We start from the raw sequence: 84,405 nt of genomic DNA, 5'->3' as shown, positions 1-84,405 counted from the left end.
TTTTGGTTCAGGTTTTGGTTCAGGTTTTGGTTCAGGTTTTGGTTCAGGTTTTGGTTCAGGCGCGGGCTTATTAATACTAACTTTATCTTCATCTAATACAGCAACAAAATCAATACTATTGTTTCCTGATATTTCAACTTTTTCAAAGTCATTTATATTATTTTTTAATCCAGCTAAATTTATAGTAATTATATTGCCACTAGTGTAAAACATAGGTAATGGTATGTATTGTAATTTACCACCTTCTATTTGATAAGAATTTGCTATAAGTTTAGAATTACCATTATTTCCAAAATCAAGCTGCAAAATAGCATTGTTTTTTTGGTTATATAGACCTTCTACAATTAAATCACTTAAGTCTTGATTTCCAGGTCTCACAATTCCTTGATTGTATAAATTATTTTTTATTAAACCATTTCCGCTAAATTTACCATTAGTTAAAACTTTAACCTCTCCACTTATAATTCCTTTATTATTTTGTGTTTTTATTAGGGAAAGCTCACCCTCTTTTACTATAGTTTTACCAAGATAAGTATTTTCTCCACTTAAAATTAACCTCCCTTGACCATCTTTGATAAATCCAATATTTAAATTTTGTATTTCATCTTTTGGAGAATTTAAAGCATCGAGTCTATGTAAACTATCATCCCATTTTTTTTGAGATATGTCATTGCTAAAAATCGCGTTATATCCTTGAGTATTTATAGCATAGTAAGCTTCTTTTTCGCCATAAGTATCGGTAATATCTTGTAAATTTAATCTATTTGCATCTAAAATTCCTATACCATTTATGGCTTTTTCAATGTCTAGAATGCCTTGTCCTAAGATTTGTTCTTTTTTGAGAGTTTGTATTCCTTTGTAGTCTTCATTGGCATTTTGCATAAGTGGATATTTGTCGATTAGATTGTTTAATATCTTATCTGCTTCAAAACCCCAATATCCAGCATCTATCAAATCTTGTTTTATTTTATTTTTATCATCAGGGATAGGCGTATCTATATAAATAATAGTATAATAGGATTGTTTTCTTCCATTGGAAGTATTAAGAAGTTGAGTTTCTTTTACTGTTAGTTTTGGAGTTTTGTAATTTTTATTTGCTGTACTTAATAAAACATCAGCTATTTGTTTTCCATTTAAAAAAGGGAATTTTTCTGACACTAAAGCAGCAGCTCCACTTACCATAGGAGTTGCCATAGAAGTACCACTCATTTTAACATATAAATTTTTATCAGGTCTTCCAAAAATGGGTTGTATATTATAAGCAGCATTAACTGAATTAACAAAACTTCCAGGTGCTACTAATGAAAAATTTTCAACTCCTTTTAATCCATTGCTATACGATGCTATAGCTTTAGAGGATAATATAAGTTTTCCATTTTCATCTTTTGTAATTTTAGAAGAATCAATGGCTCCAATGCTAAGCCATGATCTTAAATTTTCATCATAATAAGGAAGAGTAGCATTAAATCCAGGTGATACTATACCCTCATTTCCAGCTGCAAATAGTATTAGAATGTTTTTTTCTTTTGCTAACTTTATAATCCCTTCAAGCGGTTTATTGTTGTTTGCTAAATTTAAAAAATAATTAGAATTTTGCTTTTTAAGATCTGATACATACCATCCGAGCTGACTCATTCCTACTATTGGATATAATTGCGTATTCCAGCTATTATTGATTATTTTTATTTCTTTATCTTTAAAATAATCATAAATATTATAAGGAATTATTTTTTGACTTCCATTGTTATAGCCAAAAATTTGAATTCCATACATTTTCGCATTGTAAGCAATCCCATATGGTTCTTTAATGTTTTTAAAATTACCAAGTATAATTCCTGCTACATGTGATCCGTGAGTGTCTACTGTTAGATCAGGAGTATAAGGTTTATTATTTACTGTTGAGTATTGTTGCTCTATGATTTGTCCTTGCAAACTAGGATGATTTGCATTAAAAGCAGAATCTATAATACCTACATTTATATTTTTTCCTGTGATATTAAGATCGTGTGCTTTGTGAACATTAATAACTTCAAAATCATTTAAAGCTAAAATTTGAGTTATAAAAATAAATATTATTAAATATTTTTTCATATGACTTTCTTAAATTTTTATTAAAGATTCTTATAATTTTTAAGTATAACAGAAATATTTTAATTTTGATTAGAAACTCTTGTTTAAGATGCTTATATTATTTCTTTTCCTTCTATAAAAAGTTTTAACACTTCTTTGCTTTGTAAGATAAATTGCAAAGGAAGTTGTTTTAAATTTGCACTATTTGGTAAAGCAAAAAGACTAAAATCAGCTATTTTGCCTTTTTGAATTTGACCTAGGTTTAAATTTAAGGCTTTTGCGGCTTTATTTGTTGCCATTAAAAGTAACATTTTGGCAAAATTTTCTAACTCAAAATCATCATGTATAAGTAAATTTGCTCTCATTTCATCAAGTATGCTTAAAGAAGTATTTGAACTTAAGCCATCGGTTCCTAGATGGATATTAATACCATTTTTTAAAGCAGATTTTAATTTAAAAGTATTTTTACTCAAAAGCCTATTTGAAAAAGCACAATGCGTAATTGAGTGCAGATTTTTATCTAGCAAATTCCATTCTTTGAAATACACACAATGTGTAAATAAAGTCCTTTGATCTTTAAAAAGCTCTAAAAAGCTTTGCGGAGTGTAAAGTGGCATAGGATTTTTGCTAAATTTAGCCAAGCTCTTTTTAAAACCACCTTTTTTAAACCTTAGCCAGTTGTTTTCATGATTGCTTTCAAGAAAATGTGTGCTTAGTAAATGATCGTTTTCTCTAGCAAGTTTTATAGCAAATTTAGCAAGCTCTGGGTGGGTTGAGTAGGGTGCATGCACTGAAATAGCAGGGATAAATTTAGAAGTTTTAAAACGCATGCTTTTTTCATAACGAGTTAAAAATTCCTCTTTTTTTGCTTGGATAAAATTTTCACTTGAACCTAAAATTTCATTGAAAAATATCACTCTAGCTTGTGAATTTACACAAGGGTTTAAATCGCCCCCAAAGCTTGAAATTTCTCCTATAGTAGCAGTGCCACTTTTTAGCATTTTATGAATATTTTGTGAGATTAATTTTTCTTTGGCTTTTTCGTTTAATTGCTCGCGGTTATTAAAAACGCTATCAAGCCATTTTAAAAAGTCTCCAAAGACTAAATTTCCATTATTTGCACTAAATTCTAAATGTGTGTGCGGGTTGATAAAGGCGGGTAAAAGTAAGGTATTTTTTGGAGTTGGTATAAGCTTGGCTTTTGGATAGGATTTTTGTAAATTTTCTAAGCTATCAATTTCTAAAATATTATCATCAAAAAGAATAGCTTTTTTTTCTAAAATACTAAATTTATCATCGCAAGTTAGGATGATTTTGGGTGCTATTATAAACATTTTCCATCCTTTAAAAAGGTAAATTGTAGCTAAAATTTAGCTTTAAAGTGTTATAATATAGTAAATTTTACTAAATAAAGGTTAGATTATGAAAGTTATGGTGATACAAGGACCAAACATTAATATGCTTGGTGTAAGAGAAACTCACATTTATGGTAATATGAAAATGGAAGATATCCACGAGCAAATGAAACAAGCCGCAAAACAAGCTAATGTGGAGATTGAGTTTTTTCAAAGTAATTTTGAAGGTGAGCTAGTTGATAAAATTCAAGAATGCTTAGGCAGTGTAGATGGAGTGATTATTAATGCAGCTGCTTATGCACACACTTCTATAGCAATCCGCGATGCGATTGCGGCGATTAATATGCCTGTGATTGAAGTGCATATTAGCAATACTTACAGAAGAGAAGAATTCAGACAAAAAAGCATGATAGCACCAGTTTGTGCAGGTAGCGTGGTAGGTTTTGGTCCTTTTGGTTATCATATGGCTTTAATGGGACTTTTCCAAATTTTTGATCAAATCAATGCATATAAAGCAGCTCAAGCAAAAGCACAACAAGCAAATCAATGAATTTTATCTTAAAAAACGAAAATGCACTTTTTTATGAGTGCGGCTATTCTTGCGATAATGCTTTGTTTTTAAAACTTGAAGATAAAGCTTTTTTCATCACTGATGCAAGATATAGCTTTGAAGCTAGCGAAATGATAAAAAATGCTAAGGTGGTTTTAGCACAAGATCTTTTTGCTAGTGCTAGAGAGCTTTTAGAAAAAGCAGGAATTGATAGGGTGTGTTTTGACCCAAAAGACTTTAGTTATTTTGAATTTAAAGAACTTAGTAAAAGTGTTAATATCGTTTTTGAAGAAAAATTAGACTTGAGTAAAAACAAACGCATTATAAAAAATGCCAAGGAATTACAACTTTTGCAAAAGGCTGTAAATTTTGGTAAAGAATGCTTTGAAGAATTTGCTAAATTTATCAGCCAAGAAGGCCATGGAAAAAGCGAAAAAGAATTACATTTTAAAGCATGTGAAATTTTTCAAAAAAAAGGTGTTTTAGGACTTTCTTTTTCACCTATTGTAGCTATTAATGAAAATGCAGCTAAAGCACATGCTTTACCTAGTGATAAATGTTTAGAATATGGAGATTTGTTATTAGTTGATGCGGGTGTGGTTTATCAAAGGTATTGTTCTGATCGCACAAGAACGGCTTGTTTTGATGAGAATGGTATAGTTTTTGATAAAAATAAGCCAAATTTTAAAGATAAAGAAATTATGCAAATTTATGAAGTGGTTAAGCAAGCTCAACTTCAAGCTATAGAAAAAGCACGCGCTGGTATGATGGCAAGTGAGCTTGATTTTATCGCAAGAGAAGTGATTAAAAACGCAGGTTTTGAAAAAGAATTTATTCATAGCTTAGGGCATGGAGTGGGGCTTGATATACATGAGTTGCCAAATATTAGTCCAAGAAGTGATTATGAGCTAAAAGAAGGTATGGTATTTACCATTGAACCTGGAATTTATATCAAAGATAAACTTGGCATTAGGATAGAAGATATGGTCTATCTTGATAAAGAAAAGGCAGTGGTGTTATAACTTGCTGATTAAAGGGGCTAGAAGGTTAGAAAAAATTCGTTTTTTTCCTTTTTATTCAAAGACTGATAAAAAAGGAAAATACATAGCCATTATAGGACTTGGAAGCAATATAGAAGATGAAAAAAAACGTTTTCGGAGCTTATTTAGGCTTTTAATGCAAGATAAACGCTTGCAAGTATTGCAAACATCGCCATTTTTGATTAATAAAGCTTTTGGCTTTGAAGAGCAAAAAGACTTTACTAATGCAGTGATGGTTGTAAGCACAAGTTTGCATGCAAGAGCACTTTTAAAAGTTTTGTTTTTTTATGAGTTTAAATTCAAAAGAAAAAGAACTTTTAAAAATGCTCCTAGAACGCTTGATTTGGATTTGTTGTATTTTTCAAAAAAAGCGCGTAAAGATGAGTATTGCATAGTGCCTCATGCGGGGGTAAATGATAGAATTAGCGTAACTTTGCCTTTGGGCTTGTTAAGATAAGGAAAAATATGGGACAATTGATTCATACTTTTACGGTTGAAAGCACAGATGAGATTATACCTAAGGTCAAGCAAGATTATGGCGATAAGGCTTTGATAGTAACTAATAAGCAAATTCGCCCAAAAACTATCAATCAAAAGCCTTTGTATGAGGTTATAGTGGCGATTGAAGAAGCTGATTATGAAGAGCATTTAAAACAAAATAATTTGCCTATGCCACCAAAGAAAAAACCAAACACAGCAAGTTTTCCTGAGGCTAAAATTCAAGCTCCAAAACTTGAAGATGAAAAAAAAGAAGAAGATGTAGTGCTTGATTTTTCTTCGAAAGCTAAGCAAAAACCTATTAATCCTTATTTAAATACAAGCAAAAAAGATGATAATTTTTTAAATTTAAAAAACAAACTTTCTCAAGTTAGTTCAGAAATTAGCAAGGTTTCAAACTATCAAGATTTTTCTATGCCAAATCCAAATTATGATAAAAAAATAGAAGCTTTTGAAAAACAAATGAACAAGCTTAATGATAAAATGAATTTACTTGTGGATATGATGTGGGATGATAAGGCAGATTTACGCAAAGAATTAGCTATACCACCTGAGTTTGCAAGTATTTATAAGCAAGCTAAAGCAAGTGGTATGCAAGAAGCGCATTTAGAAGCGATTATGAAAGCGACTATTGAAAATATGCCAAGCACCATGAAAGCAAATCAAGAAGCAGTGCAAAGGTATTTTTACTCACTTTTGCGTAATATGCTTCCATGCCGTTTAGAAAGTGAAATTAAAAAGCAAAAAATCATGATGTTAGTAGGTCCAACAGGAGTAGGTAAAACTACAACTTTAGCAAAGCTTGCTTTTCGCTATGCTTATGGAGATAGACGCTATAAAACCGGTATTATAACTCTTGATACTTATAGAATAGGCGCAGTAGAGCAACTTTTCCAATATGCTAAGATGATGAAACTTCCTATTATTGATAGTATAGAGCCAAATGACTTAGATGATGCGATTAGAAGTTTAAATACTTGTGAGGTTATTTTAGTAGATACAACCGGAAATTCACAGTATGATAAGGCAAAACTTGAAAAAACAAAAGAATTTTTATCGCATTCTAATGCGCAAATTGATGTGAATTTAGTGCTTTCAGCAAATACAAAATATGAAGATTTATTAGAAACTTATAATAATTTTTCATTTTTAAATATAGACACTTTAATCATTACAAAATTTGATGAAACAAAAGTATTTGGAAATGTGTTTTCTTTGCTTTATGAAACTAGCACTCCGATGAGCTTTTTTTCCATAGGGCAAGAAGTACCTGATGATATAGAAGTGGCTAATAGCGACTTTTTAGTGCGTTGTGTGTTAGAAGGTTTTAGAAGGGATGAAAATGAGTAATCAAGCAGAAAAATTAAAAGATCTAGTAAAAAATGAAAACTCAAATGTAAAACATACCCATTTTATCGCAGTTACTAGCGGTAAAGGTGGGGTTGGAAAAAGTACTTTTAGTGCAAATTTGGGCAACATCCTAGCTAAAAATGGATATAAAGTAGGGCTTTTTGATGCAGATATAGGGCTTGCAAATTTAGATGTGATTTTAAATGTGCGTGTAGAAAAAAACCTTTTACATGTTTTAAAAGGTGAATGCTCACTAGAAGATATTCTAATAGAAGTCAAGCCAAATTTATGGCTTATCCCAGGTGAGAGTGGCGATGAAATTTTAAAATACAATGATAAAAATATTTATGAGAGATTTTTAAATCAAACAAGTATTTTAGATGATTTAGACTTTTTAATCATTGATACAGGAGCAGGTATTGGTGGCAATATAGGGAATTTCTTAGAAATGTCTGATGAGGTTATTGTCATAACTGTACCTGATCCTGCCGCAATTACCGATGCTTATGCTACTATAAAAACTACTTCAAAGACTAAAGAGAATTTATTAATGGTATTTAATGTAGTTAGAAATGAAAATGAGGCTTTAAGAATTTTTGATAATATTAAAAAAGTAGCAGATATTAACATTAAGCATAATTTAAATTTAGAATTTTTAGGATTTTTAGGTCAAAGTAAAGATATTAGTTCTAGTATTAAAAAAAGAACTTTATTTAGTGATGATGATACTAATGCAAGCGATGAGCTCAAAGCTATAGCTTCTAAGCTTTTATATAGGTTGGAACAAAAAGTGCTTAATAATGTGGGAGATAAAAGCATTATGAGTTTTTTCAAAAAGCTTTTGGATCGTTTTTAGATTGAAGGAAAAAGATGAGACCAGAAAATTTTGTTGCTTTTTTTACTGTTTGTGGTTTTTTTATAGGATTAATGTTCACCATAGTTAATATAGAAGATGCAGTAGAGATAGTTGTATATACTTGTTTGATTACTTTTGTATTTTATGTGTTAATCCATATAGTAATTATGATTTTTGTAGATGCAAATAAAATTAGTGGTAGAAGCTTTAATAAAGAAAAATATGAAAATGAAAATAATAGCTTTATAGCAGAATTAGCTGCAAGAGAAAAGAAAATGGATTACTTGCTTGAAAAACTTCAAGAAGAGCGTGAAGACCTTAAAAAACTTGATAGCTCTTCAAAAAGAAAAGTAAAACATGCAGCCGCATAATGCTTATGCTTCTACGCTAAAAAAAGAACAAGATGACTTAGTCATCTCTTATATGCCCGCATTAAGAGCTATGGCTTTTAGACTTAAAGAGCGTTTGCCTGCAAGTATTGATGTAAATGATTTAATTAGTATTGGCGTAGAAGAGATGATTAAACTCTCGCGTCGCTATGATAAAGAACAAAATGACAATTTTTGGGGTTTTGCAAGAAAAAGAGTAAATGGAGCTATGCTTGATTATCTAAGAAGCCTTGATGTAATGAGTAGAAGCAATAGAAAAATCATCAAAGATATTGACGCTATTATAGATGAGTTTTATCAAGAAAATGAAAAAGAACCTGATGATGAGTATTTAGCACAAAGATTAAATTTAGAAGTAGAAAAGGTAAAAGAAGCAAGAGCAGCTCATGCTATATCGCTTGTTATGCCTTTAGATGAACAGCTAAATTGTTTTAATGATAGTAATATCATAGAACAAATAGAAAAAGAAGAATTAATAGAAAAAATCAACGCGGTTTTGGAAGAATTTAAAGAAAGAGAAAGGCTTGTGATACAGCTTTATTATTATGAAGAATTAAATTTAAAAGAAATTGCAGAGATTTTAGAGATTAGCGAGTCAAGAATTTCACAAATTCATAAGCGTTTGCTTAAGAAGATTAGAGAAAGGCTAGTTTAATGGCTGAAATACTTTCCCAAGAAGAAATTGATGCTCTTTTAGAAGTCGTTGATGATGATAGCGATGATAGTGCTGCTTCTTCAAAATTAGAAGAAATAGAAGATAAAAGAGATATTGTAGTATATGATTTTAAGCGTCCAAATAGGGTTTCAAAAGAACAACTTCGTTCTATTAAAGGAATTCATGATAAATTAGCTAGAAATCTTGCTTCGCAAATTTCATCTATGATGAGAAGTATAGTTGAGATTAAACTACACTCAGTTGATCAAATGACTTATGGTGAATTTTTGATGTCTTTACCTTCACCGACAAGCTTTAATGTTTTTTCTATTAAGCCTTTAGATGGAAATTGTGTTTTAGAGATTAATCCAAGTATTGCTTTCCCTATGATAGATAGGCTTTTGGGTGGTCAGGGTGAAAGTTTTGACACCTTAAGAGAACTTACAGAAATAGAACTTAACTTACTTGATTCTATTTTGCGTATTATTATGCAAAGACTTAAAGAAAGTTGGATGAATGTTACGGAAATTTATCCAAGTGTTGAAGCAAAAGAATCAAGTCCAAATGTTGTGCAAATTGTTTCTCAAAATGAGATTGTTATTATGGTGGTAATGGAGATTATCATAGGAAATTCAAGTGGCATGGTAAATATATGCTATCCAGTTGTGCATTTGGAAAGTATTTTGAGTCGTTTAGCAAATCGTGATATTATGATGGGTGAAACTTCGGCTAAAAAGTCAAGAAACAAAGAACTTAAAACTTTGATCGGTCGTGCTGAAGTGATTTATGAAGCTATGCTTGGTAAAACTTTTATCAATGTAAATGAATTTTTAGATTTAAAACAAGGAGATATTTTAAAACTTGATAGAAGTGCAGATGATAAAGCTATAGTAGCCATAGATAAAAAAGAAGTATTTTTAGCTCAAGTAGGACTTCATAGATTTAGAAAGTCGATTAAAATCTTAGAACTTATTAAAACTGATAAAGATGAGATTAAAGAAATGCTTGAAAAATATGAAGATGAAAGAAGAGCAAAGGCAAATTCTTATGATGAAAATGAAGAATTAGAAGAGGAAGAAGATGATCAATGATTTTTTAGGCATATTTGTCAACGAGTGCATAAGCACAATAGAAGGCTTAACAGGAAAAAGTGCTGAATTTAGCGAGTATTATGAGTATGATGTAAATTCTCAAGATTCTATGACTCCGCCATTAGTTAGTGCTACTTTTAGTGTCAATAATGAGATGAAAATCAAAATCTTAGCAAGTGCGGTTTTAATGAGTGCAATTGGTGAGTGGATGATGGGAGAAGAAGAAATCTCTAAAAATAGTGAGCTAAATGAAGATGAAATGGACGCGGCCAAAGAAGCTATACAAAATATCATTTCAGCATTTTCTACAACTTTAGGTGCACAAAAAGAAATTCCAAAAATGGAATTTAGTTTAGAAAATTGTGAATTTGTTGCAGATAGTCTAGAACTTGGCGGCTTTCATAAAATATATTTATATAATGTAAAAATAGCTGATTTAGAAGAGAAAATTTCCTTAGTATTTGATGAGAAAATTTATAAAGTTTTAACTAAAACTGATTTAGAAGAAATTGTTACAACTCATGAAGAGCATACTCAAGACCATAAAACCTTAGCAAGCGTTGAAGAGTTAAGAAATATCGGCTTGATTATGGATGTGCGTTTGCCTATAAGAGTGCGTATTGGTAGTAAAAAAATGCTTTTAAAGGATGTTTTAACTATGGACATAGGTTCAGTTATCGAGCTTGATCAATTAGCTAATGATCCTTTAGAAATTTTAATAGGTGATAAAAAGATTGCCTATGGGGAAGTAGTTATTGTAGATGGAAATTTTGGAGTACAAATTACTGAGATTGGCTCTAAAAAAGAAAGATTAGAGCAATTAAGATGAAAAATTAGTTCTCTAATCAAAAAACAATAAAAAACAATATAAGCTAAAAGGCTTAAAATCAAAATGCAAAGATTTTGGAGTATTTAGCTTGAAAGGTTTTAACTCTTTTTAGGAGCAACAATTAAAGCATAACCACCTTTATTATATCTATCCCAAATGCTAAAAAATTGACTTTTAGAGCTTATGTATTCTCCATGGCTTGGATCAAGCACTTGTAAATAATTCCCCTTGTGATTAATAATTACCACAAAATGTGGGAAGCGTGGGTCATCTTCAATTTTTACAAGCATTGGAATATTTACAAGCTTGTCTAAGCTTTCTCTATTGATTTGGTATGAATTGCTTTCATAACCTAGCTTTTTAACCGCATCGTTTAAATCTGCAAAGCTTACCATATCCGTATAAAGCTTTTGTCCGCTCATAGTTTGTAAAAGTTTAAGCTCATCAAACTTTTTATCATCAAGTATATTGATTAAAGTTGCCAAAGATGAAGCCCCGCAAGATTGCTCGTAAGTTTGTCTTATTACTCTTTCGTTTTTAATTTCTTGATAAGACTTGACTACCCATTCTGCTTTTGCATTCAAAGAAAGAATGGATAAAAATAATAAAATTTTTAAAATTTTCTCCATAAGCTTATCCCAAATATACTATCAGGCGAAGCAGAACTTCCCCAAAACTAGCATTAACAGAAACTGCGGTATCTGAATTAATGCTATAAGTAGAACCTAGACTTAAAGTTGGAATAGAACGCACTTCAGAATTTTGATAACCATTGATTTTTTGCTCGGTTTGAAATCTTTGCTCTGCTCCCAAATCTAAAGTAATTTTAGGACTTAGTATGATAGACAAATCCCCACCCACATAAATACTATTTCCATACTCTATTTTAAGGGTTTTAAATTTTCTTGATTGATTATAACCAAAACCGATATAAATGCTATATACAACAGGGTCGCTATATCCCCTTAAACTAGCTTGTAGGCTTTGTGATTTTAGATAAAAGTTTTCGGTTTGATTGATTGCTTTTTCTCTTTGAACGACTGCAGTTTGAAAGGTAATTTGTGGAATTAAATCTGCAATGCTATCGCCTGTATAAATAAACCTAGCCATAAACTATCAAAACCTATTCTGTTTTTACTAGAATACTCATTTGTAAAAAAGTTTGTATATTCAGCTCTTGCATAACTTCCGCCCCCTGAAATAAGTATGTCAAACTTAGGTGTTATGGTATAAATGAAAGTTTGAGTTAAAAATACTTGCTTTGTATCATTCCAAATTGTAGGATCTCCGTCTATTGTTATATTAGGATAAAGAGAATACGAGTTTGCATTTCCTGTGCTAAGTAAAGAAAAGCTTGTAATGCTTCTTAAGCCTATTTGCTTTTTAAATAAACTGTCTATACTTAGTTCATCACTAGCAAAAACACAACTAAGTAAAACCATAAATGTTAAGAAAATCTTTTTCATTGTTATCTTTCTAAATATTTTTAGATTTTTTCCATTAAAACAATAAATGTTTCAAATAACAAATTGATTTTAATATGTAATTTGTGATATTCTTTAAAAAAGAGTAAAAATAGCTAAAAAAGGAAGTTATGTTAAAGAAGTTAGCAAGTTCTTTAATTTTAGGTTCTTTGTTAGTAAGTTCTGCTTTTGCTGGGGATTTTTTAGCTAAAGTTAGTAATGGTGCTTTAAGTGATAATTCTCAAGGCGTAAAAGTTCTAAATGTAGATGAAATGAAACAAGTTAAGGGTGGGTATTTAGTCGGTTTTAAATTTTTTAAAGATCGTCCAAATTTAATTTCAGAAGTTTATGCAATTGCAGATTTTTCAGAATACGAACTTAGCAATCTTAACAAGGTCTATGTGGTGCAGGAGATGAAAAATGCTCAAACCCTAGTAGAGATAGATTAATTTCTTGGTTGCAAGCGAGTGCTAATTCTCCTGCTGAATATCGTCCTGTATATAAGGTAAAAAGACAAATAAAATACTCAAATTTAGGACAGCCTTATGTTTTATTTACTTATGGAGTCGGTGTTTATAATGTAAAGAATGGACAAATATATCAATATAATTCTAGTCCTATGTTAAATAATAATACAATCATGAGAGAAATTGCTTATAAATATCAAAATTCTATACAAGATGCCATGGGTGGTTGGAATCCAAGATTATTTTAATAAAATATCATAAAAAAAGGGTTTTCTATGGTAAATTTTGATACTCAATATACAAATATTAATTATCTAAGCAATAACACGAACAATAAAAAATCTGTGCTTAAAAACGATGATAATTATTTTAATTCCGTGATAAAAAAATTTAATTTCTCTGAAAAAACCAAAGAAGAACAAGGGTATAATGGATCTCCTGATGTAAAAGAAGTAGAAAACTCTTTATATAAAAGATATATGGAAGATAAACTAAGCAAGGATGAAATAAAAATACTTAATAAATTTGGCACAGACTATCTTACAGAAGGCGTAGATTTGTCCGCACTTCATAAACGAAAAGTTGATCTTTTAAAAACTCTTACAAGTATGAATGAATTTGAGAAAATATGGGGTGCTGAAAGGGCACAAAGAGAAAAACAATTTTTTAATGAACTTGGTAAGTCACTTACTCAAGAAGATATAGATAGGTTCTTAGCTAATAAAAACAATCAAAAAGAAGACAAAGAAAAACCCTTTAAACCTATACAAGCAGAAAGTAAAAACAAAGAAACTTACAAAGATGATAGTACAAGAAACGAACTTGTAAAAAAACTATTAGAAGATAAATTTAGTACAAGCGATGAGTTGAAAATTCTTTTTGGTGTTAAAATAGATGTAAAGATTTAAATAATAACGAATTTACTAAAATCTTTTCATAATTAAGTGTGTATAATATATAAAAGTGTGGATTTGAAAGTTTAGAAATTTAAAAAAATCTAATTTAATGCAGTTTGCAAAAGAAAATTATTTAAAAATTACATAAAAGATTATTATAAAAATTTAGCTAGAATGGAATTTATTTTAACTAAAGGTTATAAAATGAATGAAAAAATAATCCAAGATTTAGAAAAATTTGCTAACATGCCAAACCTAAAAAATGCTATAACTTTTTTTGGTTCTGCAAGATTAAAAGAAGACAATGAGTATTGTATTTTGGCTTCAAAATTAGCTCAAAAGTTAGCTGATGAGGGTTATAGCATCATCAGTGGCGGTGGCGGTGGTATTATGCAAGCTGCAAATTACGGGGCTATGCAAAGTCAAGCTTCGCACTTGAAATCTTTTGGATTTAATATACATTTACCATTTGAACAAAAAGCAAATGACTTTTTAGAGTATAATATCACTTTTAAGAGCTTAGCCATTCGCAAAATGGCTCTTATCCAAAAGAGTCTAGCTTTTGTGATTTTCCCAGGCGGCTTTGGAACATTAGATGAATTTTTTGAAATTCTTACTCTTAAGCAACTTAGTTTTAAAAAAGATGTTCCTATTATTTTAGTTGGGCAAAAATTTTGGCAACCTCTTGATGAATTTATCAAAACTTCTTTACTAGAACTTGGAACTATATCTAAAAATGATGAGTTAAAGTATAGTATAAGTGATGATTTAGATGAAATTATAAGAATGATAAAGGAAAAAGATGAAAATTCTTGTTGCAATGAGTGGGGGTGTAGATAGCACTGTAACTGCTTATAAGTTAAAGCAAGCAGGACATGAGATTATAGGTTGTTATATGAAGCTTCATGGAAAAGCTAATTATCATGAAGAAAATATACAAAAAGTTGAAAAAGTTGCTAAATTTTTAGACATCAAATATCATATTTTAGACTTACAAGAAGATTTTAAAAATCAAGTTTATATGCCTTTTGTTAATACCTACAAAGAAGGAAAGACGCCAAATCCTTGTGCTTTGTGTAATCGCTTTATTAAGCTTGGCAAGCTTTTAGAATTTGCTAAGAGTTTGGGTTGTGAGAAATTAGCCACAGGTCATTATGCAAGGATAGAAAATGGTTTGATTAAAATTGCAGTTGATGAGAGTAAGGATCAAAGCTATTTTTTAGCAAATGCAGAGAAAGAGGCTTTGGAATATTTGATTTTCCCTCTTGGAGAGATGAGAAAAGAAGATGTGAAAAAATTTGCTTCTACAATTGATGTTTTAAAATCTTTTGCAACACAAAAGGAAAGTTCTGAAATTTGTTTTGTGGAAGATACTTATGTGCAAGTTTTAGATCAGTTTATGGATACTAAAATTCCAGGTATTGTAAGAGATAGTAGTGGTAAAGAAGTAGGAAAACACGAAGGTTATATGCACTATACCATAGGTAAAAGAAGAGGTTTTGAGATACGCGGGGCTCATGAGCCACATTTTGTGTTAAAAATTGATCCTAAAAAAAATGAAATCATAGTAGGTAAAAAAGAAGAACTTAAGATAAGTGAATTTAATCTTGATAATATTAATTTATTTGTTGATGCTAAAGAGCTAGATTGTGAAGTAAAAATACGCTATAGATCAAGATCGACCCCATGTAAAGTTTTGATTAATGAAGATAAAAGTGCAAAAATCATCTTACAAGAACCTGTTTATGGACTTGCTAGCGGGCAAATGGCAGTATTTTACGATAAAGATTTGGTTCTTGCAAGCGGATTTATTAAATAAAAAAGCTAAAGGGTTGCACCCCTTTGGCGTTGTAGTGTTTATTCTAATAAATCTTTTAGTGGAATTTCTAAACTTTTAGAAATTTTATATAAGTGCTCTAAATTAAAATGTTTACCATATCGATTACACTCACAATTTGAATAAAATGCAACGGATTTTATACCTATATCTAAGGCTAACTCAAGCTGAGAAATTCCTTTTTTCTCTCTAAAATTTCTTATATTTGATGATACTTTTTTATAAAAATTTAAAATTTCTTCTTCGCTAGAATTGCTAAAGTCCTCTTCCATTTTTTATCCTATAGGATTAATATGAAATTAAACTTTACAAAGATATAATTTTTTTAAATATATCCTATAGGATAAATTAAAGAGGTAATAATATGATAAAGAAAATTATCAGTAATGGTAGAAAGAGAATTTTTGACACGATCAATACAAAAGAAGTGAAGATAAAATATCTTGAAAATAATGAAATTTGTATTACGCTAATAAATATAGAAGATAAGAAATTTAATAATTTTAGATTTAATTGTTTGGAAAATTTTAAAGATGATATTTATAAATTTCTTACAGAAGAAACACAAGAAAACTTAATGGAAATAAAAAATTCTATTGCTCAATTTAGTTATCAAGAAAATTTAATGTTAGGAGTTGGTCAATGAAAAAAATTATAATATTATGCATTTTAATAAGTGTTGTTTTTAGTTCTAATAATTATGATGCTAAAGAACAGAGGTATCAAGAAAAGTATCAACAATCCATACAAGGCTATGATAATCTTATGAATAATATAATAGATAGAATGACTACCGATGAAAATATAGGAACCTATTCTATGGGATTTGATAGTGCTTTTATTTGTGGTGTTATAAATCTTATACAAAGTGTGGCTAATATATTTTATTTTGGTGATGATCCTGATGGTTACAACTTAGAAGCGATTATAGGAAGAGATGATTATAGACCTTCTTATTATCTCGAATATGGATTTGGAACCGATTGGGATAGATTTTCTTTTGTGGGAGCATTAGAATACTTTGTATATCTGTTGCCAAAGATATTAGCTTATTTATTTGTGGCATATTTGATATACAGATTACTATTGAAATTACAGGTTAAAGATAATGTTTAATATCTAAATTCTAAAATTTTTATAAGAAATATATCTTTTAATAAAAGATATATTTCAATTGTATTTTATTAGTTTAAAAATATCTCCATAATGCTTATATCAAACCATAAAAGATCAAATTTAAGTAAAATTCCATAAATTACTGCACTAAATAATCCTGCGAAAATTCCTGCTAAAACATCATCTAGCATTACACCCAAACCACCTTTTGTTTTTTTGTCAATTTTACCTATGATAGAAGGTTTTGTGATATCAAAAAATCTAAATAAAACAAAAGAAAGCAAAAAAGTAAAAACACTCTGTCCGCAAATTGCCAAGGCTAAAAATACCCCAACAACTTCATCTATTACAATATGCTTATCATCGTGTATGCCTGTTTGTTTTTCATATTGATCGATGATTTTTATAGAGATTAAAAAAAGTAAAATTGCAAGTAAGATCAAAGTTCCTATACCCAAATACCTTAAAATAAAAAAAGCAGGGATTAGCGCTGCTATTGTACCAAAGGTTCCTGGAGCTTTATTAACACTACCTGAATAAAAAAAAGTTAAAAATAATTTTTGCATGATTACACCATATATGACATTTGATGAAGTTTTATAAGTTGCTCATAAAATTCTTTATCGCTTCGATATTCTAAAATACCATGTGTAGGGAAAAGATTACTATAGATATTTTGTTTATTATGAAAGCGATTTGGGAAAAGCTCAGATAAAATCAAAGCTGAAATTTCTCTTCTTATAAAAACTGCTGGTGGAATGATACCAAGTCTAAGTAAATTTTTTAAAGAATCACCATGGTATTTCATATGATGATGAGCTCCATGGGGACATGATTTGGTACTTACTACCATTTTACATTCATCACAAAATACAAATTCAGGAAGTATGGTAACTTCTATATTATAATCTTTTGCAAAATCATCAAGCACGGTAAAGGTTCTGTTTTGATTAAAATACATTCCAAGTCCTGCATGATTTTGTCCTACAAAAAGTTTATTGCAATCAAAACTTTTAGCCAAAGCACACTCAAGCACAGGGTTTAAATGCGAGGCAAAAATTTTGATATTATGTAAAGGTATGAGTAAAACCCTAGAAGATGGTAAGTAATTTTGCGCAAAAACATCAAAACAACGCTTTTTGAGTTTTAAGCTCAATCCGTTGTTTTCATAGGATTCTATAAGGAAAATAATCACTAAATCAGATTGTTCTATAGCCCATCTTAAAATTCTCTCATGTGCTCTATGAAAAGGATCAAAACTTGAAACAATGGCTGTGATATTAGAAGGATTTAATCTTTTTTTGATTTTTTCAAAATCTTCTTTAATGGCTTTGATATTATTGTGATAAATTTCAAATTCACCACTTATACAAATTTTTCCAAAATCTTGGATCAAGCAAGCATTAGGTCTAAAAATATCATTGCTATTTTTATCATTTTCAAATTTGCTTTCTAAAATGATATGTCCTATGGGTTTATCATTGCAAATAAAGTCTATTTTATCGCCAACTTTTGCATTTTCTAAAGCAGTATTATTTTCTTTTGTACTTGCAGGTGCAAAGGTAAGAGTATAAGGAATTTTTTGTTTATGTATCATTCCTGTGGCTATAACTTCATCTCTTTCTTTTTGATTCATTAATTTTGTAAAAGAACCAAAAACTCCTTCTTTGATAAAACATAAAACTTCGTATTCTTCTTCTGAGATTGTAATACTATTTTTTCTTTGTAATGCCATATTTTTTCCTTTTTTCCCATAAAGATTTTCTAGAAATTCCTAATTTTTTTGACAAATCTGTATCAGGAAAGACATTTTGATAACTAATGATAATATGTTTAACATAATCATCAATAGTTAAAATTCCATTACTTTCGAAGTTTTTCTCATCCTCGCCTAGTTCTAAAATTTGAAAATCACTATGTTCAACATTTGTACTTGTATGTATAATAACAGCTTTTTTTAAAGCAAGGTTTAACACTTTTTCTTTGTCTGATGATTTTAGAGTTTGGAAATTTACAAGATAGTATAAACAATTATCTTTAAAGATTTTATCTAAATTTTGTTGATGTGAAAGATCTATGTAAATATTTGCGACATTATGCTCATTGGTATAGTTAAATACAAAATGATCTGCAAAATTTTGATTGTTGGTTTTTAAAATCAAAGGCAATTTGAATTTTTTATAATCAAAAGTTGGTAATTTAGCTGTCTCAAATTTATGTTTTAAATAAGACTTATAAGTATGATTTAAAATATTTATTTTCTTAAATTCTTGAAAATGTTTGATTTTTCGCGTTAATTCTTCTATCATAAAAGGCTTTTGTATATAATCACTCGCACCGGCTTTTAGTGGCGCTAAAACTGTATCTGAGCTTATATAAGATATGAGTAAAATAATAATTTTATGCTTAAAAATTTCTACAATATGTTCAAAATTAGCCATACTAGTAGAAAGCAAAATGATTTCATAATCATGATGAGCAAGCTCATTAACATTTGCAATAATATCACAATCATAACCTATAGAATTAAGTTTTGAACCTATGCTTTGGGCTAAATAAAATTCATTTTCTACTATTAAAACTTTCATAATTTCATCCAATCAAAATATTTTAAATTCGCACTTACTAAAACAGCAATTCCTTCTTTTCTTCCTACAAAACCTAAATGCTCTGTGGTGGTGGCTTTGATATTGATTTTATTTGGTGTTACTTTTAATATTTTAGCTATATTAAAAGCAATATTTTCTTTAAAATCTTTCATCTTGGGCGTTTGTGCAATGATTGTAATATCAGCATTCACAAGCTCAAATCCATAATTTTGCACCAAAGTATAAGCATTTTGCAATAAAAGCATAGAATCTGCGTTTTTATATTGTATATCATTATCTGGAAAAAGTTCTCCAATATCTCCAAGCCCTGCTGCACCTAAAAGCGCATCAATTAGTGCATGAGTTAGCACATCTCCATCAGAATGAGCTTTCAAGCCCATATTTTCATGTACTTTTACTCCGCCTAAAAGTAAGGCTCTTTGCTCTCCAAATTCATGCACATCAAAGCCATTTCCATTAAAAATTTCCCAAGATGGTTTCGGTAAATTTAAGCTTTTTAAATCTTCTTTAAAGGTAATTTTTTTAGCTAACTCATCACCTTGTACATACCAAATCTTACCACCAATAGCTTGTATTGCTGTGCTATCATCGGTAAAATTTGCATTTTGCTCTAAAGCTTTTTTGAGCATACTTGTGCGCGAAAGTTGAGGGGTTTGTATGAGTTTTATTTTATCTCTGTCGATAACTTCTTGAGCATAAATTGCTGTATCGCTTACTTTTAAAACAGGTGTAATACAATCTGCTTTATCGTAATTTTCTATAATATTATTAAAAAGGTTTTTAGAAATCAAAACCCTTGCGACATCGCTAACTAAAACATATTCACTTTGTACTAAATTTAAAGCATTAAGTAATGATTGTGCTCTTGTATTACCGCCTTTAACAAAATGATACTCAGGTGCAAATCTTTTCATATAAGAAATATTACCAGAAGTAACAATTACTTGTTTAAAAGGGTAAAAAGAACTTAAATTTTTAGTTGCATAAAGCCATAATGGATGTTCACCTAGTCTTAAAAACTGCTTTTTTACTGGAGCATTAAATCTTGATGACTCCCCTGCTGATAGCATAATCAAGGAAATATCTAACATTTGTTACACCTTAATTTTTTATTAATGTTACGATATTATACACCATAAAAGCCAAAATTTATATTTAAGTTAGTAGAATTAATCATTTTAAACAACAAGGAGAAAAATTGAAGGAAAAAATCGAAGAAAGACTAAAACAAGTTATATATCCGGGATTTAAAAAAGATATAGTGAGTTTTGGTTTTGTAAAAAAGATTGATTTGAATGAAAAACAAGCTCATATTGTAGTCGAAATCGTTTCGGCTAATGCTCAAATTGCACAAGAACTTAGACTAAACATTGCAAATGTTTTAAAAGATTTAAATTTAGAGCTTAATTTAGAAATTATACAGCCAAAAATTCCTGAAGAAAAAAGCAATTCAAGAAGTGGTAAAAATATCGCTCCACAAATTAAAAATTTCCTTATGATTTCAAGTGGAAAAGGTGGGGTAGGTAAAAGTACTACAACTTTAAATTTAGCGATTTCTTTGGCTAAAATGGGTAAAAGGGTAGGGCTTTTGGACGCAGATATTTATGGACCAAATATACCAAGAATGCTAGGTGAAAGTAAAAGCAAACCTGAAATTGTAGGTCAAAAAATTCGTCCTATTTTATCTCATGGGGTTTATATGATGAGTATGGGTGTGTTGATAGAAGAAGGTAAGGGTTTAATGTGGCGTGGCTCTATGATCATGAAAGCGATTGAACAACTTTTAGCTGATGTGCTTTGGCCTGAACTTGATGTATTATTGCTTGATATGCCTCCAGGAACAGGTGATGCGCAAATTACCCTAGCTCAAAGCGTGCCAGTGAGTGCGGGTGTGTGTGTAAGTACTCCTCAAGTAGTGTCTTTAGATGATAGCAAAAGAGCGCTAGATATGTTTGAAAAATTGCACATTCCTGTTGCAGGTATTATAGAAAATATGAGTGGCTTTTTATGTCCTGATAATGGTAAAGAATATGATATCTTTGGTAAAGGCACCACAGAAGAAATGGCAAAAGCTTATAAGTGTGAAGTTTTAGCTCAAATTCCTATCGAAATGAGTGTAAGAGAAGGTGGAGATAGCGGTAAGCCTGTAAGTTTTTATATGCCTGAGAGTGTAAGTTCAAAAAGATATTTACAAGCTGCTGAAAAAATCTGGGAATTTATAGAAAAGGTTAATCAAGAAGGTAAAGTAGATAATTCAGCTATTCAACCTATAATGAATGGCAAAAGCGCGTGCTCGCAATAAGGAGAAAAATATGCCAATAGAAAGTAAAGAAGAATTTTTAAATTTAATCAAGCAAATCGAACAAAGGATTAATTATAAAAAGCCTAAAGCTTTTGCTATAGCAAGACTTGATCTAAGTCAAGTTGATCCTAGTAAAAAACTTCAAGCTAATTTTGGTGTGATTAATTTTGAGCAAAATTATGCCGCTGCAGCTGTTATGTTTGAAGCTTTTTTTAGAAGAGGGGTTGATGTTGATTTTAATGAAAGTGAGTTTGTGGCTACTTTGATTAAAGAAGATTTGGATTTTGCACTTGAATGCTTTGCACCATTTTTACAAGAGCAAGGTCATAAAAATATAGAAGCAATTAAAGCAGCAAAGGAAAATTTTAGAGAAAATGCTTTTTCTTTTGTTTGTATTTTTGAAGATGAAGCACCAAAAAGCTTAGAAAGTGTGTATTTAAAACTTTATTTGCTTTCAAATAAAAAAGTACCTTTGAGAAGTTTAAATTTAACAGGTGCTTTTGGGATTTTACCAAATGTTGCATGGAGTGACAATAAGCCTATTGATTTGGACTTTTTAAGAGAAAATGAGATTGATTTAAAAATGAGTGGAAGGTATCCAAGGATTGATTATGTAGATAAATTTCCAAGATTTTTAGCTCATGTTATTCCTGAGGATAATACTAGAATTTTAGAAAGTTCTAAAGTAAGAATGGGGGCGGTTTTAGCTGCAGGTACTACTATCATGCCAGGGGCTGCTTATGTGAATTTTAATGCAGGTACAACTGGAGCTTGTATGGTAGAAGGGCGTATTAGTTCATCAGCTGTTGTGGGCGAAGGTAGCGATGTAGGAGGCGGTGCTTCTATACTTGGTGTTTTAAGTGGTACAAGTGGTAATGCTATTAGTATTGGTAAAGCTTGTCTTTTGGGCGCAAATTCGGTTACAGGAATTCCTTTAGGGGATAATTGTATCGTTGATGCAGGCATTGCTGTTTTAGAAGGGACTAAATTTGCTTTAAAAAATAAAGAAGAACTTCAAAAAATCAATCCTGATTTTAAATTTGATAAAGATATATACAAAGGTTTAGAATTAGCAGGATTAAATGGCTTACATTTTAGACAAGATTCTCAAAGTGGAGTGATGATAGCAGCTTTTAATAAAAAGGCTGTAAAACTTAATGAAGATCTACATTAAATTCTTAGCCCTTATGGGTTAAGAATTTTAAAACTCATGTTGTAGATTTTAAATTAAACTATAGATATTGTAAAAATGATTTTTAGTATTTAGTTTTTTTAGTGAAAAATCCTACATAAAAGCTTGAGCTGAATACTTATCTAAATAATATTTTGTGATGATCATTTTTCAATGATATATTTTTGTTTAAAAATACATTGAGTTGCTATAAATTATAATTATAAAATAGTACTTAAGTGAACTTGGAATTTTATAAGAGTAGTTTCTCTTGGGAAGTTAAATTTGTTTTTTGACTTAAAGCAATAAAGCTTTGTAAGTCAAAAAACATTATAAATTCTTACATAGAGCAAGTATTTTGGATAGTTGAATTAAGCATCCAAAGAACTTTTTCATATTTTGCGATATTTTCTTGAGCAAATGCTGCAGTTGTAGTATCGCTTGCTTTTTCAGCTTCTTCATTTAATTTTTTAAATTCAGCTAAAAGATATTTATAATCTTCTCTAATAAATTCTAAAACTTCTACAGGAGTAAAGCAATCTTTACCATTTTCTAGTTTTGGGCTTTTTGCATTTTCCATTAAAACTTTTTGGCAAGTAATAGCTTTTTCTCCAAGTTGTAAAACTCTTTCAGCGCAATCATCAAAAAGTTCTGCCATTTCTTCATAAGCTTTTTCTGTATATTCATGAATTGAAAAAAACTGTAAACCTTTTACATTCCAATGATAATTATGAAATTTAACCCATAAATGATGAGCATCTGCTTGTAATTGTAATAATTGTTTTGTTACTGACATGTTATCTCCTTTTTTTATTTTTAAAATTATAACATAAAATTCTTAAATAATAATTATTATTATCTAATAAATTTTAATGTTAATAATTATTATATTTTCATTATACTCTTTTTTTACAATAAAGCAAATTTATTTACTTAATATATTTTTGAGTATTAATTTTCCCACCTCTACGCCAGGTTGATCATAAGTGTTAATTCCAAGCATAATGCCACATGCAGAAGTAAATAACTCATAATAATACATCAAATACCCACAGTGATAAGCATCTAATTTCTCAAGTTCTATTACATCAACACTTAAATTTTCAGCAATTAATGCATGCATGGTTGCATCGCATTGCGCGTTTAAAAGATCATGCAAATTAACTTCATTAGTAAAATCACAATTTTGTAAATGATTAAAGCTTATATTTGGGATACTAGGAGATTTTTGACTATCTTTGATTTTTAAAAAAGTAACAGTTTTATCTTTGGGTCCATCCATGATAAGTTGTAAAAAGCTATGCTGATCTCTAGCACCAATTAAAGCAATAGGAGTTAAACCTATGCGTTTAAAGCCTTGTTTTTTACCTAGACTTTCAGCAATTAGCTGAATATACCATTCATTAAAACCTTTAAAAGCATCCCCATAAGAAAAAAGCACATTAATATGCGCACTTTTATGTGTGCAGTAATGATAAGCCTTTTGTAAAATTTGATCACATTTTTTCTCAAAAAAATCTACATAACAAGCTTTTGCACCTTCTAATAAGGCTTTAGTATCATAGCCACAAAAGCTCAAAGGAACAATACCAATAGCAGATAAAACACTAAATCTACCACCGACATTTTTAGGTATAAAAAAGCATTTTATGTTTAATTCTTCTCCTAGTTTGTGAAGTTTTGACTCAAAATCAGTAATAAACACAAAATTTTTGTGTAAATTTTCATTTTTAAAATCAAAATGAGCAATGATGAGTTTAAATAAAGAAATCACTTCTATAGTTGTGCCTGATTTGCTTGCTATGATGAAAAGTGTTTTTTTGGGATTTATTTTTTGCATAGTTTGGGTAAAAGTATGTGAGGAAGTATTATCTATAATGAAAAGTTTTTTTTCTTCTACTTGATCAAATAAAAGCTCTTTTAAAGCTTTAACTCCACAACTTGATCCACCCATGCCCACTAAAACGATATTTTCTATATGAGTTTTAGTTGCGATAAATTCTTTACTTTCTTTGATTAAATCAAAGCTTGTATCTACTAAGTGATAATACCCTATATCGCCACTTTCTAACTCATCATTCATTCTATTTGCATAAGCGGTAATTTTTTTAAAATCTTGGGTTTTAAAAAATAAAGTATTATTTAGCATTTTTACTTTTCTCATAAAAATAATTTGTCGCCTCAACAAAGCCTTCTACGCTTCCACAATCAAACCTTTTTCCTTTAAATTTATAAGCTAAAACCATATTATTAGTTGCTTGTGAAAGTAATGCATCAGTTAGTTGAATTTCTCCGTTTTTACCTGCTTTAGTATTTTCTAAAATACCAAAAATATCAGGCGTTAGAATGTATCTTCCTATGATAGCTAAGTTGCTTGGAGCATCTTTTGGATCAGGTTTTTCTACCATAGAATTTACCATGATCAAATCCTCTTCCACAGCATTTCCTGCTATAACCCCATAGTTTGAAACTTGATCAGCTTCAACTTCCATCACAGCTATAACAGAGCAGCGGTATTTTTCATAAATTTTTACCATTTGAGCTAAGACATTTACTCCATCTTCATTTACACATAAATCATCCGCTAAAATAACTCCAAAAGCTTCATCTTGCACTAAAGGCTTTGATTTTAAAACTGCATCTCCTAAGCCTTTCATTTCATTTTGTCTTGTAAAAGTAAAAGTGCAGCGATCTATGAGTGTTCTTATTTCACTTAAAAGGTATTCTTTTTTAGTACCTGCGATTTGGTGTTCAAGTTCATAAGAAATATCAAAATAATCCTCTAAAGCCCTTTTTCCACGCCCCGTAACAAAGCCCATAGTTTCCATACCAGCTTCTAAAGCCTCATCTACACCATAATGAATTAAAGGCTTAGTTAGTATAGGTAGCATTTCTTTAGGTAGAGTTTTTGTAGCAGGTAGAAATCTAGTACCATAACCTGCTGCAGGAAAAATACAAGTTTGAAGCATAGTTTATCCTTAAATTTTTATAAGTTGTTTTGATTATAATTTTATTTAAATATTATAACTAATTTAAGGAAAAAATGAAAACTATTGATCAAATTTATCAAGCAAAAATAGAAATCAAAAAATCAACTTTTTTGTCGTTTTTATGTCCTTTTGAAGAGTTTCAAACTTTAATGCAAAAGCTAAGAAATGAGCATTTAAAAGCCGTGCATTTTGTATATGCTTATAGGTATTTAAATGAATTTGATCAAATCATAGAAGATAAAAGTGATGATGGTGAGCCAAAAGGAACTTCTGCTATGCCTTGTTTGAATGTCTTAAGAGGGGCTTTGCTTGTTAATTGTGCGGTGATTGTGGTGCGTTATTTTGGAGGGATTAAACTTGGTACAGGTGGTCTTGTAAGAGCTTATAGTGAAGCTACAAATGAAGCTATTTTAAATGCAATGCTTTTAGAATTTGAAGCTAAAAATATTTTAAGTTTAAACATTCCTTTTTATCTTTATGCAAGATTTGAGCATTTTTTAAATAAAAATAACATTTCTTATGAAAAAAAATTTCAAGAAAATGTTGAATTGATTTTAAGTGTTAATACAAAAGAAGAAGAGGAATTTAAAAAATTTGCAAAAGAGTTTGAATTTAGTGGACTTATTTGGAAGTAAGCGTTTGCTTACTTCATTTTCATAAAGAATTTAAAAGATCTTTTACCATATCTTTTTGTGGCTCTTGTTTTTCTTCTATATTAGCTTGCATAGGAGTTTCGTTTTGTCCTCTAAAACGATAATTATAAATATTTGACATATTTGAGCTAAAAATTCCTGTGCTAAATTGATCTTGACTCATGGCTTTTGAAAAAAGCTCATCAAGTTTTATACTTTGCTCGTTTAAATTTTCGCTATTGTTTTGACTAAGTAAAGACATAAAATCTTCATTAGCTCCTTGAGTGCTTTTATAGGCACTACTTTGACCATATCCATACTCTTTAACCGATAAATTATCATGGTTAACTTGCATGTTTTCTCCTTTCAAAATATTACAAGGAAAAAACAAGCAAAAATCATTCCTTAATCACCATGAGTTGGGTAGTATTCAGCTTCTATTTCATTGTTTTTGATAAACTCTTCTCTAGCTTTGTTACAGCGCTCATCTCTTAGTTTTCTATAAGCATTTCTACTTTCTAATTCTTGAGAAGTTAAAGGGCGATCTTCTAAAAATGAAATGTGAAAATAAGTATCATCTTCTTTGCTGAATTTTTCATAAAATTCAACATAGTCAAAATAATCTTTTTCACTTTGAAAATCAATACTTTCTTCTACATAAATAGTTGGGCCAAAACCTCTGTGATTTTGAGTAAAATGTCCAAAACCAGCTGCATATTTTATCTTAAACGAATTCATTCTAAACCTCCTAAAAATTCGTCATAACTTCCTTTAAAGTCTGTTAATTTCCCATCTTCTAAAAACCATATACGATTAGCAAAAGCACTAATTAGCTCTCTATCGTGGCTTATGCATATCACACAACCTTTGAAATTATACAAGGCTTCACCTAATGCAATGATACTTTCAAGATCTAAATGATTATCCGGTTCATCTAAAAGCAAGAAATTTCCGCGTTCTAACATTAATCTTGAAAGCATTAAGCGGTGTTTTTCACCTCCACTTAAGCTAGAAGCCATTTTTTCTTGATCACTTCCGCTAAAGAGCATTCTACCAAGACATTTGCGAATTTCATCTAAATCTTTGAATTTTTCACTCATTAACCATTCATAAAGTTTCAAATTTTCATTGATTAAATTTGTCGTATCTTGTGAAAAATATCCCATTTCTATGGTAGCACCAAGGTGGATGTGGCCACTATCAGGTTCTAATTTTGATGCAATGATTTTAGCTAAAGTGCTTTTTCCAACACCATTTGCTCCGATTAAGGCTATTTTATCACCTTTTTCTAATTTTAATTCTAAATTCTCAAATAAAGTTTTATCATAAGCTTTGCTAATACCTTTTAATTCTAAAACTTCATTTCCTATTTCTCTATTTGTTCTAAAAATTATACTAGGATCACGCCTACTTGAAGTTTTAATCTCTTCAAGTTCAAGTTTTTCTAAAGCTTTAGCCCTGCTTGTAGCTTGTTTGGCTTTTGAAGCATTAGCGCTAAAACGGCGTATGAAATTTTCTAATTCTTCTCTTTCTTTTAAAGTTTTATCGCGTTTGAGTTCAGCTTGTTTAGCAAGTAAGGTTGAAGCCATATACCAATCATCATAATTTCCAGCAAAATCGCGTATTTGTTTAAAATCCACATCTAAAATTCTTGTACAAACTTTATTTAGAAAATGTCTATCATGGCTAATTACTACTAAAGTTCCCTCATGTCTTAAAAGTTCATTTTCAAGCCAAGAAATAGCTTCTAAGTCAAGGTTGTTTGTAGGTTCATCTAAAAATAATACATCAGCACCTAAAAATAATACTTGAGCTAATAAAACTTTAAATTTATCCGCACTTTGTAAAGTACTCATGAGAGCATTAAAATCTTTAATATTTAAAGAGCTAAGAATTTTTTCACATCTAAGCTCGCAATCATAGTTTGGATCTTCTTCTGCTGTTATGATTTCAAGCTCGCTTAATCTATCATTAATTTCATCGGTAAATTCTTCACTCATATAAAGTTTTTCTTTTTCTTTTAGTGCATCATATAATCTTTTATTTGCACACATTACCGCATCTTTGATAGTGTAGTTTTCAAAAGCAAATTGATCTTGTCCTAACACTGCGATTTTTAAATTTGGATCTATGCAAATTTCTCCACTGCTTGATTCTATTTCACCTGAGAGAATTTTTAAAAAGGTTGATTTTCCTGCGCCATTTGCACCTATAAGTCCATATCTTTCACCACGGTTTAATTTTAAATTTACATCTTCAAATAAAAGTTGATTTGCAAAACGCATAGTGAGATTTTTTACTTCTACCATAATTTTCCTTAGAATTTTTACTTATAAAAATTTTTAAGAAATTGTAACAAAAAAAGACTTGAAATTAATTGAGTATAAATTTTGCTTGGCAATAAAATAAAATTTCATTGCCAAAATAAACTAATAATTCAAAAGTTCTACAAAAACTTGTTTTTTATCATCGCTAAATTGAGCGCTATATGAAATTTGTACTTCATGCTCTCCCCCATCAAATATAATTCCTTTTAAAGTGCCTCTTGCATAATTTTCTCTCATATCATCTGGCATTTGTGGGTAAGTTAATTTCAAACTAGCTCTACAAAAACTTGTTTTTTTATCATTACTATCTTGAGTTATAAAACTACTAAAAGAAGTATAACCTACTTCATTAGCATAATCTTTTAAGTCAAATATAGGTTTTAAATGAGCTCTTAAAATTCCAATGGTATCGGTAGATGATATAGCCTCTAAATCCCTTATATCCATGCCATTTAAGCTTATTTTTAAGGCCTTTAAAGACTGCTCACTTAGTCCATACTCAATATAAACCCACTCATCATCTAAAATACTTTTTAATGTAAGCTGAACAACCTCATCGTCGCATTTTGGCTTATTATTAAAACATCCTGTAAATAACAAAACCATTATGAAACTTAATAAAATATTTTTCATTGATTAGCCCCATCTTGGCTTAAAAGATTTTTTAATAAATCTAAGCTAAGCTGTGGCGGAAATATAAGATAAGAATTTTTAGGAAAATCATTTGATTTTAAACCTATGCAAAATTTTTCATCTTTATTTGTATATGTTTTTCCAGCGACAATTTTAAAAGTATTTTTCTCATAAATCAAAGTGGGTTCTGTTTCAAAAGGTGCGTGTTTTTCATTCATTTTATCTCCTTAAATAAGTAAAAATTGAGAATATTTTCTTCCACAAATATACTAAGATTTTATATCGTCTATAATTAAGTTAATTTTTTCAAGATTTTGATTTCTGAGCAATACGCCAACTATAAACAAATCTATAAACCAAATACCAAAATTACCATAATTGATTATATTTGAAGTAGTTATCCAAAATGAATCATATGAGGAATCAGCAATAAAGCCAATTATCATAGCAAGCAAAGTTAAAACTAATCTAAAAATTCCCCATCCAATTTGACCTATATAAAATCTTGCAACACCAAAACCACCTAATAAAAAAATTATAAACCCAAAAGACTAGAGTTGGGTTTTTGAGCTTGGTATATTGAAGTCTTGTATATACTTTATCCAACTTATCAGAACTTAAAGTTTCAAGTTTCTTTTTTAAATCTTCATTTGACATAATAGGATCAGAATATTTATATCCTCGACTTATTCTTTTTCTAAAAGACCCATATTCTTTTGGTAATTTATTTTTTATTGATAAAAATAAACTCGTAGCATCCATTCTTTCACTCCTTAACTTAAGATAACTTGAATTATTCCACAATTTAGCTTAATTAATATTGAAATAATCAATATTAATTAAATAAAACATAGAATATTTCAATTGTTTTTAATAAAGAATTTTTAATGTAAAATCAGCCCATAAGTATTTAAAAATTTAGGGTAGCTTATGGCAAAAAAGAGCAAACGCGATATGGCATATGAATTAGATATTGATGTTAGCACTTTGTATAATTGGAGAAAATACAAACCTAATTTATATCGCATCGTTATGCTTGGCTTTAAATTTGATGAACTTTTGGAAAAAAATAAAAAAAATTATGAAGAGCTACTTGAGATAAATCAAACCATACAAGATGAAATTGCAAAATTTAAATAAAAACAATTGAATGATTTTAATATATTTATTAGCTTTTTAATTTCATAAAGTTTTATTTTAAAAGTTTTTTCGTGTTATCATTTGTTGCTTTGAAATTTAACTATCTAAGATAAATTGCATTATTTTTTACTAAGCATATTTCAGGCATATTTATTTTAATTTCTATTTTTATTTTACTTATAATATGTATTAAAAAAATAATTCAAAATTGTTGTATAATTTTTAAAATTATTTTTAAATTAAGGTTATTTGATTGAGTTTAGTTTTATTATCTTTTTTACCTTCTTTTAGTTTTGTTTTGGAATTTTTAGCTTTATTTTTAGCTTATTTTTTTAAGCAAAATAAGATTTTTTTCTTGCTTTTGTTGATTTTATGTGCTAGGGCTTTATCTTTAGTGGCAAGTGAATATCAAGCGCATTTGTTTATCTCGGTATTTTTACCTTTTTCTTTTGTGCTTTTTGTATTTTTACAAGATAGTAAACTTGTTTTTGAAAGAATTAATTTTATTAAATTTGCGTATTTAGCCTTTATGGGTTTTGTAGCGTTAATACTTAGCACAAGTACTAATTTTAATGCAAGCATTACAAGTGAAATTTTTGGCCTTTCAACGCAATTTTTTAAGCCTATTAGTGAGTTAAGCTTTTGTGTGTTTTGGGTAGGAATGATATTTTTATTATTTTCATATTTTAAAAATAATGATTTTCATTTTTTACTTGCTTATATGGGCTTGAGCGTGCAATTTTTATTTTACAATAGTGTTGATTTGGGTTATTATGAATTTGCTTCTTTGGTGTTGATAGGATTTTTAGTGTATAAAGCTTATAAAATAGCCTTTTTTGACACTTTAACCAATTTGCCAAATTTAAAGGCCTTAAGAAGATATGCCCAAGGACTTGAAAATTTTCATTTAGCCTTGATTGAAGTAAAAAATATCAATGAAATTTATCATCAAAAAGACTCAAAAATGGGCGAGTTTATAATGCATGAATTTGCTAGGATTTTAAAAAAAGCTTTACATGCTAGGGTTTTTAAAGATGATAAGGATTATTTTATTATTGTATTTGAAAATGAAAATATAGCCTTTGTGCAAAGCAAGCTTCAAATGCTTGAAAATTTTATGCAAAAATATTGTTTTGAATTTAAAGAACAAAATGTAAAGTTAGAAATTAAACTTTGTTTATCAAGTAAAAATGAAAACATAGAAGAAAGTTTAAAACAAGCAAAATTAGAACTTAGAAGACAAAAGGATTAAAATGTTAGATTTAATTTTTAGAGAGTATGATATAAGAGGGCTTTACCCAAGTGAGTTAAATGAAAAAAGTGTAAAAGCCATAGGCTATGCTTTGGGTTTAGAAATGAAATCAAGGGGTTGTGAGAAAGTAAGCGTAGGCTATGATGCAAGATATAGCGCAAATGAACTTTTTAACTATTTAATCAGTGGTTTAAATAAAGCTAATATGCAAGTTTTCAATATAGGCTTAGCACCAACTCCTATGGGGTATTTTAGTTTATTTTTTGATGAAATTTTTGATGCAAATATCATGATAACAGGTTCGCATAATCCAAAAGAATACAATGGCTTTAAAATAACGATTAATAAAGAAAGTTTTTTTGGTGCTGATTTGAAAAAGCTTTCTTTAAAAGTGCAAGAGTATTTAGAACTTGAAATCAATGATGATTTAAGATATGAAAATTATGATATTAAAAGCTTATACATAGACTTTTTAGCTAAACATTTTTCACATCTTAAGGGCTATAAAGAAAAAATCATTATTGATTGTGCAAATGGAGCTACTGGAGTGATTATAAAGCCTTTGGTGGAAAAATTAAATCTTAATGCACAAATTTTATTTGAAAATCCTGATGGAAATTTCCCAAATCACGCGCCCGATCCAACAGAGCTTGAAAATTTACACGCATTGCAAGTTGCGCTAAAAGAAAATGAAAATGCAAAAATGGGCTTTGCTTTTGACGGAGATGGAGATCGCTTGGTGGTTGCAAGTAAAGATTATGTATTTAAGGGCGATGAGCTTTGCTATTTATTTGCTAAAAATATAAAAAATCCTAGAGTTTTAGGTGAAGTAAAATGTTCTAAAAATCTTTTCGATGAGGTAGCTAAATTTGGTTTTATCATGATGGGTAAGACCGGGCATTCTAATATTAAAAAAACAATGAAAGAGCAAAATATCGACATAGCAGCAGAGCTTAGTGGGCATATTTTCTTTAAAGATAGATATTTTGGTTATGATGATGGAATTTATGCATTTTTAAGAACTTTAGAGCTTTTAGTAAATGGTTTTGATATAGAAAAATTAGTTAAAGAATTACCAAAACTTTATGCAAGTGAAGAGATTAAGCTTAAGGTTAGTGAAGAAAATAAATTTCAAATCATAGAAAAATTTAAAGAAAAAGTAAAAGCAAATGCTTTTGAAAATGTGCTTGATTGTAATGAAATTGACGGAGTTAGAATTACCTTTAAAGAAGGCTGGGCGCTTTTGCGTGCTTCTAATACAAGTCCATATCTTATCATGCGTGCTGAAGCTACAAGTGCTGAATTTAAAGACTTTTTAGAAGTAAGAGTAAAAGAACTTTTTGAAGAAATCATAAAAGAGCTTGCATAAGTTTTTTTACATCAATATTTTTTGTGTATAAATATGCTCTTAAGAGTTTAGGGATTTTTGCTTTTCTATAAATTTCTTTAAATTCTTTTGGCATTTTCTCACAACTTACAAAAGGAAAAATCAAAACTTTTTCCTGTATATAAACAATGCCTATTTTATGTGAAATCACTCCATCGCCTTTTAATGCTTCTTGTCTTTGTTTGGCACTTAAAAGCACTCCAAGTTTTTTAAAGCATTTTGCGATTAAACTTTCATCTTTATGAGTAATGTAAATATTTTTAAATTCACAAATATTTTCTTCTTTTAAGTCTTTTTCTAGGTATTTAAAGCTCTTTTTTACTCCATTTGGATAAAGCTTTAAAAACTCATTAGCAAAATTTTTGCGTATGAAATTTCTAAAATATTTTTCATCATCATTGCTCTCATCATGAAAATAAGCGATATTGTTGTCTTTTAGGTAGTTTGAAATTTCTTCTTTTGGAATTTCAAGCAAGGGTCTTATGATGGTAAAATATTTTCTTTTTTCAATATCTTTAAAACCAAGTAATTCTCTAAGCCCTGCACCTTTAGAAAATTGCATTAAAAACCATTCTAGTTTATCATTTAAATGATGAGCTAGTAAAAGATTATCATAAGAGTGATTTTTGCAAAGTTCTTCAAAAAATTCATAACGCAAAGCTCTTGCATGGGCTTCGAAATTTTTTGTTATCTTGGGTGCGGTTTTGATGTAAATTTTTTTATGAAAACGCTTGGCTAATTCTTTAGCACTTTGCTCTTCTTTATCGCTGTTTTTGCGAGTTTTGTAGTTTATAAAAGCAAGATCAAAATCTATATTTTTTTCTAAAAGCATGAAAAATAAAGCACTAGAATCACTCCCATGAGAAAACGCTAAAAGATTTTTCCCTTGCTTTAAATGATTTAAATATTTACTATCAATCATCAAGCTTTCTTAAGGCTTTTGCAATGAGTTTTTTATCTAAGCTCTGCGTGATTTCACACTCATAAAGCTCGCCCATTTCTAAATTGCCACAATCACTTTCATTGATGAGAATTTCTCCATCTATATTTCTATCCCAACGCAAATCTTTTGCACCGATGAAAAATTCTCCTTCAGAGCTTTGACCTTCACAAAATGCTAAAGTCTTTTTACCAACTTGTTGATTAAAGCTTTTTTCTATGCATTCATCGACGATTTTTTCTATCACTTTTAATCTTGCATTGATGATTTTACTAGGAATTTGTTCCATGTCAAAAGCTGCAGTATCTTCTTCTTTAGAATAAGCAAAAACACTAATTCTATCAAAACCAAATTCTTTTATAAAAGCGCATAATTCTTCAAAATCCTCATCACTCTCTCCAGGGTGTCCTACTATAAAACCTGTGCGTAAAAATGAATTTGGAGCTTGTTTCATTAAATTTAAAAGTTCGATTAGTTTTGCTTTATTAGCCCCGCGTTTCATGATTTTAAGCATATTATCACTGATGTGCTGCAAAGGCATATCAAAATAATTTACAAAAACTTTTGACTGAATGATTTTTTCTATCACTTCTTTACTAATGCTTGTTGGATATAGATATAAAATTCTAGCAGCCTTTACACCTTGGATATTTTCTATAGCTTCAATAAGCTTTAAAAGTCCATCTTTTTGACCTTGATCAAACAAATACGAGCTTGTATCTTGAGCAATAAAAGAAAAATCTTTATAGCCTTTTTTAACAAGTTCTTTTACTTCATTTATAATACTTTCTAAGCTTCTTGATTTAAGTTTGCCTTTAAAACTTGGTATAGCGCAAAATGAACATTTTTGATTGCACCCTTCAGCTATTTTGATAAAAGCATGATAGTTTGATCCTGTGATCACACGATTGGTATTTTTATCTTGTAAGTAAGTAGAATTTGAAAATAGATTAGTTTTTTTAAGTATCATTTCATCAATTTTTTCATAATCTCCCACACCGGTAAAAAGATCAACTTCAGGTAGTTCTTTCATTAATTCTTCGCGGTAGCGCTGCATTAAACATCCTGTTACAACCAGCAACGAGTCCTTTTTTCTTTGCTCGTGTAAGTCTAAAATCGCATTTATGCTTTCTTTTTTAGCACTATCTATAAAACCACAGGTATTTACAATCAAAACATCAGCTAAGCTTGGCTCATCACAAATTTCATAATTACTTAATCTTCCAAGCATGATTTCACTATCGACTAAATTTTTATTACAACCTAAAGACATTAAAAAAAGTTTTGGCATATTTCTCACTTTAAATGTTTTATTTTTTGCTAAAATTATAAGATTAAATTATATCAAAATTAGAAAGAAAATTTTTATGGATAATTACGAATACAGCGAACTTTTAAAAAAATTAAAAAACAAAGTTGGAAATATCGCTTCTATTATTAAGCCTGAAGAGATAAAAGCAAGATTAAAAGAAATAGAAAATTTAGAAAATTCCCCTTCTTTTTGGAGTGATGTAAAACAAGCAGGCGTTATAGGTAAAGAAAAAACTAAAATTTCAAATTTACTTAAAAATTATGAAAATGCAAATAATGCTTTAAATGATGCAAGCGAGCTTTTTGATCTTGCTAATAGTGAAAATGATTTAGACACCATAGAAGCTTTATTTGAAGATGCAAACAAGCTAGAAGATCTTATTGTAAATCTTGAAATTTCTATGCTTTTAAGTGGGGAAAATGATGGTAAAAATGCCATAGTTTCTATTCACCCAGGAGCAGGTGGAACGGAGAGTAATGACTGGGCTAGCATGCTTTATAGGATGTATTTGAGATTTTGTGAAAGAGAAGGTTTTAAAGTAGAAACACTTGACTTTCAAGAAGGCGAAGAAGCAGGGCTTAAAGATGTTAGCTTTTTAGTAAAAGGTGAAAATGCTTATGGGTATTTAAAAGCTGAAAATGGCATTCATCGTTTAGTAAGAACTTCTCCTTTTGATAGTGCAGGGCGTCGCCATACGAGTTTTTCTAGTGTGATGGTTTCACCTGAACTTGATGATGATATTGAAATAGAAATTGAAGAAAAAGATATAAGGATTGATTATTATAGAGCAAGCGGAGCGGGTGGACAGCATGTTAATAAAACTGAATCAGCAGTGCGCATAACTCATATGCCAAGTGGTATAGTAGTGCAATGTCAAAATGATAGAAGCCAACACAAAAACAAAGCAACTGCTTTTAAAATGCTAAAATCACGCCTTTATGAGCTTGAGCTTATGAAACAACAAGATGAAGCAAATTCAAGCGAAAAAAGTGAGATAGGTTGGGGTCATCAAATCCGCTCTTATGTGCTTTTTCCTTATCAACAAGTCAAAGATACACGCTCAAATGAAGCTTTTTCGCAAGTTGATAATATCTTAGATGGGGATATTAAAAAAATCATAGAAGGTGTTTTAATAGCACAAAAAGCACAAGATTGATACTACAAAAGGATATTAAATGGAAAAAATTCTAGTTTGTGTAGATGTTTTAGAGCCTTGTAGGGAAAGTTTGCATTATGGAGTGTATTTAGCTAAAAAGCTAGATTTACCTTTAATGTTTTTATATACTATAGAACCAAATTTTACTAATGCTGAATTAGCTTGTAGTTTTGGCATAGGTGCTAGTGGGTGTGTGATTGAAGATTTAGTAGAAGAGCAAAGCCAAAAAAATGAAAATCTTTGCAAAAAAGGGCAAAGAATTTTAGAAGAATTTTGCACTTATGCAAAAGAACAAGGCGTAAAAGAATGCTTTAGTGTGCAAAGAGATGGAGACTTAGAAGAAGTTTTAAAAGAATACAATGATCAAATAAGATTAGCCATAGCAGGTTTAAAAGGCGGAGGTAAGAAAAACAAAATAGGTATTCATACAGAAGAATTAGTAAGAGCTTTAAATGTGCCTATTTTGCTTGTAAATTCTGCTTTTAAAGAGATTAAAAGTGTAATGATGGCTTATGATGGGAGTAATTTGGCTAAAAAGGCCATAGAACAAGCCATTAAAAGACCTATTTTTAAAGAAGCAAAGCGTTATGTAGTAAATGTTTCTAAAGATGAAAAAGCTTCTTGTGAGTTATTAGCTCAAGTAGGTCAAATTTTTAAAGAAGCAAATTTAAATGTGCAAACACAGCATTTAAGTGGAGAGATTACTCAAGCTTTATTTGATTTTGGTGAGCAAAATGATATAGATTTATTGATTATGGGGGCTTACTCACATCACTGGGTAAAAAGTATTTTATTTGGTAGTTTGACAAATGATATTTTAACTAAGGCTAAAAAACCTTTATTGTTAATTCGCTAACATTAATCTATTTTGATTAAAGATTATAAAATAAATACATGAAGAATTTTCATGTATTTATAAATTTAATAATAAAATAAAACTAATTGATATAAAGATTAACCATATAAAAAGAAAAAATGCCATTAAAAATGGTTTAAAACCTGCATTTTTTAAAACATTTTTATGGATATTTACTCCTAAAGCTACCATAGCCATAGAAAGCAAAAGTGTGTCTATAGTTTGTATGCTTGGTTTTATATAGTTAAGCGCAAAATCTGTATTTAATATTTCAAGTGAGCTAATACCGCATGCAAATAAAAACCACAAAGCAAAATAAGGAATATTTGCTTTAATGGAGATTTTTTCATTATTTTTACTTAGAAATTTCAATGAAAAAAGACTTAAGAAAATCAAAAAAGGCACTAGCATTAAAACACGCATCATTTTTTCTATGACAGCACCATCTCCTGCTTTTACAGCTTCACCTGCTGCAACAGCATGTGCAACTTCATGCAAGCTTGCTCCCATGAAATACCCCATTTGCTTTAAATTAAAAAAATCAAACCAACCTAAATTCCAAGCCAAAGGATATAAAAACATCCCTAAAGTTCCAAACACAACCACAGTGCAAACTGCTACGCCAACTTTAGCAGAGCCACCTTTAACAATGCTTTCACTAGCCATCACAGCAGCTGCTCCACAAATGCTTGAGCCACTACTTATAAGTATGCTTTCTTTAAGATCAAGTTTGAATAATTTTCCTAACAAAAGCCCTATAAAAAAGGTAGAAAATACCACTAAAAATGCTAGCAAAATCCCATTTAATCCAACTTTTTCTAAATCATTAAAAGTAATTCTAAAACCATAAAGTATAATTCCAAGTCTTAAAATTTCTTTTGTTGCTATGCCTAAAACTCCTGATTTTTTGAGTAAATTTGCATTTTGATGAGCTAAATTTCCTATTAAAGCTCCTAAAATCACGGCTATGATTAAAGCTGAAATTCCAAGATTTTTAAAAAAATTAAGCTCAGAAATAGCAAAAGCACAAAAAGCAAGAGTAAAAAGCAGTAAAAAAGCTTCAAATTTTCTATGTTTATATATATTTTTATGCATGAATTTTTCCTTTTTTTGTTTTTTGTAATCTTAATGATTTTTTTGTGATAAGTAAAATTAATTTTATTTGATATAATGATTAAAAATATTTATCAAAAGAGTGCTTATGACTTTTAAACAAATAAAATATTTTCAAGCCTTGTGTAGAAATTTAAATTTAAGAGCTTGTGCTAAAGAATTAAATATAACTCAATCTGCTTTGTCTTTAGCTATATTTGAACTTGAAAAAAGTTTAAACACCAAGCTTTTTGATAGAAATGCTAAATTTTTAAGTTTAAATGAAAAAGGAAAAGTGTTTTTAAAACAAATCACTCCTTTGATTTTAGAATTTGAACGCATAGAAAAAGCAATGCAAGATGATCAAAGCTATGAAATAAGTATGAAAGTTAGTCAAAATGTAGGTACTTATTTACTAGGAACTTTTTTGGATCAAAAGGCAGAAAATATCAAATTAAATTTGTCTTTGGATAATAGTCAAAATATTATCAAAGATATTTTAGATAAAGAAATCGATATAGGTTTGATTGAAGGGATTTGCAAAGATAAGGATATAAAAAAGATTAAAATTTGTGATGATGAGCTTATTGTGGTGAGTAAAAATGACTTCAAAAAAGAATTTTTCATAGATGAATTAAAGGATTTTAAATGGCTAAGTCGTGAGCAAGGTTCAGGTGCAAAAGAAGTGTTTTTAAATGCTTTGCCTAAAGATGTAAAGCTTAATTTGGTTTATGAGTTAAACTCAACTGCTATGATAAAAGAGTTGACTAAAAAAGGTAAATTTTTAGCAGTTTTACCTAAATTTAGTGTTAAAGAAGAGCTCGAAGCTAAAAGTTTATTTGAAGTAAGATTAAAAAATTTTAAAATTTCAAGAGAGCTTTGCTTGATTTATCATAAAAATAAAGAACCAAGCAATAAATTTATAAATTTATGTGAGTTTTTAAAATTTTGCATTCAAAAAGATTTAGCTTAATTCTTGAATACATTTTTTAAAAAGCTCTCCTCTTTCTTCATAAGACTTAAACTGATCTAAGCTTGCACAAGCAGGGCTTAGTAGGGCTACTTCATCATTAGTTAAGTTTTGATTGATTTTTTCTACCGCTTTAGGTAAAAACTCACAAAAATGTGCTTTTAAATTAGCATTTTTAGCATAATCAAGTATTTTATTGGTGCTTTTTCCTATGGCATAAAGCTCTATATCAAGCTCTTTCATAAAAACAAATAAAGCGCTTAAATCCACTCCCTTGTCATCCCCACCTATGATAAGATGAATTTTTTTATCCTTATAGCGTTTAAGAGCAGCTAAACTAGCATCAAGATTAGTTGCTTTAGTATCATTTACCCAAAGTCTATTTTTATGATCAAATATTTCTTCAAGTTTGTTTTTTTCTATCTTAAACTCGTTTAAAAGCTCATAAGAGCAACGATCTAGTATGATTTTTTCTATACTTAAGGCAATAAGAGCATCAAGCAAAAATGGGGTTTTAAAATGAATTTTTTCTAAATCAATTTGCATTTTTTTAGCTAAATCTTGCTCATCTTCATAGCTTATAACATAAGCATGAGTTGGATAAGCCTCATATTTTTTAGGTAAAATTACCACATCATTTTCATTCATTCTTTCAAGCACGCTAAGCTTGGCTTGCTCATAATTTTCAAAGCTTTTGTGCCAAGAAAGATGATCGGGCGTGATAGGTAAAAGTGCATAAATTTCAGGTTTAGCTACTTTGGTGTAAAAAAGCGAAAAAGATGAACTTTCTAAAATCCATAATTTAGCACTAATATCCATTTGTACTAAAGGAGTTCCTATGTTTGCTCCCATTTGTGCATTGATGTGTTTTAAAAGATGATGTGTCATTTGGGTGGTGGTGGTTTTGCCATTTGTTCCGCTTATCCAAACACTTTTTGGCATGCCATCATAAAAAAAATCATATTCACTACTTAAATTTCTTGCTTGCTGTATGAGAAGATGATCATTTGGAAAGCCAGGACTTGGAATTTCTAAGTCACTTTTTAAAGGATCAAATTCACAAGGCGGTAAAAGTGTATTGTTAAATTCATCTTTACTTATACTTGCAAAATGATCATCATAAATATCGCAATTTCCAAAACGCTGTGCAAAAGCTTTAGTTGTTTTTCCGTATCCAAAAAGTGAAATTTTCATTATCTTAACTTTATACTAATTAATGCAATAATATTTGCAAGTAAGGCTATCATCCAAAAACGCACAATGATTTTATTTTCCACCCAGCCTATTTTTTCAAAATGATGATGAATGGGTGCCATTTTAAATACTCTTTTGTTAAAGATTTTAAAACTTCCTACTTGTAAAATTACTGAAATAGTTTCTAAAACAAATACAAAACCTATAAGCAAAAGCAAAATTTCATTTTTACTTACTATACCAAGATAGCCTAAAAACGCCCCTATGCTTAAACTCCCACTATCTCCCATAAAAACTTGTGCAGGATAGCAGTTATACCACAAAAATCCCATAAGTGCACCAACTAAAGCCGCACTTATTACCACAAGTTCTCCTAGACCTTGAATTTTAGGTAAGAATAAATAAGAACTATAAATAGCATTTCCACTTAAATACAAAAAAGCACCAAGACTTAAAAGAGAAAATATAGAAGGCACGGTTGCAAGACCATCAAGTCCATCGGTTAAATTTACAGCATTGGAGCTTGATATAATAACTAAAATCCATAAAAACAACATAAACATACCGCCATCAAAAATAGCATGTTTGTAAAAAGGTAAATAAAATTCAGTATTTATATCAAATAAATATAATAATCCAACACAAATAAAAGCAGCGCTAAATTGCCCTAGTAGTTTCATTTTTGGGCTTAATCCTGCGTGATTGTCTTTTTTTAAAATTTTCCCCAAATCATCAACTAAGCCTATAGTACAAAATAGTACTAAACATAATAATCCAACGATTACAAAACTATTATTTAAATCAGCGCTTAAAACACTTGCTATGATAGTAGCAAAGATAAAAACAAGCCCACCCATAGTAGGGGTATGAGATTTAGCTTGGTGTGATTGTGGAGCGTATTCATAAATAGGTTGATTTGCTTTTTTGTTTTGAGCCCATTTGATAAATTTTGGCATTAAATACAAACTCAAAAACAAAGCAATAAAAAATGCAAAACCAGCACGCACGCTAATATAAGAAAAAAACATATAATTTGTATATTCTGTAAGATAAAGCAAAATTTTAACCTTGTATTTGTTTTTTAAAAGCATAATTTTAGTAAAATCACATAAATAAATTATAAAAAAGAGTAAAAAATGAGTCAAAAATGTATTTTGATAATCACAGATGGTATAGGACATAATACAAATTCAAACTATAATGCTTTTTTTCATGCTAAAAAGCCAACTTATGATAAGCTTTTTGAAAATACCCCTAATGTTTTGATAAAAACAAGTGGCTTGGCAGTTGGCTTACCTGAAGGTCAAATGGGTAATAGCGAAGTAGGGCATATGTGTATAGGTAGTGGACGCATAATCTATCAAAATTTAGTCAAGATAAATAAAGCCATAGAAAATGACACTTTAAAAGACAATAAGGCTTTAAAAGAATTATTGCAAAAATGCAAAAGAGTGCATATTATAGGGCTTTATAGTGATGGCGGGGTGCATTCTATGCATACACATTTTAATGCACTTTTAAAAATTTGTAGGCAAGAAAATAAAGAAGTTTTTGCGCATGCAATTAGTGATGGTAGGGATTGTCCTCCAAATTCAGGTTTAGAATTTATAAAATCTTTACAGGAATTTTGCGAAAAAGAAAGGGTTAATTTTGCTTCTTTATCGGGAAGATTTTATGCTATGGATAGAGATAAGCGCTATGATAGGGTTAAGTCTTATTATGATGCTTTATTTGCTAAGGCACCAAAGTGTGATGATTTTATGCAATTTATACAAAAAAACTATGATGAAAATATCACAGATGAGTTTTTAACCCCAGTTATTAGTCAAAACTTTGATGGAATTAAGGTTGAAGATGGTGTGATTTTTATCAATTTTAGAAATGATAGAATGCGTCAATTAGTCGCTTCTTTAGCCCAAGAAAGTTTTAATGAATTTCCAAAAGAAGTGCTTATAAAAAATGCCATTACTATGAGTTTGTATGATGAGAGTTTTAAACTACCTGTGATGTTTGAAAAAGAAGAGTTAAATAATACTTTAGCTTCTGTGATAGCTAATGCAAATTTAAGCCAACTTCACACAGCTGAGACAGAAAAATACGCTCATGTAACCTTTTTCTTTAATGGGGGAAAAGAAGAATTAGAATGCAATGAAACAAGAATTTTAATTCCAAGTCCTAAAGTAAAAACATACGATGAAAAACCTCAAATGAGTGCTAAAGAAGTCACAGATGAGGTGCTTAAGGGTATAGAAAGTGGTATGGATTTTATCGTAGTAAATTTTGCAAATGGTGATATGGTAGGACATACGGGTGATTTTGAAGCTGCGATTAGTGCGGTTGAATGTGTAGATGAGTGTTTAGGTAGGGTTATTGCTAAAGCAAGAGAGCATGATTATGCTTTTATTATTACTTCAGATCATGGAAACTGTGAAGCGATGAGGGATGAAAAAGAAAATATGCTCACTAATCACACAACCTTTGATGTTTTTGCTTTTGTAGAAGCTCAAGGAGTAGAAAAGCTTAAAGAAGGCATGGGACTTAGCAATATAGCACCAAGCGTGCTTAAAATTTTAAACTTACCTATCCCAAAAGAAATGGATGAGGCTTTATTTTAATTTAAAGGAGAACAATGAAATTTAGTGGAAAAAATGTTTTAATAACAGGTGCAAGTAAAGGTATAGGTGCAGCAATAGCCAAAGAATTAGCAAGTTATGGCTTAAAAGTTTGGATTAATTATAGAAGTAAGCCTGAACTTGCTGATGCACTAAAAGAAGAGATAGAAAAAAGTGGTGGCACTGCAGCTGTGATTAAATTTGATGCAAGTGTTGAAGAAGAATTTACAAGTGCTATTGCAACTATAGTGGAAAGTGATGGTGAGCTTAGTTATTTAGTTAATAATGCAGGTATTACTAATGATAAATTAGCACTTAGAATGAGTATGGATGATTTTTCTTCAGTGATTAATGCTAATTTAAATTCAAGTTTTTTAGGTTGTAGAGAGGCATTAAAAACTATGAGTAAAAAGCGTTTTGGTGCGGTTGTAAATATTGCTTCTATAGTTGGAGAAATGGGAAATGCAGGCCAAACTAATTATAGTGCTAGCAAAGGTGGTATGATAGCATTAACAAAATCTTTTGCTAAAGAAGGTGCAGCAAGAAATATAAGATATAACTGCATTACCCCAGGTTTTATAAAAAGTGATATGACTGAAGTTTTAAGTGATGAAATAAAACAAAATTATATTAATAATATCCCTTTGAAGCGTTTTGCAGATACAAGTGAGGTAGCTCAAGCTGTGGCGTTTTTATTAAGTGATCATTCTTCTTATATCACAGGAGAAATTTTAAAAGTCAATGGCGGGCTTTATATGTAAGCAAGGTTTTAACCTTGCTTAGTTTCTATAGCTACTACTGCTATAGCAAAACCCCCATCATGCGCTACGCTTACACTTGCTGATTTAATTTTGAATTCTTGCATGACTTTTTGAGAAAAACTAATGTGTGGAGCATTTTTGTCATCTTTAGAGATGGTGATGTCAAAAAAAGAACATTCTTTAGAAATTCCAACCCCCAAAGCCTTAGAGGCAGCTTCTTTAATAGCCCAAAATCCGGCTAGAGTGTTGGTATTTTTTATATAACTTTGCTCTTTCTTGGACAAAAATTTATCCAAGAAAAGTGTTTTATGTCTTTCATAAATTTTTTCTATGCGAGAGCATACGACTATGTCACAGCCTATCATTAAGATACTACAAAGTCGGTAAAATAAATATTTTTGATAAAACCATCAGTTAAAACTTCATTGATCTTACCGGTTAATTCATCTTTTAATCTTTCTTTACCCTTTGTAGTGCTTACTTCTTCAAAGGTTTTTGATGTTAAAGTTCTAATGATAATATCTCTAATAATAGCAACTTTTTTATCAAGTTCAGGAGTTAAGGTTTCAACATTTTGTTCAAGTTGAATGGTGCATTTTACATATCTTGATCCACCATCACTTAATAAATTTAGCGTAAAAGGTGCTAAAGGATACATCACGCCAATATTTGCATAATCACTCCCTCTAGCTGCTACTGCATTTGTTTTTTTAGGAGCTTGTGCAACTTGTGCGCTTTCTTCGGTTTGCGGGGTAGGATTTTCTTCAGAGCCGCCACTAAACATTAGATAAGCAATTGCTCCTACAATAACAAGTAAAAATACAAATAAAAATACAACGATAATGATTACTAAAGTATTCCCGCCTTTTTTCTTTGATTCACCTTGTTCATCCATCATATCATCAGCCATATTTTTCCTTTTATAAAATTTTAAAATGTTATTGTATCAAAAATTATATTTTTTTTAAATTATGATTATTTAATCTTTTGTAAATGTCTATAAACACTAGGTTCTGAAATATTTAAAAGCTCCGCAACTTTAGGAATAACACCTTTTACATTAAATACGCCTTTTTCATATAAACTAGCTATCATTTTTTGTTTTTCCTTCGGTTTTAAACTTTTATTTTTAAAACTTTCAATATCTATCCCCGTAATATCTTCAACGATTTCTTCTAAATCAAGTTTTATGTATTCTTTATTTTCTTGTTCAGGACTTTCATAAGAATTATCATAAATATTTCCAAGATTTAAAATTTCATCAGAGATTTTTTTAAATGCTGAAGTATCATGATTAATACAAAGCAAACCTTCAAGTTTTTCATCTTTTTTAATAAAAAAAGTAGAGCCTGACATTACTTGTGAGCTTTTAGCTGAAGTTTTATAATGTGTTATATAATCACGCTCTAAATAGATTTTGTTTTTAATCATTTCAATAGCAAAGCCTGTTAGAGGTGAATTTATAGTTCTTTTGCTAATATGATTATTAGCTATTTCTGCTATATTAGTACCATCTTCACTTACATCATGCAAAACTATTTCATAATTTCTTCCCAAAGCATCAGCAAGAAATTTCACTAATTTAATATAGTAAGTTCTTGTTTCTTTATCCATTAAACTCTCCTTGTTTTATTAATTTTGTAGTAAAAATATTTAAAATAAGAGCACTTATTCTTATTTTTCAACAATTTTAATACAAAATAAAAATAATTATGCTTAAAAAAAGATTATTTTTTCAAAAATAATAATTTTTATTGTTTAATTTTATTTTAATAATATATGGATATAATTTATCAAATAATAAAAATTATTATTTATAAAAAGGAGAAAAGATGAAAAAACTAACCAATGATTTCGGAAATATCATAGCCGATAATCAAAATTCATTAAGCGCAGGTGCTAAGGGTCCACTTTTAATGCAAGATTATATTTTGTTAGAAAAACTTGCCCATCAAAATAGAGAAAGAATTCCAGAAAGAACTGTTCATGCAAAAGGGAGCGGTGCTTATGGGGAGCTTAAAATCACTAAAGATATTTCTCAGTACACCAAGGCAAAAGTTTTACAGCTTGGAGAAAATACACCTTTATTTATAAGATTTTCAACCGTTGCAGGCGAAGCAGGTGCAGCTGATGCAGAAAGAGATGTAAGAGGTTTTGCTATTAAATTTTATACTAAAGAAGGAAATTGGGATTTAGTAGGTAATAATACTCCGACATTTTTTATAAGAGATGCATATAAATTTCCTGATTTTATCCACACTCAAAAAAGAGATCCAAGAAATCATTTAAGAAGCAATAATGCTGCATGGGATTTTTGGAGCCTTTGTCCTGAAAGCTTACATCAAGTTACTATTTTAATGAGTGATAGAGGAATTCCTGCAAGCTATCGTCATATGCATGGTTTTGGAAGTCACACTTATAGTTTGATTAATGATAAAAACGAAAGATTTTGGGTGAAATTTCATTTTAAAACCAAGCAAGGTATTAAAAATTTAACCAACGAAGAAGCAGCAAATTTAATAGCAAGTGATAGAGAAAGTCATCAAAGAGATTTATATGAAGCTATTGAAAAAGGAGATTTTCCAAAATGGACTTTCCAAATTCAAGTTTTAAAAGAAGATGAAGCAGAAAAATTAGGTTTTAATCCTTTTGATTTAACTAAAGTTTGGCCGCATAGTATTGTGCCTTTAATTGAAGTAGGCGAATTAGTACTTAATAAAAATGTACAAAATTACTTTAATGAAGTAGAACAAGCTGCATTTAGTCCAAGCAATATTGTTCCTGGTATTAGTTTTAGTCCTGATAAAATGTTGCAAGCTAGAATTTTTTCTTATCCTGACGCACACAGATACCGCATAGGAACAAATTATCATTTATTACCAGTTAATCGTGCAAAAAGTGAAGTAAATACTTATAATGTAGCAGGTGCTATGAATTTTGACACTTACAAAAATGGCCTTGCTTATTATGAACCAAATAGTTATGATGATAGTCCAAAAGAAGATAAAAATTACCTAGAGCCTGACTTAGTACTTGAAGGTAATGCGCAAAGATATGCTCCACTTGATAATGATTTTTACACCCAACCAAGAGCCTTGTTTGATATAATGAATCAAGATCAAAAAGAGCAATTATTTAAAAACATAGCAGCTTCTATGAGTGGGGTTGATGAAAAAATTATTGCTAGAGCATTAAGTCATTTTGAAAAAATTTCAAGTGAATATGCAAATGGCGTTAAAAAAGCTTTGAAAATGTAATTTTTACTTGCCACTTTAAAAGTGGCAAACTAAAGATTATAAAGGAAAAATATGTTTAGTAATGAAGAAGAAAAAAGAATTCAAGAGCTTTGCACTATGGCTTTTGATTACGCAAGACAAAATGATTTACAAAATTTAAAGACTATGATAGAAGCGGGTTTGAGTGTGAATTTAAAAAATCATAAAGGCGATAGTCTTTTAATGCTTGCAAGTTATCATAATGCTTATGAATGTGCTAAGTTTTTACTAGAAAATAATGCTAGGGTAGATGAGAAAAATGATAGAGGACAAACTCCATTAGCAGGGGTGTGTTTTAAAGGATATTTACCTATGTGTAAGCTTTTGGTAGAACATGGAGCAAATATTGATGAAAACAATGGTCTTGGTATGACACCTTTTACTTTCGCGTTGATGTTTGGGCATAGAGATATAGTAGAGTTTTTAACAAAGCATTCTAAAAAAAGTTTTCTTAAAAAAATAGCTTTTAGTGTATTAAAAATTTTCAAAAAATAGTTAAAAATTTATAATATATTAAAAATATATTTTATTTATTTAAAATTATCAAAAAATTCTATTATTAAATTATAAATTTTTAAAATTTTTTATTATAGAAATAAAAATTTTAAGCTAAATTAAAATAAATTCAAATAAAATTACCCCTAATTTTTTAATGAAAGGATAACAAATGTCTAACAAAGCAGAAAAATTATGGGGTGGGCGTTTTGATTTACCTACAAATAAATTAGTTGAAGAATATACTGCTTCACTACCAGTTGAGCCAAGACTTGCTCCTTTTGATATACAAGGTAGTATAATTCACTGCACCATGCTTGCAAAACAAGGTATTATAAAAGACGATGAAGCAAAAACTATCATTAAGGGCTTAGAACAAGTTAGAGAAGAAATTCAAAATGGAACCTTTGTTTTTGATATAGCTGATGAGGATATTCATATGGCTGTAGAAAAAAGAATGACACAAATCGTAGGTCCAGTAGGTGGAAAACTTCACACCGCAAGAAGTAGAAATGACCAAACTACACTTGATTCAAAAATGCATATGAGGGCAGTTATTAAAGAAATTTTAGGTCAAATTATTGCTTTAGAAGAAGAAATTATCCATCAAGCTCAAAAAAATATCAAAGCTATTATGCCAGGTTATACGCATTTGCAAACGGGCCAGCCAGTGCTTTTTTCACATTGGATTATGGCGTATTTTTGGATGTTAAGTAGGGATTATTCTCGTTTTGAGGATTTATATAAAAGAATGAATGAGTGTCCTTTGGGAGCAGCTGCACTTGGCGGAACTACATTTAATATAGACAGACATTTTTGTGCCAAAGAACTAGGCTTTACTAAACCAACAGAAAATAGCATTGATAGTGTAAGTGATAGAGACCACATGGTTGAATTTACTGCTATTGCTGCAATGTGTTTCATGCACCTTAGTCGTTTTTGTGAAGAGCTTATACTTTTTTCAAGTCAAGATTTTAAATTTATAGAATTAAGTGATGATTTTTGTACAGGTTCAAGCATAATGCCTCAAAAGAAAAATCCTGATGTAGCCGAAAAAATGCGTGGTAAGACAGGTAGAATGTATGGTAATGTTATGGCAATGCTAACTATTATGAAAGGTATTCCATTAGCTTATAATACTGATATGAGTGAAGATAAGGCTCAAGTTTATGATTCTATGGATACTTTAATGGCAAGTTTAAAAATTATAACTCCTATGATAGAAAAAATGCAAGTAAATACTAATAATACAAGAGCAGCAGCTGCAAAAGGATTTTCAAATGCCACAGATATGGCTGATTATTTAGTAAGAAAAAATATACCATTTAGAGAAGCTCATAGTATAGTTGGTGGTGCTGTGAATTATTGTATTAAACACGGAAAAATGCTTGAAGAGCTTAGCATGGAAGAATTCCATCAATTTAATGAAAATATCCAAGAAGATATTTATGAAGCAATTGCTTTAGAAACTTGTATAGACGCAAGACTTTCTTATGGCGGTACAGGAACTAAAGTTGTATTAGAGCAAATTGAACATGCAAAAGAATTGTTGGATAAATGTAAAAAATAAACAATAAGGGCGAAGATTAGATGGATATTATTTTTATACTTCAACTTTTTATTATTTTTTCTATGATAGCCATAGGTGGTAGATATGGTGGTATAGGACTTGGGGTTGCAGGTGGGCTTGGTATGTGTATTTTGGTGTTAGTTTTTGGTATGCAACCAGCTTCACTTCCTGTGAGTGTTGTGTTTATTATACTTGCTGTGATTACTTGCGTGAGTGTTTTGCAAAGCGCAGGCGGGCTTGATTTGCTAGTAAAAATAGCTGAAAAAGCATTAAAGAAAAAACCTCAAGCTATTGTTTTTATGGGCCCATTAATCACATCCACATTTACAATATTTTGTGGTACTACTTATGTGGCTTTTTCTATTTATCCAGTGATTGCTGAAGTAGCTGCTCAAGCTAAAATTCGTCCTGAAAGACCACTTTCGGTTTCAGTTATAGCAGCAGGTATTGCAGTGGTGGCTTCTCCTATGAGTGCAGCCACTGCAGGTATGGTAGCCATTTTAGCCATTAGTGGTGTAGGACTTGTTCAAATATTAGCTGTGGTAATGCCAGCATTTTTAATTGGCGTTATATGTGCTTGTTTGAGCGTTTTTAAAAGAGGAAAAGAGCTTGAGCAAGATGAGGAATTTCAAAGAAGAGTAAGAGCAGGGGAATATCAGTTTTTAACTCAAGATAAACAAGAAGATAAACAAGAAACAGATCCTAAAGTAAAAAGAGCTTTATTAATATTTGCTTTGGGGATTTTAACCATTATTTTCTTTGGGACTTTTACAAATTTGTTACCTCACTATGAGCTTGCAAATGGTAAAATAGAAAGACTTTCTACCCCAAATTTAATTCAAATGATCATGCTTGCAACAGCTTGTTTAATTATGCTTTTTGCTAAAGTTCCTGCTAATAAACTTGGTGAAGCTTCTGTATTTAAATCAGGACTTATAGGCGTTGTAGGGGTTTTTGGTATAGCTTGGATGACAGGGACATTTTTTGAAGCTTACAAGCCTTTATTTAGTAATTCTTTATCACATATTGTAGAAGATTATCCATATTTATTTGGCGTGGCTTTATTTGCCTTTTCTATGGTGATTTTTTCTCCAGCTGCAACAGTAGCTGCTTTGATGCCTTTGGGTGTGAGTTTGGGAATTCCTCCTCAAATTCTTATCGTGCTTTATCCTTGTGTGAGTGGAGATTTTATAGTTCCAGGAGCTAATCAAATAGCTTGCGTGGCTTTTGATAGAACAGGCACAACAAAAATAGGAAAATTTGTGATCAATCACTCTTATTTAAGACCGGGTTTTTCTTTAATCATTGGTGCTGTTGTGAGTGCTTATTTTATATCGCAAATAGTTTTTTAGCTATTAAAGGCTATTTTTAAATTTTTGCAAATATCTATAGACGCTAGGTTCTGATATATTAAGTGACTTAGCAACTATAGGTATACTTCCTTTTATATTAAAAATTCCCTTTGAATGAAGCTTTTTAATAATCTCATCTTTTTGTTCAGTGCTTAAGCTATATCCTGAATTTAAATATTTTAAGTCTATGTTTTCAGCTAGAATATCTTCTATAGAATGACTAAGTGTTTCTATATTACTCACATTGTGTAAATTTACATTGTTTTGATTGTGAATATCTAATAAATCACTAAAATCATTAATTTTTTCTAGTTCTATGATTTTACTAATAGCATTTCTAAGTTCTGTGGTGTCGTGATTTATACATAAAATTCCTACAATTTTATTTTGGTTTTTTATAAAAAAGGTTGATCCAGTAACGATCTTAGACTTTCCAACCTTTGCTTTGTAATCACATAAAAAATCTTTATTTAAATATTCTTTTTCTTGTACAAGCTCACTCGCAAAAGAGGTTAATGGAGAATTGATTGTCCTTCCGCTAATATGATTATTTGCAATGGCTGCTATGTATGAACCCTCAGGTGAAATCACATGAAAAACTATTTCATACTGATCTCCAAGAACTTGCCCTAAAAATTGAGTGAGTTTGATAAATAATTCTTTTTGTTGTTCATCCATGATCTAGACCTTTTTGTTGTTTTTTGTTATTTTACAAAATATTTTCATCAAAGTTGTTAATATTTACAACAATAAAAAAAATTATTATTATGATAAAAAAATATTGACAATTTATTATTATGATGATAATATTATATTATGATTTCATTTAAACACAAGGAGTATACATGGCAAATTATCCAAAGGCTATAGGACCATATTCAGCTTATAGAGAAGCTAATGGTTTGTTATTTATTTCAGGACAACTTCCTATTAATCCACAAAGTGGAAACATAGAAAGTGAAGATGTAAAAGAACAAACAAGACAATCATTGTTAAATATCAAGGCTATATTAGAAGAAAATAATCTTTATTTTAATAATGTAGTTAAAACGACTTGCTTTTTGGCAAATATTGATGATTTTTTGGCTTTCAATGAGGTTTATTCTGAATTTTTCGCAGCTCCATATCCTGCAAGAAGTGCTTTTGCGGTAAAAGATCTTCCTAAGGGAGCAAAAGTGGAGATAGAGGTTATTGCTCATAAAGGATAGAGCATGTTGGGTTTATTTTTTGCAGGATGTTCTGTATTTTTACTTGTATTTATGCTCTATAAAAAAATCAACGCCCACATGGCGTTGCTTTTAAGTGGTTTATTCTTGTTAGCTTTAGCAGGAATTTTTGGACTTTCTCCTATCATTAGTGAAAAACAATCTTTACATTTAGGTCTTTTTGATATTTTCCAAGTAGTAAATACTAAAATGTCAAGTACTCTAGCAGGTCTTGGACTTACTTTAATGTGTATAGCAGGATTTTCTGCTTACATGGATCATGTAGGTGCAAGTTATGCTTTGTTTAAAGTATTTGAAAGACCTTTAAAAGCTGTGAAATCACCTTATGTTTTATTGTTGGTTTCATATTTTGTGATCCAGTTTTTAGTGCTTTTTATACCTTCACATGCAGGTTTAGCACTTTTGCTTATGGTTACAATGTACCCTATTTTAGTGCGTTCAGGTGTTTCTAAGCTTTCTGCGCTTTCGATTATTGCTATTTGTCAATACATTGACCATGGCCCAGGCAGTGGTAATGTAATTTTAGCTGCAAAAACAGCTGAAATTGATCCTGCAATTTATTTTGTGCATTATCAGCTTCCTACAACTGTGCCTATTATCATAGCAGTGGGTATTGCGATTTATTTTTGCTCAAAATATTTTGATAAAAAAGAAAATTTCACATTTAACCGTGATGATGTTGAAAAAGAATTAGCAGAACATGATGGCAAAAGTGAAGAGCTTAAAAAACCACCTAGAATTTATGCGATTTTACCTATTATACCTTTAGTGTTAATTTTGGGCTTTAGTAGTGTTTTAGATAGCATAATGGTGTTAATGGGATTTACTACCATGGAAGAAGTTAAAGCAGCTTCATCTACTGCAATTAGGATGAATGTGCCAGTTGCTATGATGATTTCAACTTTTATAGCAATTATTTTTGAAATCATTCGTTATAAAAGTTTAATTGATACTTTAAATTCTATCATGGTATTTTTCAAAGGTATGGGGCATTTGTTTGTAATCACAGTTTCTTTGATCGTTTGTGGCCAAGTTTTTGCAAGTGGCCTTTTATCGGTTGGTTTTGTAGATACTTTAATAGACTTTGCAAAAGATGCAGGTTTTGGAGTGCTTGCTATCATCATAGCAGTTTCTATTTTACTTGCTGTGTGTGCATTTTTAATGGGTTCAGGAAATGCAGCATTTTTTTCTTTTGCACCACTCATTCCAAATATAGCAAAATCTTTTGGAGTTGAAACTATAACTATGATAGCACCTATCCAAATCATGACAGGTTTTGGTAGATGTGTTTCACCTATTGCACCAGCTATTTTGGCAATTTCAGCTATGGCTAAAGTAAATCCATTGCAAGTTGTAAAAAGAACAGCTATTCCTATGCTTGTAGCTGCTATTGTTAATGTGATTATGACTTATGTTTATTTGTAAAAAAGGACTTAAAATGAATAATAAAACTAAATTAATCCACCTAGGAAGAGGCGATCAAAGCGCTGAAGCAAGATCAGTTAATCCAACCTTAATGCGTGCATCAACCATACTTTTTAAAGATCATGCTACTTGGCAAAAATACCGCGAGCTAAGAAAAAATGAGCGTGTTTTGAGTTATGGTGCTAGAGGAACAGCTACAAATTTTGAACTTGAAAAACTTATTTGTGAGCTTGAGGGTGGTTATAGAGCACAACTTTTCCCAACAGGGCTTGCAGCATTAGCTATGGTGCTTTTAAATTATGCTAGTAAAGATGCTCATTTTTTAATCACTGATGCTATTTATGGACCTGTTAGAACAATTTGTGATTTATTTTTAACTAAAATGGGTGTAGAAATTGACTTTCTAAAAGCTGATGCTTCTGATGTAGAGGAAAAAATCAAACCAAATACAAAATTAATCCTTTGTGAAAGTCCAGGTTCTATACTTTATGAAATCATAGACTTACCAAAACTTTGCGAAATTGCGCACAAACATAACATACCAGTAGCGATTGATAATACTTATTCAAGCGGGTATTTTTTAAATCCGCTTGAGCTTGGAGTAGATATTTCAGTAATTGCAGCGACTAAGTACTTAAGTGGGCATTCAGATGTTACTATGGGTATAGTAGTGATTAATGAAAAAGAATGGAAAAATTTTGACAAATTACCAGAAGCTTTAGGATTTACTACAAGTCCTGATGATGTTTATTTAGTGCTTCGTGGTATGAGAACTTTAGATGTAAGAATGAGGGCTCATGAAAAAAGTGCAGATGAGGTAGTAGAGTTTTTACAAAGTAGAAAAGAAGTTAAAACAATTTTTTATCCAAAATTAAAAACTCATCCAAACTATGAAGTTTTTATGCGCGATCATAAAGGTGCTAATGGTATGGTAACGATTGAATTTGCAGATGGCATTTCTAAAGAACAAGCTATTTTGTTTGTAGATAATTTAGAGTATTTTTCAATCGGTGCAAGTTGGGGTGGATATGAGAGTTTAGCTACTGTTACTACTCCGCCAAGAACGGCAACAGATTGGAGTACTAGAGGTCCTTTTGTAAGATTTCATATAGGTCTTGAAGATAGTAAGGATTTGATTGCTGATTTAAAACAAGCATTTGAAAAAATAAATTTTAAAGGATAAAACATGGGTGTGAGTGTATTTGATATGAGGTTGCTTCAAGATTCTTGGAGCACCCCTGCAATGAGAGCTATTTTTAGTGAAGAAAATAGAATTCAAAAATGGCTTGATGTAGAAGCTGCTTTGGCAAAAGCTCAAGCAAAACTTGGCATTATCCCTAATGAGGCAGCTACAGAAATAGCTAAAAAAGCGCATTGTAAATTTATGGATATGGATTTTATTTTTGCTGAGTTTAAAAAGACTAAACACCCTTTAGTGCCTACTGTTAGAGGTTTGGAAAAAGCTTGCGAAAATGGTCTTGGCGAATATGTGCATTTTGGTGTAACAACACAAGATATCATTGACACAGGCATAGTTTTACAATTTAAAGAAGCTATGGCTTTAATCAAACAAGATTTAAAAGATATAGCTAAAAATTTAGCAAAAATCGCAAAAGAGCATAAGAACACTGCAATGATGGGAAGAACCTTAGCTTTACAAGCTTTACCTATAACTTTTGGACACAAAGTTGCAATTTGGCTAAGTGAGCTTAATCGTCACTATGAAAGAATTATCGAACTTGAAAAAAGATTATATGTAGGATTAATCGTAGGTGCAGTGGGAACTAAAGCAAGCTTAAGTGACAAGGCTAATGAAGTAGAAAAACTTACTTTAGAAAGCTTAGGTTTAGAAGTTCCTGACATCTCATGGCAACCAGCAAGAGATCGTTTTATTGAGCTTGGTTATGTTTTAGGTAATATCAACGCAACCTTTAACAAAATAGCACATCAACTTTTAATTTTAGCTCATAATGAAATCGATGAAATTGCTGAGCCTTTTGGAAAAGGTCAAGTGGGAAGCTCTACTATGCCTCATAAAAGAAATCCCGCAGTAAGTGAAAACGCAGTGACTGTAAGTAATGCCCTAAGAGCTAATATTGCAATTTTAAGCGATATAGAAAGACATGAGCATGAAAGAGATGGTCAAGTTTGGAAAATGGAATGGAAGCTTTTGCCAGAAGCATTTTTAATGCTTTCAGTAGTATTAGCAAATATGAAATTTGTCTTTGATGATTTAGAAGTTAAAAAAGACAAAATGTTAAAAAATCTTGATACGCTTAATGGCTTTGTATTAGCAGAACGTGTGATGTTTGCTTTGAGTGATCATTATGGTAAGCAACATGCACATGAAATTGTTTATGAAAATGCTATGAGAGGTATAGAAAATCATAAAACTTTTAAAGTTGTTTTACTTGAAGATGAGCGTGTAAGTAAGGTTTTAAGTGAAAAAGACATTGATGTTTTAATGGATGCTACAACTTATGTAGGTTATGCACCAAAATTAGTTGATGAGTTCTTAGAAAAAATCGCTAATGCACAAATTCTAAAGTAGGAAAAAATGTATTTAAGTGAAAAACTAGCCGAATTTATCGTAAATTTAGACTATGAAGCTATTCTTAGTGAAGTAAAACAAAGAGCAAAAGAGCTTATGCTTGATGCACTAGGAACAGCCCTAGCTGCTAAAAATGAAGCTTGTGTTTTAAATGCAACTAAGGCTTTTGAAGCTTTAAGCGTAAATCCTAGTGAAAAAATTTGGAGTGGGGATAAAAAGCTTGATGTAATTTATGCTGCGATGGTAAATGCTATTGCAGCGCATGCCCTTGATTTTGATGATACTCATACTGAAGCTATTTTGCACGCTAGTGCTATTTTAACCCCGCTTTGTTTAACTTATGGATTTAGTGTAAGTAAAGATGGAAAGAAAGTTTTAAAAGCCTTTATTGTTGGTTGGGAAATTGCTGCTAGAGTGGGTATAGCAAGTAAAGGAAGTTTTCATAAGCGTGGCTTTCATACTACAGCTATAGCAGGAATTTTTGGTAGTGTGGCTGCAAGTTGTGTTTTACTTGATTTAAACAAAGATCAAATTATCAATGCACTAGGTTTAGCAGGAAGTTTTGCAAGTGGGGTAAATGAGTTTTTATCTAATGGATCTAATTCTAAAGTTTTACACATAGCTAATGCTTTGAAAAATGGAATTTTGGTAGCAAATTTCGCAAAAGCTAATATGAGTGGTCCTTTGAGTATATTTGAAGGAAGGGATAATGTCTTTAGAACTTTTGGCTTAGAAGATGAATGTGATAAAAATGAACTTTGTAAGGGGTTGAATGAAATTTGGCAAGTAATGCAAGTTTCGTTAAAACCTTATCCAAGTTGTCATTTTGCACATGGGCTTATTGATTGTGCTATGAGTTTAAGAAATGATGGCTTAAAAGCGCAAGATATCAAAAGTTTGCATTGCTTTGTAGATGAAGTGCCAATTTCATTTATCTGTGATCCAATAGAAGCAAAATACACTCCACAAAGTGCTTATGCGGCCAAATTTTCCATGCCTTTTTTAATGGCCTTGGCATTTTTTGATGGCAAAATTACTTTAAAATCTTATGAAAATTTAAATAGAGCTGAACTAATAGAATTTGCTAAAAAAATTAGCTATGAGAAGAAAAAATCTAGCGGTTTCCCTAAATACTTTCCAGGACATTTAGAAGCTGTTTTAAATGATGGAAGAGTAATTAAAAAAGATGTGTTTATAAATAAAGGAAATTTTGATAATCCTTTAAGTTTTGATGAATTAAAAGATAAATTTCTTTCTAATGCTAGCATAGCACTTTCTTTAGAAAAGGCTGAGGAATTAGTCAAAAAGCTTCAAAATTTAGAAAATCTAAATGATTTTGATTTCTAGCAATCTCATTTTTTGAGATTGCTTATTATTTTAAAAAATAAATAATTGAATTTTTTATATAATGTCTTATCTTAGTTTTTGTAAGGAAAAACATGACTTTAGATACATTAAAAGACAATGAAGAAGCCTTTATAGTAGGCTTTGAAGCAGATAAACAACTCCAAGCAAGACTTTTTAGTTTTGGTTTTGCAAAAAACAAAAAAGTTAAAAAAATTCGCTCTTCTATAGCAAATTCTACTATTATGGTAGAACTTGATACAACTTGCGTGATTTTACGCTCAAGTGAAGCAAAAATAATACAAATTTCAAAAGAGTTTTAATGAAAGAAATCATCGTTGCTTTAGTAGGTCAGCCAAATGTTGGTAAAAGTTTATTAATTAACGCACTTTGTAAAGCTAATATGAAAGTTGGAAATTTTAGCGGTGTTACGGTTGAAAAGGCTGAGGCTAGATTAATTTATAAAAATTATGAGTTTAAATTTATAGATTTACCAGGAACTTATGCATTAGATGGTTATAGCGAAGAAGAAAAAATTACAAAAGATTTTTTAAAAAAGGGTAAATTTGATCTTGTAGTAAATGTGCTTGATTCTACAAATTTAGAGCGTAATTTGATTTTGAGCGCATCTTTAATAGAAGCTAAAATCAAAATGATTATGGCTTTAAATATGCAAGATGAAGCTAAAAATGAAGGTTTTAGTATAGATTTTAAAATTTTATCCCAACTTCTAAATACACCTTGTCTTGGCGTGTGCGCTAAAACTAAAGAAAATCTAAATGCACTTTTGGATTTAATCATTTCAACCCATGAAGCTAAATTTGAAGCTAAAGAGCGTGTTTATAGTGATATCATAGAAGAAGAACTTGTAAAAATAAGTGAATTTTTAAATCAAAATGAAATTACTTATTTAGATTTTTCTACAAAAGATTTAGCGATAGCTTTGCTTAAAAATGAAGTTAATATAGTCATTTCGCATGCTTTGAGAAAAATACTTGATGAAGCTTTAGAAAAAATTTACATGGTATATCATAGCAAAGATATGGAAAGTATTTTTAAAGAAGAGCTGATTGCTTTTGCAAATGGTATATGTGTTAAGGTTTTAAGCAAGAGTGTTAAGTATAAAAATCATACTAAAGAAATAGATTCTATTTTAATTAATAAATTTTTAGGAATTCCTATATTTTTGTTTTTTATGTGGGCTTTATTTCAACTAACCTTTACTTTAGGTCAAATCCCTATGGATTATATAGAAATGTTTTTTGCTAATTTAGGTGATATGGTAAAAAATAATATTAGCAATGAATTTATCGCTTCAGCCTTAGCTGATGGTGTTTTAGGTGGGGTTGGTGCGGTTATAACTTTTTTACCAAATATTATGATTTTATTTTTTGGTATAGCCTTGCTTGAAACAACTGGATATATGGCTAGAGTTGCATTTTTATTAGATGGAATTTTATACAAATTTGGCTTACATGGTAAAAGTTTTATCCCTTTAATCACGGGTTTTGGCTGTTCAGTACCTGCATTTATGGCTACAAGAACTTTAAAAAATAAAAAAGATAGACTATTAACTCTTTTTATTATTAATTTTATGAGTTGTGGCGCAAGACTTCCTGTATATGTGCTTTTTGTTGGAGTGTTTTTTCCTGCTGATGTGGCGGGAAATTATCTTTTTGGGATTTATCTTTTGGGTGCGTTTTTGGGTTTGATTGCAGCTAAGATTTTAAGAATGAGCGCTTTTAGAGGACAAGATGAACCTTTTGTAATGGAAATGCCAAAATATAGAATGCCAAATTGGAATTTGGTATGGTTTATGGTGTTTAACAAAGCCAAAATGTATTTAAAAAAAGCAGGAACATTTATTTTGATAGCTTCTTTGCTTATTTGGTTTGCGAGTAATTTTCCTGCACAAGAAAATAATACTCAAGATGCTTTAACTCAAGAGCTTCAGATAGAAAATAGTTATCTTGGACAATTTGGCAAAGCAATAGAGCCTATTTTTGCACCACTTGGCTTTGATTGGAAACTTAGTGTATCTTTGGTAAGTGGTTTAGCAGCTAAAGAAGTGATGATTTCTACTATGGGCGTGCTTTATTCTTTAGGCGATGAAGTTGATGAGACAAGTTTAAATTTACAAGAGGCTATAAAAGAAAACATCCCTTTTAACACAGCAGTAGCTTTTATACTTTTTATTATGATTTATAATCCTTGCTTTGCAGCAACTATAGTTTTTGCTAAAGAAGCAGGAAATAAAAAGTATGCATGGTATCTTTTTATATTTACATCTTTATGTGCATATTTGGTTGCTTTTGTAGGGATTAATATTGCTAAATTGATAATTTAATCATCTTTATGATGATTAAATTTCCATTTTTTGCTCTAAAGAGTGTTGCCAAAAGGCCGTTTCAAGTCTTATAGTAGTATAAAAAATTTCGTTTAATTTTTTAAATTTTTCTTCACTAATGCTATTTGTATAAGAATTAAAAAAGTCTTTAAATTCTTTAATTTCATCTTGAAATTCTTTACCTGCATAGGTTAAAATCCACTCTTTGTAAGGATGATTTTCTAAGCTTTTTTCATTAAGTCCTTTATAAATTTCTTCCCCTATATATGCATATCCTATAGCACAAGCACTCAAAGCACACAGCATATCCAAATAATCTCCATTTTGCCCCACACTTAGTAAGTACCTTGTATAAGCAATATTAGTTAAGCTTTCATCTTTATAGCCAAGTTTTTCTACATCAATACCTAGCTTTAAAATACTTCTATGAAGTTCTAATTCTCCTTCTAAAGTGTAGTTTTGATTTTTAATGGCAAAATGAATTTCTTTAGCATTGTTCGCATTTAAAGCAAGTAAAGCATAGCATTTTGCATAATTATTTAAAAAGATATAATCTTGTTTAAGATAAAATAAAAATATATCTTTTTCTAAAGTGCCATTTTGAAGTTTTTTTACAAATTCATGATAGATGTATTGATCCCAAGTTTTTTTATTTTCTTTTATAAGTCTATCCAAAAGCATCAATTTCCTTTGTTAAAAATTAAGCTTTTATTTAAACACAGATAATTAAATTTTTCGTAATAATCTTTAATTTTTAACTTTTTAAACAAGAAATTTATTTTTTTATTGTAAAATGTGGTTTAATTTTTTAAACTAGGAGATAAAAATGGCAATTTTTGATGATGTAAAAAAAGTAGTTGTTGAGCAACTTAGTGTTGATGAAGATGCAGTTAAAATGGAATCTAAAATCATTGAAGATTTAGGTGCAGATTCTTTAGATGTTGTTGAATTAGTTATGGCTTTAGAAGAAAAATTTGATGTAGAAATTCCAGACAGTGATGCTGAAAAACTAGTAAAAATCGAAGATGTTGTTAATTATATAGAAAATCTTCAAAAATAATTTTAATTTTTAATAAGGAGTGCGGTTTGAAACGCGTTGTAGTAACAGGTATAGGAATGATCAATGCCCTTGGTTTAGACAAAGATAGCTCATTTAAAGCAATTTGTGATGGTAAAAGTGGCGTTGATAAAATCACTCTTTTTGATACCACTGATTTTCCAGTGCAAATTGCTGCTGAAGTAAAAAATTTTGATCCTTTAAGTGTCTGTGATGCTAAAGAGGTTAAAAAAATAGATCGTTTTATACAACTTGGTATTAAAGCAGCAAGAGAAGCTATGGAAGATGCTAAATTTGATGAAACTTTAAACAAAGAAGAATTTGGTGTAGTTTCAGCAGCTGGTATAGGTGGTTTACCAAATATAGAAAAAAATTCCGTTACTTGCGCACAGCGTGGACCACGCAAAATAACTCCTTTTTTCATACCATCAGCTTTGGTTAATATGCTTGGTGGGATTGTATCAATCGAGCATGGATTACAAGGACCAAATATCTCATGCGTGACTGCTTGTGCAGCAGGAACTCATGCTATAGGCGAAGCATATAAAAGCATAGCTTTAGGCAATGCAGATAAAATGCTTGTAGTAGGTGCTGAAGCAGCTATTTGTGCTGTAGGTATAGGTGGCTTTGCTGCTATGAAAGCTCTTTCTACTAGAAATGATGATCCAGCTAAGGCTTCAAGACCATTTGATAAAGAAAGAGATGGTTTTGTAATGGGTGAGGGTGCTGGTGCTTTAGTGTTTGAAGAGTATGAGGCTGCTAAAAAGCGTGGAGCTAAAATTTATGCTGAGTTGGTAGGTTTTGGCGAAAGTGCAGATGCACATCATATCACTTCACCTACTTTAGAAGGGCCATTGCGTGCTATGAAAAAAGCCTTAAAAATGGCAGGAAATCCAAAAGTAGATTATATTAATGCACACGGAACTTCTACTCCAGTAAATGATAAAAATGAAACAGCAGCTATCAAAGAACTTTTCAAAGATCAAATTCCTTTAGTTAGTTCTACAAAAGGTCAAACAGGACATTGTTTAGGTGCTGCTGGTGCTATTGAAGCTGTTATTTCTTTAATGGCACTTGATCAAGGTGTATTACCGCCAACTATCAATCAAATCGTAGCAGATGAAAATTGCGATCTTGACTATATACCAAATACTGCAAGAAAAAACGAAGTTAATGTTGTAATGAGCAATTCTTTTGGTTTTGGTGGAACAAATGGCTGTGTGATTTTCAAAAAAGTAGATTAACATGGCTTCTTATTTAGATTTTGAAAAAAATATTCAGCAAATTGATGAAGATTTAGCAAATGCTAAAATCAAAGGCGATGATGAAGCAGTAAAAATTTTAGAAAAAAACCTTGAAAAAGAAACTCAAAAAGTTTATAAAAATTTAAGTGATTACCAACGCTTACAGCTTGCAAGACATCCTGATCGTCCTTATGCACTTGATTATATTCAAGCTATATTAAGTGATGCTTATGAAATCCATGGTGATCGTGCTTTTAGAGATGATCCTGCTATTGTGTGTTATGTAGGTTATATAGGTGGGAAAAAAATTATTGTTATAGGTGAGCAAAAAGGTAGAGGTACTAAAGATAAACTTCATAGAAATTTTGGTATGCCTCATCCTGAAGGTTATAGAAAAGCTCTAAGAGTAGCAAAAATGGCTGAAAAATTTGACATACCGGTGTTATTTTTAGTGGATACTCCGGGTGCTTACCCAGGAGTGGGTGCTGAAGAGCGTGGTCAAAGTGAGGCTATAGCTAGAAATTTATATGAGTTAAGCGCCCTTAAAACAATCACTATAGCAGTAGTTATAGGCGAAGGTGGAAGTGGTGGTGCTTTGGCTATAGGAGTAGCTGATAAACTTGCTATGATGAAAAATTCAGTTTTTTCTGTGATTTCACCTGAGGGTTGTGCTGCTATTTTATGGAATGATCCATCAAAAAGTGAAGCTGCTACTAAGGCGATGAAAGTAACTGCTGATGATTTAAAAACTCAAGGTTTAATAGATGATGTTATCGAAGAGCCAATGAGTGGAGCTCATAGAGATAAAGAAAACGCGATTAAAAATTTAAGTGATTATGTCTTAAAAGCTATAGAAGAGTTAGAACAATACGATAAACGCGAATTAGCTGCATTAAGAATGCAAAAAATCTTTAAATTTGGAGCTTTTGCTGAATGATTTGCATTTTTATGCAAATTTCAACTTTTTTTAAAAAAACTATTGTATAATTACAACTTCAATTCAGTGGTTGGATAGCTCAGTCGGTAGAGCAGCAGACTGAAAATCTGCGTGTCGGCAGTTCGATTCTGCCTCTAACCACCATCTTTATTTTCTATTATAAAAATCATCTAATTTTTGAAGTTCATTTTCGTTAAACCCTGCTTGTATTCTAGCTGTTTTGTTATATACTTTTCCTAAAAGATTAAATTCTTTATATTTGGCACAAAGATCAAGGTAATCGTCATTTTCATTTTTTGCATAATTCCACCAAAAATCTCCTTTATTTACATGTTTAATCTCATCATTTAATATAATGGTGAAAATTTCACTAAATAAACTTTTTATAGGATGATTAGTTGTGTTTAATTTTTCTAAGACAAAAGGATTGGCATCAAGTCCTTTTGCTTCAAGTCCTCTATGCACTATGCCCATTCTATGAGCAAGATTATCTTTGGTTAAAAATAAGGCTTTTTCAAGATTATCATGAGCATGAAAATCTCCATATTTAAAACCAAGTTCATTTAAAGTTTTTTCTAAAAGTAAAAAATGCTTAATTTCCTCATCAGCTACCTCAAGCCAATCTTGATAAAATTTCAATGGCAAATTTTTAAATCTATAACTAGCATCTAAGGCCAAATTTATAGCACTATATTCTATATGTGCAACTGAATGTAATATTTTAGCTAAAGATAAAGTACTATTTGCTTCTTTTGGACGCCTTATTTTCATAGGATGAAGGATTTTAACTTGTGAGTTTTCATAAATGATCGCTTCATGTGAATGATTAAAATCATACAAATTAGATTTAAAATTTTCATAAAATTCATTAAATAATTCAATCTTTTTAAAAATATCTTTGTGATATAAAATTTTTTCTAATTCTTTAAAGAAATTTCTTTTCATTTTTAAACCTTGTTAAATATTATATAAGATAAAAAAGTATAATATAAAAATTTTGAAAATTTAAAAAGGTTTGCTAAAAATATGTTTAATGTCATACATGCTCTTTTTTTTAGAGAGTTAAAGACAAGATTTGGTATTAATAAATATTTGGGCTATTTTTGGGTAATCGGAGAGCCTATGATGGTAATCTTAGTGATTACTTCTATAATCACACTTATTAGAGAGTTTCGCCATCAAATCATGCCCGAGGGTGTTTCTATCTTTTTATTTTTAGCAGTAGGGATTATACCTTTTTTTATGTTTAGAAGTATTATTAATCAGCTTTTAAATGGCATTAGTTCTAATCTAACTTTATTTGCTTATAAGCCAGTAAAACCTATACATGTCTTTATTGCTAGGACTATGCTTGAGTTTTGCATTTATTTTACTATTTTTATTTGTGTGATGTTTTTAGCTGGATGGTTTTTGCATATGCAAGTTATACCTAAACACTTTTTAGAAGTGATGTTTTCACTTTTTTTACTTATAGTGTTTGGTTTTGCTATGGGAATGTGTTTTGCTATAGCAGGACATTTTGCAGAACCTTTAAAAATGGCATTGGGTTATTTAAATGCTATTTTATATTGGACTTCTTTGGTGGTATTTCCTGTTTGGATAGTACCCAAACCTATTTTAGATATTTTATATTACAATCCACTTTTGCATATTATGGAGCTTTTAAAATATAATTTTTTTCAAAATTATCCATTACTTGATGATTATAATTATTATTACCCTATTGCATGTTTAAGTGTGATTTTGTTTTTAGGATTGTTTTTTTATTATTTTACTAGAGAAAAGTTGATAGCGGTACGATGATAAAATTAGTTAATTTAACCAAATCTTTTCCTTTACGCAATGGTGGAAGGCATTATGTTTTTAAAAACTTAAGTTTTGAATTCCCTGAAAATTGTAGTATAGGTTTAATGGGACGCAATGGTGCTGGAAAATCAACCTTAATGAAACTTTTAAGTGGTTCCTTGCTTCCTGATAGAGGTAAGATTATAACTAATAAAAAACTATCTTGGCCTCTAGGCTTAGCAGGTGCGTTTCAACACAGACTCTCAGCAAGGGACAATGCACGCTTTGTGGCTAGAGTATATGGTTACAAAGGAAAGGCTTTAGAAGAAAAGATTAAATTTGTTGAAGATTTTGCTGAGCTTGGTAAATTTTTTGATGAGCCTATGAATACTTACTCAGCAGGTATGAGTGCTAGAATATCTTTTGGTTTAAGCATGGCATTTGATTTTGATTATTATTTAATCGATGAAGCAGGTGCTGTGGGAGATCCTAAATTTAGAGAAAAAAGTTCTAAAATTTATAAAGAAAAATTAAGTCAGTCAAAAGTTATCATGGTTTCACACAATGTAGCTGAAATTAAACAATGGTGTGATAAAATTATATTTATGCAAGATGGACAAGCTACTATATATGATGATGTAGATGAGGGTATAGCGGTATATCAAGGAAAAATAAATGCAAAATGAATTATTAAAAAAGTTTAAAAATTTAGAAATATTTAATTCTTTTAAAATAGTATTGATTTTGACAGCATTTGTTGTATTTTATTATATTTTTATAGCAGCAAATCGCTATGTGAGTGAAAGTGTTTTAAGTGTGAAATCAACCACAGGAGATAGCGGAGCTATTACTGGAATTGCCGCATTTTTGACTAATAATTCTTTTTCAAGCGAGGATATTAATTATTTAAAATCTTATATTCATTCTTTAGATATGTTAAATATCTTAGAAGAAAAAGTTCAAATTCGTGAGTTATATCAAAAACAAAAACTTGATTTTTTTTATAGTATTTCCTCATCAGCCAATCAGGAAGAGTTTTTAAAGTATTATCAAAACCGTGTTAAAATTACTCAAGAAAACTCAGCTAATGGGCTTTTGCGTGTAGAAGTTGAAGGTTTTGATCCACAAAGTGCACATTTGATAGCTTCAACTATAGTTAAAGAAAGTGAAAAATTTATCAATGAAATTTCACACAAAGCCGCAAGAGATCAAATGCAATTTGCCGAAGAAGAACTTTTGCAGTTTAAAAAAAGATATCAAAAGGCTAAAGATGAGCTTTTAGCTTTTCAAAACAAATATGGAGTATTTGATCCACTCAAACAAGCAGAAGGGACCCTAAAACTCATAGCTGAACTTGAATCAAAAATAGCAGCCAAAGAAGCTGAGCTTTTAATGATGCAAAGTTATATAAACGATAATGCACCACAAATTGTTACTATAAAAAGTGAAATCACAGCCTTAAAAAAACAACTTCAAAAAGAAAAATCCAAAGTTTCATCGCCAAAATCCTCTCAAAAACTCAACGATCTTGCAGCTAAATTTCAAGATCTAACCATAGAAGCAGGTTTTGCAGAAAGTGCTTACACAGCTGCATTAAAAGCTTATGAGAGTGCTAGGATAGAAGCTTTAAGAAAGATAAAGCAGGTGGTTATAGTTCAAAGTCCAAGTTTACCTCAAAGTGCTAAATACCCGGAAGCTTTGTATAATATACTCACAGCTTTTATGATTTTATCTTTGATTTATGGAATTGTTAAATTTATTAAAATGATTATAGAGGAGCATAGATACTAATGAAAAAGATATTTTTATTTTTACTTTTACCTTTGTTTTTATTTTCAGCGGTAGATGTTTCTCAAATCGCAAAAACACAAGCAGATAGTATAAAGCAAATTCAAGATAAAGAATTTTTACAAAGTGATTTAAATAAAACAGCAATTACAAATGCTAAAGTATTTGGTGCACATTTGTTTAATGGAAACTTTACTAAATTTACCCAACATGTTTATAATCCTGACTATAAACTAGCAGTAGGCGATAGGATTAATGTAAAAATTTGGGGTGCGGTAGAGTTTATACAAACCTTAACAGTAGATTCTCAAGGAAATATTTTCATACCAAAAGTAGGAGCTATTAATCTTTTGGGTGTGAAAAATAGTGCTTTAGTACAAGTTATTACAAAAGCTATTAATAAAATTTATAAAAGCAATGTCTATGTATATGCAGATATGGATATTTATCAAAATGTATCAGTTTTTGTTACAGGAAATGTAAATCAACCAGGTCTTTATCAAGGATTAAGTTCAGATTCTATTATACAGTATTTAGATAAAGCAAGTGGAATTAATCTAGAATATGGTAGCTTTAGAGATATTCAAATTTTAAGAGATAATAAAGTCATTAAAAAGGTAGATTTATATGACTTTTTACTTAAGGGTCAGCTTGATCTTTTTCCTTTTAGAATGGGTGATGTGATTTTGGTGGGTAGTGTGCAAAAGTATGTTTTTGTTGAAGGAGATGTGCAAAAGCCCTTTAGATTTGAGTTAAGTAATGATATTTTAAATTTAGAAGATATAGCCAAAGTTGCAGGAGCTAAACCTATAGTAACTAATGCTGTGGTAAAAAGCTATAGGGATGATCATAAATTACATGTGGATGCTTACAGCAAAAAGCAGTTTTTAGGTGTGAAATTATACAATGGTGATGAGATAGAGTTTAGACCTGATTATACTGCGCAAAATATTAGTATTAGCATAGAAGGTGAGCATAGCGGTTTGCATTCAGTAGTGATAAAAAAAGGCACAACTTTAGCTGAACTTGCTAAAATGATTATAGTTAATGATCAATCAAACATTAACGCTTTACAGGTTTTTAGAAAAAGTGTAGCAGCTACCCAAAAACAACTTATTGAAGCCCAACTTAAAGAGCTTGAAACACTAGCTCTAACAAGCTCTTCGGTTAATGCTGAGCAAGCTAGTATTAGAGCTACTCAAGCTAAGACGATTTTAGAATTTATTGCGCGTGCAAAACAAGCTCAACCAAAAGGACAAATCGTTATAGACAATGTCAAAGCGTATAATTCTATAGTATTAGAAGAAGGTGATGTGGTAAATGTACCTAGTAAAAATAATCTTGTTTTAGTTCAAGGTGAAGTTTCTATACCGGGTGCGTTTGTGTATATGGATAAAGAAAAATTAAGATATTATATCAACCTAGCAGGTGGTTTTAGTGATAGAGCAGATGTATCAAGAGTTTTGGTAATCAATGCTAATGGTAAAGCAACTAAATACAGTGGTAGAAGTTCAGCAGATATCAAAGCGGGAGATTCTATTTTAGTTTTACCAAAAGTAGATAGTCAAAATCTCCAAATTTTTAGCATGCTAACACAAATTTTATATCAAATAGCTATTGCGACTAATGTAGTATTGAAAATGTAGGAATTTAGATGAGCCAAATAGATGCGATTAAAATAGCCAAAGAAGTTTTTGAGATAGAATCAAAAACGATTTTAGATTTATGCGATAATTTAGATGAAGATTTTAATAAAGCGGTTGAGTTGATTTTATCTAGTAAAAGTAGATGTGTAATAAGTGGTATGGGTAAATCAGGCCATATAGGGGCTAAGATAGCTGCGACCTTGGCTAGCACAGGTACTCCAAGTTTTTTTATGCATCCGGGTGAAGCATTACATGGAGATCTTGGTATGCTTACAAGTGAGGATGTGCTTTTGGCTATTTCAAATTCAGGAGAAACTGAAGAGGTCTTAAAACTCATACCTGTGATTAAAAAAAGAAAAATTCCTTTAATTGTCATGGTGGGAAATCAAAATTCTACTTTAGCTAAACAAGCAGATATTTTTATAAACATAGCAGTAAAAAAAGAAGCTTGCCCGCTTCAGCTTGCTCCAACTTCTTCTACTACGGCCACTTTAGCTATGGGTGATGCTATAGCAGTAGCTTTGATGAGAGCAAGGAATTTTAGACCTGATGATTTTGCTTTATTTCACCCAGGAGGAAGTTTAGGTAGAAAGCTTTTAACTAGGGTGGGTGATTTGATGGTGACAAGTAATCTACCTATAGTAAGCCCTGAGAGTGAATTTAATGAGTTAGTTGATGTGATGACTAGTGGCAAATTAGGACTTTGTGTAGTGCTTGAAAATGAGAAGCTAGTAGGAATCATCACAGATGGGGACTTAAGAAGAGCTTTAAGGGCAAACGGTAAGCCAAGATTTGATTTTAAAGCTAAAGAAATCATGAGTGAAAAACCTAAAACCATAGAAGCAAGTGCTATGGCAAGTGAAGCAGAAGAGCTTATGCTAAAACATAAAATCAAAGAAATAGTTGTCACTCAAGATGAAAAAATAGTAGGCGTTATACAACTTTATGCGATAGGTAATGTGTGAAGCTTTCCATTGTTATACCTTTTGGTTTAAGTAAGGAAAGAATTTATATCAAAGATCGTGTTATTCAAAAAGCATGTGAGTTTAAAAGTGATGATAGGGTTGAATATATATTTGTTGAAGGATATTCTTCTTTAGAAAATGATTTAAAGCGTGTTATCGAAGAAAATGGGCATATTTATCTTAAAGATGAAAGTCAAAAAGATTTTTTCTCGCAAGGCAAATGTCGCAACTTGGGTGCATCTTTTGCAAATTCAGATGTAGTGATGTTTTTAGATGTGGATTATTATTTATCACAGCAATCTTTAGAGTATATTTTAGATCTTATTAATGTTAAAGAAATAGCTTTAAAACCAAATCATATTTTGTCCTTACCAGTTGTATTTTTAAATCAAAAAGGTAGTGAATTTATTGAAAATCAAGATAAAAAAATATGGGATGGTTTGATAAAAAATGATTTAATTAGTGGGAAAAAAGAGTGGATCAAATTTTTTGCCCCAAGTTCTACCTCTAGTATAGTGATTAATAAGCATAAATTTTTAACGCTTGGTGGAAATGATGAGCAATTTATAGGCCACGGATATGAGGATTTTGATCTTTTGGCAAGAATTTTATACTCTTGTATTGATTTAGAACAAATACCAGTTAATTTAAACTATGATGCAAGAAATTGGAATTTTAAAAGTTTTGAAGGCTTTAGAGCTTGGTTTGCTTTACTTGGATATGAAGCAAGTTTTCATGGGATATATTTATATCATTTTCATCATGATGAACCAAATCAAAATGGTTACATGGATAATAAACATAAAAATCATCAAAGATTTTATAATCATATATCAAATATTAAATCACATTCTATAAAGCATTTATGCGATAAAAGTGTTTACCGAGATAATGTTTTATTTATTCATTCCAAGGAAATATTATATTCCATAAAAGAAATACTACCTTATATAGGCAATATTATATATATAAATGAAGATAATTTAATTTACAAAAGCCAAAAAGAACTCGAAAGTATAATCACGGAAAAACAAATTCATAAAGTTTTACTTTTAAATGAGTGCATTAAAAATAAAAATCTATTGGATTTTTTTCAAAAGCTAGATTTGGATATTGTTTATTTTGAAAAAGGAATTTTACCTGAGTCATATTTGATAACTAGTAACAAAAATAAAATGTTAGAATTTGATAAAACTTTATATCAAGATGAAATAACACAAGCAAGATTGTATTTAAAAAGTTTATCAAAAGAAGACAATGATAAAATTTTAAATTTTATGGTAAAAAAAAATATAGATAAAAATGATTTAGATTTTTTTGTAAATTTTTTAATTAATGATTTATACTGTTTTGGTAAAAAAGAACAAGAAATTATAAAATTTTATAAGATAAATCTAGAAAATAAAAAAATATTTTTTAAAGATATTCAAAAAAGCAAATATAGTTTAAATTCTTTGATTTATAAGCCTTTTATATATGAGATTTCATCATTTTCATTTATAAAAATATTTAATAAATATATAGGCTTAAAGCTTGTGCAAACTAAAATTTCTCATACGAAATTTTATCGTTTATTTCAAAAATTTTTTTATAACCCAAAAGCGTTTTTTGATGATTCTAAATTTTTAAAAAAGTTTAAAAATGCAAACTAAAACCATCGGCGTAGTAATCCCCATATACAATGTAGAAAAATATCTAAAAGAATGTTTAGATAGTGTAATCAATCAAACTTATACTAACTTAGAAATCATACTAGTAAATGATGGTAGTACAGATGAAAACTCACTCAATATTGCAAAAGAATACACTCTAAAAGATAAAAGAATCACTCTTTTTGATAAAAAAAATGGTGGACAAAGTACAGCTAGAAATGTAGGTATAGAATATTTTAGTGGAGAATATAAACTCAAAAACAAAACTCAAATTATAAAAGAAAATTCTTTAATAGAATTTAATATAGATGGTAATAATCCTTATGAAATATACACTGTATATAAAAGTTATAAAGCTTTTAAGAATGAACAAGATTTAACTAACTTTACTTATCCTATTATAGATTATATTATCTTTTTAGATTCTGATGATTATTGGGAATTAAACTGCATAGAAGAATGTGTACCTAGAATGGATGGGGTAGAAGTGGTGTGGTTTGATTATAGGCCTTTATACGATAAAGTCAAAAGAAAACACATCAGTCAAATGTCTTATTTTGATTATAAAAATGAGATTATCATCACACCTGAAGAATGGCTAGAGAAAGCTAGAGAAAGAAAACTTTTTTATTTTTGGTTTGCTTGGCAAGGTATGATAAATTTTAATTTTTTAAAAAAAATAAAATTAAAATTTATTAATGGAATTTTTGCAGAAGATTGTCATTTTGGAGTGTTATTATTTACATTAAGTAAAAATATTTATATATTTCCAAAGCAAATATATGTTTATCGTTTAAGAGAGTCAAGCTCTATGAATTTTACTAATAAAAAATGGGTAATACATCCTAATTCACATCTTAAAAAAATAGATGTTTTTGAGAATTCAAATATGACTAGGCTATATTATGAAAGTACAAGCTGGATGCAAATTGCATTAGATTTTATCAAATTTATTGATTCTAATCACTATTTAAGTGAAGATATAAAAACACATTTTTTACCAGTGGTTTGTAATAAGGCTTTGACTTTAAAAAAGCTTGATAAAGATCCATTATGTTTAAAAAAATGCACTAAAAATTTAAAAATATATATACAAAATCAACCCTTAGGGGCAGTTGATAGAGTGAAAGAATATCTTTCATATAAACTTACAAAAGAACTCTCTAGAAAAAAAGGTATGTTAAAATTGATACTACCTTTTAGCATTATTAGGGTATCTTTTCAACATCAAAAAGACGCCATAGAATACAAAAAAAGTATTAAAAGAGATGTTTTAAATAAAAGATTGCCATTAGAATTTTACAGAGATTATCAGCAGGCTTTGAGCTTAAAAAATCAAAAATTAATTCAATTGTTGCACGGTATTGGACTAAAGATTATGTCTTTTAAGGGTTAAATTATGATTTTAAATTCTAAAAAATTAAGAAAGCTTAGAACTAATCCAAAACTATTCTTCAAAGATGCTATAGAAAAAAAAGTTTTCTGGTTGAGTGGTGTATACAACAAATATCTTCCTAAAAAACACAAAGGCTTTACTCAATATACAATAATCTCAGCTGTATATAATGTAGAAAAATATCTAGATGATTATTTTAATTCTATTATTAATCAAAGACTTGATTTAAAAAAAAATATTTTTATGATATTAGTAGATGATGGTTCTACTGATAATTCTGCAAATATTATTAAAAAATACCAAAAAAAATATCCAAAAAACATTGTTTATCTTTATAAAGAAAATGGCGGACAAGCTAGTGCTAGAAATTTAGGCTTAAAATATATGCAAGAAAATAATTATAAAACCCCTTGGGTTGCTTTTACTGATCCAGATGATTTTTTAGATAGGAACTATTTTTATGAAGTAGATAAGTTTTTATCAACTCATCAAGATGATGATATTTGTATGATAGGGTGTAATATAATTTTTTATCATGAAAAACAAAGAATATATAAAGATAATCATCCGCTGAATTTTAAATTTAAAAATGGTATACAAATTAAAGAAAATTATAATCTTGATAATTTCATACAACTGTCTGCTGCAAGTTGCTTTATGAATATCACATTTTTAGATAATTTAATATTTGATGAGAAATTAAAGCCAAATTTTGAAGATGCTAAATTTATAAACGAGTATTTGCTAGAAAATATTAATTTAAAAAGTGTTTTTTTACCAAAAGCAAAATATTTTTATAGAAAAAGAGAAGATGGTAGTTCAACTTTGGATTTAAAATTAAAATCAAAAGATTATTATTTAAATGTGACTAGAAATGGATACTTAAAGATTTTAAGCGATTGCATAAAAAATAAGAGGAGTATTCCTTTATTTATACAAAATTTGGTTTTATATGATTTATGTTGGCAAATCAAACCTCTTATTAATTCTCCTGAAAAATTATCTTTTATGGGCAAAGACGAAAAACAAGAATACTTAAATTTACTAGATAAAATTTTCTCTTTTATTGAAATGGAAGTAGTGGCTAATTTCTCTTTAGCTGGTTGTTGGTTTTTTTATAAAGTAGGAATTCTAAATTGTTTCAAAAGTGAAAAACCACCATTTCAGATAGCTTATATAGAAGATTATGATCCTTACAAAGAGCAAATTTTAATTACTTATTATACTGGAGATGATGAAGACATAGAAAGCATTCTTGTAGAAGAAGAAGTGCATGTAGAATATAAAAAGATAGTTAAATATGATTTTTTAGATAGGGTCTTTTGTTATCAAAAAAGATTATGGGCTCATATACCAAAAAATGCCAAAGATAAATTAGAGATATGGATTAATGACAAGCAAAGCATGATTGGTAAGTATGGTGAATATTCTTTAGATATTAAAAGTATCAGAAAAGAATTTCAAAAAAGACTACCAAAGAGTAATATTTGGCTTTTAATGGATAGAGACTATGAGGCAGATGATAATGCAGAGCATTTATATAGATATATTATGCAAAATCATCCTAAGCAAGAAATAGTTTTTGCGTTAAGAAAAGAGAGTTCAGATTGGAAAAGATTAGAAAAAGAAGGATTTAATTTAATAGAATTTGGAAGTTTTGAATTTGAAAGGATTATCAAAAAAGCTTCCAAAGTTATTAGTTCTCATGCAGATGAGTACTTAATGAGATATATTACATCTAGACAGCAGTTTATTTTCTTACAACATGGTGTCACACAAAATGATGTTTCAAAATGGTTAAATAATAGAAAAATAAATTTATTTTTTGTTTCAACACAAATGGAATTTAATTCGATTATAAAGAATTATACTCATTACAAGTTTGGACAAAAAGAGGTTGTTTTGGCTGGATTTGCAAGACATGATGAATTGCTTAAAAATAAAAATACCAATATTAAACAAATTCTTATTATGCCAACCTGGAGACAGTATTTAAGTGGCTTGATGATAGGGAATTCAGGGGTAAGAGAATTAAAAGAAAATTTTAAACAAAGTGAATATTTTCAAAAATGGAATTCTTTATTGAATAGTGATAATTTAAAAAAACTACGTGAACTATATTCTTACACCATAGTTTTTAATCCACATTCTAACATTATGCCATACTTAAAAGAATTTAATCTTCCGTCTTATATAAAAATAGCTAATCAAGATGAAAGCTTACAAATGTTATTTTGTAATTCTTCTTTAATGATTACAGATTATTCTAGCGTGGCTTTTGAGATGGCGTATCTAGAAAAACCAGTAATTTATTATCAATTTGATAAAGAGGACTTTTTTACTTCTCACACATTGCAAAAAGGGTATTTTGATTATAAAAAAGATGGTTTTGGGCCAGTTGTTGAGAATCAAGAAAAATTATTAAAAGAACTAGAAAACTTATTGCGAAACGATTGTAAACCTTTTGGTGTGTATAAAGATAATATAGATTCAACTTTTACTTTTAGAGATGGTAGATGTTGCGAGAGAATATATGAAAAAATAGTTAAGGATTTTTATGAATAAAGTTGCGGTTTTAATGGCTTGTGATAATAACTTATTATTTGCTCTTGCAAATATGATAATTGGAATAAAAAGGTATTGTTATAATAATATCGCAGAAATTATTATTATGTATGATAATATTGATAAAGAAAATATTGATAAAATTAGTTCTATTTGGCCTAAAAAAATCATATTTAAAAAATACTCTAAAGATGACTTTCTAGATGATGTTGGCTGTATTGGAAAAATTAAGTTATCTAATAGATTTGGTTTTCATCTTGTTTATGCTAAATTTTATATTTTTGATTTCTTGCAAAAATACCAATCCGTTGTATGGTTAGATATTGATATGTTATTACTTGGTAATATATGTAATATTTTATCATTTAATTTAGATGGAACGATCACAAAAGGAGGATCTGCTATATTAATCAAATATCTACAATGCGAGTATCAAAATGTTAAAGATATCAATGCAATCAAACCAAATGGAGGGTTTATACATTTTAATGATAGTATACTTAAATTAAATGTTAAAAATTTAAAACAGGAATGTTTTTCGATTCTTAAAGATTTGTATGATAAAGATTTTTTAAATGGAAATGCATGGGGTGATGAAATACCATTTGGGGTATTGATTTATAAATATAAATTGAGTGTTTATGTTGCAGACAAAGTGAATACATTACCAAATAACTCTAAGCATAGCATTTTAATTCATGCTGGAACTGATATGAAATTTTGGTCAAGTTTTATCAGTTATATATCTTTTCAAGAGTGGCATGTAAATAATAAAGTTTGGAATAATAATTATAATGAAATAACGAACATCGATTTCAGGCAATATAATTTGCCAATAAAAGATCAAAGCGATCTCTATCAATTTTTATTTTCTTATAATTTATTTTATGGCATATATCCTATATTGAATGTTTTAATTAATTATAAATTAAAAGAATATGGACTTTATATTAATTTTTTAATTTCATATTCGAGAAGGTCTTTTGATATTTTTTCTTCTTTTTTAGAGCCTAAAAAATTTTACTATAAAATAGTATTTCAATACGGTTACGGCGAGTGGGGTACGAAATTTTTTTTTGATTTGGTCTTGAGTGATTTTTATATTAAACAATTCGATTTGTTAGTTTCTAATTTATCAACGTTTAACTTTAGCATAATCAAAAAACCAGATCAAAATATCATTAGAATTCCGATAGATACAAGTAAAGATTTTATTCATATTTTAGAAAAATTTATAGTGATAACTTCTAAGCATTTTTTATCGTTTGCAAATCAAGAAATAAAAATAATTACTGTTAACTCTTCAGCCAAGTCTCGTATTCAAAACCAACTCTCCTATAAACTAGGTCAAGCTATGATAGCAAATTCTAAATCTATACTAGGTTATATAAGAATGCCTTTTGTATTATCTTATATAAAAGATAAACACAAACAAGAACAAAAAATCTACCAAGAAAAAATAAAAAAAGATCCTTCTTTAAAACTACCTCCATTAGAAGATTATCCTGATTATAAAGAAGCTTTAAAAGAAAAAGAATGTTTAACTTATAAACTAGGAGAGGCTCTTATAAAAGCTAATAAAACTTGGTATAAGGGTGGGTATGTTAAGATGTGGTTTGAGATTGGGAAGTTGAAGCAGAAAATAAAAAAGGAAAATGATGCTTAATTCTCATCTAGAATATTTAGAATCACAATCCATTCATATCATTCGTGAGGTGATAGCTGAGTTTGAAAAACCAGCTATGCTTTATAGTATAGGTAAAGATAGCTCGGTTATGCTTCATCTTTTACAAAAAGCATTTTATCCAAGTTTACCACCACTTCCTTTGGTGCATGTAGATACCACATGGAAATTTAAAGAGATGATAGAATTTAGAGACAAACGCGCTAAAGAGCTTGGTATGGAGCTTATAGTCTATCAAAATCCTAAAATCAAAGAATTAAATCTTTCTCCATTTACACATGGTTCATCCATGCATACAGATATTGCTAAAACACAAGGTTTAAAACAAATGCTTGATTTATATCAGTTTGATGCGGTATTTGGTGGTGCAAGAAGAGATGAAGAAAAATCGCGCGCAAAGGAAAGAATTTATTCTTTTCGTGATGAAAATCACTCATGGGATCCAAAAAATCAACGCCCGGAATTATGGGATATTTACAACGGTCGTCATAAAAAAGGTGAATCCATAAGAGTTTTTCCACTGAGTAATTGGACTGAGCTTGATATATGGCAGTATATTTACAAAGAAAATATTCCTTCGCCAAGTCTTTATTTTGCTAAAAAGCGACCGGTAGTAGAGTACATGGGGGCTAAAATTTTGGTTGATGATGAGCGCATGCCAAAAGAACTTGCTAAAAATGCCAAAGAAGAATTGGTTCGTTTTAGAACCCTAGGTTGCTATCCGCTAACAGGAGCTATAAATTCAAGCGCTAGCAATGTTTTAGAAATCATCGAAGAGCTTTTGCTTTCTAAAACAAGTGAAAGACAAGGTAGGCTTATAGACACTGATGAAGAAGCAAGTATGGAAAAAAAGAAAAAAGAGGGGTATTTTTAATGAAAACAAATGTAGAAAAATACCTAAAAGAACATGAAAATAAAGAGCTTTGTAGATTTATCACTTGTGGTAGTGTAGATGATGGTAAATCAACCCTTATAGGTAGAATGCTTTATGATGCAAAAATGCTTTTTGAAGATCAAATTTTATCTTTAGAAAAAGATAGTAAAAAGCTTGGTAATGCAGGGGAAAAGCTTGATTTTGCGCTTTTGGTAGATGGTCTTGCAAGCGAGAGAGAGCAAGGTATAACTATAGATGTAGCATATAGATTTTTCACAAGTGAAAAAAGAAAATTCATCATAGCAGATACCCCAGGCCATGAGCAATACACTAGAAATATGGCAACAGGTGCTAGTACGGCTGATATTGCTATCATACTTATAGATGCTAGAAAAGGGGTTTTAACTCAAACTAAAAGACATTCTTACATAGCGAGTTTGCTTGGTATAAGACAATTTATTATTGCTGTGAATAAAATGGATTTGATTGATTATAATCAAGAAATTTTTAATATAATCTGTAAAAATTATCAAGAAATTCTACCATACTTAAAAAATCATGAACATATTAAAACCCACTTTGTTCCTATATGTGCATTAGATGGAGACAACATAGCTTCTAAAAGTATTAATATGCCTTGGTATAATGGAAAAACCTTATCTGAGCTTTTAGATACTTTGCCTATTGCTACTAGTTTAAGTGATGAGTTTATCATGAGTGTGCAATATGTCAATCGCCCTCATTTAAATTTTAGAGGTTTTTGTGGAAATATTGCTAGTGGTAGTATAAATATCAAAGATGAAGTTGTGATTTTACCTTCTTTAAAAACAAGTAAAATAAAACAAATCATCACACCTAGTATTAAAAGCCTAAATATACCTGATAAAAATGAAAAGGTTCAAAGTGCTAAAAATGTTAGCTTTCCAAGTGCTATAACTTTAACTTTAGAAGATGAGATAGACATTTCAAGAGGCGATGTAATAGCTTCTAAAAATCATAGTATAGAAATTTCAAATTCTTTTAAAGCTATGGTAATATGGATGAGTGAGGTTAAATTTAATTTAAATGAAAACTATCTTATCAAAATAGCAAATTTAACTACTAATGTAGTATTTGAAAAAATTGATTTTAAAAAAGACATTAATACTTTCAAAGAATTTCAAAGCGATGAATTAAAACTCAATGATATTGCTAAATGCACCTTAAAGCTTAATAAAAAAACAGCCCTTAAAGCTTATAAGGACAATAAGACTTTAGGAAGCTTTATCATTATAAATAAATACTCTAATGAAACCTTAGCAGCGGGTATGGTAGAAGAAATTTTAGCAAGCGAAGAAAAGAGTAGAATTTACACTCAAGCGGAAATAGAACTTAATGCTTACATTAGAAAAAACTATCCTGAATGGGAATGTAAAAAAATATGAAAATTATTGTTGCATTAAGTATTTTAATTTTGCTTATTTTGTTAATTAGCAATAAAATTAAACCTTTTATTTTATTTGGTAGTGTAGCTGTGCTTTATTATCTTTTGGGGTATTTAAATTTAAATACTTGGCTTAGCTCTTATACGAGCGAATCTTTGATAGTGCTTGTTTTGCTTTTGTTAGTTTCACTAGCTATAGAAAAAAGCGTTGTGATAAGTTGGTGTTCTAAATTTATCATAGGTAAAAATTATCATCTATCACTTTTAAGGCTTGGAGTTGTTACAGCTAGTATTTCAGCTTTTTTAAATAATACTGCAGTAGTGGCAAGTTTTATGAGTATTATAAAAAATAACAAATTTCAAGCTCCTTCTAAACTACTCATCCCTCTTTCATATTTTTCCATAGTTGGTGGAACTATGACTTTGATAGGCACTTCAACCAATTTGATAGTCAATTCTTTTGTAGTGCAAAATGGTTTGGAAAGTTTAAAGATTTTTGATTTTTTTGCAGTGGGTTTTTGTATAAGTATTGGTGTGCTTATAGTGCTTTTGATTTTTAGCTTTTTATTGCCTGAGTATAAAGAAAGAGAAAATGTCATTAATGAGTATTTAATCAATGCTAAGGTTTTAAAAAATAGCTCATTAGTGGGAAAAACTATACAAGAAAATGGCTTAAGAAATTTAGAGTTTTTGTTTTTACTTGAAATTCAAAGAAAAGATGAGCTTATCGCCCCTGTTAGTCATAGCGAGCTTATTAAAGAAGGAGATGAGTTAATTTTTAGTGGAGATATTACACATTTAGAGGCTTTGAAAAAATTTGATGGCTTGCAAATTGGCTCACAAGATTTAAAACTAGAAACATTAAATTTAATAGATGTTGTTATAAATTCTGAGTCAAATTTGATAGGAAAAAGCGTTAAAGAAGCAAATTTTAGAGCTAAATTTGATGCAGGGATTGTAGCCTTAAAAAGAGGCTCAAAAAATATTTCAAAAATTGGCCAAAGTTTATTACAAGCTGGAGATAGGCTTATTTTAAGTGTAGGCAAGGACTTTCACTCAAGAGATAATATCAATAAAAACTTTTACATTATCTCAAATATTATGCAAAATCAAAAGTTAAGTAATATCCAAAGTTTTATAGTGATTTTTGCGTTTTTAGCCATCATTGCTTTATCTGCTTTGGAGTTAGTGTCTTTGCTTAAAGCGTTGCTAGTGTTTCTAGCTTGCTTATTTATATTTAAAATCATAAGTTTTGATGAAGTAAAAAGACGCTTTCCTTTGGAAATTTTTATCATAGTAGGATCTTCTTTAGCCATTACTAAAGTTTTAGTTGATAGTGGTTTAGCTAAAGATTTGGCTGAGTTTATTATAGGAACTTTTGGGGTATATGGATTATATGGTAGTTTTGTGGGAATTTATCTTCTAACTTTGCTTTTAACTGAAATCATTACCAATAACGCTGCTGCAGCTTTGGCTTTTCCTATTGCTTATAGCACTGCTTTAGCGCTTGAAGTTAATCCAACTCCGTTTATATTAGCGGTTGCTTATGGGGCAAGTTGTGCTTTTTTAATGCCACATGGTTATCAAACTCACTTGATGGTAGGTTCAATTTGTGGATATAAAACTACTGATTTTATAAAAATAGGATGGATAGTTTCTTTGACTTATTCAGCTATTGTTTTAACTATAACTCCGGTATTTTTTAGTTTTTAAGGAAAAAAATGAGTAAAAATTTAACTTGGCATACAAGTAGCATTACAAAAACTCAAAGAGCTAAACTTAAAAATCAAAAACCATGTGTTTTATGGTTTAGTGGGCTTAGTGGTAGTGGTAAATCTACTTTGGCTAATGCAGTTGAAAAAAAACTTTTTGAACAAGGTTTTCATACTTATCTTTTAGATGGGGATAATGTACGTCATGGACTTAATAAAGATTTAGGTTTTGATGAGGTTTCAAGAGTAGAAAACATAAGACGCATAGGAGAAGTATGTAAGCTTTTTGTAGATGCTGGTATGATAGTACTTTGTGCTTTTATATCGCCTTTTGAAAAAGATAGAAAACTTATAAAAGATCTTTTAGATGATGATGAATATATAGAAATATTTGTTGATACACCTTTGGAAATTTGTGAAAAAAGAGATCCAAAAGGACTTTATAAAAAAGCAAGAAACGGAGAGATTAAAAATTTCACAGGTATAGACAGTCCTTATGAAAAACCTAAAAACCCACATATACACATAATAAAAGAAGATCTTAATGAGAATGTGGATATGATTTTGAGATTTTTAAATGGAAGAAAGTGTGATGTTTAAAGATTTTCATGATAAGTATAAATGTATTTTTATTCATGTTCCAAAGGTTGCTGGTAGTAGTATAGAAAGAGTGATATATCAAACAGATAGATGGCTTGTTGGGCATGTAAAAGCGAGTGATTATGTAAAATTTGATAAAAATAAATTTGAGAGTTATTTTTCTTTTGGTTTTGTTAGAAATCCTTATGATAGAATGGTTTCAGCGTATCATTATTTAAGAAGTGGAGGGGGTAATAAAAAGGATGAAAAATGGGCGCAAGATTATCTCTATAAATATAAATCTTTTGAAGATTTTATTATAGATTTGAAAAATGATAGTATATGCAATCAGATTCTATCTCAAATGCATTTTATACCCCAATATAAGTTTTTGTGTGATATAAATAAAAATATTTTGGTAACTTATATTGGTAAATTTGAAAATTTAGATATTGATTTTCAAGAGGTTTTAAGACTCCTTAAAAGAAGTTGTACATTGCAGCATGTTAACAAAAGCAATAGGGTGGATTATAAAATGTATTATAATAGAATAACTTATGATATTGTTAGAAATATTTTTAAAGATGATTTTCAAATTTTTGATTATGACTTGGAAGATAGAAAAATATTTACAATTAAAAAAAATACAATTGAACAAATAGAAAATAAAATTCTGCTGAAGAACTTACAAATAAAAGATTTAAGATTGGAACAAACTTTTCTAAAACAAACTATTTTAACCCAAACCTTTCAAATTAACTCTTTAAATTCAACTCTAAAAGACAATGAAGCTAAGTTAATACAAATACAAAATTCAAACAATGTTCTTAATAAAACCATAAAAGAAAAAGACAATATTATAAATTCTAAAACAAATCATATTAATCAATTACAAAGCAACATACAAGAAAATTTAACTCAACTCAATCAAGCCCAATCTAAACTATCCTTCCAAACTAAATACGGTACAGCCAAAACAAGAATTCAAAATCAACTCTCTTATAAACTAGGTCAAGCTATGATATTAAATTCTAAATCTATATTAGGTTACTTAATAATGCCTATGGCATTATTAAGTATAATAATTTCACACAAACAAGAACAAAAAATCTATCAAGAAAAAATAAAAAAAGATCCTTCTTTAAAACTACCTCCATTAGAAAGCTACCCTGATTATAAAGAAGCATTAAAACTTAAAAATCATCTTTCTTATAAACTAGGAGAAGCTCTTATACAAGCTAATAAAACTTGGTATAAGGGTGGGTATGTTAAGATATTGTTTGAAATTAGGAAGTTGAAGAGAGAATGTTAGACTTCTATATTTTTAGTTTATTGAAAATGATTTTTGAAAGATAAAGCATGAAAAAAGTAGGCGTAGTAATCCCCATATATAATGTAGAAAAATATCTAAAAGAATGTTTAGATAGTGTAATCAATCAAACTTATACTAACTTAGAAATCATACTAGTAAATGATGGTAGTACAGATGAAAACTCACTCAATATTGCAAAAGAATACACTCTAAAAGATAAAAGAATCACTCTTTTTGATAAAAAAAATGGTGGTTTAAGTAGTGCTAGAAATGTAGGTATAGAATATTTTAGTGGAGAATATAAACTCAAAAACAAAACTCAAACTATAAAAGAAAATTCTTTAATAGAATTTAATATAGATGGTAATAATCCTTATGAAATATACACTGTATATAAAAGTTATAAAGCTTTTAAGAATGAACAAGATTTAACTAACTTTACTTATCCTATTATAGATTATATTATCTTTTTAGATTCTGATGATTATTGGGAATTAAACTGCATAGAAGAATGTGTACCTAGAATGGATGGGGTAGAAGTGGTGTGGATGAATTATCATTTTTACTATTATGATATTAATTTAGATGATGATAGAAAAACTCTTTTAGAAAGATGTGGTTTTCAAAAAGGTATGAAAATTACATCTCAAGATTTGTTATTAAGAATGTATAATATATCTAGAGATTCTTTTTGGTTTGCTTGGCAAGGTATGATAAATTTTAATTTTCTTAAAAGCATAAAATTAAAGTTCTTAAATGAAATTTTGCACGAAGATCATTATTTTGGAAAGCTTTTATTTTTTCAAGCTAGTAATATCTGTGTTTTAACTAATAAATTACTATATCATCGTATTAGAAAAGGTAGTATAATGAATTATACAAATGATATTATAAATATTCCAGAATACATGTTGCATGAATTTATGGAATTATATGAAGATTCGTCTTTGTTTAATTTTTATTATAGGGAGTCTAGTTTATTTTTAACATCTATAATGGTTTTTGTTTTTATAAAAGAAAGTAATTTTGAAAATAAAAAATATTTTTTAAAGGTTTTTCACAAAAAACTATTAAAATGGAGAAAAAGAATTTTTACAATAGACAATCGATATTTAAATAAAATTATTTTTTTTATTTTTAGGAGATTTATGAAGCTCTATAAAGAAAATTCTTTTCGGAAAAATGAAAATGAAGCTTATTTTATTTTTTTTAACTTTATAGACGATTTTTTAGAAATAAAATTAAAATAGTTATCAAAAATTTATAAAGGATTATCTATGGAGTGTTATCTTCATATCGGTGTAGAGAAAACCGGAAGCACTAGTATACAACAATTTCTATATATAAATAGAGAAGCAATTAAAGAACAAGGTTACTATTTTGCTCAATCTGTTGGTTTAAAAAATCATTGGGATTTAGCTTTTTTGGGATATTCTCTTTTTAAAAAAGATAGCTATGTTTTAAATAATTTTTTAAGCAATACTAAAGAAATTTTACTACATAAACAAAAGATTATAAGGAGATTGCAAATTGAATTAAAGGGAAAAACAAAAGTTATATTTTCTTCCGAATTGCTACAATCTAGATTAACTTCGAAAAATGAATTAAAAAAATTAAAGAAAATTTTATATTTTTTAGGTTTTAAAAAAATTTATATTATATGTTATATAAGGAATCATTTTGATATGTTAATATCTTTATATTCGGAAGCAATCAAGTGGGGGGAAATTGATACATTAGCGTTGTATAAAAAAAATATAGAATATGAATTTGGATATAAAAAAAACCTGTCGCATTTTTATCATATTTGTGATTATAAAAATATATTGCAATTATGGGGTTCTGTGTTTGGTAAAAAACAGTTAATTGTGAGGATATTTGATAAAAAAGAATTATATAAAGGCAATTTAATAAAAGATTTTGCAAATAGTATTAGCTTGAAATGGTGTGATAAATTCGAAATTCCTTCAGTGCAAAATAAAAGTTTGGATTTGTTAGGAATTCAGTTGTTTATGAAAATTAATCCACTTCTTCCGCTTTTCATAGCCAATAAAAGCAATAATTTAAGAGGTGATATTCATCTTTTTGCTCAAAAAAAATTTTCTTCAGATGATCAAATGCTTAAGTTTCGACCACCTAAGAAAAATGTATATTCATATTTAAAACATTTTGAAGAATCTAATGAATGGGTAAGAAAAGAATTTTTTTCTCATAAAGAAAGATTATTTCCTAAAAAAGATTTAAGTAATTATAAAGAAAATTATGAGCTCAAAGAAATGAAGCCTGAGTATTGGGATAAAATAGCTGAATTTGTAGCTGATTTAGTTTCAAGTAAAAATCAAACCATTCAAGACAACTTAACTCAAATTCAAAGTTTAAATCAAAATATAAAACTTAAAGAAC

82 protein-coding genes, 1 tRNA gene and 3 pseudogenes are annotated in these 84,405 nt (G+C 29.5%); 57 read left to right on the top strand and 29 right to left on the bottom strand.

Annotated elements, in window-relative coordinates; genetic code table 11:
• Positions 1-2,091: S8 family serine peptidase (locus L8U37_RS06315; RefSeq protein ID WP_263728837.1), on the bottom strand; the 2,091-nt coding region annotated here is incomplete at its 3' end.
• Between the two features lie 92 nt (positions 2,092-2,183).
• The gene (locus tag L8U37_RS06310) at positions 2,184-3,404 is read right to left on the bottom strand and encodes a metal-dependent hydrolase (RefSeq protein ID WP_263728836.1); all 1,221 of its coding nucleotides are present in this window, start codon (positions 3,402-3,404) and stop codon (positions 2,184-2,186) included.
• Positions 3,405-3,492: 88 nt separating this feature from the next.
• Here L8U37_RS06310 and aroQ point away from each other — a divergent pair, with 88 nt between their 5' ends.
• From aroQ to fliY, 9 genes are read left to right on the top strand one after another with little or no spacing between them, the layout of a single operon-like run.
• A complete protein-coding gene (gene aroQ / locus L8U37_RS06305; RefSeq protein WP_039625266.1) occupies positions 3,493-3,975 on the top strand; it encodes a type II 3-dehydroquinate dehydratase in 483 nt (160 codons plus the stop codon).
• Entirely contained in the window at positions 3,972-4,997 is a 1,026-nt protein-coding gene (locus tag L8U37_RS06300; protein WP_263728835.1) for a M24 family metallopeptidase, read from the top strand. The genes aroQ and L8U37_RS06300 overlap by 4 nt, the downstream gene beginning before the upstream one ends.
• Position 4,998: 1 nt before the next feature.
• On the top strand, positions 4,999-5,472 hold the full coding sequence (folK, locus tag L8U37_RS06295; RefSeq protein WP_263728834.1) for a 2-amino-4-hydroxy-6-hydroxymethyldihydropteridine diphosphokinase: 474 nt from the start codon (positions 4,999-5,001) through the stop codon (positions 5,470-5,472).
• Positions 5,473-5,480: 8 nt separating this feature from the next.
• Positions 5,481-6,863: a flagellar biosynthesis protein FlhF gene (gene flhF, locus L8U37_RS06290; protein WP_039667960.1), complete on the top strand. Its 1,383-nt coding sequence runs from the start codon at positions 5,481-5,483 to the stop codon at positions 6,861-6,863.
• On the top strand, positions 6,856-7,719 hold the full coding sequence (flhG, locus tag L8U37_RS06285) for a flagella biosynthesis ATPase FlhG (RefSeq protein ID WP_133319628.1): 864 nt from the start codon (positions 6,856-6,858) through the stop codon (positions 7,717-7,719). Before flhF ends, flhG begins: the two co-directional genes overlap by 8 nt.
• A 14-nt stretch (positions 7,720-7,733) precedes the next feature.
• A complete protein-coding gene (locus L8U37_RS06280; RefSeq protein ID WP_133319627.1) occupies positions 7,734-8,090 on the top strand; it encodes a hypothetical protein in 357 nt (118 codons plus the stop codon).
• Positions 8,077-8,763: an RNA polymerase sigma factor FliA gene (locus L8U37_RS06275; RefSeq protein ID WP_133319626.1), complete on the top strand. Its 687-nt coding sequence runs from the start codon at positions 8,077-8,079 to the stop codon at positions 8,761-8,763. Before L8U37_RS06280 ends, L8U37_RS06275 begins: the two co-directional genes overlap by 14 nt.
• A complete protein-coding gene (gene fliM, locus L8U37_RS06270; protein ID WP_133319625.1) occupies positions 8,763-9,854 on the top strand; it encodes a flagellar motor switch protein FliM in 1,092 nt (363 codons plus the stop codon). Before L8U37_RS06275 ends, fliM begins: the two co-directional genes overlap by 1 nt.
• Positions 9,844-10,683, top strand: coding sequence for a flagellar motor switch protein FliY (gene fliY, locus L8U37_RS06265; protein ID WP_133319624.1), 840 nt, complete (start codon positions 9,844-9,846; stop codon positions 10,681-10,683). The genes fliM and fliY overlap by 11 nt, the downstream gene beginning before the upstream one ends.
• A 12-nt stretch (positions 10,684-10,695) precedes the next feature.
• On the opposite strand, the pseudogene L8U37_RS06260 reads toward fliY, so the two are convergent.
• Both L8U37_RS06260 and L8U37_RS06255 read right to left on the bottom strand, forming a co-directional pair.
• A pseudogene (locus L8U37_RS06260) lies at positions 10,696-11,312 on the bottom strand (C39 family peptidase).
• Positions 11,297-12,149 (bottom strand): annotated as a pseudogene (locus L8U37_RS06255) (hypothetical protein). The pseudogenes L8U37_RS06260 and L8U37_RS06255 overlap by 16 nt, the downstream one beginning before the upstream one ends.
• Before the next feature lie 128 nt (positions 12,150-12,277).
• On the opposite strand from L8U37_RS06255, the pseudogene L8U37_RS08240 reads away from it, so the two are divergent.
• The 4 genes and pseudogenes from L8U37_RS08240 to mnmA all read left to right on the top strand — a co-directional run bounded on the left by L8U37_RS08240 (position 12,278) and on the right by mnmA (position 15,328).
• Positions 12,278-12,861 (top strand): annotated as a pseudogene (locus tag L8U37_RS08240) (hypothetical protein).
• Between the two features lie 27 nt (positions 12,862-12,888).
• The gene (locus tag L8U37_RS06240) at positions 12,889-13,521 is read left to right on the top strand and encodes a hypothetical protein (protein ID WP_263728832.1); all 633 of its coding nucleotides are present in this window, start codon (positions 12,889-12,891) and stop codon (positions 13,519-13,521) included.
• Between the two features lie 192 nt (positions 13,522-13,713).
• Positions 13,714-14,349, top strand: coding sequence for a TIGR00730 family Rossman fold protein (locus tag L8U37_RS06235; protein ID WP_263664779.1), 636 nt, complete (start codon positions 13,714-13,716; stop codon positions 14,347-14,349).
• Positions 14,312-15,328 (top strand): tRNA 2-thiouridine(34) synthase MnmA, encoded by a 1,017-nt coding sequence (mnmA, locus tag L8U37_RS06230; protein WP_220566785.1) that lies wholly within the window; start codon positions 14,312-14,314, stop codon positions 15,326-15,328. Before L8U37_RS06235 ends, mnmA begins: the two co-directional genes overlap by 38 nt.
• Before the next feature lie 38 nt (positions 15,329-15,366).
• Here the strand turns inward: mnmA and L8U37_RS06225 are convergent, their stop codons facing one another.
• The gene (locus L8U37_RS06225; protein ID WP_039640720.1) at positions 15,367-15,618 is read right to left on the bottom strand and encodes a helix-turn-helix domain-containing protein; all 252 of its coding nucleotides are present in this window, start codon (positions 15,616-15,618) and stop codon (positions 15,367-15,369) included.
• A gap of 92 nt (positions 15,619-15,710) precedes the next feature.
• On the opposite strand from L8U37_RS06225, the gene L8U37_RS06220 reads away from it, so the two are divergent.
• Both L8U37_RS06220 and L8U37_RS06215 read left to right on the top strand, forming a co-directional pair.
• Entirely contained in the window at positions 15,711-15,992 is a 282-nt protein-coding gene (locus L8U37_RS06220) for a hypothetical protein (RefSeq protein ID WP_263666332.1), read from the top strand.
• Positions 15,989-16,462, top strand: coding sequence for a hypothetical protein (locus tag L8U37_RS06215; protein ID WP_263680198.1), 474 nt, complete (start codon positions 15,989-15,991; stop codon positions 16,460-16,462). Before L8U37_RS06220 ends, L8U37_RS06215 begins: the two co-directional genes overlap by 4 nt.
• A 68-nt stretch (positions 16,463-16,530) precedes the next feature.
• Here the strand turns inward: L8U37_RS06215 and L8U37_RS06210 are convergent, their stop codons facing one another.
• The 4 genes from L8U37_RS06210 to L8U37_RS06195 are packed head-to-tail and all read right to left on the bottom strand — an operon-like array spanning position 16,531 to position 20,162.
• A complete protein-coding gene (locus tag L8U37_RS06210; RefSeq protein WP_043019364.1) occupies positions 16,531-17,028 on the bottom strand; it encodes a phosphatidylglycerophosphatase A in 498 nt (165 codons plus the stop codon).
• Between the two features lie 2 nt (positions 17,029-17,030).
• On the bottom strand, positions 17,031-18,197 hold the full coding sequence (locus L8U37_RS06205; RefSeq protein WP_133319619.1) for a sulfate adenylyltransferase: 1,167 nt from the start codon (positions 18,195-18,197) through the stop codon (positions 17,031-17,033).
• Positions 18,175-19,050, bottom strand: a complete 876-nt coding sequence (locus L8U37_RS06200) for a hypothetical protein (RefSeq protein ID WP_263728831.1) — start codon at positions 19,048-19,050, stop codon at positions 18,175-18,177. The genes L8U37_RS06205 and L8U37_RS06200 overlap by 23 nt, the downstream gene beginning before the upstream one ends.
• Positions 19,047-20,162: a bifunctional 2-C-methyl-D-erythritol 4-phosphate cytidylyltransferase/2-C-methyl-D-erythritol 2,4-cyclodiphosphate synthase gene (locus tag L8U37_RS06195; protein ID WP_263728830.1), complete on the bottom strand. Its 1,116-nt coding sequence runs from the start codon at positions 20,160-20,162 to the stop codon at positions 19,047-19,049. Before L8U37_RS06195 ends, L8U37_RS06200 begins: the two co-directional genes overlap by 4 nt.
• A 107-nt stretch (positions 20,163-20,269) precedes the next feature.
• Between L8U37_RS06195 and L8U37_RS06190 the strand changes: the two genes are divergently transcribed.
• Complete coding sequence (locus L8U37_RS06190) at positions 20,270-21,373, top strand: Mrp/NBP35 family ATP-binding protein (RefSeq protein ID WP_133319616.1); 1,104 nt, start codon at positions 20,270-20,272, stop codon at positions 21,371-21,373.
• 10 nt (positions 21,374-21,383) lie between these two features.
• Complete coding sequence (locus L8U37_RS06185; RefSeq protein ID WP_039627879.1) at positions 21,384-22,547, top strand: 2,3,4,5-tetrahydropyridine-2-carboxylate N-succinyltransferase; 1,164 nt, start codon at positions 21,384-21,386, stop codon at positions 22,545-22,547.
• A 337-nt stretch (positions 22,548-22,884) separates the two neighbouring features.
• On the opposite strand, the gene L8U37_RS06180 is transcribed toward L8U37_RS06185, so the two are convergent.
• The 3 genes from L8U37_RS06180 to galU all read right to left on the bottom strand — a co-directional run bounded on the left by L8U37_RS06180 (position 22,885) and on the right by galU (position 25,513).
• A complete protein-coding gene (locus tag L8U37_RS06180) occupies positions 22,885-23,340 on the bottom strand; it encodes a Dps family protein (protein WP_133319614.1) in 456 nt (151 codons plus the stop codon).
• Between the two features lie 129 nt (positions 23,341-23,469).
• On the bottom strand, positions 23,470-24,693 hold the full coding sequence (locus tag L8U37_RS06175; protein ID WP_220566824.1) for a glucose-6-phosphate isomerase: 1,224 nt from the start codon (positions 24,691-24,693) through the stop codon (positions 23,470-23,472).
• Positions 24,683-25,513 carry a UTP--glucose-1-phosphate uridylyltransferase GalU gene (gene galU / locus L8U37_RS06170; RefSeq protein ID WP_220566791.1) on the bottom strand — a complete coding sequence of 277 codons (831 nt, stop codon included), beginning with the start codon at positions 25,511-25,513 and terminating at the stop codon, positions 24,683-24,685. The genes L8U37_RS06175 and galU overlap by 11 nt, the downstream gene beginning before the upstream one ends.
• Before the next feature lie 74 nt (positions 25,514-25,587).
• On the opposite strand from galU, the gene L8U37_RS06165 reads away from it, so the two are divergent.
• Positions 25,588-26,169 (top strand): IMPACT family protein, encoded by a 582-nt coding sequence (locus L8U37_RS06165; protein ID WP_220566792.1) that lies wholly within the window; start codon positions 25,588-25,590, stop codon positions 26,167-26,169.
• A gap of 19 nt (positions 26,170-26,188) precedes the next feature.
• Here L8U37_RS06165 and L8U37_RS06160 read toward each other — a convergent pair whose 3' ends face one another.
• The 6 genes from L8U37_RS06160 to L8U37_RS06135 all read right to left on the bottom strand — a co-directional run bounded on the left by L8U37_RS06160 (position 26,189) and on the right by L8U37_RS06135 (position 29,888).
• Positions 26,189-26,521 carry a hypothetical protein gene (locus tag L8U37_RS06160; protein ID WP_039627883.1) on the bottom strand — a complete coding sequence of 111 codons (333 nt, stop codon included), beginning with the start codon at positions 26,519-26,521 and terminating at the stop codon, positions 26,189-26,191.
• Positions 26,522-26,571: 50 nt separating this feature from the next.
• Positions 26,572-26,904, bottom strand: a complete 333-nt coding sequence (locus tag L8U37_RS06155; RefSeq protein WP_039617462.1) for a hypothetical protein — start codon at positions 26,902-26,904, stop codon at positions 26,572-26,574.
• On the bottom strand, positions 26,901-28,475 hold the full coding sequence (locus tag L8U37_RS06150) for an ABC-F family ATP-binding cassette domain-containing protein (RefSeq protein ID WP_220566793.1): 1,575 nt from the start codon (positions 28,473-28,475) through the stop codon (positions 26,901-26,903). The genes L8U37_RS06155 and L8U37_RS06150 overlap by 4 nt, the downstream gene beginning before the upstream one ends.
• 120 nt (positions 28,476-28,595) lie before the next feature.
• On the bottom strand, positions 28,596-29,126 hold the full coding sequence (locus tag L8U37_RS06145; RefSeq protein WP_263728829.1) for a hypothetical protein: 531 nt from the start codon (positions 29,124-29,126) through the stop codon (positions 28,596-28,598).
• Complete coding sequence (locus tag L8U37_RS06140) at positions 29,123-29,344, bottom strand: hypothetical protein (RefSeq protein WP_263728828.1); 222 nt, start codon at positions 29,342-29,344, stop codon at positions 29,123-29,125. The genes L8U37_RS06145 and L8U37_RS06140 overlap by 4 nt, the downstream gene beginning before the upstream one ends.
• Before the next feature lie 250 nt (positions 29,345-29,594).
• Positions 29,595-29,888 carry a hypothetical protein gene (locus L8U37_RS06135; RefSeq protein ID WP_263728827.1) on the bottom strand — a complete coding sequence of 98 codons (294 nt, stop codon included), beginning with the start codon at positions 29,886-29,888 and terminating at the stop codon, positions 29,595-29,597.
• 168 nt (positions 29,889-30,056) lie between these two features.
• On the opposite strand from L8U37_RS06135, the gene L8U37_RS06130 reads away from it, so the two are divergent.
• The 3 genes from L8U37_RS06130 to L8U37_RS06120 all read left to right on the top strand — a co-directional run bounded on the left by L8U37_RS06130 (position 30,057) and on the right by L8U37_RS06120 (position 32,887).
• Positions 30,057-30,266, top strand: coding sequence for a hypothetical protein (locus L8U37_RS06130; protein ID WP_039662706.1), 210 nt, complete (start codon positions 30,057-30,059; stop codon positions 30,264-30,266).
• Positions 30,267-30,519: 253 nt separating this feature from the next.
• Positions 30,520-31,518, top strand: coding sequence for a hypothetical protein (locus L8U37_RS06125; RefSeq protein WP_133319607.1), 999 nt, complete (start codon positions 30,520-30,522; stop codon positions 31,516-31,518).
• 1 nt (position 31,519) lies between these two features.
• Positions 31,520-32,887 (top strand): phosphomannomutase/phosphoglucomutase, encoded by a 1,368-nt coding sequence (locus tag L8U37_RS06120; RefSeq protein ID WP_220566797.1) that lies wholly within the window; start codon positions 31,520-31,522, stop codon positions 32,885-32,887.
• On the opposite strand, the gene tilS is transcribed toward L8U37_RS06120, so the two are convergent.
• Complete coding sequence (gene tilS, locus L8U37_RS06115) at positions 32,868-33,830, bottom strand: tRNA lysidine(34) synthetase TilS (RefSeq protein WP_263728826.1); 963 nt, start codon at positions 33,828-33,830, stop codon at positions 32,868-32,870. The genes L8U37_RS06120 and tilS overlap by 20 nt on opposite strands.
• Positions 33,820-35,136 (bottom strand): 30S ribosomal protein S12 methylthiotransferase RimO, encoded by a 1,317-nt coding sequence (rimO, locus tag L8U37_RS06110; protein WP_263728825.1) that lies wholly within the window; start codon positions 35,134-35,136, stop codon positions 33,820-33,822. The genes tilS and rimO overlap by 11 nt, the downstream gene beginning before the upstream one ends.
• A 76-nt stretch (positions 35,137-35,212) precedes the next feature.
• Here rimO and prfB point away from each other — a divergent pair, with 76 nt between their 5' ends.
• Positions 35,213-36,313 carry a peptide chain release factor 2 gene (gene prfB / locus L8U37_RS06105; RefSeq protein WP_039617474.1) on the top strand — a complete coding sequence of 367 codons (1,101 nt, stop codon included), beginning with the start codon at positions 35,213-35,215 and terminating at the stop codon, positions 36,311-36,313.
• Positions 36,314-36,332: 19 nt separating this feature from the next.
• Positions 36,333-37,169 carry a universal stress protein gene (locus tag L8U37_RS06100; RefSeq protein ID WP_263728824.1) on the top strand — a complete coding sequence of 279 codons (837 nt, stop codon included), beginning with the start codon at positions 36,333-36,335 and terminating at the stop codon, positions 37,167-37,169.
• Between the two features lie 57 nt (positions 37,170-37,226).
• On the opposite strand, the gene L8U37_RS06095 is transcribed toward L8U37_RS06100, so the two are convergent.
• Complete coding sequence (locus tag L8U37_RS06095) at positions 37,227-38,264, bottom strand: YeiH family protein (RefSeq protein ID WP_263659430.1); 1,038 nt, start codon at positions 38,262-38,264, stop codon at positions 37,227-37,229.
• Positions 38,265-38,370: 106 nt separating this feature from the next.
• Between L8U37_RS06095 and L8U37_RS06090 the strand changes: the two genes are divergently transcribed.
• Entirely contained in the window at positions 38,371-39,234 is an 864-nt protein-coding gene (locus L8U37_RS06090; protein ID WP_133319600.1) for a LysR family transcriptional regulator, read from the top strand.
• Here the strand turns inward: L8U37_RS06090 and murD are convergent.
• Together murD and mraY are read right to left on the bottom strand one after the other, a co-directional pair.
• Positions 39,226-40,425, bottom strand: coding sequence for a UDP-N-acetylmuramoyl-L-alanine--D-glutamate ligase (murD, locus tag L8U37_RS06085; protein WP_263728823.1), 1,200 nt, complete (start codon positions 40,423-40,425; stop codon positions 39,226-39,228). The genes L8U37_RS06090 and murD overlap by 9 nt on opposite strands.
• Positions 40,425-41,483, bottom strand: a complete 1,059-nt coding sequence (gene mraY / locus L8U37_RS06080) for a phospho-N-acetylmuramoyl-pentapeptide-transferase (protein WP_263676290.1) — start codon at positions 41,481-41,483, stop codon at positions 40,425-40,427. The genes murD and mraY overlap by 1 nt, the downstream gene beginning before the upstream one ends.
• A 78-nt stretch (positions 41,484-41,561) precedes the next feature.
• Here mraY and gpmI point away from each other — a divergent pair, with 78 nt between their 5' ends.
• Positions 41,562-43,040 (top strand): 2,3-bisphosphoglycerate-independent phosphoglycerate mutase, encoded by a 1,479-nt coding sequence (gene gpmI / locus L8U37_RS06075; RefSeq protein WP_263728822.1) that lies wholly within the window; start codon positions 41,562-41,564, stop codon positions 43,038-43,040.
• A gap of 14 nt (positions 43,041-43,054) precedes the next feature.
• The gene (fabG, locus tag L8U37_RS06070) at positions 43,055-43,798 is read left to right on the top strand and encodes a 3-oxoacyl-ACP reductase FabG (RefSeq protein ID WP_263728821.1); all 744 of its coding nucleotides are present in this window, start codon (positions 43,055-43,057) and stop codon (positions 43,796-43,798) included.
• Between the two features lie 8 nt (positions 43,799-43,806).
• On the opposite strand, the gene acpS is transcribed toward fabG, so the two are convergent.
• From acpS to L8U37_RS06055, 3 genes are all read right to left on the bottom strand, one after another.
• A complete protein-coding gene (gene acpS, locus L8U37_RS06065; protein ID WP_263661129.1) occupies positions 43,807-44,163 on the bottom strand; it encodes a holo-ACP synthase in 357 nt (118 codons plus the stop codon).
• The gene (gene fliL / locus L8U37_RS06060) at positions 44,163-44,708 is read right to left on the bottom strand and encodes a flagellar basal body-associated protein FliL (protein ID WP_133319594.1); all 546 of its coding nucleotides are present in this window, start codon (positions 44,706-44,708) and stop codon (positions 44,163-44,165) included. Before fliL ends, acpS begins: the two co-directional genes overlap by 1 nt.
• A 65-nt stretch (positions 44,709-44,773) precedes the next feature.
• Positions 44,774-45,412, bottom strand: coding sequence for a transcriptional regulator (locus L8U37_RS06055; protein WP_220566805.1), 639 nt, complete (start codon positions 45,410-45,412; stop codon positions 44,774-44,776).
• Between the two features lie 218 nt (positions 45,413-45,630).
• On the opposite strand from L8U37_RS06055, the gene L8U37_RS06050 reads away from it, so the two are divergent.
• The 4 genes from L8U37_RS06050 (at position 45,631) to L8U37_RS06035 (ending at position 50,490) form a co-directional block, all read left to right on the top strand.
• Positions 45,631-47,055, top strand: a complete 1,425-nt coding sequence (locus L8U37_RS06050) for a catalase (RefSeq protein WP_263728819.1) — start codon at positions 45,631-45,633, stop codon at positions 47,053-47,055.
• 51 nt (positions 47,056-47,106) lie between these two features.
• The gene (locus L8U37_RS06045) at positions 47,107-47,568 is read left to right on the top strand and encodes an ankyrin repeat domain-containing protein (protein WP_263660699.1); all 462 of its coding nucleotides are present in this window, start codon (positions 47,107-47,109) and stop codon (positions 47,566-47,568) included.
• Between the two features lie 172 nt (positions 47,569-47,740).
• Positions 47,741-49,138, top strand: coding sequence for an argininosuccinate lyase (argH, locus tag L8U37_RS06040; RefSeq protein WP_263728818.1), 1,398 nt, complete (start codon positions 47,741-47,743; stop codon positions 49,136-49,138).
• 20 nt (positions 49,139-49,158) lie between these two features.
• Positions 49,159-50,490, top strand: coding sequence for an anaerobic C4-dicarboxylate transporter family protein (locus tag L8U37_RS06035; RefSeq protein WP_263666318.1), 1,332 nt, complete (start codon positions 49,159-49,161; stop codon positions 50,488-50,490).
• Positions 50,491-50,493: 3 nt separating this feature from the next.
• Here L8U37_RS06035 and L8U37_RS06030 read toward each other — a convergent pair whose 3' ends face one another.
• Positions 50,494-51,168, bottom strand: a complete 675-nt coding sequence (locus tag L8U37_RS06030) for a transcriptional regulator (protein ID WP_133319588.1) — start codon at positions 51,166-51,168, stop codon at positions 50,494-50,496.
• 167 nt (positions 51,169-51,335) lie between these two features.
• On the opposite strand from L8U37_RS06030, the gene L8U37_RS06025 reads away from it, so the two are divergent.
• The 7 genes from L8U37_RS06025 (at position 51,336) to feoB (ending at position 59,383) form a co-directional block, all read left to right on the top strand.
• On the top strand, positions 51,336-51,698 hold the full coding sequence (locus L8U37_RS06025; protein WP_044598311.1) for a Rid family detoxifying hydrolase: 363 nt from the start codon (positions 51,336-51,338) through the stop codon (positions 51,696-51,698).
• A gap of 3 nt (positions 51,699-51,701) precedes the next feature.
• Positions 51,702-53,141 carry a C4-dicarboxylate transporter DcuC gene (gene dcuC, locus L8U37_RS06020; protein WP_263728817.1) on the top strand — a complete coding sequence of 480 codons (1,440 nt, stop codon included), beginning with the start codon at positions 51,702-51,704 and terminating at the stop codon, positions 53,139-53,141.
• Positions 53,142-53,154: 13 nt separating this feature from the next.
• Positions 53,155-54,324, top strand: coding sequence for a trans-sulfuration enzyme family protein (locus L8U37_RS06015; protein WP_173787883.1), 1,170 nt, complete (start codon positions 53,155-53,157; stop codon positions 54,322-54,324).
• A gap of 3 nt (positions 54,325-54,327) precedes the next feature.
• Positions 54,328-55,692 carry an adenylosuccinate lyase gene (purB, locus tag L8U37_RS06010; protein WP_263728816.1) on the top strand — a complete coding sequence of 455 codons (1,365 nt, stop codon included), beginning with the start codon at positions 54,328-54,330 and terminating at the stop codon, positions 55,690-55,692.
• 6 nt (positions 55,693-55,698) lie between these two features.
• Entirely contained in the window at positions 55,699-57,039 is a 1,341-nt protein-coding gene (locus tag L8U37_RS06005) for an MmgE/PrpD family protein (protein WP_263728815.1), read from the top strand.
• 92 nt (positions 57,040-57,131) lie between these two features.
• Complete coding sequence (locus L8U37_RS06000; RefSeq protein ID WP_039627920.1) at positions 57,132-57,359, top strand: FeoA family protein; 228 nt, start codon at positions 57,132-57,134, stop codon at positions 57,357-57,359.
• The gene (feoB, locus tag L8U37_RS05995; protein WP_263728814.1) at positions 57,359-59,383 is read left to right on the top strand and encodes a ferrous iron transport protein B; all 2,025 of its coding nucleotides are present in this window, start codon (positions 57,359-57,361) and stop codon (positions 59,381-59,383) included. Before L8U37_RS06000 ends, feoB begins: the two co-directional genes overlap by 1 nt.
• Before the next feature lie 15 nt (positions 59,384-59,398).
• Here feoB and tenA read toward each other — a convergent pair whose 3' ends face one another.
• On the bottom strand, positions 59,399-60,064 hold the full coding sequence (tenA, locus tag L8U37_RS05990) for a thiaminase II (RefSeq protein WP_263728813.1): 666 nt from the start codon (positions 60,062-60,064) through the stop codon (positions 59,399-59,401).
• A 145-nt stretch (positions 60,065-60,209) separates the two neighbouring features.
• Between tenA and acpP the strand changes: the two genes are divergently transcribed.
• From acpP to L8U37_RS05970, 4 genes are all read left to right on the top strand, one after another.
• Positions 60,210-60,443 (top strand): acyl carrier protein, encoded by a 234-nt coding sequence (gene acpP / locus L8U37_RS05985; protein ID WP_039617517.1) that lies wholly within the window; start codon positions 60,210-60,212, stop codon positions 60,441-60,443.
• A 26-nt stretch (positions 60,444-60,469) separates the two neighbouring features.
• Positions 60,470-61,684 (top strand): beta-ketoacyl-ACP synthase II, encoded by a 1,215-nt coding sequence (locus tag L8U37_RS05980; RefSeq protein WP_263659415.1) that lies wholly within the window; start codon positions 60,470-60,472, stop codon positions 61,682-61,684.
• 1 nt (position 61,685) lies between these two features.
• Positions 61,686-62,621, top strand: a complete 936-nt coding sequence (locus tag L8U37_RS05975; protein ID WP_263728812.1) for an acetyl-CoA carboxylase carboxyltransferase subunit alpha — start codon at positions 61,686-61,688, stop codon at positions 62,619-62,621.
• A gap of 68 nt (positions 62,622-62,689) precedes the next feature.
• Positions 62,690-62,765 (top strand) — tRNA-Phe (locus L8U37_RS05970).
• Between the two features lie 3 nt (positions 62,766-62,768).
• Here L8U37_RS05970 and L8U37_RS05965 read toward each other — a convergent pair.
• Positions 62,769-63,566, bottom strand: a complete 798-nt coding sequence (locus tag L8U37_RS05965) for a ferritin-like domain-containing protein (protein ID WP_263728811.1) — start codon at positions 63,564-63,566, stop codon at positions 62,769-62,771.
• Positions 63,567-63,647: 81 nt separating this feature from the next.
• Here L8U37_RS05965 and L8U37_RS05960 point away from each other — a divergent pair, with 81 nt between their 5' ends.
• The 16 genes from L8U37_RS05960 to L8U37_RS05885 form a co-directional block, all read left to right on the top strand.
• On the top strand, positions 63,648-64,424 hold the full coding sequence (locus L8U37_RS05960; protein WP_263671618.1) for an ABC transporter permease: 777 nt from the start codon (positions 63,648-63,650) through the stop codon (positions 64,422-64,424).
• Positions 64,421-65,092 (top strand): capsular polysaccharide export system, ATP-binding protein, encoded by a 672-nt coding sequence (locus L8U37_RS05955; RefSeq protein ID WP_039617525.1) that lies wholly within the window; start codon positions 64,421-64,423, stop codon positions 65,090-65,092. Before L8U37_RS05960 ends, L8U37_RS05955 begins: the two co-directional genes overlap by 4 nt.
• Complete coding sequence (locus tag L8U37_RS05950; RefSeq protein WP_070256126.1) at positions 65,082-66,197, top strand: capsule biosynthesis protein; 1,116 nt, start codon at positions 65,082-65,084, stop codon at positions 66,195-66,197. The genes L8U37_RS05955 and L8U37_RS05950 overlap by 11 nt, the downstream gene beginning before the upstream one ends.
• Positions 66,197-67,840: a polysaccharide biosynthesis/export family protein gene (locus tag L8U37_RS05945; protein WP_263728810.1), complete on the top strand. Its 1,644-nt coding sequence runs from the start codon at positions 66,197-66,199 to the stop codon at positions 67,838-67,840. The genes L8U37_RS05950 and L8U37_RS05945 overlap by 1 nt, the downstream gene beginning before the upstream one ends.
• Positions 67,841-67,848: 8 nt before the next feature.
• Entirely contained in the window at positions 67,849-68,805 is a 957-nt protein-coding gene (locus L8U37_RS05940) for a KpsF/GutQ family sugar-phosphate isomerase (protein ID WP_412174903.1), read from the top strand.
• Positions 68,802-70,457, top strand: a complete 1,656-nt coding sequence (locus tag L8U37_RS05935; RefSeq protein WP_263683428.1) for a galactosyltransferase-related protein — start codon at positions 68,802-68,804, stop codon at positions 70,455-70,457. Before L8U37_RS05940 ends, L8U37_RS05935 begins: the two co-directional genes overlap by 4 nt.
• Complete coding sequence (locus L8U37_RS05930; RefSeq protein ID WP_263728809.1) at positions 70,447-71,853, top strand: glycosyltransferase family 2 protein; 1,407 nt, start codon at positions 70,447-70,449, stop codon at positions 71,851-71,853. Before L8U37_RS05935 ends, L8U37_RS05930 begins: the two co-directional genes overlap by 11 nt.
• 3 nt (positions 71,854-71,856) lie before the next feature.
• On the top strand, positions 71,857-74,418 hold the full coding sequence (locus L8U37_RS05925) for a bifunctional glycosyltransferase family 2 protein/CDP-glycerol:glycerophosphate glycerophosphotransferase (RefSeq protein ID WP_263728807.1): 2,562 nt from the start codon (positions 71,857-71,859) through the stop codon (positions 74,416-74,418).
• The gene (locus L8U37_RS05920; protein ID WP_263728805.1) at positions 74,411-76,084 is read left to right on the top strand and encodes a glycosyltransferase; all 1,674 of its coding nucleotides are present in this window, start codon (positions 74,411-74,413) and stop codon (positions 76,082-76,084) included. Before L8U37_RS05925 ends, L8U37_RS05920 begins: the two co-directional genes overlap by 8 nt.
• Positions 76,074-76,976, top strand: a complete 903-nt coding sequence (gene cysD / locus L8U37_RS05915; protein WP_263728803.1) for a sulfate adenylyltransferase subunit CysD — start codon at positions 76,074-76,076, stop codon at positions 76,974-76,976. The genes L8U37_RS05920 and cysD overlap by 11 nt, the downstream gene beginning before the upstream one ends.
• The gene (cysN, locus tag L8U37_RS05910; RefSeq protein WP_220566332.1) at positions 76,976-78,400 is read left to right on the top strand and encodes a sulfate adenylyltransferase subunit CysN; all 1,425 of its coding nucleotides are present in this window, start codon (positions 76,976-76,978) and stop codon (positions 78,398-78,400) included. Before cysD ends, cysN begins: the two co-directional genes overlap by 1 nt.
• Positions 78,397-80,112, top strand: coding sequence for an SLC13 family permease (locus L8U37_RS05905; RefSeq protein ID WP_257929088.1), 1,716 nt, complete (start codon positions 78,397-78,399; stop codon positions 80,110-80,112). Before cysN ends, L8U37_RS05905 begins: the two co-directional genes overlap by 4 nt.
• An 8-nt stretch (positions 80,113-80,120) precedes the next feature.
• Positions 80,121-80,711, top strand: a complete 591-nt coding sequence (gene cysC, locus L8U37_RS05900; protein WP_263728802.1) for an adenylyl-sulfate kinase — start codon at positions 80,121-80,123, stop codon at positions 80,709-80,711.
• Entirely contained in the window at positions 80,704-82,002 is a 1,299-nt protein-coding gene (locus L8U37_RS05895; protein WP_263728801.1) for a sulfotransferase family 2 domain-containing protein, read from the top strand. Before cysC ends, L8U37_RS05895 begins: the two co-directional genes overlap by 8 nt.
• 47 nt (positions 82,003-82,049) lie before the next feature.
• A complete protein-coding gene (locus L8U37_RS08235) occupies positions 82,050-83,252 on the top strand; it encodes a glycosyltransferase family 2 protein (protein ID WP_393921472.1) in 1,203 nt (400 codons plus the stop codon).
• A 435-nt stretch (positions 83,253-83,687) separates the two neighbouring features.
• Positions 83,688-84,405: hypothetical protein (locus L8U37_RS05885; protein ID WP_263728800.1), on the top strand; the 718-nt coding region annotated here is incomplete at its 3' end.

Source organism: Campylobacter sp. RKI_CA19_01122 (assembly GCF_025771325.1).
In the GTDB taxonomy this organism is placed as follows: Bacteria; Campylobacterota; Campylobacteria; order Campylobacterales; family Campylobacteraceae; genus Campylobacter_D; species Campylobacter_D lari_D.
Note: the sequence above shows the minus strand (reverse complement) of the source record. Positions and strands in the feature narration are given on the sequence as shown.

Excerpts from the sequence above, each read along its gene's own strand:
- argH (WP_263728818.1), top strand. The coding sequence starts at position 47,741 with ATGTCTAACAAAGCAGAAAAATTATGGGGTGGGCGTTTTGATTTACCT.
- acpS (WP_263661129.1), bottom strand. The coding sequence starts at position 44,163 with ATGATAGGCTGTGACATAGTCGTATGCTCTCGCATAGAAAAAATTTAT.
- L8U37_RS06155 (WP_039617462.1), bottom strand. The coding sequence starts at position 26,904 with ATGAATTCGTTTAAGATAAAATATGCAGCTGGTTTTGGACATTTTACT.
- L8U37_RS06165 (WP_220566792.1), top strand. The coding sequence starts at position 25,588 with ATGAAAACTATTGATCAAATTTATCAAGCAAAAATAGAAATCAAAAAA.
- L8U37_RS06220 (WP_263666332.1), top strand. The coding sequence starts at position 15,711 with ATGATAAAGAAAATTATCAGTAATGGTAGAAAGAGAATTTTTGACACG.
- L8U37_RS05955 (WP_039617525.1), top strand. The coding sequence starts at position 64,421 with ATGATAAAATTAGTTAATTTAACCAAATCTTTTCCTTTACGCAATGGT.
- L8U37_RS06280 (WP_133319627.1), top strand. The coding sequence starts at position 7,734 with ATGAGACCAGAAAATTTTGTTGCTTTTTTTACTGTTTGTGGTTTTTTT.
- L8U37_RS06185 (WP_039627879.1), top strand. The coding sequence starts at position 21,384 with ATGCCAATAGAAAGTAAAGAAGAATTTTTAAATTTAATCAAGCAAATC.
- L8U37_RS06030 (WP_133319588.1), bottom strand. The coding sequence starts at position 51,168 with ATGGATGAACAACAAAAAGAATTATTTATCAAACTCACTCAATTTTTA.
- L8U37_RS06210 (WP_043019364.1), bottom strand. The coding sequence starts at position 17,028 with ATGCAAAAATTATTTTTAACTTTTTTTTATTCAGGTAGTGTTAATAAA.
- feoB (WP_263728814.1), top strand. The coding sequence starts at position 57,359 with ATGAAAGAAATCATCGTTGCTTTAGTAGGTCAGCCAAATGTTGGTAAA.
- L8U37_RS05930 (WP_263728809.1), top strand. The coding sequence starts at position 70,447 with ATGCAAACTAAAACCATCGGCGTAGTAATCCCCATATACAATGTAGAA.
- L8U37_RS05895 (WP_263728801.1), top strand. The coding sequence starts at position 80,704 with ATGTTTAAAGATTTTCATGATAAGTATAAATGTATTTTTATTCATGTT.
- L8U37_RS05920 (WP_263728805.1), top strand. The coding sequence starts at position 74,411 with ATGAATAAAGTTGCGGTTTTAATGGCTTGTGATAATAACTTATTATTT.
- L8U37_RS06150 (WP_220566793.1), bottom strand. The coding sequence starts at position 28,475 with ATGGTAGAAGTAAAAAATCTCACTATGCGTTTTGCAAATCAACTTTTA.
- L8U37_RS06275 (WP_133319626.1), top strand. The coding sequence starts at position 8,077 with ATGCAGCCGCATAATGCTTATGCTTCTACGCTAAAAAAAGAACAAGAT.
- rimO (WP_263728825.1), bottom strand. The coding sequence starts at position 35,136 with ATGCCAAAACTTTTTTTAATGTCTTTAGGTTGTAATAAAAATTTAGTC.
- L8U37_RS06050 (WP_263728819.1), top strand. The coding sequence starts at position 45,631 with ATGAAAAAACTAACCAATGATTTCGGAAATATCATAGCCGATAATCAA.
- L8U37_RS06135 (WP_263728827.1), bottom strand. The coding sequence starts at position 29,888 with ATGGATGCTACGAGTTTATTTTTATCAATAAAAAATAAATTACCAAAA.
- fliL (WP_133319594.1), bottom strand. The coding sequence starts at position 44,708 with ATGGCTGATGATATGATGGATGAACAAGGTGAATCAAAGAAAAAAGGC.
- L8U37_RS05940 (WP_412174903.1), top strand. The coding sequence starts at position 67,849 with ATGAGCCAAATAGATGCGATTAAAATAGCCAAAGAAGTTTTTGAGATA.
- prfB (WP_039617474.1), top strand. The coding sequence starts at position 35,213 with ATGGATAATTACGAATACAGCGAACTTTTAAAAAAATTAAAAAACAAA.
- L8U37_RS06160 (WP_039627883.1), bottom strand. The coding sequence starts at position 26,521 with ATGCAAGTTAACCATGATAATTTATCGGTTAAAGAGTATGGATATGGT.
- L8U37_RS05965 (WP_263728811.1), bottom strand. The coding sequence starts at position 63,566 with ATGAAAAGAAATTTCTTTAAAGAATTAGAAAAAATTTTATATCACAAA.
- L8U37_RS06035 (WP_263666318.1), top strand. The coding sequence starts at position 49,159 with ATGGATATTATTTTTATACTTCAACTTTTTATTATTTTTTCTATGATA.
- L8U37_RS06235 (WP_263664779.1), top strand. The coding sequence starts at position 13,714 with ATGAATGAAAAAATAATCCAAGATTTAGAAAAATTTGCTAACATGCCA.
- L8U37_RS06195 (WP_263728830.1), bottom strand. The coding sequence starts at position 20,162 with ATGTTAGATATTTCCTTGATTATGCTATCAGCAGGGGAGTCATCAAGA.
- flhF (WP_039667960.1), top strand. The coding sequence starts at position 5,481 with ATGGGACAATTGATTCATACTTTTACGGTTGAAAGCACAGATGAGATT.
- L8U37_RS06310 (WP_263728836.1), bottom strand. The coding sequence starts at position 3,404 with ATGTTTATAATAGCACCCAAAATCATCCTAACTTGCGATGATAAATTT.
- L8U37_RS05945 (WP_263728810.1), top strand. The coding sequence starts at position 66,197 with ATGAAAAAGATATTTTTATTTTTACTTTTACCTTTGTTTTTATTTTCA.
- L8U37_RS06045 (WP_263660699.1), top strand. The coding sequence starts at position 47,107 with ATGTTTAGTAATGAAGAAGAAAAAAGAATTCAAGAGCTTTGCACTATG.
- aroQ (WP_039625266.1), top strand. The coding sequence starts at position 3,493 with ATGAAAGTTATGGTGATACAAGGACCAAACATTAATATGCTTGGTGTA.
- L8U37_RS06200 (WP_263728831.1), bottom strand. The coding sequence starts at position 19,050 with ATGAAAGTTTTAATAGTAGAAAATGAATTTTATTTAGCCCAAAGCATA.
- L8U37_RS06225 (WP_039640720.1), bottom strand. The coding sequence starts at position 15,618 with ATGGAAGAGGACTTTAGCAATTCTAGCGAAGAAGAAATTTTAAATTTT.
- L8U37_RS06300 (WP_263728835.1), top strand. The coding sequence starts at position 3,972 with ATGAATTTTATCTTAAAAAACGAAAATGCACTTTTTTATGAGTGCGGC.
- L8U37_RS06120 (WP_220566797.1), top strand. The coding sequence starts at position 31,520 with ATGTTAGATTTAATTTTTAGAGAGTATGATATAAGAGGGCTTTACCCA.
- L8U37_RS06175 (WP_220566824.1), bottom strand. The coding sequence starts at position 24,693 with ATGCTAAATAATACTTTATTTTTTAAAACCCAAGATTTTAAAAAAATT.
- tenA (WP_263728813.1), bottom strand. The coding sequence starts at position 60,064 with ATGCTTTTGGATAGACTTATAAAAGAAAATAAAAAAACTTGGGATCAA.
- galU (WP_220566791.1), bottom strand. The coding sequence starts at position 25,513 with ATGCTTCAAACTTGTATTTTTCCTGCAGCAGGTTATGGTACTAGATTT.
- L8U37_RS05950 (WP_070256126.1), top strand. The coding sequence starts at position 65,082 with ATGCAAAATGAATTATTAAAAAAGTTTAAAAATTTAGAAATATTTAAT.
- cysN (WP_220566332.1), top strand. The coding sequence starts at position 76,976 with ATGAAAACAAATGTAGAAAAATACCTAAAAGAACATGAAAATAAAGAG.
- dcuC (WP_263728817.1), top strand. The coding sequence starts at position 51,702 with ATGTTGGGTTTATTTTTTGCAGGATGTTCTGTATTTTTACTTGTATTT.
- L8U37_RS06215 (WP_263680198.1), top strand. The coding sequence starts at position 15,989 with ATGAAAAAAATTATAATATTATGCATTTTAATAAGTGTTGTTTTTAGT.
- L8U37_RS06130 (WP_039662706.1), top strand. The coding sequence starts at position 30,057 with ATGGCAAAAAAGAGCAAACGCGATATGGCATATGAATTAGATATTGAT.
- L8U37_RS06180 (WP_133319614.1), bottom strand. The coding sequence starts at position 23,340 with ATGTCAGTAACAAAACAATTATTACAATTACAAGCAGATGCTCATCAT.
- fabG (WP_263728821.1), top strand. The coding sequence starts at position 43,055 with ATGAAATTTAGTGGAAAAAATGTTTTAATAACAGGTGCAAGTAAAGGT.
- L8U37_RS06015 (WP_173787883.1), top strand. The coding sequence starts at position 53,155 with ATGAATAATAAAACTAAATTAATCCACCTAGGAAGAGGCGATCAAAGC.
- L8U37_RS08235 (WP_393921472.1), top strand. The coding sequence starts at position 82,050 with ATGAAAAAAGTAGGCGTAGTAATCCCCATATATAATGTAGAAAAATAT.
- L8U37_RS06005 (WP_263728815.1), top strand. The coding sequence starts at position 55,699 with ATGTATTTAAGTGAAAAACTAGCCGAATTTATCGTAAATTTAGACTAT.
- L8U37_RS06240 (WP_263728832.1), top strand. The coding sequence starts at position 12,889 with ATGGTAAATTTTGATACTCAATATACAAATATTAATTATCTAAGCAAT.
- L8U37_RS05960 (WP_263671618.1), top strand. The coding sequence starts at position 63,648 with ATGTTTAATGTCATACATGCTCTTTTTTTTAGAGAGTTAAAGACAAGA.
- L8U37_RS06000 (WP_039627920.1), top strand. The coding sequence starts at position 57,132 with ATGACTTTAGATACATTAAAAGACAATGAAGAAGCCTTTATAGTAGGC.
- gpmI (WP_263728822.1), top strand. The coding sequence starts at position 41,562 with ATGAGTCAAAAATGTATTTTGATAATCACAGATGGTATAGGACATAAT.
- L8U37_RS06140 (WP_263728828.1), bottom strand. The coding sequence starts at position 29,344 with ATGAATGAAAAACACGCACCTTTTGAAACAGAACCCACTTTGATTTAT.
- murD (WP_263728823.1), bottom strand. The coding sequence starts at position 40,425 with ATGAAAATTTCACTTTTTGGATACGGAAAAACAACTAAAGCTTTTGCA.
- flhG (WP_133319628.1), top strand. The coding sequence starts at position 6,856 with ATGAGTAATCAAGCAGAAAAATTAAAAGATCTAGTAAAAAATGAAAAC.
- L8U37_RS06025 (WP_044598311.1), top strand. The coding sequence starts at position 51,336 with ATGGCAAATTATCCAAAGGCTATAGGACCATATTCAGCTTATAGAGAA.
- fliY (WP_133319624.1), top strand. The coding sequence starts at position 9,844 with ATGATCAATGATTTTTTAGGCATATTTGTCAACGAGTGCATAAGCACA.
- L8U37_RS05905 (WP_257929088.1), top strand. The coding sequence starts at position 78,397 with ATGAAAATTATTGTTGCATTAAGTATTTTAATTTTGCTTATTTTGTTA.
- L8U37_RS06145 (WP_263728829.1), bottom strand. The coding sequence starts at position 29,126 with ATGAAAAATATTTTATTAAGTTTCATAATGGTTTTGTTATTTACAGGA.
- L8U37_RS05925 (WP_263728807.1), top strand. The coding sequence starts at position 71,857 with ATGATTTTAAATTCTAAAAAATTAAGAAAGCTTAGAACTAATCCAAAA.
- L8U37_RS06095 (WP_263659430.1), bottom strand. The coding sequence starts at position 38,264 with ATGCATAAAAATATATATAAACATAGAAAATTTGAAGCTTTTTTACTG.
- mnmA (WP_220566785.1), top strand. The coding sequence starts at position 14,312 with ATGAAAATTCTTGTTGCAATGAGTGGGGGTGTAGATAGCACTGTAACT.
- cysC (WP_263728802.1), top strand. The coding sequence starts at position 80,121 with ATGAGTAAAAATTTAACTTGGCATACAAGTAGCATTACAAAAACTCAA.
- L8U37_RS05975 (WP_263728812.1), top strand. The coding sequence starts at position 61,686 with ATGGCTTCTTATTTAGATTTTGAAAAAAATATTCAGCAAATTGATGAA.
- L8U37_RS06205 (WP_133319619.1), bottom strand. The coding sequence starts at position 18,197 with ATGGCATTACAAAGAAAAAATAGTATTACAATCTCAGAAGAAGAATAC.
- fliM (WP_133319625.1), top strand. The coding sequence starts at position 8,763 with ATGGCTGAAATACTTTCCCAAGAAGAAATTGATGCTCTTTTAGAAGTC.
- cysD (WP_263728803.1), top strand. The coding sequence starts at position 76,074 with ATGATGCTTAATTCTCATCTAGAATATTTAGAATCACAATCCATTCAT.
- L8U37_RS06100 (WP_263728824.1), top strand. The coding sequence starts at position 36,333 with ATGGAAAAAATTCTAGTTTGTGTAGATGTTTTAGAGCCTTGTAGGGAA.
- L8U37_RS06055 (WP_220566805.1), bottom strand. The coding sequence starts at position 45,412 with ATGGATAAAGAAACAAGAACTTACTATATTAAATTAGTGAAATTTCTT.
- purB (WP_263728816.1), top strand. The coding sequence starts at position 54,328 with ATGGGTGTGAGTGTATTTGATATGAGGTTGCTTCAAGATTCTTGGAGC.
- L8U37_RS06090 (WP_133319600.1), top strand. The coding sequence starts at position 38,371 with ATGACTTTTAAACAAATAAAATATTTTCAAGCCTTGTGTAGAAATTTA.
- acpP (WP_039617517.1), top strand. The coding sequence starts at position 60,210 with ATGGCAATTTTTGATGATGTAAAAAAAGTAGTTGTTGAGCAACTTAGT.